Consider the following 115,343-nt stretch of genomic DNA (forward strand, 5'->3'; position numbering starts at 1 on the left):
AAATATGAGAATAAAAAAATGAATACCTATTAATCAAAATCTATTTAATGAAACATTTTTACTTTTTAATGCTTACTTTGTTTATCTTTAGTGGAGTAATGGCGCAGGAACAACTTTCTGAAAAAGAGAAAGAACGTAGAGAGAAAAACATTCAGGCAGGAAATCCTTTCGCAAAGTATGGCTATAAAGCGAAAATAGCAACGCTTAGTAAAGGGAAATATTTAGAGTTCCATGATCTGGATAGTATCGTCACTATTGGCACTGTTCGTTTCCATGTGGATAAGAAAAAAATTGTGGGTAATATTGTCAGAGATACACTTAATCCGGATGCGCAGCCTATAGGAGATATTGCAGGGAGATGGATGTCTCCTGATCCGTTAAGTGAAGAGTTTCCTAGTTGGACACCTTATCGTTTTGGGTTTAATAATCCAATATATTTTACTGATCCTACAGGATTATTAGAAAAAGAATACGATATTGATATAACAACAGGTAAAACAACCCTAATAAGTAATAAAGGAGGAGATAAAACAGATTATATTAATGTTAAGATAGACGGTAGGTTGATGTACACCGAAGAAAAAGAAGTACAACAAACAGCTGTTAATGTTCAAACAAATGGTGAAGTTGGAAGTTTGTTTACTTCTCGATTTCCTGGTGAAATTCGAACAACTAATGTTATCCCAAAAAGTGGTGCTTTAAATGATCCATCAGCTGAAATATTTGCAAATGTAGCAGGTGGAGTTGTAGCAGGTAGGGTATTAAGCGTTGTTAGTAAAGGTATTGGAGCACTTGCGAATGTAGCAAAAGGAGAAATGGGGTTAGCAGATGGGTTTTTGACGAGCGCGACTAAATCATGGGGAGATCAAGGCTTAACGGTTGTTGGAAGAGCATTGCAGAAACATATAGGAAGAGAAGGAGTTTTTAAGAGTTTAAAATTTTCTCATAAGACTGCAAATCAAGATGGACTTAAAGTTTTAAATCAAATAATGCAATCTGGAGATAAAATTATTGAACCTGCTAAAGGAGGGGGGAAATATATTTTCGATAAAGCAACAGGGCGTGGATTTGGAGTTTCAAGAGATGGTTTGTTTAATGGATTTAGAGAAATAGGAAAATAAATGGAAAATAATTTTAAAATAGTAATAGGAAGTCCAATTGATTACGAAGAATTGGTAGCCTATATATGGATTAACGGGGAGGAGATTGCTTTTATTCAAAAAGAGGAAGGGGTTGATAACGTTAGGATTGAATTTTTTGAAGAAAAAATAGTAACCAAATTGTATTTAGATGATTTTATAATGGCTTTACAAGAAGCAAAAAAAGAATTATTGAAATAAAAGAATAATTGATTTCATCCGAAACATTAAAGGAACTAGAAGATTTTTTTGCTATTTAAAATTTAAAACATTGTATCGTTAAATAAAACAAAATTTTAATAAAATAAGGTTATAATATTCATATTTATATGGTGTCTGATAAATTTTATAGATATAAAAGCCTTTTATAATTTCTAGAATATCAAAAAGAAACGTATTTTTACCCCCTCGTTTGTAATAAATGAAGTTTTTAAAAGTTTTAGAACATAATACGTTTTATATTGAGAACCAGTACGCTTAAATATTCTGTCCTTATCGGATTTCTCTTAGTTTTGATAGCCTGTTCTACCAAAAAAGATACTTTTGTAAGTCGTAATTATCATGCGGTTACGACAGAGTTTAATATTTTATATAATGGAAATATTGCTCTGGAAAAAGGAATTCAGAGTCTGAAAACGGAATATAAAGACAATTTTTGGGAGATTTTACCCGTAGAAAGGCTCCATGTAAAGGAAGAAATAACAATCTATGCAGACAGTACTAAGAGTGGCGATTTTATAAAAGCAGAAGAAAAAGCAGTAAAAGCAATCCAAAAACATTCAATGAATATTGCCGGAAATGAGAAAAACCCACAAATGGATGAGGCTCATTTACTGTTGGGAAAAGCAAGATATTATGAACAACGTTTTATACCGGCATTAGAAGCATTTAATTATATTCTGTATAAGTATTCTAACAGCGATAAGATTTATGAAGTGAAAGTCTGGAGGGAAAAAACAAATATCCGAATGGATTATAACGAACTGGCGATAAAAAACCTTAAAAAATTATTAAATGATATTCGGTTTAAAGACCAGACAGTTGCCGATGCAAATGCTATTCTGACTCAGGCATATTTAAATATAGAAAATAAAGATAGCGCTGTAGTTAGTATAAAAAAAGCTACAGAATTTACAAAATCAAATGAAGAAAAAGCAAGATACCGATTCATTCTAGGTCAGCTTTATGAAGAAGTTAATAAACAAGACAGTGCTTATATTGCCTATCAGTCGGTTATTGAAATGAAAAGAAGATCTCCGAGAAGATACGTTATACAGGCGCATGCAAAACAAGCTCAGTATTTTGATTTTGAGAATGGCGACAAAGAAGCCTTTATAAAAAAATATAATGATTTATTAAAAGACAGAGAAAACCGACCTTATTTAGATATACTGAACCATCAGGTAGGGTTATTTTATCAAAAACAGGATAAAGACTCCTTAGCAGCTGTTTATTACAATAGATCATTACGTTCCCCATCAGAAGATACTTATTTAAAAGCATCCAATTACAGAAATTTTGCAATAATAAATTTTGATAAGGCAAATTATCCTCTTGCAGGTCAGTATTATGACAGTACTCTGGTTAACATGAGTTCTAAAACAAGAGAGCACAGAGATATTAAAAAGAGAAGAGAAGATCTTGTTGATGTTATTAAATATGAAGATGTAGCAAAAGTAAATGACAGTATTTTAAATGTTGTTGCGCTGTCAGAAACAGAAAAAATCAAATATTTTCAAAAATATATAGATAAGATCAAAAAAGAAGATTTTCTTAAAAAGAATGCCAAAACTATTGTTTCCAGTTCTAATAATTCTGTTCAGAGTTTCATAGGAGGAGGTTCGTCGTCAAGTTCATTCTTCTTTTATAATCCAGCAACTGTGGCATATGGTAAGAGTGAGTTTAAGAAAAAATGGGGAAACAGAACGTTAAAGAATAACTGGAGAAGATCAAAAATACAAACTGTATTTGATTTGGAAGAAGATAATACTGCTCATGATATTCCTGTATCAGATGTCAAAGAAGAAGAAAACATTAAATATACTGTACAATACTATTTAGATCAGTTACTGACAGAACCGAGAAAAATAGACAGTATTAATCGAGAGCGAAATTTCGCTTACTATCAACTGGGGTTGATTTATAAAGATAAATTTAAAGAATATAATTTAGCCGCCGATAAGTTAGAGAAATTGCTGACCTATCATCCGGAAGAGCGATTAATACTTCCAACAACATATAATCTTTATAAGATATATGAGATCATAGATAAAAACAAAGCAGAGCAGGTTAAACAGAATATACTGAGTAAATATCCGGGAACAAGATATGCTCAGATCATAAGTAATCCGGGAGGAAATATTATAGCCTCGTTAAATGATCCCGAGGTAGTATATGTTAAGTTGTATAAGAAATACGAACAAGAAGACTATAAGACTGTTTTAAATGAGATAGATCCGTTGATAGAACAGTTTTCTGCGGATGATATTATTTCAAAATATGAATTGCTAAGAGCAAATACAATCGGTAAATTAAAAGGACTAGAAGAGTATAAAACGGCACTTAGTTCAATTGCTCTGAATTATCCGAATAGCGATGAAGGAAAACAAGCGATAGATTTACTTAAAAATGACATTCCTCAATTAGAGAAACTGGAATTTGATCAGTTTCCGGTGATTAGTTGGAAAGTAATTTATAAAATAGAAGCGAATGATGGAAATAAAATAAAACACATAGAGGAACAGTTAACCAAATTTATTGCAGATCAGAAATATTATAATCTAAAATTATCATTAGATAATTATATGACAGATGAAAAATTTATTGTAATACATGGATTTAATATAGAAGAAGAAGCAAACGGATTTGTTTCAACATTATTAAAAGAAAACAAAAAATATAAGATAACAGATACTGCATACGTTATCTCAAATGATAATTATAAAATTGTTCAAATTAAAAAGAATTTCACCCAATACCTAGAATTTAAAAATAAATAAAAATGTTTGATAAATCGAATAAAAAAAACACAACAGATCTTTCCGGAAAAATAAACAGAATTGTAGAAGGAACAATAATGGAGGGGAATATTACCTCACAGGCTGATTTCAGAATAGACGGAGATTTAATAGGAAATTTTAAATCTACAGGAAAAGTAGTTATAGGATCTACAGGAAAAGTAATAGGAGATATTATATGCGCAAATGCAGATATTGAAGGCAAGTTTGTCGGCAAAATCGATGTTTCAGAGATTTTGAATGTAAAATCAACAGCACAAATGCAAGGAGAAGTTCTTATTGGTAAACTATCTGTAGAGCCTGGAGCTCAGTTTGTTGTAACTTCATGTAAAATGAAAGATGGTTCAAAGCCACTTAATCAGAGAGAAATTGAAAAACCAGCAGGGAAAACCGCTTAATCAGTATATTCGATTTTCAGGAATAGCACTTCAGATGGGAGTGATTATTGGTGCAGGAACTTATTTGGGAGTCTGGCTTGATAAAAAGCTCCCAAATAATTTTTCTGGCTTTACTGTTTTTTGTTCATTATTAGCTGTTTTTCTTTCTTTATTTATAGTTATAAAACAGTTACAGGATATGAATAAAAAAAATTAAATTTAGAACCACAATAATTAATGAAATCAGAAGTATTAAAATTCTTAAAATACCATATTCTTTTTACTCTTTTCACAGGAAGTATCCAGTATTTCATAATGGAATATGCTCTGAGAGATCAGGCGTTTTATTATAATGCTGTTTTGATCTATGGCTTTCTGTTTCTAGTAACAACATTGTTATATTTCTCTGTTTTATACATTAATAAGCTTTTTTCTGAATATACAGGATATGCTTTTATGGCAGGTAGCGTCTTTAAGATGATATTCTCCATTTTATTTTTATTACCGATTATAATGAAAGGTGACAGATCCTATGTTGCTGATATAATTGCTTTCTTTATACCCTATTTTTTATATCTGTTTTTCGAAACCGTTTTCGTAGTTAAACTGTTGCAAAATCAAGAATAGTGAATCGGTTGATTTATAGTAAGATAATAGTCTGCATTTTTTTTTCTCATTAGCCGTTGATTATAAATTAAATATTTTACCTTTGCACCAAATTTTACAGACTATAATTTCCAATTTTTAAGTAAAAAATGATGACCGCAAAAAAATTCATGAAGTATTTATCTGCCTTATTGATGATCTTGATGCCTTTTATTACAATGGCAACTGATGAAAATCAAAATCACGACAAAGAATCTGCAGATTTTGATGCAACAGAGTTAATTCAGCACCATATTGCTGACTCTCATGATTTTCATATTTTAGATTGGGACGGTCAATCCTATTCTTTACCTCTTCCGATTATTCTTTGGACAGATAATAGATTAGTTACTTTTTTATCAAGCGAATTTCATCATGATGATACTGCTTCAGTAGTAGTAGAAAAAGAAGGACAACAGTTTGTTAGATATCATGGAAATATTTATTATGCAAGTGCTTTTACAGATAAGAATGAAGGAGGGCATATTGAAGCACCTTCAATTTTAGATTTTTCAAAAAGACCCATAAACTTCTCAATTACAAAAAATGTATTCTCGCTAGTATTATCTGTAATTTTAATATTAGTCTTGTTTACAGCCGTAGCACGATCTTATAAGAAAAACAGCGGAGCTCCGAAAGGATTATCAGGTTTCCTTGAACCATTGGTAATATTTGTAAGAGACGAGATCGCTGTTCCTAATATTGGAAAAGAAAAATATGAAAAATTCATGCCTTACCTGTTAACTGTGTTTTTTGTTATCTGGGTAAATAACTTATTTGGACTGATTCCTTTCTTTCCATTTAGTTCAAACCTGACAGGAAATATTGCGTTTACATTCGTTATGGCAATGCTTACGTTTTTAATTACGATATTTAGCGGTAATAAAAATTACTGGGGACATATATTCAATACACCAGGTGTACCATTTTGGTTAGCACCAATCATGATTCCTGTAGAAATTATGGGAATGTTTACAAAACCTGTAGCATTAATGATTCGTTTATTTGCTAACATTACCGCAGGTCACATTATCATTTTAAGTTTAGTTTCATTAATATTTATATTCCAGTCTGTATTCATTTCACCCGTGTCAGGAGCATTTGTGTTATTTATGAGTGCTTTAGAAATATTAGTGGCAGCTTTACAGGCATATGTGTTTACACTGTTATCAGCATTATTTATAGGGCAGGCAGTGGAAGACCATCATTAATTATTTGAGTTTTATTTATTAACTATATAAATTTTTTACTATGATTTTAGCTGGAATTGGTGCTGGAATTGCTGCTTTAGCAGCAGGAATTGGTATCGGAAAAATTGGTGGATCTGCAATGGATGCTATTGCTCGTCAACCTGAAGCAGCTTCAAAAATTCAGACTGCAATGATTATCTCTGCTGCACTTATCGAAGGTGTTGCTTTGTTTGCTGTGGTTGTTGCACTAATCGCAAAATAATTTTTGAAAAAATATATTATCCTGTAACGGTTGGTTACAGGATAATATCTTACATTAAAAAAAACAAATTAAAGCTAATATAATATGAATTTTGTAGCACCTGAGAGTTTAATTTTTTGGACAACAACTATTTTTATTGTTTTCTTTTTCTTACTAAAGAAATATGCATGGAAACCTATACTGGGAGCAGTAAAAAGTAGAGAAGAATCAATTAATACAGCATTAGCTTCTGCAGAAGCAGCTCGTAAAGAGATGCAGAATCTTAAAGCAGATAACGAACGTATTTTACAGGAAGCACGTGCAGAACGTGACGGTCTTTTAAAAGATGCCCGTGAAATGAAAGATAAAATGATTGCAGATGCAAAACAGGAAGCACAACTACAAAGTGACCGTATGATTGAGCAGGCAAAAGTGGCTATCCAAGGTGAAAAAAATGCAGCTATGGTTGAATTAAAAGCACAAGTATCAACCCTTTCTCTTGAGATCGCTGAAAAGTTATTGAAAGAAGAATTATCTAACAAAGAATCTCAGGTAAAGCTAGTAGAGAAAATGTTAGGTGTTGTTACGCTAAACTAATTCATTATGTCAAATACAAGAGCAGCTATTCGCTATGCAAAGGCAATTTTAGACAGAGCTAATTCAAAAGGAGTTACTCAGGAGATTAATAATGATATGGTATTAATTGCCTCAACAATAAAAGATAATAAAGAACTGAATGATTTCATTCAGAATCCTACTATAAGAGTCGAAGTAAAAGCAAATGCCTTACAGGAAGTTTTCTCAGGAATCAATGCAGAGACCAAGGGATTATTCCGCTTACTGTTAAGTAATAAAAGATTTGAAATTTTAGAACAAATAGCAAAACAATACAGTATTTTATTTGATCAGGAAAAAAACATAGAAATAGTTAAAGTAACAACAGCTTTTCCAATTACTTCTGATATAGAAACAAAAGTTTTAGCTAAAATAAAAGAGTTTTCAAATAAATCGATTATTATTCAGAATATTGTAGATCCCCTGATCATAGGAGGTTTTATTTTGAGAATAGGCGATAAACAATATAATGCTTCTATAGCAAACAGATTACAAATATTAAAAAGAGAATTTAGTAATTAGTTTTACCACACGAATGAGTGTATAAATTATAAATTAAGATGGCGGAAATTAAACCTGCTGAGATTTCAGCAATATTAAAAAAGCAATTATCAGATTTTGAATTTGGTGCTACGCTAGAAGAAGTAGGTACAGTACTTCAGGTGGGTGACGGTATTGCTCGTGTTTACGGGTTATCCAATGTTCAGTACGGAGAGTTGGTAGAGTTCGAAAATGGTATGGAAGGAATGGTACTTAATCTTGAAGAAGACAACGTTGGTGTCGTACTTTTAGGACCATCTGTAGGTATCAGTGAAGGATCAACTGCAAAAAGAACACAACGTATTGCATCCCTTAGAGTAGGGGAAGAAATGGTAGGTCGTGTAGTAAACACACTTGGTTTCCCGATTGATGGAAAAGGACCAATAGGAGGAGAACTATATGAAATGCCTTTAGAACGTAAAGCACCGGGAGTTATTTTCCGTCAGCCGGTTACTGAACCATTACAAACAGGAGTAAAAGCAGTAGACGCTATGATCCCTGTAGGTCGTGGACAAAGAGAATTGGTTATTGGTGACCGTCAGACAGGTAAAACAACTGTTTGTTTGGATACCATCTTAAATCAAAAAGAATTTTATGACGCAGGTAAACCCGTGTTTTGTATATATGTTGCTATTGGACAAAAAGCTTCTACAGTTGCTGCTATTGCAAAAACATTAGAAGAAAAAGGCGCTATGGCTTATACTGTGATTGTTGCAGCTAACGCTTCCGATCCTGCTCCAATGCAGGTGTATGCTCCTTTTGCAGGTGCTGCAATCGGTGAGTATTTCCGTGATACTGGTCGTCCTGCTTTGATTGTTTATGATGATTTATCTAAACAAGCAGTTGCATATCGTGAAGTATCATTATTATTACGTCGTCCACCGGGACGTGAAGCATATCCTGGAGACGTTTTCTATCTTCACTCAAGATTATTAGAACGTGCTGCTAAGGTAATTGCAGATGACGATATTGCTAAAAACATGAACGATTTACCAGATTCACTGAAACCGATCGTTAAAGGAGGAGGTTCTCTTACTGCTTTACCGATTATTGAAACACAGGCTGGTGACGTTTCTGCGTATATTCCAACTAACGTAATTTCGATTACTGATGGTCAGATCTTCTTAGAATCAGATTTATTTAACTCTGGTGTAAGACCGGCTATTAACGTAGGTATTTCTGTATCTCGTGTAGGTGGTAACGCTCAGATTAAATCAATGAAAAAAGTAGCAGGAACATTAAAACTGGATCAGGCACAATTCCGTGAATTGGAAGCATTTGCTAAATTCGGTTCTGATTTAGATGCAGTTACTTTAAATGTTATTGAAAAAGGAAGACGCAACGTTGAGATCCTGAAACAGGCAATCAATGATCCGTATACAGTTGAAGATCAAGTGGCGATTATTTATGCCGGTTCTAAAAATCTATTGAGAACAGTTCCTGTTCAAAAAGTAAAAGAATTTGAAAAAGATTATTTAGAATTCTTAAATAATAAACACAGAGAGACTCTTAATGCTCTAAAAGCAGGTAAATTCACAGATGAAATTACTGATGTTTTAGAAAAAGTAGCAAAAGAAGTATCAGCGAAATATAAATAATTTAAGATTTTAGTAATGAGAATTGAGTAGTGAGAGAAGATCTCAATTCTTAATTCTCATTACTCAATACTATATCAATCAAATGGCAAACTTAAAGGAAATCCGTAATAGAATTGCTTCCGTTTCATCGACAATGCAGATTACAAGTGCGATGAAAATGGTTTCTGCTGCAAAGCTAAAAAAGGCACAAGATGCCATTACAGCAATGCGTCCTTATGCTGAAAAACTAACAGAATTGTTACAAAATCTGAGTGCAACTTTAGAAGGAGACAATGGTAGTAAATATGCTGATCAGAGAGAAGTAAACAAAGTTCTTTTAGTTGTAATCACTTCTAACAGAGGGTTATGTGGAGCCTTTAATGCTAATATTATTAAAGAAGCTAAAAACATAAAACAATCTGTTTACCCAGATAAGCAGGTAGATTTTGTTACCATTGGTAAAAAAGGAAATGATATTATCAGCAAAACAGATAAAGTAATTATCAGTAATAATGATATTTACGATCATTTACATTTTGATGATGTTGCTTCAATTGCAGAGAAATTAATGCAGTTATTTGTTGACGGAAGCTATGATAAAATCGAATTGGTATACAATCAGTTCAAAAATGCAGCCACTCAGATCGTTATGAACGAACCGTTTTTGCCAATTGTTCCAATAGTAAGTGAAGTAGCTGAAACAACTGTTGATTATATTTTTGAACCGTCAAAAGAACAAATCGTAGAGGAATTAATCCCACGATCTTTAAAAACACAATTATATAAAGCGATTAGAGATTCTTTTGCTTCAGAACATGGTGCTCGTATGACAGCAATGCATAAAGCAACCGATAATGCAACTGAACTGAGAGATCAGCTGAAACTGACTTATAATAAAGCCCGTCAGGCTGCCATTACAAATGAAATTTTAGAGATTGTCGGTGGTGCAGAAGCATTAAACGGATAATCCTTAAATAATTTTACAATAAAAAAGCCGGTAAAACTAAGTTTTATCGGCTTTTTTATTGTAAAATTTATCAGTTTATTTTTTATAATATGTTACAATACTTGCTTTAGCAATAGTATTCATTGATAGATTATATCCTACAATTGCTGGATTTGTAGTAGCATCTAAACCCAGTTTGTCTATTTTTAAAGCGTGTACAGTAATTATATATTGATGAAAACCATGATTTTCAGGAGGACAAGGTCCACCATATCCTGCCACACCATAATCTGTAATACTCTGAATAGCTCCTTTAGGAGCAAGATTTAAGGCTATATTTCCTGCATTTATTACCAGTTCGTTGCTGTTAGCCGGAATATCAAATACAACCCAATGCCACCAGCCACTCCCCGTTGGTGCATCTGGATCATACATGGTTACTGCAAAACTTTTAGTGCCTTCCGGAGCATTAGTCCAGGATAATTGAGGTGACTGGTTTTTACCGATGCATCCAAAGCCATTAAATTCTTCTATTTCCGTAGCTTGTCCGCCTAAATTTTTACTACTTAAAGTAAATGTCTTTTGAGCAAATAAGGACGTTGTTGTAAATAGTAGGCAAACCAATGTTAAATTAATCTTCTTCATCTTTTAAATCTTTTAAGTTTATAATACAAAATTAATTCGTTATATCATTTTGTGCTATTTTGAAAAGTTCTAAAAGTGTTGACAAAAGGTCATTTTTTTTGAAATTTTTTCGGTGTACTATTGTATTTTTTTTTGAATGCTTGGATAAAACCAGATAAACTTTCAAACCCAACTTCCATATAAATATCAATGGGACGTTTCTTTTTTACATTTAATAAGTAAGCAGAATATTCTAATCTTTTTTCCTGAAACCATTTAATAGGACTTGTTTGATAGCGTTGTTCAAAATTTCTTTTAAATGTAGAAGTGCTCATATTACACAAAAAAGAAAGTTCTTTTATTGTCAGATTATTCAGCTTATTACTTTCTATTACATCTGTAAAATACCTGCTTTGACTATCTTGATAAGAGAGTATATTAATTAAAAAATCAGCTCCGTTTCGGTGTAACAAATAAGTCATTATTTCCTGAAATTTACTTTGTAATAAACTTTCCTGGAGTGATTTATCATATTGTTTTATCTGAATCAGACTGTTTACAAAATGATGAATGTAGCTATCATATTGATATATTTTATAAGGTTTTGACCTTGTATTATTGTTTTTTTCAATATTATTTTTTTGTAAAAAATCCAATAAAACATCATCAGTAAAAAAGAATAATATACTTCGATATATATTAGTTTCAGAAAGATTTTCGGTCATTAAACAATTACCGGATTTTAATAATAAAAATTGATTTTTATCTATTTGAATTGCTTTATCTTGTGCAATGAGCTCTTTTTCTCCTTCTAATAAAAAACTAAGAACATTCATATTTAACATTATCTTATTCTTTACAGAAGAATTAGTAGTATAATAATCAAAAATTTGAATATCATTTTCATTGCCAATATTTAAATCAGAAGGAAGTTGCTGAATGTCCATGATGTGGTATTCTTGAAGTTACGTACCTAAGATTAAAGCGGAAAAGCCTCGATGGTAACCTGCAATATAAATATTTTTTTAGAATTTGAAAACTGAAACTTTTATTTTTTTGTAATATAACTAGGTGGAAATCCAAAAGTTTCTTTAAAGATTTTGCTATAATGAGCACTGTCTGTAAACCCAAATTGATGTGCAGTCTTCGTTATATTTTGAGTTGCTAAGTAATTAAAAGAATTCCAGATTTTATTCCATAGTTGTATTCTTCTATACGATATTCCGGTCTTTTTTTTAAAAAGATGTAGAAACCTGCTAGGAGAAAGATGACATATTTCTGCTATTTTTTCCAGAGGTATTATTTCATTAGAATGTTGTTCCAGATAAGCAATAGCTGTCTTTATTCTGTCATCATTAAAATGATCATCATCTGGACATTCGCATAAGGTGGTTTTTAATAATTTTCTGATATTTTCCGTTAAGATTGTAAAATCAATTTCAGAATTACTATATTCCAGCGCGTATTTTTTTAATTTAGAAGTAAAGTCATTTGTAAAATTAGAAATGTCCTTTTCCTGTGATGAAACAGAGTTTAAATAATGTCCTATAGAAGAAGTTGGAGAAATTAATAACATTAATTGAGTATCCTGACAGCTCATATTATGTAATGCGTTGTTTTTAATAATACAGTTTTCGTATTCAGTAGGGTTATTATTTTCGTCAAACAGCGTTATTTTTCTATTTATAGTAATGCTTATTTGAGTAGCAAAATGTCGATGAGGAATATTATCAGAAAAAGTTCCGATAAAAAGCCCCCAATTTGTATCAATGAATATTTTTTGTTCCGGTAGATTGTTCATTATAAACTGTATAGTGTTTTAAACTATAACTTTAGTATTGTATTTTTAGTAAAAACATCTGTTATCAAAGCTACAAATAAAAAAAAGAACATATTTCCATTTCTCAACAATCTAAAAATAGTATTTACTAATTTCATCAAAAAAGAGAAAAGAGAAATATAAAATATATTTTCAATCGAAATAGTAAAATAATATGTGTTTATTGGTGGTTTCAGTCCTAAGAAACAAAAGAAATGGTTATTTTTGTCCAATCTCATATTTATAAATAAATAACGGTTAAATTTTGGGTCTATATAAACGTCTTTTTAAACAAACAGCTATTTACGGACTTGCTACGGTTTTGCCCAGAATGTTTAGTTTTATACTAGTTCCAATCTACACCCAATATTTACCTACAGAAGAATATGGAAAGGTTTCCGTTATTTTTGCGTGGATGATGTTTTTTAATGTTATTCTGGCTTATGGAATGGAAACTGCTTTTTTTAGATTTTACAATGACGATCATGATAAGAAGAGTGTAATTGGAACCTCTACTCTGAGTATCTTCTGGACTTCAACTATCTTTTTGTTTTTAGCTTTGATTAATCGAAATATTCTGGCAGATCTTTCACGTATTGATACAGAATACATTACATACACGATTTGGATTTTGTTTTTAGATGCTTTGGTAATTATTCCATTTTCAAAACTAAGAGCTTTGCAGAGACCTGTAATGTATGCAATTATAAAGATAGGAAATGTAGTTGTTAATCTGGTATTGACTATTTTCTTTATAATTTATTTACCTAAAATAGCACAATCCAATCCAGAAGGTTTTTTAAGCACCTTATATATTGAAGATTTTCAGGTAGGTTATATTTTTGTAGCGAATGTAATAGCCAGTTTATCTACTTTTATAGTGTTATCTCCTAATTACTTTCATATTCAGTGGCATTTTGATTTTAAACTGTTAAAGAATATGCTAAAATATGCAATACCGGTTATGATTGCCGGAATTGCTTTTGCTATTAATGAACATTTCGATAAGATCTTATTGGAATATATTTTACCAAAAGATATTGCGGCAGATCAGGTGGGTATTTATTCAGCCTGTTATAAACTGGCCGTTTTTATGGTTTTGTTTAGTACTGCTTTCAGATTAGGCATTGAGCCGTTTTTCTTTAGTTATTCTAAAAATGAAAACGCACCACAAACGTATGCAATGATAACTAAATATTTTGTAATTTTTGGATCGCTTATATTGTTGGGAGTCATTGTTTTTTCAGATATTTTAAAAATACTGCTGATAAGAAATCCGGCTTATTGGGAAGCAATGGATGTTGTTCCATTGATAATTGTGGCTAATTTCTTTTTAGGAATTTACCATAATCTGTCAGTTTGGTATAAACTGGTAGATAAAACAATAGTAGGAGCTTATATTTCCATTGTAGGAGCAGTTATTACTCTGATACTTAATTTCTCCCTGATTCCGGTTTGGGGTTATGTAGGTTCAGCAGTAGCAACGATTGCAGCTTATGGAAGTATGATGCTAATCTCTTATTTTATGGGAAATCGATTTTATCCGATTCCGTATGATATAAAAAAGATAAGTGCTTATTTAGGAGTGTCCATTTTATTTTCCGTTATTTCATTCTATGGATTTAGAGGTAATTATTATATAGGGATTACATTATTAGTTCTCTTTTTTTATTTTATTTATCATAATGAGAAAAGCACATTGAAGCGTATTTTTAATAAATAGGTATACACAGTAGAGATGCACAGCTGTAGAGATGCACAGCCGTGCATCTCTATAACAACAATAATATGGCAGGTTTACCACAGATATAATTTTTTAGTTTTGTAGAACATTTAATTTTAGATTATGATTATTAATATTATCAATACATCACAACATCCGTTACCAAATTATGAAACCATTGCTTCTGCAGGAATGGATTTAAGGGCAAATTTAGACAGTCCGGTCGAATTAAAGCCTTTAGAAAGAGCAATTATAAAAACAGGATTGTTTATAGAATTACCCATAGGTTATGAAGCACAGGTAAGACCAAGAAGCGGACTGGCTGCTAAAAAAGGGATTACGGTTTTAAATAGTCCCGGAACAGTTGATGCCGACTATCGCGGAGAAATTGGTGTAATTCTTGTTAACCTTTCCAATGAACCTTTTGTTGTAGAAAATGGTGAACGTATTGCGCAGCTGATTATTGCGAAACATGAGAGAGCAGAATGGTCAGAAGTTAGCGAATTAACAGAAACTTCCCGCGGTGAAGGAGGTTTTGGAAGTACAGGAGTAAAATAAACTAAAAACAGCGGTGTTTTTAATCTATATATAATTATAACAGAAAAGAAAGAATGAAGATAATCGTACCTATGGCAGGACGTGGTTCCCGTTTACGTCCCCATACCTTAACCGTCCCAAAACCATTAATTCCTATAGCAGGAAAACCAATAGTACACAGATTGGTAGAGGATATAGCGAGTGTTATTAATCAGAAAATAGAAGAGATAGCTTTTATCATTCATAAAGATTTTGGAAATCAGGTTCCAAAAGATTTGGTTCTGATTGCAGAAAAGTTAGGAGCAAAAGGGACCATTTATTATCAGGATGAACCATTAGGAACCGCACATGCTATTATGAGTGCTAAAGAATCGATGACAGGACCCATTGTTGTGGCATATGCTGATACGTTATTCCGTGCCGATTTCTCTTTGGATACATCGGCAGACAGTGTTATCTGGGTGAAACAGGTAGAAGATCCGAGCGCTTTTGGCGTAGTGCAGTTAAATGATAAAAATGAAATTATTGATTTTGTTGAGAAACCAAAAGAATTTGTTTCTGATTTGGCAATTATCGGGATTTATTATTTTAAGAGTGGAGAAACCTTAAGAAAAGAATTACAACATTTGCTGGATAATAAGGTTGTTAAAGGAGGAGAGTATCAGTTAACAGACGGATTGGAGAATATGAAAATAAAAGGTCTTAAATTCGTTCCCGGAACGGTGTCTGAATGGATGGATTGTGGTAATAAAAATGTTGCTGTAGAAACCAATTCCCGTATGCTAAATTTTTTACATCAGGATGGTAAAAATTTAGTTTCAGATACTGTAACTTTAGAGAATGCTACAATCATTCAGCCTTGTTATATTGGAGAAAATGTTGTGCTTAAAAATGCTACAATAGGACCAGACGTTTCTTTAGGAGATGGATGTGTTGTAGAGAACAGTACGATAAAAAATAGTCTGATTCAAACTTATGCTAAAATAAAGAATGCAAATTTAGATAATGCAATGATTGGAAATCACGCTTCTTTTGATGGTAAGTTTACAAATATAAGTATTGGAGATTATTCTGTTTTGGAATAGATTTAATGTAGAATAATATGAAGGTGTTTAAATATTTTTTTCCCGGTTTAATTTTTGTAGGATTGTTTTGTCATCCGATTACTGTTTTGTCACAGGAAGCACCGGAAGATGTTGCTATTGTTACAGATAATTTTCAAGATGCTTTCTATGAAGCCTTAAAGCAGAAAGCAATAGAGAATTATGATAAGGCAGTTTTATCTCTGGAAAAATGTTTACAATTACAACCTGATAATGCTATTATATACAATGAATTAGGGAAAAATTATTTTGCACAGAAAAAATATGAAAATGCAAGACAGTCTTTTCAGAAAGCAACAGATTTAGACCCTAAAAACAGATGGTATTGGGTAGGATTATACGATGTTTATTATCAGACAAAAGACTATGATCAGTCCATTATTGTTGTCAAAAAGCTGGTTGAATTTAATAAAGAATACAGAGAAGATCTGGTATCGCTTTATATGTATACCCAGCAGTTTGATAAAGCATTAGAACTGATTGGTGAACTGGATGAAACATCCGGAAAATCACAAGCGAGAGAGATCTATAAAAAGCAAATCTCAAGTAGTTCAAAATTTCAAGGATCTGAAAAAGAATACTATGAAGCACAGATTAAGAAATTCCCAAAAGAAGAATCAAATTATATTTCTTTGATATTTCTTTATTCTGAAAGTAATGAGGAAGAAAAAGCGTATGCCGTTGCAAAACAACTGGAAAAAGTACTTCCAAATTCAGATTGGGTTCAGGTTAGTTTATTTAAGTTTTATCTGAATAATAACGATGCTCAGAAAGCAATACAATCAATGAATCAGGCATTAGCAAGTGATAAAGTTGATAAAAAGATAAAACACAGGATACTGAATGAATTTCTGATCTTTGCCGGTAATAATCCTGAATATGACTATGCTTTAGAACAGGCGATAGGTTATTTAGAAAACGATACTGAAGTTCAGGTAACAAAGCAAATAGGAAAGTTTTATTTCAAGAAAAAGAACTGGACAAAAGCAATTCATTATTTTGAAGTGAGTTTAGAAAATCAGGCAGAAGATATGGAATCCATGTTGTTTTTATTTCAATCCTATGCTGAGAGCAAACAATTTGAGGTTTTATCCAAAAAAGCAGCAACCGCAATAGATTTTTTCCCATTACAACCGGAATTATATTATTATGCAGGTTTAGCGAATAATGCGCTTAAAAATTATAAAAAAGCAAAAAGTTTTCTTGAAACAGGATTGGATTACTTAGTGGATAATACAGGTCTGGAAATCAATTTTAATGTCCAGTTAGGAGAAGCTTACAACGGACTGGGAGATACAGTAAAAAAGGAACGTTATTTCCTGAAAGCAGACCAATTGCTAAAACAGAAAAAGAAATGAAAAAAGGAATAGCAGTATTAATTTTTTTGGTGATTGCTTCCTGTAAGCCCAAATCTTTTGTGGCAGAGGTTGGAGCAGATAAAGATTTGAATTCAGCAAAAATAATTAACAGTCATTATAAAAACAAAAAAGATTTTTCTACTCTTTATATTAAGGCTAATGTACGTTATAAAGACAATAAACAGTCCCAGAATGTAACTGCTGAGATGAGGCTGAAAAAAGATGAGGCAATTCTGGTAAGTGTCCGATTTCTTGGGATTACAATGGCAAAAGCATTGATAACTCCAAAAGAAGTGAAGTATTATGAAAAAATAGGCAAGAGTTTCTTTGAAGGAGATTATACTACTTTAAGCAAATGGCTGGGGTCAGAATTAGATTTTGATAAAGTACAGAATATGCTTTTAGGAGAAGCAATGGATAATTTAAAGAAAGAAAAATATATATCTTCAATAGAAAATGAGTTGTATAAGCTGGAGAATAAATCAAAAGGGAATACCAATAAAACTTTCTATTTTGAAGCAGGAAACTTTCTGATCAAAAAACAGGAAATAGAACAGATAAGTCCTCAGAGAGATCTGACTGTTTCATATTTAAACCATAAAGAATATTCTCAGGCAATTTTACCTATAAATATGGTTATTGAAGCCTCTCAGAAAGGAAAAGAGACTACAATTAAATTAGATTATAATACGATTACTTTTGATGAGCAGTTTTCTTTTCCATATAGTGTTCCGGAAGGTTATGAAAGAGTTTTTATTGATTAAATTTGTATAAATTATTAATTATGTCAAAGTATCTTTTTAGTTTATTTCTTTTTTGCATGACAGGTCTGTTGTGGAGTCAGTCGGATCAGCAAAAGAAGCTGGAAGAGCGTAAAGCGCAGATTCAGAAAGAAATACAGGTATATCAGAGCCTGTTAAAGACAGAAAAAAGCAAAGAGAAGTCCGTTCTGACGAAAATTGATGAGCAGAATGCAAAAATACGTCTGACAGAAAAATTAATAAATAATACACAACAACAAGCAGATCTTCTGGATAATGATATTCATAAAAATCAGAACCAAATACAAGAGCTGACAAAAGAGCTTCAGAAATTAAAGGAAGATTATGCTCAGATGATCGTAAAGTCCTACAAAAGCAGGTCAGAACAAAGCAGAGCAATGTTTCTGCTTTCGTCAAAAAGCTTCCTGCAGGCTTATAAAAGAGCTCAGTATATGAAGCAATATGCTAATTACAGAAAGATGCAGGGCGATGAGATAAAAGTAAAATCTGATAAGCTGGTAATATATAATAATAAACTGGCTACTCAGAAAAAAGTAAAAGAGAGACTGATCACGGATAATGAAAAGCAAAAAACAGCATTAGAGAAAGATAAAGGGAATCAACAGGTTTTAATAAAAACCATCAAAAAAGATCAGAAAAAATATCTTACAGATATAAAGAAAAAACAACAGGAATCTGCTACTATTGACAGACAGATTCAGAAACTAATAAGAGAAGCTATTGCCGCTGCAAATGCTGCCGCTGCAAAAAAAGCAGGTAAAAAAGAACCTGCAAAAACAGCTTCTTCTTCTGTAACTTTCAATCTGACTCCCGAAGCGAAAGCACTGGCTGCTGATTTCAGAGCTAACAGAGGAAAACTTCCGTGGCCGGTAGAGAAAGGATTACTGACATTAGGTTACGGAGATCAGCCGCATCCACTCCAGAAGACTTTAGTTGTTCATAACAGTGGTGTCGAAATTACTACTGAACCGGGAATGACCGCTCGGGCAGTATTTGGAGGAGAAGTATTAACCGTACAGATATTATCTGCTAATAACAGAGCTGTTTATATCCAGCATGGGAATTTTATCACGGTTTACCTGAATCTTGAAACGGTTTCAGTAAGTAAAGGAGATAAAGTATCTATAAAACAGAAAGTAGGTAAAATACATACCAATCAGGCAACTGGAAAAACAGTACTGAAGTTTTTGGTGCTTCAAAACACGAATATGCTGAACCCACAACAATGGTTAATTAATATGTAATAAAAAAGGAGTCTGATCAAGACTCTTTTTTTAATAAAATAAGCAGGTCTCTTTGGTTGACCGGATAAAATTATATTATTGTAAGTTTAGATATTTCTAAAAGTCTAAAAATACTGTTTTTATAAAAATAATGCTTTTAATTCTGTAGCATCATGAGGGTTCATTTTTCCGGCTAATACTAAACTTAGCTGTTTTCTTCTTAAAGCAGCGTCATAGCGTTCCTTTTCAAGTTCTGTCTGAGGTTCTATTAGAGGAACTTCAACAGGTTTTCCAAGATCATCTACAGCAACGAATGTGTAAATGGCTTCATTTGCTTTAGTGCGAATACCGGATTCTCTTTCCTCAATCCATACATCAATATAGACTTCCATAGAGGTTTTAAAACAACGGGAAACTTTTGCTTCAATAGTTACAACACTTCCTAAAGGAATAGCCCGGTTAAAAGCAACATGGTTAACAGAAGCCGTTACAACAATCTGTCTGGAATGTCTTCTTGCGGCAATACTTGCAGCTCTGTCCATTCTGGCTAGTAATTCTCCTCCAAACAGATTGTTTAAAGGGTTCGTTTCACTAGGGAGAACAAGATCGGTTAGTATTGCTATAGAATCAGAGGGGTATTTTGGAGTCATATTGTTGTATTTGTAATGGGATTATTATGGTTCAAAGATAAAAAAACCTGAAATAAATCAGGTTTTCTCTATTCTTTTATTGCTCATCAATCAGAAGCCAGGCTTCGGGATTATGTGTTTTCTGTGCTTTATTCAGTACTCTCTGAGCTTCTGTATAGGTTGCAAAACTACCATATAAAACAGGATATAATCCGTGTTTGTTTTTTTCAGTTCTTCTTGCTTTAAAACCTAATTTTGTCACGTTCGCATATTCCTTTTCAGCATTAGCTTCTTCTCTGAAAGCACCTGCAACAACATGATAAGGTAGTCTTTCTTCTTTTACTGTAAGTGTAACAGATGGCAGAGGATTACTGATAAAGAAAGTGGCTTCTTGTAGTTTGTTTTCTACTTCTTTCTGTACTGCTTTTTCAACCATTAATGTTTTACTTTCAATACGATTTTCACGCAATTTTAAGCCAACAGTAGTGATTCCTAAAGTAATAACAAGAATAGCTGCATATTTTAAATAGGAATGGGAACTTTTGGTTTCCGGAGTAAAAATGATGGGTATTCTCTCTTCCAGAACTTCTACCTGCTGTTTATAAACCTCTCTCTTTACAGAGGGAGAAACAAAAGAAGTTAAGCCGAATGAAGCGGTAAGATAATTCGGTTGCTGGGCTGCTTCAAAAACTAAATTGTTTTCAGTATTCAGAGAAAGTATACCAATATTTCTAATGATTAAGACCTCCCTGTTCTGAAGTGTTTTTTTCCAGGAAAGTACTTCTTTATGGATAGAAGTTATTGCTTCTTCATAAGAAATGTTTTCTGCCTGAGAAATGTGATTTGCCAGTAATCCATCATTATTTTTTAAATGAGTATTAAAAAACAATGCTTTTTTAGGCGGATAGAAAGCATTTGTACTTTCAGAAAGCTGAGCAGACTGTATCTCTGTCAAAAAAGCACCAAAGCCAGGAATCGTAACGCATTGATAGCGATATAGTAACTGTGATATGTAATGTTCTATCTTCATACTAACAAAGTTAAATATTAAGCGATGTAAACAAAACATTGTTTGTAAAATTTATTAACAATATGTAGGTTAAATTTTATATCTTGAACTTCAAATAGTTAATATGGAAGAAGAAGATTTATTTTATACATTGGCATTATTAAAGGTAGAAGGAGTAGGTGATATTGTTGCTAAAAAATTACTGGTACATTGTGGTAATGCTAAAGCTGTTTTTAATGCAAAAACAACTCAGTTGGGTGCGATTGAGGGGGTAGGCACTGTTTTAATGAAAAAACTGAAAGAGAAATCTGTTTTTGTAGCAGCAGCAACAGAACTGGACTATATTAAAAAAGAGAAGATCAAGGTTCTTTTTTTTCAGGATGAAGAGTATCCGGATCGGTTAAAACATTGCATAGACGGACCAGTCTTATTATTTACTTCAGGTACAATAGACCTGAAAGAAAAGAAGATCATCAGTATTGTAGGTACCCGGCAGATTACCTCTTACGGAACGGATTTTTGTAAAAAACTGATTCGGGATCTGGCACCTTTAAATCCGGTTATTGTTAGTGGGTTTGCTTATGGAGTCGATATTGTTGCTCATCAGGTAGCTATGGAGAATAATTTACAAACTATTGGAGTTCTGGCGCATGGTTTAAATCAGATTTATCCCAAAGCGCATAAAAAATATATTTCCGGAGTAGAAGAAAATGGAGGTCTTATGACGGATTTCTGGAGTTCTTCTAATCTGGATAAAGAGAATTTTGTAAGAAGAAACAGAATCATTGCAGGAATTTCCGAGGCAACGATTGTTATAGAATCGGCAGACAGAGGAGGTTCTTTAATAACAGCAAATATGGCATATGATTATAATCGGGATGTATTTGCCGTACCTGGTAGAATAAGTGACAAATATAGTCAGGGATGTAATACTTTAATTAAAACACAAAAGGCAGGTTTACTTACGGATGCCACAGATCTGATTTATATGCTTAACTGGGAATTGAAACAGGAAACTCAAAAGCCGATTCAGAAACAGTTGTTTGTGGAGCTAGAACAGAATGAACAAAAAGTATATGATTTTTTACAGAAAAAAGGAAAAGAAGTATTAGATGTTATAGCATTACAATGTGATCTGCCTGTTTATAGAGTATCTTCTATGTTGCTTACTATGGAATTAAAAGGAGTGATAAGACCTATGCCGGGGAAATTATTTGAAGCTATTTAGGGATGATATTTAGAAACAAGAGGAAAGAGCCAAGAAGAAAGATGTAAAGTATTCAGTTTGCAGTACTCAGTTGCAGTATTCAGGAAACCTTTGCGAACCTTGCGTAAGTCTTTGCGTTCATTGCGGTTAAAGACATTCAGAATATATTCAGTAAACTAATAACTATCCACTATCAATTAAAAACTATCAATTATATTTGTAGTATGAGTAAAAGCCCTCTTTTAACGGTTGAAAAGATGACCATTTCTTTTAAAAAAGAGAAGGGTTTTGAGCCTGTCGTTCAGAATATCAGTTATGTTTTGAACGAAAATGAGATTTTAGGGATTGTAGGAGAATCCGGTTCCGGAAAATCGGTTTCTTCCTTAGCAGTTATGAGATTATTGCCGGAGCGAATTTCAAAGATAACAGAAGGTAAAATAGTATATAACGGAACAGATCTGACTCGTTTATCCGAAAGAGAATTTAGAAAAATAAGAGGAAAAGAGATTGCTATGATTTTTCAGGAACCGATGAGTTCCCTTAATCCTTCATTGAAATGTGGTTTTCAGGTTCAGGAAATGCTTTTACAACATTCCAGACTATCTGATAAAGCAGCAGAAGCAGAAGTACTTTCTTTGTTTGAAAAAGTAAAATTACCCAATCCCGAAAAGATATTTGACAGTTATCCGCATCAGATAAGTGGTGGACAAAAGCAACGGGTTATGATTGCAATGGCAATTGCCTGTAAGCCAAAAATACTAATTGCAGATGAGCCTACAACGGCTCTGGATGTAACCGTTCAGAAAGAAATAATACAATTACTGAGAGAGTTACAGAGAGAGACCGGAATGAGTATTCTGTTTATTTCACATGATCTGGCGCTGATTAGTGAGATTGCACAACGTGTTTTGGTAATGTATAAGGGAGAGATAGTAGAACAGGGAGAAGCAGAACAAGTAATCCATCATCCGCAACATATTTATACGCAGGCTTTAATTAGTTCCAGACCTTCTCTGGAAGTAAGAGTAAAGAGATTGCCTACGATTCAGGACTTTCTAAATAACACTGCAAAAACAGAAATTATTACAGAGGTAGATAGAGCCGTTTTTCATAAAAAGTTATACCGTCAGAAACCGCTTTTAGAAGTTATTAATGTCGAAAAAGAATATTTTTCATCTGTTGGGGTTTTTGGTAAAAAGACGGGATTTAAAGCTGTTAACGGGGTGAGTTTTAAACTTTATGAAGGAGAAATATTAGGTTTAGTAGGAGAATCCGGTTGTGGAAAATCTACACTAGGAAATGCTATTTTGCAATTGGATAAAGCTACATCAGGACAAATTTTATATCATGGACATGATATAACTAAACTGAATAAAACAGAGATTAAAAAATTAAGAAAAGAAATCCAGATTATTTTTCAAGACCCTTTCTCTTCACTGAATCCCAGAATTCCGGTTGGTAATGCCATTATGGAACCTATGGAAGTACACGGTCTGTATAAGAACAGTAAAGAGCGAAAAGAAAAAACAATAGAGATTCTTGAAAGCGTTGGCTTAACAGCAGAACATTTTAACCGTTATCCACATGAGTTTTCAGGAGGGCAACGTCAGCGTATCGGTATCGCGAGAACGATTGCTTTAAAACCGAAGCTTATTGTATGTGATGAATCTGTTTCGGCACTGGATATTTCGGTACAGGCTCAGGTACTGAATTTACTGAATGATCTAAAAGAGAATTTCGGATTTACGTATATTTTTATTTCACATGATTTAGCAGTTGTAAAATATATGTCCGATCAGATTTTAGTAATGAATAAAGGTAAAATCGAAGAAATAGCAGACGCAGATGTTTTATACAGTCATCCACAAAAAGAATATACCAAAAAGCTGATCGCTGCAATCCCAAAAGGGAAATAGAAATTTAAAAGAAGTAAGAGACAAGAAGAAAGATCTGAAGTATTCAGTAAGACAGTATTCAGTCGCAGTTTTACGTTGAGAAACTATCAACTAATAACATCTTACTTTTTACAAATAACATTTTACAAATTATTAACTGATCCTCATTTCAGGAATATTTCCTTCAATAATCAGAGTCCCCTCAGTAGCTTTTTTAATTTCTTCCACAGTAATACCCGGTGCTCTTTCCAGAAGTTTAAATCCTTTTGGCGTAACTTCCAGTACAGCAAGTTCTGTAACAATCTTTTTTACGCAACCTACTCCTGTAAGTGGAAGAGAACATTTTTTCAGCAGTTTAGATTCACCTGCTTTATTTACATGCATCATGGCGACAATAATATTTTCTGCGGAAGCAACGAGATCCATTGCTCCTCCCATTCCTTTTACCATTTTCCCCGGTATTTTCCAGTTAGCAATATCCCCATTTTCAGAAACTTCCATTGCACCAAGAATAGTCAGATCAACATGTTTTCCACGTATCATTCCGAAACTGGTAGCTGAGTCAAAGAAAGAAGCACCCGGTAATGTTGTTATCGTTTGTTTTCCTGCATTTATAACATCAGGATCTTCTTCTCCTTCAAACGGAAAAGGACCCATTCCTAAAACGCCGTTTTCACTCTGAAATTCAACATTAATACCTTCAGGAATATAATTAGCTACTAGTGTAGGGATACCAATCCCGAGATTTACGAAATAGCCATTCTGTAACTCCTGTGCGATTCTTTGTGCAATTCCTTCTTTATCAAGCATAATTTTAGATATATCAGTTTCTGAATGTACTAATTTACTAATTTACTTTTTATAGTTGTTTATAATTTTGCAGAACAGTTTAATTTTCATCATTAATCCCTTCCCACATGTTTTCAAAACTGGCGTATTCAAATATACATATTCCTCTCATCGCAGGCATATTTTTTGCTTTTATATTTAAATAACGTATAGTATTAAGTAGATAATCCCATCCTTGTGAAGATAAAGTGGCGCCAGTGTTAGTACTGGTTTTTATAGTAATAAAAACACTTTTAGGGAATTTAAATCCGGCTGATTTAAGTACAGGAAATGCCTGATTCCAAATAGTGTTTTTTTCATCAGAATAGGCCATGACATTAATTTCACTACAGGATTTCAGAAATTTTTTTGTATCCCCATATTGAAGTAATCCTTCGTTTGTGTATTTCTGAAAATTATAATTAATAAATTCGTTTACAGGTAATCGAGGATTTTCTCGTTTAATTATGCTAAGAATGTCAAGGGTGCGTTTTAGTAATAAATCATTAGAACCTCCCGGTATATAATTATCACTATCCCAGTAAATGGTTAAATCTTTTGGAGTATCAGGATCATTTTCTTTTAACATATTAGGCTCGAGATCCGCACTTACACCATCGAACCGTTCGTAGATTGCAACAGAACTTTGATATTGACGAACCAAATCAGTAATTTCAGTAATTTTGGTGTCATCTACATACATTTTTGTATTATTATATATTCCGACATATGATTTTATATGATAACGATGTAGTTCTTTGTTGAAATTTTTTATCCATTGAATCTTAGCAGGATCAGTGACCGTAATGTCTAATGTTATTTTAGGTAATTCCAGATAAATCTGGGTAAATCCTAATAGTTTTAGTCTGTAAGCCAGGTTTGCTGGATTATCTTTATACTTTTCTATGGTGGATTCAGTTATATATACTCCGGCTTTTAAACCCTGAAGAACTCCTAAAGCATTTCTAAAATCCATTGCCTTTTTAAACATTAAAGAAGGGATTGCAGGATATTGAGATTTTTCTTCTTTAGAATTAGTATTATCCAAAAAAGAATCTCCACTGCTTGAACAGGAGCAGAATATAAAGATCAGTAAAAATTTTCCCAATAAAAATTTGTAATAAGCCATGATTTATTGTTTTATGTTTGATTAATTTTAATTTTTTTCTTAAAAAACAATTCTTATTCAAACTTATGGCTAATAATTATAATAACAAAACTATTTTAAAGTATCTGGTTTTTAAAGGTTTAAATTGTTTTTAGAATTACTTTCTTTTTCTAACTGTACGTTGTTCAATTCTTTTCTCATATTTTTCTCCCTGGAAAATACGCTGTACAAAAATTCCGGGGATATGAACCTGATTAGGGTCTAATGTGCCTGCGGGTACTAATTCTTCTACTTCTGCAATAGTGATTTTAGCGGCGCCACACATACAGGGATTAAAGTTTCGGGCAGTACCTTTAAAGATCAGATTTCCAGCTTCATCTCCTTTCCAGGCTTTGATAATAGCAAAATCAGCTTTAAAAGCCTCTTCCATTACATACATTTTGCCGTTAAATTCACGGGTTTCTTTTCCTTCTGCCACTTCCGTTCCATAACCGGCAGGAGTAAAAAAAGCAGGAAATCCTGATTGAGCGGCTCTGCATCTCTCTGCCAAAGTTCCCTGAGGAACCAGTTCAACATCTAATTCACCACTAAGCATCTGACGTTCGAATTCGGCATTTTCTCCCACATAAGAAGAGATCATTTTTTTGATTTGTTTTTTATGCAATAATAATCCTAATCCGAAATCATCTACACCAGCATTATTAGAAATACAGGTAAGCTCTTTTGTCCCTTTGCTGACCAGTTCGGCAATGCTGTTTTCGGGGATTCCGCACAGACCAAAGCCGCCAAGCATAAGGGTCATTCCATCGTTTACATCATGTAAAGCATCTTTAACAGTAGCAACCTTTTTATTAATCATACAGTAGGTGTTTATCTATTTGGATTTTAAAGGTATAAAAAAAACGCCTTCTTGCAAAGGCGTTTTTTTTTATTAAAAATCAAATTCGTCTGTTTCTACATCTGTACTGTCAAGTACCTTTTTCCAGCAGTCCACATTTATGGAAAGGTTAACGGGTCTTTCAAATTCGCTTTTTGAGACAGACAATTCCGGATCAGCATAACACTTTTTCATAAAAATACCCCAGATCGGCAATGCCATAGTAGCACCCTGTCCATAAGTAATACTCCTAAAGTGCGCTGCTCTGTCTTCGTTTCCGACCCATACTCCGGTTGCCAGATTCGGAACCATTCCCATGAACCAGCCATCAGACTGATTTTGCGTTGTTCCGGTTTTACCTGCAATCGGATTAGTAAATTTATAAGGATGACCTGTTACTCTTTTATAAGCCGGACCACCGGACCGTGTACTTCTTAAACGGGCACCTGAACCGATTTCAGTAACCCCTTCCAGTAGTTTGACAATAGCAAAGGCAACGTCTTTATTAAGAACATCTCTGCTTTCCAGTACTGATTTATAAAGAACAATACTGTTTTTATCTTCAATTCTATTAATAATTTGTGGTTTGATATATACTCCCTGATTTGCAAATGTGCTGTAAGCGGCAACCATGTCGCTTACAGTAATTTCTACTGCACCCAGTGCGATTGCCGGCTGAGCAGGAATATCGGAACTTACACCTAATTTATGAGTCAGATCGACAACTGCCTGAGGACCTACTTTATCAATTAATTTTGCTGTAATTGTATTTATAGAATAAGCTAAAGCAGATTTTAGAGTAACCATTCCTTTATACTTATTATTAGAGTTTCTCGGCGTCCAGTCTTTATTTACACCATGTCTTCCTCTTGGGATAGTATAAGAAGCATCCATAATGCTATCACAAGGGGAATAATGCAACTGATCTATTGCGGCGGCATATACAAAAGGTTTAAAAGTAGAACCTACCTGTCTTGCTCCCTGTGCTACGTGATCATATTTGAAATATTTATGATTAATACCACCTACCCAAGCTTTTACTTCTCCGGTTTGTGGCTCCATAGACATTAATCCGGTTTGTAAGAATTCTTTATAATATCGGATAGAATCTATTGGGGTCATAATTGTGTCTTTTTCGCCATTCCAGCTAAACACTCTCATTTCTGTTTTTACACGAAATGATTTTCTGATTTCATCATCGCTTTTGTCCTGATCTTTCATTATTCTCCAACGGTCAGATGATTTCATTGCCCGTTCAATAATAGCATTAGTTTCTTCGATCGACAGGTTAATAAAGGGGGCATTCTTATTAGATTTGCTTTGAGCAAAGAATTCTTCCTGTAGGTTTTTCAGGTGTTCTGTAACTGCTTCTTCAGCATATTTTTGCATATGGGAATCAATGGTGGTATAGATTTTTAAACCATCTCTGTAAATGTTATAATCGGAACCATCCGGTTTTTTATTATCCTTAACCCATTGTTTCATGTATTCACGAAGGTATTCTCTGAAGTAAGTAGCTAATCCGTCATTATTGCTTTCCGGAGAAAATTTCAGTTTTATAGGTAATGCCTGAAATTTTTCTTTTTCAGCAGTAGTCAGAAAACCATTTTTTTCCATTTGTTTTAGAACAACATTTCTTCTTTTCTTGACTGTTTCTTCTCTTCGAATCGGATTAAATAAAGAAGGATTTTTCAGCATACCAACAAGCATGGCGCCTTCTTCTACTGTTAGATTTTTTGGTTCTTTTCCAAAATAAACTTTTGCGGCAGAACGTATTCCGACGGCAGTGTTAATAAAGTCTGCTTTATTCAGATACATAGTCAGAATTTCTTCTTTTGTGTATTGTCTCTCTAAACGAATTGCAATAATCCATTCTTTGATTTTCTGAACCATTCTAGCAACAATGTTTTTAGATCCTTCTCCGTGGAATAATAATTTAGCCAGCTGTTGAGTAATAGTACTAGCTCCTCCACTGGTTCCTAAACTGGTCACTGCTCGGAGTGTACCGCGGGCATCAATTCCTGAATGATCCAGAAAACGTTCGTCTTCTGTAGCAACAAGTGCTTTTACAAGAGATTCCGGCAGATCAGAGAATTTTATCGGAGTTCTGTTTTCACTGTAAAACTTTCCAAGAGTAACACCATCAGAAGAAATAATCTCTGTAGCCAGATTAGAAGCAGGATTTTCTAATTCTTCAAAGGATGGCATTGCGCCGAATAATCCCCAGGAGGCAAGTAAAAAAAACAATATTATTGATAGGATTCCACCAATAAAAATCTTCCAAAACATTTTTACATATTCTGAAAAATCCTGTTTTTGAATATTCTTTTTTTGTGCCATAATATAATTTTATTCTATTGATTCTATTCTAAATCCGACTTCAGATATTCCTTCTAGTTCCTGAACTCCCGGAATTTTTCCTGTTTGTCTTACAGCCTGCTGAATAGATAATTTATAATTGCCTTTTTTTAAAAATCTCATATTCTCTTTATACCAGAGTTTACTTTCTTTATAGTCAGAAAAACCAGTTCCTAAAAGTGTGCCATCAGGATTTGCCATCTGATATTCTAAAGTATCTACTTTAGTTAATCCGTCCGGTTCTTCTAATGAAACAATAAGAAAAAGATTACTGAACGGGTAATCATCATTATTTCTCAGATTAACAAAAAGATTATAGGTTGAGGTAGTATCTGCTCTATTAAATTTAAAAGTAACAATACTGTCTTTATTCCAAGTCTTTCCAAGGGAATGATATTGATCAAATACTCCTTTTTTATCACATGATAATAAAAACAATGGGACGAGTACTAGTAAAAAACTACTTTTTAGGTTCATTTTTATCATTCGTTGGTTTACGTCTTTTATTCGGTTTTTTCTTTTTCTTTGGAGTATCAAATCGGGTAAGACTGTCTTGATCCATAGTGTTTTTGAAATCGTTTTCTATTTCTTCGATAACTTCTACAGCAAAATCTTCTAAGGAAGCAACTCTTTTCTTTTGCTTGTTTACGTTAATAATTTCTCTTACTTGTTCTACTTTAAGAACGTGCCAGTTAGCCATATTATTTTTATACGCAAACCACATTAAGCCTTTAAAAATATCCAGTTTCTGACAAAGAGCATCTCCTTTTTCTGTAAAAAGTTGTGTTTCCATGTCAGGAAAATCTTTTAATGCATCCATATAAGTGTCTAACTCATAGTTGAGACAACATTTTAATTTACCACATTGTCCTGCTAGTTTCTGTGGGTTCAGAGATAACTGCTGATAACGTGCAGCAGAAGTATTTACGCTTCTGAAATCCGTTAGCCAGGTTGAACAGCACAATTCTCTTCCGCAGGAACCAATTCCTCCCAGACGTGCAGCTTCTTGACGGAAACCAACTTGTTTCATTTCAATTCTGGTACTGAATTCTTTTGCGAAATCTTTGATTAACTGTCTAAAGTCAACACGATCATTTGCAGTATAATAGAAAGTTGCTTTTGATCCGTCACCCTGGAATTCAATATCGGAAATCTTCATTTCTAATTTTAAAGCAATAGCCATTTCACGTGCTTTTACTTTCATTGGTTCTTCTTTATCCCGTGAAGCAGACCAAATATCAATATCTTTCTGAGATGCTTTTCTGTATATTTTAGGAATTTCATTACTGGTGTGATCTGTTCCTTTTTTCTTCATCTGAATTTTTACCAGCTCACCTGTAAGTGTTACAATTCCGATATCATGTCCTGGAGAAGCTTCTGTAGCTACAATATCTCCAATACTTAAGGTTAATTTTTCAGTATTACGATAAAATTCTTTTCTTCCATTTTTGAAGCGTACTTCCACACAATCAAACAGAATTTCTCCGTTAGAAGGGTTCATGTTTGCAAGCCAGTCAAAAACAGTTAATTTGTTGCAGCTGTCAGTGCCACAGGTCCCATTATTTTTACAGCCTTTCGGCGATCCTCCATCTTTTGTTGAACAATTAGTACATGCCATACTTAGATATATATTGAATTGTGATAAACACAACTTTGATTCATAAAATGTTTTGCCAACAAAGATACTATTTGTTAGGTTATTATTGAAAGATTTTTTATCGGACCACAATTACGGAAGAGAATAGATAAGATCAGAGTGAGGCAGGGTCTTTGAGATAAGAATAAACGACCAAATTTAATTAAATTTGGTCGTTTATTAAAAACCGGAATTTATAATTCCGTTATTTTATATAATTTATCAGAAAGTCGGATTCTGAAAGGGATTTTAAAGGTACAATCATCTCCTTTTATAGCCATTTCTGTACTATGCTCATTAACGAACATTTCATTGATAATCATTTTCTGTTGTCCGGTACTGGGACCTGCGATCATAATAGTATCTCCTTTTCTGATTTCATGTGCTTCAATAGAAAACTGACCAACACCGGCTTTTGGAAAAAAGTGAGTCCCCTTTCCGATATAAATCTTTTTAGATATTGCCTCCTTTGGTTTTTTCTTTGTTTTAACGACTTTTTCAGTCGTTTTTAGATCGGAATGAGAATCTGTATTTGTTTTGAATTTTAATGCATCCGATTTTCCCTTTTTGAAAATCTTGTTTCCGTTCTTTACCCCTTTTCTTAAAGCGATTTGTTCCTCCAGAGGTAAATGAATAATGTCTACACATTCTGAAGAGCAACAATTTTCCATAGCTTCTTTACAGGAGTCACATTGTATAAATAATAAGTGACATCCTTCATTAGCACAATTCGTATGATTATCACAAGGCGTCCCGCATTGATGACATTTTGAGACAATATCTTCAGTTATCCTTTCTCCCAAACGATGGTCGAAAACGAAATTTTTACCAATGAATTTACTTTCCAGTCCTTGTTCTTTTACTTGTCGAGTATATTCAATAATACCGCCTTCCAGTTGGTATACATTCTGAAATCCTTTATGCTTAAAATAAGCACTTGCTTTCTCACAGCGAATACCTCCGGTACAGTACATTAATAGATTTTTATCCTCTTTATGTTCCTTTAGCTGATTTTCGATAATGGGTAGTGATTCGCGAAAAGTATCTACATCAGGAGTAACCGCATTTCTGAAATGCCCTATTTCACTTTCATAATGATTGCGCATATCGACTACAACTGTGTTTGGGTCTTCTAATAAATTATTAAAAGATTGAGCGTCAAGATGAATGCCTTTATTGGTTACGTCAAAAGTTTTGTCTTCAAGACCGTCTGCAACAATTTTGTCACGGACTTTAATGGTGAGTTTTAAAAAAGATTTATCATCCTGTTCAACCGCAATATTCAGACGGATATCTTTTAAGAAAGAAATACTGTCCAGATGGGCTTTAAATTCATGAAAACGATCTGCGGGTAATGATAATTGTGCGTTGATCCCTTCGTGAGCGACATAGATTCGTCCTAAAACTTCCAGTGGATTCCAGGCAAGAAAAAGAGCATTTCTAAATTCCTGAGGGTTTGATAAATGCGCATAGGCGTAGAAAGACAAAGTCAGCCTTTGTTTTCCGGCTTCGTCAATCATGACGGCTCTTTCCTCTGCGCTTAAAGTATTGTACAGTTGCATGCTATAACAATTTTTAAGTTAAGAAAATTTGGTTTACTGTTCTTTAACAGTAGTTTACGAAATGCAAAAGTAAGGAATTATTTTTTAGTTGTCGGTTATTGGTTGCTGGTTGCTGGTTGTTGTTGTTGGTTCTTTGTGTGTTGAAGTTGCCGAATTAAGGTTGACAGATTTATAAAGTCAATGAACTCTTTTTTGTTTATTCCCTTTTAACTCTTCAAGAAGCAATGCTATTTGATATTTTAATAAGACTACTGTTATATCTTTTCTTTCTACAATAAGTTCAAGAACAGCAATTTCTACTTTTCTGTTTTCTCTTTTTCCACATATAATATTCTGTATACTTTGTCTGGAATAGGGATTGCTTTTGGTATTAAATAGCTTTCTTGTTTTAAGATATTCTAACCCGTGGTGCATTAATAAATAATGAATAAGTAAAAAAGAAGTTGCTCATTATCAACTGAATTATTATATTTAATTGTCTACCAAACAATTAAATATATGAACAACTTCACTCGAAGTTACGAAAAAATATTGGAATCAGTAGAAACAAGAATGAATTTTCTGAATCAAAAACGTAAACCAAGCTTATCCGATATTGAGCTAATCGCCATTGACTTGACATTTGAGTTCATGGGTATTGATTCGGAGTGAGATTTGTTTAAAAAGCTTCCGTTTACTTTAATCTCAAAGATAGAGCGTAGTGTTTATAATCGCAGAAAAAGAGGTTTGTTTTATTATCGAGGATAACTTCGTAAACAAATAGCATCACAGATTATCTCTTCTAATTATTATATTGTGGACAGCATGCCTTTAGAGGTTTGTAAATTAAGTAGAAGCTCTCGCAGTACTATTTGTAAACAAGACTATGAAACAGCCTCCTGATAAAGGCTATTGTGCCTCGCAAAGAAATAACTATTACGGTTACAAATTACATGCTGTATGCACTGTTGATGGAGTTTTTACTGATTTTGATTTAAGTCACCATCCACGACATTCATTATTTGAAAGATATAAAGCACCTGTATAAAGATTGTATGATATTAGGTGACAAAGGGTATTTAAGTCTTGATTATCAAAGAGATTTGTTTTCATCCAATCAAGTTAGGCTTGAGGTTCCGATGCGTAGAAATCAACATGGATATAAACCTCAAGCCTATATTCTCAGAAAATCAAGAAAGCGAATTGAAACCTTATTTTCTCAACTGTGTGACCAATTTATGATTCGTAGAAATTACGCTAAATTCTTTGATGAATTCAAAAATAGAATATTATCTAAGATTATGGCTCTGACAGTTATACAACTGATAAATAAATTAAATGATCGAAATATAAACAACTTAAAAATCCGAATCGCTTAAATGCACCACGGGTTAATTTATATTTTCTATTTCATCTGCTTATTGTGCTGAATGAAGTCCTAACTTATTTCCTTCTGTATCCATAAACAGTGCAAAAAATCCCATTTCAGGACTGATTTGGGTTTTCTGTACAATGATTTGCCCTCCATTTTTGCTTACCTTTTCGAGCATTGGTTGTAGGTCATTTCCTGCATTCAAATAAAGAACCGCTCCATCACTTGTCGGTTTGTAATCGTTGCCTTTAACTAAAACTACATTTACGGTTTCTCCGTCACTGGGCAAAACACCCATTTGTGTTCCGTCCATATCAACTTCTTCGATTGTAATGCCTAAGATCGTTTGATAAAAATGAACTGCTCTTGAGAAGTCTGTTGTTGGAATTTCTACTATTGAAATTAAATTACTCATAATTTTTTTATCTTTTATTATTTGATTAGAAATTGCAAAAATAAAACACCGTTAATCTTCAAAATTGTAAAAATGCGACAGCCTTAATCTTTTTGGTAGAAAAGGGATGACAGCACATTTTGTCTGTCTTCTAAAAACTCTTTAGGATTGGTTCCCGTAAATTCTTTAAAGTCTTTGGTAAAGTGGGCCTGGTCGTAATATTCGTTTTCGTAAGCGATTTGAGTAAGTGTTTCTGTTTTATGGTTGAGTAACATTTTCAGGGCAGTTTGCAACCGGATTACTTTTCCTAATTGTTTGGGGCTGATTCCGATTTGCTTCATAAAATTTCTTTCCAATTGTCTGCGTTTGGATAAATTTTCTTTGAGGATTGTACTGATCGATGAATTTCCATTTGTTAAGAAAAGTGTATCAATAGTTGATTTTACAATATTGTCGATTGTGGTTTTTTCGTTGATTTTGTTCAATAAAAAAGTTTCGATAATCTTAATTCTTTGTTGCGTGCCGGTTGCATGAATGATGTTTTGTTCCAACTCGTTTGCTTTTGTTTCTTCAAAAAGCTCAGTGATCGGGGTTTCCTTATTTGCAAGATTTTTGATAGACGTTTTTACAAAATTTGCAAAACCATAAGGATAGAAACGAACAGCAAAAGTATTTACATAGCCTGTTGGTTGAATGTAAAAAGGGTCGATGGTCTGACCAAGAACCATTGCACGAGGTTGAAGGATAAATTCACATTCGGAAGTAAAACGTCTAATATCGTCTCCGAGAATAAAAGCCATTTCCAAACAGCCGTCGGGTACAATTCGTTGTTTGTCTGCGTTGTTTTCGGCAGGAACTTCCAACGTCCAGTAACATTTAACTAATGATTTAAGGACATTGCTTGGTTCAAATGTTTCGTACTGCATTTTTGCTAAGGGTTTTGGTTGAAATTATTCACAACGGGAAACGGCTATTTCTTCTTTGTTTCTGATCATAGCAAATGCCAGATGAATTTTTAGTTTTAATCAAAATTACAATATGAATTAACCCGTGGTGCATTAATAAATAATGAATAAGTAAAAAAGAAGCTACTCATTATCAACTGAATTATTATATTTAATTGTCTACCAAACGATTAAATATATGAACAACTTCACTCGAAATTACGAAAAAATATTGGAATCAGTAGAAACAAGAATGAATTTTCTGAATCAAAAACGTAAACCAAGCTTATCCGATATTGAGCTAATCGCCATTGACTTGACATTTGAGTTCATGGGTATTGATTCGGAGTGAGATTTGTTTAAAAAGCTTCCGTTTACTTTAATCTCAAAGATAGAGCGTAGTGTTTATAATCGCAGAAAAAGAGGTTTGTTTTATTATCGAGGATAACTTCGTAAACAAATAGCATCACAGATTATCTCTTCTAATTATTATATTGTGGACAGCATGCCTTTAGAGGTTTGTAAATTAAGTAGAAGCTCTCGCAGTACTATTTGTAAACAAGACTATGAAACAGCCTCCTGATAAAGGCTATTGTGCCTCGCAAAGAAATAACTATTACGGTTACAAATTACATGCTGTATGCACTGTTGATGGAGTTTTTACTGATTTTGATTTAAGTCACCATCCACGACATTCATTATTTGAAAGATATAAAGCACCTGTATAAAGATTGTATGATATTAGGTGACAAAGGGTATTTAAGTCTTGATTATCAAAGAGATTTGTTTTCATCCAATCAAATTACGCTTGAAGTTGCGATGCGTAGAAATCAACATGGATATAAGCCTCAAGCCTATATTCTCAGAAAATCAAGAAAGCGAATTGAAACCTTATTTTCTCAACTGTGTGACCAATTTGTGATTCGTAGAAATTACGCTAAATCCTTTGATGGATTCAAAAATAGAATATTATCTAAGATTATGGCTCTGATAGTTATACAATTGATAAATAAATTAAATGATCGAAATATAAACAACTTAAAAATCCGAATCGCTTAAATGCACCACGGGTTATTCTAGTATTGTAATAGTATAATGTTTGCCCAGTTCATCTGTTATTAAGCTTTTTTCTTCTGGTGTAATCATAACTATTTTAGTTTTATAGTGTTATTTTGAAATGGAATAGTAATTTTACTTTCTGTATAATGATTGTCACTTTTTGTATAATGAATACGCAAAAATATTCAAAAATGAGTAGAAATTAGTATCTTGCTAGCTATATTTTTTATGTGTAGCTATTATTTTAGTATTACTACATAATAAATACAAAAACTTGTTTCAATAAAACAAATACATTTTTTAATAGATTAATGCAAATGTCTGATTATAATGGATTTAAAAGTATAAATGATTTTGCTTTAAATGGTTTGAAATATGATTCATCCTCTAAACTTAACCGTTTAAAGGATGAAAATAAGAAGCCTTCTATTGATATATTAGAAGATATTACAAATAAGTTTCAAGATATTGATTTACTTTGGTTGCTTACTGGAAAAGGTAAAATGTTAAAAGACTCAGAGACTGTAACAACAGAAATACTTCGTCTGGAAGAATTAATTTATGATTTAAAAGAAAGATTAAAAGATAAAGAAGACGTTATTGAAGCTCAGAAAATAACGATAGAGAGTTTAAAATCGGAATTAGCGTTACTTCTTGAGGAAGTTTTAAAACAGAAATAATTATTTTCCTCCTAAAAATTCTCAATATTATAGAACCCAATTTTGGTCTGGCGACCGTAATTACCCTTACGAAGTTGGAAACTTCGCAGAGCGGGATATTTTTTGTTTATTTCAATTATTGTAAATTGGTTATATTAATTTTCTTTTTCTAAAAAACATCGTCTATTTAACATCTCATGATACCCTACAAGGTCAAAAAGACCTTGCAGGATAAATTATATATCATAAATCTCTTTCTTCTTGACTCTTTGCTCTTTGTTCTTTTTCTAAAAATCGAATAATCAAATAATCCAACTATCGTATATTCAATACATGTTGTTTCTTCAGAAAAAAGAGTTATTTTTACGGAAAATAAAGCCAACAAATAGTAGAAAAGATGAGTGCAGATAAAGAAGCAAAACTCAAGGCGTTACAATTAACGCTTGATAAATTAGATAAAGCATACGGTAAGGGAACAGTAATGAAGTTAGGAGATCGTGCTATTGTTGAGGTAGAATCGATTTCTTCAGGTTCTTTGGGACTGGATCTGGCTCTTGGAGTGAACGGATATCCGAGAGGGAGGATAATTGAGATATATGGTCCTGAATCTTCCGGTAAAACGACTCTGACATTACATGCTATTGCTGAGGCACAAAAAGCGGGAGGAATTGCAGCTTTTATTGATGCGGAACATGCTTTTGACCGTTCTTATGCAGAAAAATTGCATGTAGACATTAATAATCTTATTATTTCTCAGCCGGACAACGGAGAGCAGGCTCTTGAAATTACAGAAAACCTGATCCGTTCCGGAGCGGTTGATATTGTTGTAATTGACTCTGTTGCTGCTTTGACACCAAAAAGTGAGATTGAAGGAGAAATGGGAGACTCTAAAATGGGTCTTCATGCAAGATTAATGTCTCAAGCATTGCGTAAATTAACTGGTACAATCAGTAAAACAAATTGTACGGTTTTCTTTATTAACCAGTTAAGAGAGAAAATCGGAGTTATGTTTGGTAATCCTGAAACGACAACGGGTGGTAATGCATTGAAATTCTATGCTTCTGTTCGTTTAGATATCCGAAGATCTTCTCAGATTAAAGAAGGTGAAAATGTGATCGGAAACAGAACAAAAGTAAAAGTGATTAAAAATAAAGTGGCACCACCTTTTAAAACAGCCGAATTTGATATCATGTATGGTGAAGGAATTTCAAAAGTGGGTGAGGTATTAGATTTAGCGGTAGAGTTTGAAATTGTTAAAAAAAGTGGTTCTTGGTTTAGTTATGGAGAAACTAAATTAGGTCAGGGACGAGATGCTGTAAAATCACTGATAAAAGATAATCCTGAATTAATGGATGAATTAGAAGTTAAAATTAAGGAAGCTATTAAGGAAGCTAATTTATAAGATTTGAAAAACCCGACTTGTTCGGGTTTTTTTGTGGTCACACGCAACCATTTGTTCATTTTATAATCTACTGTGTAAAGACTAAAAATATTTATATGAAGAAAATCGTTTTATTTTTGACATTTTTATTTATGTTGAATGCGTGTAGTTTAGATGATGACAGTACAAGCTACTATTTCGAAAATCTGCCTGTTGAGAGTGTGGAGGTACCGGAAAGTTTTATTATGGGTAAAACCTATGAGATGAAAGTCTTTTATAAGCGTCCTACTTCTTGTCATGTGTTTCAGGGTTTTTATTATAACAGTGAATTGAATATTAGAACTGTTGCGGTACAAACAGCTGTATATGATCGAAATGATTGCAGACCATTAAATGGAGAGTCAATAATGACATCCTTTAATTTTACGGTATTAAGTAATGGATCGTATATTTTTAAATTTTTTCAGGGAAGGGATGAGGAAGGGAAAAACAAGTTTCTTGAAATTGAAATACCGGTTGTAGAAGGGAATCCTGCATAATTAAATATTTTATAAAGCCTTGAGTCTAAACCAGCTTATAAATGATTGTAAAAAAAATGATGCTAAAGCACAGGCACAGCTATACAGGCTATTCTCAGGAAAGTTGTTTAGTGTGTGTTTGAAGTATTCCCGTAATTATGCCGAAGCTGAAGATAATCTGCAGGATGGCTTTATACTGATATTTAAAAAAATAGAACAATATAGTTTTAAGGGCTCTTTTGAAGGCTGGGCAAAAAGAGTGATGATTAATAATGTATTACAGCAATACAGAACTGTTGGTGTTTTTGAACTGGTAAGCGAAGACATCATAGATGAAACAATCATTGAAATAGATGAAGAGGATATTTCTCTTGATTATTTATTAAAGATTATTCAGGAATTACCGGATCGTTACAGACTGGTATTCAATCTGTATATTATGGATGGTTATACCCATAAAGAAATAGCAGAAATGCTTGATATTACCACCGGAACGTCAAAATCAAATTTGGCAAGAGCCAGATATATATTAAAAGAGAAAATTGAGGTCGAAACAGCAAAAGACCTATTTCCTACAGCAAAATGAATGAAAAAAAACATATAGACAGATTATTTCAGGAGAAATTCAAAGATTTTGAATCGGAACCGACAGAAATGGTTTGGAATCGCATTCATGCAGAATTACACCCTGAAAGAAAGAAGAAGAGGATGATTCCGCTCTGGGCTAAACTTGGAGGGATTGCTGCAACATTGTTACTTGGTTTTATTATTACTGAATTTTCAAACAAAGGAGAAGGTTCGGTTGTAGAGAAGGATAAAGGAAAAGAGGATATTGAGAATACAGAGATATCGATTCCTGTGAATACACAATTTGATACAGATAAGGAGATTATTACTAAAAAGGAAAAAGAAGATGTCGGATCAGAGAAGCAAGATCAGTTAAAATCGGTTTCTCTACAGAGGGTAATAACGGAGACATTATCTTCTGTTCAGAAAAAAAATGAGGGAGAGAAAACATCTTTAAGAAGTTATGCGATAGGCAAAATTATTTTTGGAGAAAAAAATAAAACAAATCAGCAGGGTAATACGTCTTTGTGGTCAGATGAAAGAATTTCGTCAGAATTTCGGAAAACTCAAAATAGAATAGGTAATACTACTGTTACCGATAAGAATATCGAAGAAAAAGAAAGTACTATTGTTGTTGCAAAAGAACCAAATGTTCTTGAGGAACTACTGAAAAAGATCGAAGACAAGGAGGATGAAAAAGAACTGATTGCAGAAATTAAAAAAGAGAAATGGCAGATTACAACAAATGTTGCTCCGGTTTATTTTAATTCAACATCCGGTGGATCGTCCATAGATCCACAATTTGCAGATAATGCAAAAAGCACAGAAACAAATGTGAGTTATGGTGTGGGAGTAAATTATACTTTGAATAACAGATGGAGTATGCGAACCGGAGTGAATAAAGTAATTTTGGGGTATAATACTAAAGATGTTGTCTTTTATCCGGAACTCAGCAGTTATGGTAGATATTCCTCCGGAATGCAAAATGTTACTCCATCTAATGCTGCTGCTGTATCAAATATTGTTTTACAGAGTGGAGCAAATAAGGCTCCGAGTAATTTTATTGATGTTAATAATACGATACAGGGAACATATGAAGGTTCAGTGAATCAGAAAATGGGATATATTGAAGTTCCTTTAGAGGTGTCCTATAAAATTGTAGATAAAAAGTTCGGTATACAACTGATTGGAGGAGTAAGTACTTTTTTTCTGAATGAGAATAAAATATCTCTTATTTCCTCAGGAGTGAGATCTCATCTGGGGGAGGCAAATAACCTGAACGATCTGCATTTCAGTTCGAATATAGGTTTAGGTTTCAAGTATTCTTTTTTAAAGGCTTTTGAAGCTAATTTTGAACCGATGTTTAAATATCAGTTTAATACTTTTAGTAATAATGTGGGTGATTTTAAACCATATTTCATAGGCTTATACACAGGTGTAAGTTTCACGTTTTAATTTTTTTTGTTAGTTAATTTTAGATTTTTGTTAATTGATGTTATTATGATTGTAATAACTGGATAAGTATCCGCCAATGGCGGATGCTTTTTTATTCTTTAGAAACGGTTTTCAGGAGCTCATTATAAATAGTTATTCTGGTCTGATCTTTAAGTTCTTTTCTGTTTTTTTCTGTTTTTCCTTCTGTGGTAATAAAGGGGAGGATTTTAGCACGCATTCGTCCGGGATTTCCACTAAAAAAAGTATAGGAAAAACGTTTTTTATTATCAGGAAAAGCGATAGGTACGATTGGAATCTGATGGTCAATGGCCAGGCGGAAAGCGCCATCTTTAAATTCATCCAGTAGAATAGATTCATCATTAGGAACACCTCCTTCAGGGAAAATACAAATACTTAATCCTTGATTTAATCGTTGTTGTGCTCTGTTAAAAACATCTGTCCGGCTTTTAGAATTATTACGATCTACTAGTATACAGGTACGTTTATAAAAGAAACCAAACAACGGGATTTTTGCTAATTCTTTTTTCCCTACGAATACAAAAGGATTTTTCACTAAGATCAGCATTAACATAATATCGGTCATGGAAGTGTGATTGGCAACCAGCATATAGCTTTTTCCTTTTTCAAATTTTTGTTCTCTTTTTATTTTATAACGGAATCCCATTCCAAAAAGAATAAACCGCGCCCAGATACGAGCCATAACGAAAAACTGAGGATACCATTTTTCCGACAATATGGATATAAATAGAAAAGGAAACATTACAAGGATTGGTATAGCCATTAAGATATAGAACCAAATACGCCATAAAACCCAGAAAATAATTTTGAATAATCTCATTTGCAAATATAATTTTTTATGTCAAAAAAGTATATTTTATTCTTTTTTGAAAAGTCAAAAGTAAGGAATACGATAGAGAGTTTTTAATAAAAGGGTTAACTTTGCTTAAAATAGTATAATTTTAAAATGGCAAAAATACTTACAGGTGTACAAAGTACAGGAACTCCTCACTTAGGAAATCTTTTAGGGGCGATTATTCCCGCTATCGAAATGGCAAATAAACCGGAAAATGATTCTTTTCTTTTTATAGCAGATTTACATTCTGTTACACAGATTAAAGAGGGGAAAACATTAAGAGAGAATACATATAGTGTAGCAGCAACATGGCTTGCCTGTGGTTTGGATATAGACAAGGTTACTTTTTATCGTCAGTCTGACGTGACTCAAACAACAGAATTATCATGGTATTTAAGTTGTTTTTTTCCTTATCAGCGATTAACATTAGCACATTCTTTTAAAGATAAAGCGGATCGACTGGACGATGTAAACGCCGGTTTATTTTCATATCCGATGCTGATGGCAGCAGATATTTTATTGTATGATGCAGAATTTGTTCCTGTAGGAAAAGATCAGTTACAGCATATTGAAATTACACGTGATGTCGCGGCAAGATTCAATCATCAGATGGGTGAGACATTCGTTTTACCGGAATCATTTTTACAGGAAGAAACGAAGTATATTCCGGGAACAAATGGGGGGAAAATGAGTAAATCAGCTAATAATTATATTAATATTTTTCTGGATGATAAAGCACTGCGTAAGCAGGTAATGTCTATAGAAACTGATAGTACTCCGCTTGAAGAGCCTAAGAATACGGAAACCTGCAAAATATTTGCTATTTATAAATTACTGGCTAATGAAAGTCAGTTAGAAGAAATGAAAGTTAAATATGCAAATGTGAACAGAGATTTTGGGTATGGTCATGCAAAACAGGCTTTATTTGAATTAATAGTAGAGAAATTTGCTAAAGAAAGAGAACGATATACTTATTATATGAGCCATTTAGATGAAGTGGATGCTTTACTGAAAAAAGGTTCAGAAAAAGCAGCTGTAGTAGCAAATGGTGTTCTGAAAAGAGTAAGGGAGAAGTTAGGGTATAATTAATTTGAAAAACTAGTTGATTTAAAGATTTGAAAATATTCTATTCTGTAAAATTCGTCTGATTTTCCTGCTCTGCGAAGTCTCTGGCTTCGTAGGAGTGTCTAAAGGTCTCCTGACCTTTTAGTACCATAACACGGCTACAAAATCAGGAGACTTTGCAGAGCAGAGATCTTCATAAGCTCTCGAAAAATCCAATCATCGAAAAATCTAAAAAAGCGGCTCATTAACAGAACTGCTTTTTTAGATATGAATAATTTCTTCTTCGATTAACAAATCTTCTCTTCTCAGGCGCAGAAAAATCTGGGCGACTGCTATTGCATCTTTTTCGCAGTAGCGTATAATACGGTCAATATCTTTTTCTATATAATAAGTGTGGGCTACTTCACTTCCGTCAATATCATCTTTTGGGGATGGAATATTCAGGATATTGGTTAGTAATTTCAGAGAAGTAAAATGTTTATAATCTCCGAATTTCCATAACTCCAATGTATCTAGATGAGCTACTTCCCAAGGCTTTTTGCCAAACAGGTTTAGTTTATCGGGAATAGCAATTTGGTTGATAATCATTCTTCTGGCGATATAAGGAATATCAAATTCTTTAGCGTTATGTCCACAGAGTAAATGCTGAGGTTGATTAAAATGATTATTCAGCAGATTGCTAAAATCTTTTAATATTTTAGTTTCTTCGCCAAAAAAGGAAGTGACCCTGAAATGTCGGACATCTCCTTTGAACGTAAAGTAACCAACGGAAATACAGATAATCTTTCCAAATTCGGCCCATATTCCGGCCCGTTCATAAAATTCTTCAGCAGTAAACTGCTCTCCTCTTTGATATTTTGTTTTGACTTCATATAATTCTTTTTTCTCTTCTGTTAAAGCAGTATAATCTGCTTCTTCAGGAACGGTTTCAATATCCAGAAAGAGAATGTTATGGAGTCTGATTTTTTCGATCATTGTTTAGCATTTTGTAAGTTTCATCTATATATTCATAGAAGTCATCGCTATGAGGTCTTGAAGTAGATTGAAACCCTTTCAGATGTCCTAATCGTACAATAATTAGTTCGTCTTCCGGAATAACAATTACGAACTGACCGAGATGTCCTCTCATATAGAATATTTTTTTATTTAGATAATCACTTAACCACCATCCGTACCCATATTCGGGAGAAGAAGTAAATCTTGGGGCTATTGATTTTTCGATAAAGGTACTATCTAAAAGTTGTTGTCCATTCCAGTTTCCTTTTTGTTTGTACAGTTTTCCAAAACGGGCAAAGTCTCTTGCATTACTCGCAATACAACAAAATGCTTTTTCAATTCCTCCGGGATGGTCGATTTGCCATAAAGCATCATTTTCGGCTCCCATAGGCTGCCAGAAGTTTTTAGAAATATAATCAGTCAAATATTCTCCTGTTGCTTTTTCAATGACCATAGCTAATAACTGTGTATTTCCACTGAGGTATTTATATTGTTTTCCTGGTTCTTTAATTACTTTTAAACCTAATATTACCTTATTAAGGTTATCATCAAAATAAGCCCTGGTAGTGATCGAAAAAGGGCTGTAATAAGCTTCATCCCAATTTAAACCTGAAGACATGGATGACAGGTCTCCTACGGTCATTTTTGCAGCTAAATCGGTTGAGAATTCAGGGAAGAAATCACCTACAGGCTGATCCAGACTTTTAATTTTACCCTCCATAATTGCTTTTCCTAAAGCTGCTGAAACAACACTTTTTGCCATTGAAAAGGAATTGGATTTAGAATCTTTATTATAGTCTTCAAAATATTGTTCATGCCAGATACTGTCATTTTTAATGATTAGAAAGGCAACTGTTTTCAAATCTTTATGAATTTGCTCAAGGGTGGGAGTTTCTTTTACAGTATTATATTCTTTATGAATTGCCCAAGGCTGAGCGATTTTTGCTTTTTCAATAACTCTATTGTCAAATACTTTATAATCATCTAAATAAGCGGTTGAGTGCCCTTTAAGATAAATTGTTCTCACGGCTTTGAGAAGGTAATCAACATCAAAAATGTAAGCTAATACTATTATAAAAGCAAAAAAGATACAGAACCACAGTAGGAATTTTTTTAGAAATCTCATATTTTCAATTTTTAAAGTATTATTCTCTTTCGTTTTATTTCTTTGCTCTTTATTTTTCAGAATAAAGATTGTTGCGTTGATGGATTTTCATGTTCCAGTAACCATTTCTTTCTCCATAGACCTCCTGCATAACCGGTTAGTGAACCGTCTGTACCAATAACGCGATGACAGGGGATAATGATCCATAGTGGGTTTTTCCCGTTGGCACTTGCAACCGCCCGAATTGCTTTTATATCTCCGAGTTTTTTTGAAAGATCCAGATAAGACATAGTTTTCCCAAAAGGAATTTCCTGTAAGGCTTTCCATACTTTTTGCTGAAAATCAGTTCCTGAAGGATTTAATTTTAAATTGAAGTCGGCTCGGTTTCCTTCAAAATAATCTATTAGTTGTTGTACTGCATCTTGTAATATCTCAGGGATATTTTCTGAAATATCTATTTTAGGATCATTTAAAACAAGAATTTTAGAAATACCATATTGATCGCCCTCAATTTGAGTAATTCCTAATGGGCTTTTAATATATACAGTTTGCATAATCTAAAGATAGTAAAATAATAAAATCAGAGCTATTTTTTAATTAAATTATGATCCTGTAATAGATAAAAAATGACGATTTGTGGTTTTTTATCTATTTTTATTTTTAAAAAACATCCTGTTATATATGCCTATAATACATATTTATGATATTTGTTATGTTCTATAATCTTTTAATAAAAACAACATCAATAGCCTTGTTCTTTGGTTTTCCAGGAAACTTTATTGGTTAAAAGATGTGTTTATTTAAATTTTGATAGTGTTTTTCTCTAAAACAATAAGCTCAGATATTGTACACAAGCAGATAAAATGAATGTAATAATCTAACTAGATCTCTTCTATCAGTAGATAGGTTCCCAAAGAATTATTCGTAGATGCACCGGCTACTATTGTTCTTCTGTTATTTGAAGGTTTACCAGCGACTAAATGAAGTCTTAAAAATCTGTTTCCAGTAGAAAAAATAGCAGTTGGGTTAGTAACCCCTCCGTTTGAAGAAGTTTCAGTGGAAGATTCAGTATAACCATTTGTAGTCACAAAGTTAGAAGTTACAATATTTCCATTTTCATCTGTTAAGACAAAATAACTTGTGATATAAGTAGGGGTTTTTTGCTCGTCTGGAATCCCGATTATTCCTGTTACTTTAAAAATTCTTCCTGGAGGAAATTGCACATAATGGTTATTTTCAATGGTTATTAGTTCTGAGTTTAGTCCTCGTAATGTATTCCATATAATTTTATTGTTAGGACGTCCTCCACTATTATTATTAAGGATTTGAATAGATTGTTTATCTACTACAGCAAGGATTATTTCTTTTTCAGATTTAGGTTGCATTGGTTTCCACATTTCATCGTGACCGTCATAGAAATAATAACCCTGTCCATTAATTAGACTTGTTTGGCTATTTTTGTCTTTTGGTATTGATGTTACAAAAACGAAAGTTCCGTTATGTTTTGATTTTTCGTATAAAGAACTTCTTTCTTGTAATTCATTGCCTGTTAATCGCACACCTATTATACCTCCTGCTATTAAGGAGTCATTTTTCTTTATATCAAGTGTTGCATTAGGAATTGAGCCTTTTGTATTTATACCTACTTGATTTATATCTTCTTGATTTTGAGATTGGCAAAAGAAAGTTATCATTATCAATAATAATAGTACTATTTTTTTCATGTTTGTTTTAAATAAGATAAGGATTTTGTTTTTTTTTAATTTTTATAAAATGGTTTTATGTAAAAATATTGAGACAAATATATTTTATAGTGCTATCTTAATGTATTTGTAAAAACCATTTTACACGAATGAAAATCACACCATTTTATTTGTATTAAAGAGATTATTAAATTTTTTACACAAGTTTAATTAATTAGAATTTAGATTGTTATAACATCTTTAATCAGTATCGTTAAAGAATACAAAAAGATTAAAACTGCTCTATTAATAAATAGGTTCTCATTGTTGAGGGGGTATTTGTTTCAGGTGACCCAGACATAAATGTTGCTCTTCCATTTACAGGTTTTCGAGCTATTAATTTAAGTAGTACTGGTTTTCTGCCAGTAGAAAAAATAGCTACAGGGTTGGTAACACCACCATCTGAATAAGCTTCGTTGTAAGATTCAGTAAAACCATTAGTGTCTATGTCTAAATCAGAAGGGCTTCCATCTTCGTTTTCTAATATAAAATTAGTTAGTATGTAAGTAGGTACAGTAGCTCTACCGGAAGTATTAGTTGCGGAAATGCCAATTATTCCTGTTACTCTAAATGTTCTTCCTTCAGGAAATCTTATTCTGATGTTATCTGGTAAAAGTGTGATTAAGTCAGCGTTTTGTCCACGCAATGTATTCCATGTAATTTCAGTAGAGGAATTGCTATTTCCTTTTATTTCCTGAATACTTGTTTTATCTACAACAACAGAAATAAGTTCTGTTGTTGTGGCTATAGGAAACATAGGTCTCCATATTTTACTATTGGAATCATAGTAATAGTAACCACGTCTGGTAATTAACTTTGTTAGATAATTTGACTTATCAGGTAGTGCTGATACATAAACAAAAGTTCCATGCTGCTGTATTCCATATAAATCAGCGTCATGTTGTAACTCATTACCGGTTAGCTTAACACCTATAATACCTTCTGCCTTTAAAGGACTCGTTTCTTTTTCTAAATGGAGTGTTACGGCAGGATTTTTTATGTTTATACCTGTTTGGCTTTGACAAAAAAAAGGACTTATAGCGATAAATATAAAAAAGAAGGTGTTATTTCTCATACTTTGTTGTAATTGTTAAAATAAATGAAGTGCTTTATTAAAGCGGAATTAATAATTTATAGTTCTTGTATCAGCAAATATGATCCTAGAGAAAGAACAGTAGATGCACCGGCCATGTATGTTATTTTAGTAGGATCTCTGTTTAACATTAATTTGAGTAGTATCGGGGTTTCATTTGTGGTGAAAATAATAATAGGATTAGAAATGCCTCCATCAGAAACATTTCTATTAGAAGATGCACAGAAACCATAGGTATCAACAAAGGGTTTGATAATTTTTCCATCTTCACTTTGTAAAACAAAATAACTTGAAATATAAGTAGCACCTGACTGACCGTCAATACTAATCATTCCTGTAACTTTAAAGCTTTTTTCAGGTGGAAACTTTATAAAAGTACCACCTGTACCATTAATAAGCTCTATTGATTCTAGATTAAGTCCATCTAATGTATCCCATTTAGCAAAGGTATCTGATTGGATAATTTGTTTTTCTGCTTTATTTACAATTGCAATGATAGGTTTCCATTCTGTTTCAGGTTGCATTGGTCTCCATATATCATCTTCGGAGTCATAGTAATAATAGCCTGCTTTGGTAATTAAATGTAATTTTTTAGGAGGGGTTGGGGATGTTGGAGGCTCTGTTATATATAGAAAAACACCATCTTGTTTTTCTCCATAGAGATTACTTTTTTTTTGTAGTTGATCTCCTGTGTATCGGATTCCTATGATACCCTCTGCTTGTTTTTTCGTTAAATGTCTCTCTAAGTGAAAGGTTGCTTCAGGGGATCTGGTGTTTATGCCTACTTGTCCCTGAGCTTTATAAAGTAAAACATTAATAACAAAAAATAATAGTATTTTTTTTCTCATAGTTGTATACTGTGTATGTTTAAAAAAGAGTGGGTTTGCTGAAAACTTGAAATCAGCAGATTATTCAGATTTAATATAGAATTAAAAATAAAGTCTTACTATAACTTAAAAATAACCTAAAACAATTTAGCAAAAATACAGAAAAACAATTTATATAACAATAAAAGCAAACAATAAACACATTGTTTGCTATATTGATCTATAACAACAATAATTTTTAGATAAAAAAACAAAAATAAGTCTGTTTTTTTAGAAATTATTAATTCTCAATTGTTAAAATTTGAATTTTTTATTAGTATAAAATTTTCTGTAATATATTGGCTATAGTTCTGCTGATAATAATATAAGAGAGATAATCGATACAAATAAAAGTACTAAAAGAAACTGTTTTTATCTATTTAGATTAGACTGGATATGCTATAGTAAGGTAGAGGTGCATAAATGACAATTGTCTTATGGTTTATTGAGCTAAACGATAGAGAGTGTTTCTTGATTAGTTTTTTAGGTTTACAGTGGAGAGGTAATTGAAAATAAGAGTAGTTTCTTTATAGAAATTAAAGAAACTACTCTTATTTTTTTAGTGTAGGGTTATTTTTTATTAGAAAAAACCTAATCTTTTTTTATTATAAGAAATAAGCATATTTTTACTTTGGCTATAACTGTCTAACATCATTTTATGGTTTTCTCTTCCAATACCGGATTGTTTGTATCCTCCGAAAGGAGCTCCTGCCGGATAAGAATGGTATTGATTGATCCATACACGACCTGCTTTAATAGCTCTTGGGACTTGATAGATTTCATGAGCATCTCTTGTCCACAAACCGGAACCTAATCCGTATATTGTATCATTTGCTATTGCAATAGCTTCTTCAGTGGTTTTGAAAGTGGTAACGGCTAATACAGGGCCGAAGATTTCTTCCTGAAAAATACGCATTTTGTTATGTCCTTTAAAAATGGTTGGTTCTATATAAAATCCATTTTCAAGACCGTCTCCCAGTTCATTAGCATTTCCACCTGTAAGTAGTTCTGCGCCTTCTTCTTTCCCTATTTTGATATATTCCAGAATGGTTTTTTTCTGAGCTGCAGAAACCTGAGCGCCCATCATGGTTGTTTTGTCTAAAGGATTTCCTGTTTTTATTGCTTTTGTTCTTTCTACTACTCTTTTCATGAAAGCGTCACAAATATCTTCATGAACCAGTAATCTTGAAGGACAAGTACAGATCTCACCCTGATTTAAAGCGAAAAGAACGGCTCCTTCTATGGCTTTGTCCAAGAAATCATCATCTTTATCCATTACGGAAGGCATAAAAATATTAGGTGATTTTCCTCCTAATTCTAAAGTTACCGGAATAATATTTTTTGTGGCGTATTCCATTACCTGTCTTCCTACTTCGGTAGAACCAGTAAAAGCGGCTTTGGATATTCTTGGAGAAGTAACAAGAGGTTCTCCCAGTTTAGCGCCAGAACCGTTGATAACGTTGATAGTTCCTGCTGGTAATACATCTGAAATCACTTCCATTAAAACCATAATGGAAACAGGTGTATCAAACGCCGGTTTTAATATAATGGTATTACCCGCAGCCAGTGCCGGAGCAAGTTTCCATACTGCCATTAATATAGGGAAGTTCCATGGAATGATTTGAGCAACTACTCCGATAGGCTCTCTTACAATTAAGGATACAGTTTCAGAATCCAGTTCTGTCATAGATCCTTCTTCTGCTCTGATTACGCTTGCAAAATATCTGAAATGATCTATTGCTAACGGAATGTCCGCAGCCAGAGTTTCTCTTATTGCTTTTCCGTTATCTATTGTTTCAGCAGCGGCAATAAGTTCTAGTTTGGCTTCCATTGCGTCTGCGATCTTATTTAAAACTTTACTTCTTTCAGCCGGGGAGGTTTTGCCCCAGGTAACAAAAGCTTTTTCAGCTGCATCAATAGCTAATTCAATATCTTCTACTGTAGATTTAGCTACTTTAGTAAATACTTTTCCATCTATAGGAGATAGCACATCTCCATATTCTCCTTTTACAGGAGCTACAAATTTACCGCCAATAAAGTTATCGTAACAGTCTCTGAATTTAGGACGTGCTACTAAATTAGGATTGGCTGTTTCTTTTGGCTGAACAGTATCTGTAAATGAACTCATAATTTGTTTTGGTTAAAAATTAATATCTAAATATATCTTTATTTTTTTAGATTAAAAAAAATAAATAGAGATATAATTATTTTTTAACACACATAGATATGAAACATGAATTACTTTATTTTTTTTAATAATATAAAAGAGATTTTGTAAATGATATAACAGAATGGTTAAAAAAAGAAAACCTCATCTTGGAAAAGATGAGGTTTTACTCATAAAAAGGCATTAAGTAACTATTTTACCTGACTTAACATATAATTAGATAAAGCTTGTAATTCTTCATCTGTCATCATTTTAGTAATAGCAAAATTAGTTTTCATTATTTCATATTGTGATGAATCTACAATTGGATCACTCTCTCCTCTGAGAAATAATGTAATATCAGCGCCTTTCTTTTTATAGATTTCAGCAATTTCGATTGTACTTGGTCCAATTACTTTTCTATCTTTCAAATGACAGGAGATACAATTTCCTTTTCCTTCAAAAATTAGTTTTCCTTCATTAGCCAGAGGATATTCAGCAGATACCGGAACGGGTTCTGTTATTTCCTTTTTGCAACTAGCTAAAAGAAGAATTAGGAATACTGATTTGAGAAATAATTTCATAAAATGAATTATAACTTAAGAAATTAATTTAGCAGCATCTTTAGCAAAGTAAGTAGCAATTATATCTGATCCGGCACGTTTAAAAGCGATTAACTGTTCCATCATTACAGCATCATGATCCAGCCAGCCATTTTGTGCTGCTGCTTTTACCATTGCATATTCTCCACTTACCTGATAAACAGCTACAGGAACTGTTACTTCATTTTTGATTTCACGGATGATATCTAAGTAGCATAGTCCTGGTTTTACCATTACAATATCGGCTCCTTCATCAATGTCCATCTGAGTTTCTCTAATGGCTTCAATACGGTTACTGAAATCCATCTGGTATGTTTTTTTATCTCCAAAACCGGGTGCTGAATCCAGAGCATCACGAAAAGGGCCATAGAATGCAGAAGCGTATTTTGCACTGTAACTCATAATCCCGGTATTGATCAGACCGTCATCTTCCAGTGCTTCACGAATGGCAAGAATACGACCATCCATCATATCACTTGGGGCAAGAATATCGGCTCCGGCATGTGCATGTGAAAGACTCATTTCTGTTAAGGCAGCTACACTCTCATCATTTAAAATTAGTCCGTTTTCTACAATACCATCATGTCCGTAAGAAGAATAAGGGTCTAATGCTACATCAGTCATTACAATCATTTCAGGGACAGCATTTTTAACCGTTTTAATGGCACGTTGCATTAATCCGTTCGGATTAACCGCTTCTGTTCCTTTGTTGTCTTTTAAATTATCAGGGACTTTAACGAACAGTAAAACGGATTTAATTCCCAGTTTCCATAATTCTTTTACTTCTTTTTCCAGATTATCCAGACTTAGTCTGAAATATTCCGGCATAGACTGAATCTCTTCTTTTACTCCTTTACCTTCGGTTACAAATAGAGGAGCTACAAAATCATTTGGAGTAATAATGGTTTCACGTACTAATGAACGGATTGCTTCATTGGTTCTTAATCTTCTGTTTCTTCTTAGCGGATACATAATTTTTTAAATTTATTGCCAACATTTTACTGCTAACATGATTTATTATTCAGTGAATAAGAGTGTTATATTACTGCATCCAGTTTTTTGGATGCGTTAAAATAGTAATTAGTTTTTCTTCAGGGCTTCCTGGTTCAGGATGATGGTCATATACCCATTGTACATGTGGTGGCAGACTCATTAGTATGCTTTCAATACGTCCATTGGTTTTTAATCCGAATAAAGTTCCTTTGTCATGTACCAGATTGAATTCGACATAACGTCCACGGCGTATTTCTTGCCAAGTTCTATTTTCCGGAGTATAATTGTTTTTTTTTCTTTTTTCCACAATTGGAATATAAGCTTCAAGAAAACTGTTTCCTACTTCTGTAACAAAGTCATACCAATTTTCCATAGTCATATTATTAGAGGTCTTACAATGATCAAAAAACAAACCACCAATACCTCTTGCTTCGTTACGATGAGCATTCCAGAAATATTCATCACATTGTTTTTTGAATTTTGGATAGAATTCAGAATTATGTTTATCACAGGCCGTTTTACAAACCTGATGGAAATGAACTGCGTCTTCTTCAAATAAATAATATGGCGTAAGATCCTGTCCGCCACCAAACCATTGTTCTACAACGTTTCCTTGTTTATCATACATTTCAAAATAACGCCAGTTGGCATGTACTGTTGGTACCATTGGATTTTTCGGATGAATGACCAAGCTTAATCCACAGGCAAAGAAATCAACGTCTCCTACATTAAAATGCTGTTGCATTGCAACAGGTAGAGGTCCATGAACAGCAGATATATTGACACCACCTTTTTCAAAAACAGCTCCGTTTTCAATTACACGAGTTCTGCCTCCGCCACCTTCCGGACGTTTCCAGAGATCTTCACGGAAAACAGCTTTATCATCTGCCTTTTCTAAACCGGCTGTTATGGTATCCTGTAATTTCTCGATGTATTGATAGAATTTATTTTTCATTGTTTTTTCTTTTGTCTTCTTACAAGCTAAGACTCTATTTTAATCTTAAATTTTTTATTAAACAGATTATTGCTTTTATACCTAACAGGTTAAAAAAACCTGTTAGGAGAATAGGGCTCTTTTTTATTTTAAACATATATATCCTAACAGGTTTTTTTAACCTGTTAGGATATAATAATCTGTAAAGTTATACCTTAGCGTTATTTATTTTATTAAAAATATCAAAAGAAAAGGTTTTACTCTCCTGCTGAATATAACTGTATAATCCAACTGCTTTTTCTCTTAAAACGGTTCTGTGATCTTCGAGTTTATCTGATAAAGAGATAAGAAAATCTGCAAACAGTTCATAATTAGCCCAATCAAAAGATTTTTTATTAAGATAAGTAAGCAGTTGTCCTAAATCAAAATCTATTAAATTCTGAATATTCAGTTCCAGTATACTAAGTTGTTTTTCAACATTGTTTTTATCTGAATCATTCCATCCTTCCGGAACAAAACCTAATGCCATTAGTTGTGCTAATACATTATTAATTTTTTCATTCTGTTCGTCTCTTAATCCTTTGTTTAGCATGTTTGAGTTCTTTTTGATTAGAAATTTTATCCAGTATATTTGTTATTCTATCTATTCTTTTATTTTTTTGTTCGTTAGTTTCAGAGGAAGTCTTTATAATGAAAACTTCAATCGCAACTCCTGCTAAATAATAGGTCATTCCAAAAGCTAAAGCTACATGAGGAAAATCCAAAAATAATCCACCTGTGTTTTTTATAGAATTATATCCGGATAATTCTAAGAAATCTGGTGTTAAAGCAAACCGGGGTAGTATACCCTGTAAAAAAATAAAAATAAAAATCAATATTAAGTAAGTCATAGCTTTAAAAGCAGATATTCCGATATTTTCTCGTATCATTTTCGGAGAAACATTTGTAAAAGCAAATCGCATTCGGTTTAACACAGCAATAAAATACACATATAAAATGGTATTATCAGGCATCGTGGAACTAAACATAAAAGCAAAAAGAGCATAACCGGGAACAAAAATAAGCAGACTTACTTTTGTTGGGACAACAGACATAAATACTCCCGAATGTACCATAATGAATTCGAAAGCCATCAAATAAGCGATACTGAAAATATTTTCAGCATCGCTTACAGAAGGAGAAGTCCATAGTTCAAAGATCTGATAAGCAATAATAATATTGGTCAGAACAGAAACATATTCAAAGGGACGATTATATCTTTCAATTATGTTTTGCATTTTAGTTTATCTGCCGATAACTTACCCTTTATATTCTTTTACAGCATCAATAAATGCTTTTGCGTGATCTACAGGAATGTTAGGCAAAATACCATGTCCCAGATTCACTATATATTTATCTTTACCAAATTCATTAATCATTTCATGTACCATTTTTTTAATAGTTGCAGGAGGAGAAAGCAATCTTGACGGATCAAAATTTCCTTGTAAAGTAATATTCCCTCCGGTTAGATAACGTGCATTTCTTGGAGAGCAGGTCCAGTCGATCCCTAAAGCGGACGCTTTACTTTGTGCCATTTCACCTAAGGCAAACCAACACCCTTTTCCAAAAACAATAACTGGTATTTCCGGAGCTAATGCTTCTGTGATCTGGTTAATATATTTCCAGGAGAATTCCTGATAATCAACAGGGGAAAGCATACCTCCCCAACTGTCAAAGATCTGGACTGCATTAACACCTGCTTTTACTTTTTCTTTTAAATAAAGAATGGTGGTATCTGTTATTTTTTGTAACAAAACGTGTGCTGCTTCTGGTTGTGAAAAACAGAATCCTTTTGCGGTATCAAAACTTTTAGAACCTTTTCCTTCTACAGCATAGCAAAAAATAGTCCATGGAGAACCTGCAAAACCAATCAGCGGAACTTCATCATTCAGCTCTTGTTTAGTCATTTTTATAGCCTCCATTACATATCCTAAAGTTTCATGAATATCCGGAACAATTACTTTTTCTACATCCTGAATAGTACGAATAGGGTTAGGGAGCCATGGACCTACATTTTCTTTCATCTCAACATGGATTCCCATAGCTTGAGGGACTACTAATATATCGGAGAACAGTATTGCTGCATCGGGAGCAATTGCTTTGATCGGCTGAACGGTAATTTCTGTTGCGAGTTCTGGTGTTCTGCATCGGGTGAAAAAATCGTATTTATCACGTAAAACTCTGAATTCCGGTAAATATCTTCCTGCCTGACGCATCATCCATACTGGTGGTCTTTCTACTGTTTCTCCTTTTAATGCTCTTAAAAATAAATCGTTCTTTATCATTTTTCTCTTTTGTTTATTGCTTTAGCAAAAAAGCGATTAATTGTTTTCTTTAAAATAATTTATACTTTGTATAATTATATTTTCAACAGTAGGTTGTTTCGCAATAATTATATTTTCAGTATTATTTTTTAGTGTTTCTGCTGTGGTTGTACCAATACAAAAACAAATTTCATTTGTTATGATGTTCTCTTTTAAATAACTCTCTATTCCGGAAGGGCTGTAAAATAAAATCCCGTCTAATTCCGTAGAAATTTTATGAGGTGTTAGAATGGTATCATAAACACAGATCTCATTAAACTCAATATTAGCGGAATGCATAGCAGAGGGTAAAGTATCTCTTCTTAGGTTACCGGAAAAGAAAGTAAACTTTTTATCAGAGTATTTCTCTTTTATTATTGTACCCAATTCTAATGCATAATCAGTACATTCTATTACTTTAAAACCGTTTTGTTCTAATGCTTGTTTTGTTTTTATACCAACACAAATGCAGGGAACATTAAGAATAAGACTTTTGTTCTTATTATTTAAAATACTTTTCACTGCATTCTGACTTGTAAAAATCAAATAATTATGGATAATATCCAGATTAAAATCTTTAGATATTGTTTTTATAAAATCCGCTTCAAGAACAGAGTGACCAGCGTTTAATAAAAACTGTTTCTGATTGATCTCTAATTTTTTAGTGGAAAGTATTCTCATTTTATCTTACTTAATTTATTCTGTACAATAAACAGAAATATTTGTGTTTTCACCAAAAACAACTAATATATCATCATCCTGTATTACCGTTTTGGGAAAAGGAAGACCAATAGATTCTTTTTTAGTTGTTTTTTTACCCAACAGATTTGTTTTTTCTTTTTTACGAATAATGGTTATCACATTCAGGTGGTATTCATCTATAGCGTTTAATTCCTGAAGTGTTTTGCCTATAAATTCAGGCTTTGCTGTTAACTCGGTTATAGTATAATTATTATCCAGTTGATAGTTGGACAGAGATGATTTAAAGTTGATTTGTTTTGTTAGTCGGTCAGCAGATTCCTGTTCAGGATGTACAATATTAAAAACACCCATTGCTTCCAGTACGGTATCATGGATGGGAGATAAGGAACGACTAATGATCTTTGCTTCGGACAGTTTTTTGATAATGGCCGTTGTAATAATTGCAGCACCTTCATTCTCACCTATAGCGACTACGATAATATCAGAATCTTTCATCGGAAGTGCCTCATAAGCCAGCTCATTTGTTGAATCTAAACAAATGGCATGAGAGATTTTATCTTTTACAAGATTAACCTTGTCGATTTGTTTGTCTACTCCGATAACTTCATTATTTGTTTCTGTCAGACTTAAAGCGAGCGACATACCAAAATTTCCTAAACCAAAAATAATTACTTTCATTTCTATAATAGGATTAGTTAATTAATATATTTTCTTCTGGATATTGATAAAACTGATGATGCATCTGTCTCATTAACCCGATCATTAAATTAAGCATTCCGATACGACCTATGAGCATAACAAGAATAATTATATATTTACTCGGTTCTGTCATAGTTGGAGTAAAATTCATACTAAGTCCCACAGTACTGTAAGCAGAAAAACATTCAAAAGCAACAGTAAGCAAATCGGTTCCTTTTGGTTCAAATAGAAGGACTAGCATAATAGCAATCCCGATTACAATAAGAGATATGAAAACAATGGCAAAAGCTCTTTTTGTAGACTCTCCGGAGATTTCTCTGCCGCCAATTTCTATTTTATTTTTTCCTCGTGCAATTGCAATGATATTAAGTGCTGCCAGTGCGAAAGTACTGGTTTTTATTCCTCCTCCGGTTGATGCAGGAGAAGCTCCAACCCACATTAAAAATATGATGAACAATAAAGAAGGTGCAGTCATATGTGTATAATCTACATTACTGAAACCTGCTGTTCTGGGTGTTACAGCGTTGAATGCTGTAGCTGTTATTTTTCCAAACAGGGTTGGATGTTCTGTTAAGGTGTTATTATATTCTGCTATAAAAAGGAATATAAATCCTCCAATTAATAAAATTCCAGTAGTATAAATTATAATTTTTGTATTCAGTGTAATGATTCTTACTTTCAGATCGGGTTTTTTGATATGAAGTAATCGAATAACGGCTTTTTTTAGATATTCATAGAAATTGTAAGCAATATTATATCCTAATCCGCCAAAAACAATTAAACTCATAATGATCCATTGTAAAGTATAATCGTAACGAACACTCTCTGCATACAAATTCCCCGAAATGGTGGAAAAACCGGCATTACAGAAACCGGAAACAGCATGGAATACAGAAAAGAATATTCGGTCAGAGAGCGCAGTGGCATGACTTGCAGAATAAAAAATAAATATTGCTCCTATAAGTTCTACACTTAAAGTGAAGACTACAATATTCATTGCCGTTTTTAATACATCTTTCATACTATCCGAAGCAATAAAATCTTTCACATTTAATCCTTCTTTGAAAGAAGAATTTCCTTTAAAAAAGAAAGCAAAAAAAGAAGTAAAGGTTAATATTCCCAGTCCGCCCAGTTGTATCAGTATCAAAATGATGGTTTGTCCCACCATTGTAAAATGATCTGATGTTTCAAGTACATTTAATCCTGTTACACATACGGCGCTTGTAGCAGTAAACAGTGCATTTGTAAATGATATACCGTGATTAGTTGCATTGGGTAGCATTAAAAGAAACGAACCGGCTAAAGCAATAATAAAAAAACTGCCCACAAACATAATTGCAGGATTATAATACACACTGTAGATATAGCGTACTAAACTCATTAATCGTAAAATAAAGTAAAAGAGTAATCCTCCTTCAAGAACTGGTCTTACGGATTTTAAGATATAAAAGAGACTCAAATCTTTATTGATAAAAGCAACTATTCCAGAAATAACAACAAGAATAGATAATACAATTGTGTTTCTGAGAGCGATTTTCTTTTTTGCTTGGGTTTTGTAAAAAGAATATTTTATTATATTGAAAACTAAAAGGATCAATGTAAGGATTACCAGTCCGATTAATTTATGAAGTTTATAGGATTCAGCAGTGTTATATCCAAAATCAAATACCAGAAAGCTAAGAATGATTATATCAAAGAATCGGTATATAAGATTCAATAAGGATTCTTTTCTCATTTTGACGGTTTGTTATTTGTTCACTTTGAGTTTTTGCATAATTGCTTTACCTCCATTATTCAAAACTTCAAGAGCACAAATTTCTCCGAAGTTTTCAAAATCAATTAATGCAACATTTTTTTCTACATAGATTTTTTCTTTTCCGTCAATTGAAAATAAACCGCCCTGAAGAGAGATCTGATCTCCTTCAATAGTGGCAACCGCACCAATAGGAGCAGTACAACCACCTTCAAGTGTTTTTAAAAACTGACGTTCTACGTGTGTACAAATATCGGTTGGTTTATGATTCAGTTTTGCCAGCGCATCAAGACAAAAAGGATCATTTTCCATTGCAACTGCTACCATTGCTCCTTGTGCGGGAGCGGGTATCATCCAGTCTAAATTAATGTAATTCTCAGGTTTTATATTAATACGTTCTAATCCTGCTGCGGCAAAAATAGCACCATTCCAGTTTTCTCTTTCCAATTTTTCTAAACGGGTAATTACATTACCACGCAAATCTGTAATAGTATGATGAGGATATCTGTGCAACCATTGTGCTCTTCTTCTTAGACTACTTGTAGCAATGGTTCCTATGTCATCAAGAAAATCAAGATTTCCTTTGTGTACTAAAATATCAGTGATTGAAGCACGTTCCAGAACAGCAGCCTGAACAATTCCTTTAGGTAAAGCTGTCGGTACGTCTTTCATGGAATGAACAGCAATATCTACTGTGCCATTAATCATGGCAATATCAAGGGTTTTTGTGAAAATCCCGGTTATCCCCATTTCATATAAAGGCTTATTAAGCATTAAATCACCTTCTGACTTTACTGCTATAATTTCTGTTTTATATCCTAAATTATTTAATTTTTTTTCTACTGTGTGTGCCTGCCAAAGGGCTAATTGACTATCTCTTGTGCCAATTCGTATCGTTCTATTCATTTCTAACGGCTTCTATTTGAAATACTTTCTCAATCCATTCGATACTTTCATCAACCATAGTGTCGCTGTCTTTCAAATGATTAGCAAAATGAGTAGTGATTTTTTGGATAATGCGTTTACTGATGATTTCAGCTTGTTCTTCGTCAAAATTTGAGATTTTCTTACGTTGAAAATTTAACTCAGAATCTTTTATTGTATTTAGTTTTTCTTTCAGTGCGTGTATTGTAGGAGCAAATTTTCTTTCATTGGTCCAGGTGTTGAATTCTTCTTTGATCTCATTAATGATTGCTTCGGCTGCGGGAATATGTTTTTTTCTGTTTTCCAATGTTGCATCTGTCATTTCTGCAAGTTGATCCATATGAATTAAAGTAACTCCTTCTATCTCCTGTACATTTTCATTCACATTTTTTGGAATAGATAAATCTAGTATTAATAGAGGTTTGGTTACTTTTAAAATGTCCTTATCTATAGTTGGTTTTTGCGCACCTGTTGCCACTACCAAAACATCTGCTTTTTCGATTTCAAGGGGTAACAGATCAAAATCCTTAACAAGAAGATTAAATTTTCCAGCAACTTTTTCAGCCTTATCTCTTGTTCTGTTAATCAGAACAATATGATCATTTTTGGTGTGTTTTACAAGATTTTCACAGGTGTTTCTTCCTATTTTGCCTGTGCCAAAAAGAAGTATGTTTTTATTGCTGATATTTTCAACATGATCCATGATATACTGAACAGAGGCAAAAGAAACCGAAGTGGCTCCAGAACTAATCTCTGTTTCATTTTTCACTTTTTTACTTGCCTGAATAACTGCATTTACCAGTCTCTCCATATAAGCATTTAATAATCCGGCAGATTTTGATTCAACAGAGCTGTTTCTAATCTGACTTATAATTTCAAAATCACCTAATATCTGACTGTCTAATCCTGTTCCTACTTTAAACAGATGGGATATGGCATCCTGATTTTTGTAGATGTAAGCTACTTTTTGGAAATCATCAATAGTGCCCTGAGTAGTATCACATAATAATTTGATTAACTGAAAAGGATGTTGTGCAAAACCATATATTTCGGTTCTGTTACAGGTTGAGGTAACAATTAAGCTGTTAATCCCCTCCGTTTTTGCCTGTTTCAGTAATTGGGCTTTAGATGTGCTATCTAAACTGAATTTTCCTCTTATCTCTGCATCTGCCTTTTTATAGCTTAATCCTATTGCATAGAAATACTGATGTTTAGATATGTTTTGATTTTCCATAGAATATATACTTTTCCTAAAAGTTCAACAAAAATATCATTATCCTTTTTATAAAAGTAACGCTAGGGGGGCTATTTGTAACGCTGAGGGATATTTTAGTTAAAAATCAGTCTACAACTCTAAAAAAGGTTAAATTTGTACTGAAATCAACTCTTAACAAAGATACTGTTTAGAATTATTCTAAATAACAGAATGTGTTTTAATTCAAAGAACAGATAAAAAAATACCGCTATGGGGTCTCAGGAAGAAATAAAAATTGAAGATGATTTTATACTGATTCGTTTTCAAAATGATGCTAATGAAACGATACATTTTGAACGAGAAGTTGACAATGGATTAATACAATTCCATTTTGGAATTAAAGGAAAGGCAAAGTTTATTTTTAATGAAGGCAGATATGCACTGGAGTTAAAAGATGATATGTCATTATTGCTTTATAATCCACAAAAAGAGTTGCCGGTACATTTAGAAATTGCACCTCATTCCTGGATTATTTCAGTATTTATATCGATTAAAAAGTTCCATGCTTTGTTTTCCAGTGAGGCAGATTATATTCCCTTTTTAAGTGAAAACAATAAAGATAAAAAGTATTATAATGATGCGAAGATAACACCTTCTATGGCTATTGTATTAAACCAGCTTTTTAATTTTAATCTTCATCCGTCCATTAAAAACTTATACTATAGGGGTAAAGGATATGAATTATTAAGTCTGTATTTTAACAGAACAGAAGATTCGAATGCGGAACAATGTCCGTTTTTAGTAGATGAAGATAATGTGCTTAAAATCAGAAAAGCAAAGGATATTGTAATTGCAAATATGGCGGAGCCACCTACATTACAGGAGCTGGCAGATGAGGTGGGGATTAATCTAAAAAGATTAAAAATGGGGTTCAAGCAGATTTACGGAGATTCAGTTTATAGTTTTCTTTTTGACTATAAAATGGAATTTGCCAGACGTTTATTAGATTCAGGATCCTATAATGTAAATGAAGTAGGACTGAAAATAGGATATAGTACTTCCAGTCATTTTATTGCTGCTTTTAAAAAGAAATTCGGAACCACTCCTAAAAAGTATTTAATGGCTCTGAACCCTAATACATAATACATGATTTTTAAAATGAAAAAATATTCTATTCTGTTACTTTTAATTCTGGTTTCCGGAATAATTTACTATAAAACGATTTTTGTGTCTAAAGGAAATCAAAAGGAAAAAGAAGAAGTGACAGCTATTTCAGTAAAGACAAAAGTAGATGAAAAGGACAGTGAGTCGGGTTGGGAAAAACTACGATGTGGTTTATGGAAGGATAAAGATGGAAATATAGGGTATAAAACATTCGCTGCACTTGGGAGCGAAGGGAAAGACGGTCTAACCAGTTACTATATTACTAAATTTTATTCTTCTGAAGAAGAACTACCTTTAAATAAAATAATCGATACTTCTACGTTTCATCAACTAGGAAACTCTTCCTATTATAAAGACAAAAACCATATCTATTATCATTATACGATGTCTGGTGGCGGTTGGTTCCGTATAGAAAATAATATTGATCATACTACATTTCAGATGTTAAATGGCTATTATGGAAAGGACAAAAATTATGTTTATGTAGATAGACAGGGTGTCCTTGAAGGAGCTGATATTTTATCATTTAAAGTGATGAGAGACCATCCTTTAGCTAAAGATAAAAATCATTATTATGGTTGGGGAGATATAATTTCAATAGAAAAAATCAGAGAACTTGAACATGAATTAGGAGAAAAAATACTATTTGAATGAAATCCATTAGTATAAAAATACATCATATTTCTTATAAAAAAGCTAAAACTTATTTAGTATGTTTTTAAATTAACAAATAAAAAGAAAACATCATTATTAAACATTTCCTTTGCACGCTGTTGGTTGGAATTTCAATTTTAAAAACAGTAAAGTAATTAATTAGGAAATGATGAGTAGAATATTGTGTTTAGTTGTATTACATTAAATGCTCAGGAGATACAGGAAGAGAATACAGAAAAAGAAGAAGTATATCAGGAAGAAGATTTAAAATTTAATTATAAGCAGTTGATTATACCTGCTGTTTTGATTGGATATGGGGTTATAGGAATTGAAAGTGATGGTTTACAATTCTATAATTCCGAAATAAAGAATGAAATGCAGGAACATATTGATAATAAGATCACTGTTGATGATTTCTCTCAATATGCACCGGCGCTTTCTGTGTATGCTCTAAATCTTTTAGGGGTAGAAGGAAAAAATAATATAAAGGACAGAACAGTTATTTTAGGGACATCAATGGTTTTTGTCGCTGTAACAGTAAACGGATTAAAACGTCTTACCAGAGTAGAACGACCAGATGGAACGACTCGAAATTCTTTTCCGTCGGGACATACTACAATAGCTTTTGCCGGAGCAGAGTTTTTATATCAGGAATATAAGGATGTCTCTATCTGGTATGGCATTACGGGATATGCAGTAGCTACAGGAACCGGTTTTTTTAGAATGTATAATGATCGTCACTGGTTCACTGATGTTGTGGCTAGTGCTGGTTTTGGGATATTAAGTACAAAAGCAGCGTATTGGATTCATCCGTTTTTGAATGAAAAAATATTTAACAGTAAAGAATCCAAAACAACTTCAATGTTAATTCCATTTTATAACGGAAAAGAAACTAGAGTTAGTTTTGCAATGTCTTTTTAAAACATTTTATTATATTTAAGCTTTTCCTATTTGTAAAAAATAACAGAAATGAAAATTACTTTAAGAAAAGAACAACCTTCAGATTATGAAGCTGTTTTCCCTTCCCTTGCATTAGCTCCAGTTAGCGTAAAACCGGAATTTCAGAATAAAGGAGTTGGAGGAAAACTGATTCTGGAAAGTCACAGAGTGGCAAAGGAACTCGGTTTTCAGTCTGTTGTACTGCTGAGGCATGAGAAATATTATCCAAAATTCGGGTATGAGTTGACAAAAAAATATGGAATTAAATTGCCTTTTGAAGTTCCAGATGAAAACTGTATGGTAATTAGTCTGACTGAAAAAGGACTGGAAGGAGTAAACGGTATAGTAGAATATTCAAAAGAATTTTATGAGTAAAATAGAAATACAATCCTATTCGGATTCCCATAAACAAGAAGTTATACAACTGATACTGGACATTCAGCAGAAAGAATTTGGTGTTGCTCTGGACCTTCAGTCGCAGCCGGATTTAGAAAAGATCCCGGATTTTTATCAGAAAGATAAAGGAGATTTTTGGGTTGCTTTAAAAGAAGGAAAAGTGATTGGGACTATTGCGTTACTGGATATCGGAAGCAATCAGGGAGCCTTGCGAAAAATGTTTGTAAATGTGGATTATAGAGGGAAAGAATATCGTGTCGGACAACATTTGCTGGAGACTCTTTTTGATTTGGCAAAGCAAAAAGGATATACAAATCTGTATTTAGGAACTACAGATCAGTTTGTTGCTGCACAGCGGTTTTATGAAAAGAACGGTTTCCACAGAATAGAAAAAGAAACATTACCACTGCGTTTCCCGATTGTAAAAGTGGATACTAAGTTTTATTCCTGTTTTATAGAGAACTAATGTTTAGAGAAAGTAGCTGTAAATCATAGTCCTTATGTTTTTATGAAAGATCTTTATTTCTTTTTCTTTTCTCCAAAAGTAATTATAAATGACTGAAGAAATGTGATTTACGGCTGATTATATTAAAAATATTTTTGAAAAGAAACAGGTAATCTTATAATGGTAAAAGAATAAAATTATGATTTACGCAGAATATTCAATAGAGAATGAAAAAGAGAAAGTGCTGGAGCTGGCAGAAACAGTAATCACAAACTCTGCTGTTAAGCACCAATGGCTGTATTGTGAAAGCGCTCCGGTAAATGAGCAGGACGGTTTCTATGTATTGAAAAGTGAAGAACGCTATTGGCAGGGAGTTCGTTTAACCCGATATAACAGACCGGAAGACTTTCAGGATTTCCTTGAAATACTTAGCCGCAAATATGGAGAGCCGCACTACACATACCAGGAAGAAATAGCTCAAAGCAGTGATGATTATTTTTTTCCTTTACAGAAGGGTTGGTGTATTAATGAGGAAATAGTACTGTTTTTAGAGCAACGAGCATCCGGAATCTGTCTTGCTGTATGTAACATGAATTACGCCTATACTCCCAATCTCAATCAATTTGATACAAAAGAAAAGCTGCAAAAATTAACAGAACAAATACTGAACAGAGAAATTTCCGGTATTGTACAAGATCATTTTGAGGATGAAATATATGGGAACAGGTACTCTGCCGGTGCTTATATGGTACTTGCGTCTCGTTATTGTTATGAATGGGATAATAGGTATGAGATGTCGAATATAAAAAATGCGGAGCAAAAATATTTCACTTCTTTAAAAGAAAAGACAAAAGAATTTTTAGTTGAATTGTTTGGAAGCCCAAGTCGTGAAGAAAAAATATGGATAGGTTCTTGTCCTTCTTTTTGCCAATGGAGGGTTGGAGATAAAAAATTAACGCTCTATGAATATCCGCAGGATGGTGATGGTGATTGGGAATTATCGTTGCTTTTATACAATAGTGATTATGAGGAAGAACCCTTTTTGTTAGTTCAGGATAAGGATGAATAAAAGAGATTTTTATTTAGATTAGAAATGGAAAAGTATCAGAGATTAATTATTGTTGATTCAGAAGAAAAGGAGCGGGAAGTAGAGGCAAGATCTGTTCGGATAAAAATAGATAAAAACAAAGAGATTGATCTGGATCCACATCCTAATTTCAGAAAACAACTTAATTTGATTTGTGGAAAGAACACAAAAGAATATTATTTTGAAACCTTTTCAATTACACCCGGAACTTCAAATGTTCTGCATATTGATATCAATCAATTCAAAAAAGGAACTCCGGTAAAAACAATTCAGAATAAGAGATTTTATTCTTTTATAATTTCAAAATAAAATGATTTTTTTCTCTTTTTTTTAAAAGGGATGCATTTTACTGATATAGCCATAGATAAAAATAATATTTTCTATTTTTCTAAGGCTTAAATAATACTTACTTTTATAAAAAATAAATTTCCCCAAATGAAAGGTGTGTTACTAGTAAATCTGGGTTCTCCTGAAAGCCCGGAACCAAAGGATGTCAAGCCTTATTTAGATGAGTTTTTAATGGATGAAAGAGTGATTGATTATCCTTTTTTATTTCGTGCATTATTGGTAAAAGGGATAATTCTGAATACGAGACCAAAAAAATCAGCGGCAGCTTATAAAAAAATTTGGTGGGACGAGGGTTCTCCACTAATTGTATTATCAAAAAGATTACATCAGAAAGTAGTACAAAAAACAGAGATTCCCATTGCATTATCGATGCGATATGGTAATCCTTCCATAAAAACAGGTCTTCAGGAGTTAGCGGATAAGGGAGTAACAGAAGTATTATTGTTTCCGTTATATCCGCAGTTTGCAATGGCTACTACAGAAACAATCTTAGTTTTAGCAGAAGAGATCAGAAAGAAACATTTTCCCCAAATGAAATTTTCAAGTGTTCCTGCTTTTTATAATAAACCGGATTATATCAGAGATCTTGCCAACTCGATAAAAACAGGACTGGAGAATTTTGATTATGATCATTTATTGTTCTCTTATCATGGTGTTCCGGAACGACATATTAAAAAATCAGATGTTACAAAATCACATTGCAAAATAGATGGTTCCTGCTGCCAGACTCCATCACCCACACATGAGTTCTGTTATCGTCACCAATGTTATGAAACAACAAGACTGGTAGCAGAATTTTTAAATCTTCCAAAAGAAAAATATAGTCAGACCTTCCAGTCAAGACTTGGAAGAGATCAATGGCTAACGCCTTATACGGATATGACTATTAATGAAATGCCGGAAAAAGGAATTAAGAAATTAGCCGTTGTAACTCCGGCTTTTGTTTCTGATTGTTTAGAAACATTAGAAGAAATAGGAATGGAAGCAAACCATCAATTTAAAGAACATGGAGGGGAGGAATTCATAACTATTCCGTGTCTGAATGATAATGATGATTGGGTAGAGACCATTTGTAAATGGATTCGGGAATGGGAAACAGAGGTAACCACAGTATAAAGAATGGCTATTAGCTCAGGAGCTTTAGGGACAGAAGATATTAGAAAGCTATTAATTAAACAGGCAATTCCATCTTCTATTGGAGTTCTGTTTATGTCGGTAAATATTCTTATCGATACTATTTTTGTAGGAAGGTGGATCGGTTCTCTTGCAATAGCAGCAGTAACAGTTGTTCTTCCTATTACTTTTCTGATTTCGTCTTTAGGGATGGCAATTGGCATTGGAGGAAGTTCTGTTCTTTCAAGAGCCTTAGGCTCTACAGATAAAGAAAAAGCTCTTTTTACATTCAGTAATCAGGTAATGATGACATTGGGACTGGCTTTATTCTTTGTTATTGCCGGAATCTTTTTTAGTGAAGAGGTATTATTGCTTTTTGGAGCGAACGGAGTTATTATGCCTCCGGCAAAAACCTTTTTTATGCCTGTAATATATGGGGTTCCTTTTTTGGCACTTTGTATGATGGGAACTAATGTAATTCGTGCAGAAGGAAAAGCAACTTTTTCGATGGTAGCGATGATTATTCCTGCTTTTACGAATATTATTTTAGATATAGTTTTTATCAAGTGTATGGATATGGGAATTGCCGGTGCAGCATGGGCAACCACCACTTCTTATTTTATCAGTTTTTTATTTGTATTATGGTTCTTTCTTTATAAAAGCGAATTAAAGGTCAACTGGAGCCATTTTAAACTCAAATTTGATATTGTAAAAGAAATTACTTCTATGGGAATAGTAACATTTTCCAGACAAGGAGTAGTGGCTTTATTAGCAATTATTCTGAACCATGCTTTATATACTTACGGGGGAGAACATTCTGTTACAGTTTATGGTATTGTCAGTAGAATGCTGATGTTTGCATTGTTTCCGGTTTTGGGGATTACACAAGGATTCTTGCCTATTGCGGGATATAATTACGGAGCAAAAAATTATCACAGAGTAAAAGAAACGATACAGATTGCTATAAAATATGCTGCTTTACTCGCTACTCTTATTTTTATTGTAATTTTAATCTTTGCAAAACCAATAGTAGCGGTTTTCAGTACTGATCCGCTTGTTATTGCAGAAACGCCAAATGCTTTGCGATGGGTCTTTGCTGCTTCTCCGGTAATTGCGATTCAACTGATCGGAGCCGCTTATTTTCAGGCAGCAGGAAAAGCTTTTCCGGCATTAATGCTTACATTGAGCAAACAAGGATTTTTCCTTATTCCGTTAGTTACTATTTTGCCAAATTATTTTGGTATTTTTGGAGTATGGGTCGCTTTTCCAATTGCGGATGTATTGTCAACATTATTAACAGGAATCTTTCTTAAAAGAGAAATGAACACGCAACTTAAAGAAATAGATAATGGAATATTATAATTATATTAAATCATTGCATCTTATTTTCGTAATTACTTGGTTTTCAGGTCTTTTTTATATTGTTCGGTTATTTGTATATCATGCAGAGGCAACGCAAAAACCTTCACCGGATAAAGAGATTCTTATTAAGCAATATCAGTTGATGACTTATAGATTGTGGTATATTATTACATGGCCATCCGCTATTCTGGCTACTGTTTTTGCAGTCTGGTTATTGTGTCTTATACCTGTATATTTAACACAGTCCTGGATGCATGTAAAGTTACTGTTTGTTTTTCTATTGTTTTTCTATCATGGAAAATGCCATCAGATAGTATTACAGTTACAGAGAAATGAAGTGAAGCATACGTCTAATTTTTTTCGTATTTGGAATGAAGGAGCTACTATTATACTTTTTGCGGTGGTTTTTTTAGTAATTTTAAAAAATGCTATTAACTGGATTTATGGTGTTATCGGGATTGTTTTATTTTCCGTATTAATCATGATCGGTTTTAGAATGTATAAAAAAATAAGGGAAAGAAATCAGACCTGATCATGTTTAAAAAAATTAAAATAAAGCAATTATCGCTTCGGGTAAGGATATTTTTTTCAATGATCTTACTTACCCTGATTGCTTCTATTCTGATTGCTTCTATTTCTATTTATCAGTTTAAAAAAGAAGCAAAGGACTATCATCAGGAAAGATTAGAACGAAAAGAAAATTCAATTAAAGAACATATTAATTATATTCTGCTGACGACGACTTATCCGTTAACAACAGAAAATCTCCCTCTTATTTTTAAAGATAAGATCCATGAACTATCTAATATCCATAATCTGGAAATTAATATTTATGATCTGAATGGACAGCTTTTAAAATCGTCAAGGTCTTCTTTTTCTATTGATAGTGTCATACCTCCGATATCTAATTTTATCTTAAAACTGATACAGTCCACAATGGATAAGCGTTATGTGGATATTAAAAACATTGATGGTCAGAAGTTTCGTTCTTCCTACAGCTATATAAAAGATGTCAAATTCAAACCACTTGGAATTCTTAATCTTCCCCATATAGAGGATGATGGTTTTTATGAAAGAGAGTTAAGGAATTTTTTAATTCGACTGGGTCAGGTATATTTATTTATGCTTGTTTTCTCTTTTGTTGTTGCATATTTTCTTTCCAGTTATATTACACAATCTTTAAAGGTGATTTCTTATAAAATCATTGAAACCCGACTGAATCGAAAAAATGAAAAGATAGAGGTTGAGGCAACCAGCAGGGAAATTAATTTACTGATTCGTGCCTATAATAGTATGGTTGATGAATTAGAAGAAAGTGCGGGTAAACTGGCTCAGAGTCAGAGAGAGCAGGCGTGGCGTGAAATGGCAAAACAGGTGGCACATGAAATCAAGAATCCGCTTACTCCAATGCGTCTAACGGTTCAGAGTTTTCAGCGCAGATTTGATCCGACGGATCCCGATGTGAAAAATAAAATGGATGAATATTCAAAAACATTGATTCAGCAGATTGATACTATGAGTTCTGTTGCTTCTGCTTTTTCCAATTTTGCTTCTATGCCGGCACAGCAGAATGAGACTCTAAATGTGGTTAGTGTTGTTCGGTTAGGGTTAGAAATTTTTAATGAAGATTATATTCACTTTACTAGTGAAGAAGAAGAGATCATTACTAAAATGGACAGAACGCAACTGATTAGGGTTATTACGAATCTGGTAAAGAATGCTGTTCAGGCAATTCCTGAAAACCAAGGCTTTAAGAAAGTTGATGTTTCTGTCAAACGAAGTGGTAATAATGTTCTGATCATTGTTGAAGATAATGGAAAAGGTATTGAGGATAGTAATATAGGGATTATCTTTGAACCAAAATTTACCACGAAGAATAGTGGAATGGGACTAGGTCTCGGAATTATTAAAAATATAATAGAAAACTATAAAGGAACTATTACTTTTAAAACAGAACTTAATAAGGGAACTGTTTTTACAGTAAGATTACCAATAATCAACCAATAAATTATTAAAATATGAATTACGAAAACATCCTGGTGTCAAACGAGAGTGGGTTAGTAACAATTACTATCAATCGTCCAACAAAGCTGAATGCTTTAAATAAAGCAACGATTGAGGAGTTACATACTGCTTTTAAAGTAGCAGATAAGAATGCAGATATCAAAGCAATTATTATAACAGGAAGTGGTGAAAAAGCGTTTGTTGCGGGTGCTGATATTTCAGAGTTTGCTAATTTCTCTATAGAACAGGGGGGAACACTGGCAGCAAAAGGACAGGAGTTATTATTTGATTTTGTACAGAATTTGTCTACCCCGGTAATTGCGGCAGTAAACGGATTTGCACTTGGAGGAGGGTTAGAATTGTCTATGGCAGCCCATTTCAGAGTAGCTTCTGATAATGCAAAAATGGGATTACCTGAGGTTTCTTTAGGTGTTATTCCGGGTTATGGGGGAACACAGCGCTTGCCACAGTTAATAGGAAAGGGACGTGCTATGGAAATGATTATGACGGCAGGAATGATCGGTGCTCAGGAGGCAAAAGAATACGGTCTTGTAAATCATGTGGTGCCTCAGGCAGAGTTATTGGACTTTTGTAAAGGAATTGCTACTAAGATCATGAAGAATTCACCAATGGCGATTTCAAAAGCAATTGAAGCAATAAATGCCAATTATGAAGATGGTGTTAATGGTTATAAGGTTGAAATAAAAGCTTTTGGTAAATGTTTTGGAACGACCGATTTTAAAGAAGGAACAACAGCCTTTTTAGAAAAAAGAAAAGCTGTGTTTACAGGGAAATAGTATTCAGTTTTTCAGTATGCAGTACTCAGTATCCGATTATGAAAATACTGTGTACTGCAACTGAAAACTGTGTACTGAGAACTATTTTACTGAATACCATTCCATTCTGCGTAGAATTGATTTAAGAAATCTTCCATATACTGATGTCTCTTTGCTGCTATTTTTTTACCTGTTGCGGTATTCATTTTATCTTTTAATAATAACAGTTTTTCATAAAAATGATTTATAGTCGGGTTATTATTCTTTTTGTATTCCTCTTTGCTCATATTCAGTTGAGGTGGAATAGACGGATCATAAATAGTTCTGTTTTTAAACCCCCCGTAATTAAAAGTTCGGGTGATACCAATTGCTCCGATTGCGTCTAAACGGTCGGCATCCTGAACAATATCCAGTTCCTTAGAATAGAATTTTTTTTCAAAATTGCCTCCTTTATAAGAAATATTCTCAATGATATTCACAACATGTTGTATTGTTTCCGGATCTATATTTTGCAATTTTAAAAAAGCTCTTGCTGTTCTCGGACCGACTGTTTCATCGCCATTATGGAATTTGCTGTCTGCAATATCATGTAGTAAAGCACCCAGTTCTACGACAAGAAGGTCGCATTTTTCTTCCTTTGCGATTAGCAGTGCATTTTTATGTACACGTTCAATATGGAACCAGTCATGACCTCCTTCTGCATTTTGTAATTGTTCCTTAACAAAAGTAATTGTTGTAGTAATAGTATCAGGATTATTATTCATTTGTTCTGTTATTAAAAAAATCCTTTCGTTTTAAGGAAAGGATTCAGTGAAATTATTTTATTGCCGGTTGAACCCACTTAAAAATATGGGATTCCTGTGGAATCACTAATCTCTCAGAAATTTTAGCCATACGAGCCGGTAATTTCATTAGGAAGTCTCGTGCTTTTTCTGCTTCATCTGTTAATCCTGATATTTTGTCGATCTCCCATTTGTCGATCAATTTTTGCATGATATCAACATAGTCACTGGCGGTATAAACACCGATACGTTGTGCTGAATCGGAGAACTGCTCAAAAGCAGTACTTATTTTTTGTCCTGATTCTCTTAAAAAGTGTGCGGGCATAACGATCTTTTGTTTCATCATATACTGAAACGCCAGCATCATTTCGCTTGGATCTACCTGAAAGATACGATTAACAAATTCGCTGTAAGCGTGATGATGTCTCATTTCATCACCTGCAATCATCTTACACATTTTAGACAGTTTATTATCTCCAAATTTTTTTGCCAGCTGAGATACACGATTGTGAGAAATATAAGTTGCCAGTTCTTGAAAACTGGTATAAACAAAGTTCTTATAAGGATCTTTCCCTGTACCGATATCAAAACCATCATTGATCAGGTGTTGTGTTGTTTGTTCTACTTCTCTCATGTTTACTCTTCCGGATAAATACAAATATTTATTCAGTAGATCTCCATGGCGGTTTTCTTCTCCGGTCCAGTGTCGGATCCATTTTGACCAGCCGTTACGCTCTTCGTTATCAATCCCTTCGACTTCCATTAACCAGGATTCATAGGTAGGAAGTGCTTCCTCTGTAATGGTATCACCAACAAGAACAACCCAGAAATCATAAGGTAAATCTTTTGCTAATTCACGTAATTCTTTTACTTCTTCAATAAAATTATCTTTTTCAGAATCCGGTAAGAAATCGGATGGTTGCCAGATTTTTTCAACAGGAATTAAGAATTGGTCGACAAACTGGTCGACATTTTTTTCTAGGAAGTGCATTACTTCCAGACGGATGTTTTTAATTGACATAAATATTTTTATTATTGGAGGTTAATACCTTTTACTATTATGTTTTCAGTTCTTTCAAAAACTTCAGAAAAAGGAATGTTTTTTATTGCGAAAGGTTCATGAATCGTGAAAGAGAGGTGGTTCCCCAAACCTAAAGGAAACATCCCCCATCGCATCATTTTCCATGAGTTATTAATGCTTACAGGAACCATATATGCCGAAGGTGCATATTTACAGAGAATCTTGAGGCCATTTTCGGAGAACTTTTTAGGGACTCCTGTTCGACTTCTTGTTCCTTCCGGAAATATAACGGCAGATCGTTTATGGTCTTCTATATATTCTGCCATTTGTTTAATAGCAGGTAAAGCCTGTTTAGGGTCTTTTCGGTCGATCAGTACCGAACCGCCATGTCGTAAATTAAAGGATATACTGGGGATACCTTTACCTAGTTCTTTTTTGCTTATAAATTTTGGGTGTACTTTTCGCATGAACCATATAATAGCAGGAATATCATACAGACTCTGATGATTGGCTGCAATGATGATTGGAACATCTTTAGGAAGAGTGTTCAGATTTTCGATTTTATAAGTTGTTCCGATTATACGGGTATTCATTATTAATAAAAAGTTCAGGATATCAATACTTTTTTTATGTGCCTGATAACCAAATAAATGAAGGCAGATCCATTGTATTGGATGAAAAAGCACCAATAGAAGACCGAATATAAGATAGTATATTACAGATATAGGATAAGAAATAATTTTTTGCATACAATTATATATTATGACAAAAGTAATGAAAACGTTTTTAAAAAAGGGTATATAAAAATAGACTTATGGTACAAAAAAGAACTTTTTTCAGTTTAATATCAATGATGGATGTTAAAAAAATACAAAAGTTTGATTTTGTTTTGTAGTTCTGTTTTTTGATAAAAAAGCTTAAATAAAAAACCACGCTTTGAGAACGTGGTTTTTTATTTTGTTTAAAAGAAGTTTAGCAAAATTCGTTGTAAGCATCTTTTAAGTTATCTGCAATTACTTCTGCCGGACGTCCTTCAATATGATGACGCTCTAACATATGTACTAATTCACCGTCTTTGAATAAAGCGATGCTTGGTGATGACGGAGGGAATGGAAACATAAAACCTCTTGCTGCATCGACAGCCTCTTTATCAACACCTGCAAACACTGTAATTAAATGTTCCGGTTTTTTGCTGTTATCCAGACTCATTTTTGCTCCTGGACGTGCATTAGCAGCCGCGCAACCGCATACCGAATTTACTACAACAAGAGTTGTCCCTGATTTAGCAATTGCCTGATCTACTTCATTTTTAGTATGTAATTCTTCAAAACCTGCAGTTGTTAAGTCTGCACGCATTGGTTTTACCATTTCTTCTGGATACATATTCTTTTAATTTAAGGTTGAAAGTTTGTGACTTACAAAGTTACAAAGTTTTACTGTTTTAGAGAGTGACAATTTGATAAAGATATGTTATACTTTAATTTTTTTCTTTTTATCTGTTTTTTTCATTTTGTTCAGCCAGATAAAGATTCCGGTCACAGGAAGTGTTGTGGCTATTAAACAGGCAATAAAATAAATAATTTTTGAAGTTAGTCCATAAATATCCCCAAGGTGAATGGATTTCATCTGAGAAGCAATTTTGTCTCCAAGGAGTTTATCAGCAAATATTTCTTTTTTGAGGATTGTTCCGGTGTACTGATCAAAAACCAATTTATCATAACCAGCTTTATTAAATTTAGAAGCATCATATTTTGTCACTTCTATAGCATCCTCAGGAGATTTTGGAATAGTTATAGTTGTTTTACCTTTATAGGGTAATATACTGTCAGAAACTTTTAAGAAATCGGTTAAAGCCAATGTTTTACCATTCTCTATTACTACAGAATTCATTTTTCTCTCATTTCTCTGGTTAAATACTTTTTTGCCCAGAACAGCGCTTAACCCGTTTCTGTACCAGTCAAAAGACCAGTTTAATCCGCTTAAAGCCATAATCAGAACTAGAATAAAAGTATAAAATCCAAGTGTATTGTGAAGGTCATGGTTAAAACGTTTCCAGTTTCCGTTGAATTTTATTTTAAAACCCGGCTTAAAACTTTTCAGACTTTTTATTTTTTTAGGAAGCCATAAAAACAATCCTGTAATAGTAAGAACAATAAAAATAAGAGTAGATGTACCAACGATGGGACGTCCGATCTCTGAATCTAAGAGAAGCCATCTGTGCATTTTGAAAAAGAACATAAAGAAATCGGTTGCAGAGCTTTTTCCTGTTCCTAAAATGCTTTGATCATAGGGATTTACATATACGGTTTCTCCTCTTTTATCTTTTTTATCTTTTGATACCTGAAGTTCATAGGGTTTGTTTGGATCATCGTAAAAAGAAAGACGGGTTACTTTTCCTTTCCTCTCTTCCTGAACCGTAGAAATTAAAGTACTAAAAGAATGTTTTGTTTCTAAAACAGCTTCTACTTTGAATTTTTCAGGTTCGATCATATGTTCGATCTCTGTCCGAAACGTGTAAACTGTTCCGCTTAAACAGACTAAGAATAATACGATCGAACTTGCTACACCTAACCATAAGTGTATATCATTAATAAATTTTCTAAAAGTATAACCCTGCTTCTTGTTCATTCTTTATGATCAGTTTAAATTTCTTTTTTCTTGACTTTTTCTTCTTTTTTCCTATCTAGGTTGTATTAACCTGAAAAAACGGTTCTTTAGCAAAGACTAAAGAAACCGTTTTAATTAGTATTATATTTTGTATTAAAACCTGTAGGTTAGTACTCCTGCAAAGTTTAAAGGATCTGTCTGATTAACAAAAGCTGTTCTGTAAGCATTATATCCGATTTTGTCAAAAACATTGTTTACTAAGAAACGAACGTCCCAGTTGTTATTAATTATATAACCTGCCTGAAAATTAACAGTAGTATAGGCTTTTATATCAAAAGGTTTTTGTCCCGGAATAATACCTTCATGTGTTACAACATTAGAATAATCATTTACAGGTCTTTTCCCAATATAATATACTCCCATACCTACAGAAAGTCCTTCCAGAGCATTGTCCATAAAAGTATAGTTTGCCCAGGCATTGAATGTATGTTTTGGTGTATTTAAAGGAGCAGAGTTTCTTACATAAGACATGTGCTCTTTGTATTTTGCATCGATATAAGAATAACCTGTAATAATTTCTAAGTTTCGTAAAATCCTACCGGAAAGTTCTACTTCAATACCTTTTCTTTCATCATTACCTCCCTTTTGGTAATATCCTGTTGCTACCCAATTATCATCATAAACAATCATGTTCATGTCTTTATTGTTGATTTGGAAGAAAGTAAAATTGAAACGTAAACGATCGTTCATCCAAGCTGTTTTCCATCCTGCTTCAAATTGATCCCATCTTTCATTTCCTAATTCTTCTCCGTTAAAACCTTGTTTTGAAGCTCCTCTTGTATTAGAACTGTTGGTATAAGAAGCAAAGAAGTTAACGTTTTTAATTGGAGAGATCATAATCCCACCCAGTGGATTCCAGGCGTCATTTTTAGTTGCTCCAATTGTAGTATTACTTGTTGTTTCTACAGAACTGTAACGAATCCCTACAAAGGTTTTGAACCACTTGTTCCAAGTTGTTACTCCTTGTGCTAATAAACCAAAACCTCTTGAAGTAGAATTTGCATATGTAGTAGGCTTTGGTGTTATATTAACCTCATTACCTTGACTATCTTTCACTTTTGGAATAGTATTATTAACAGGCTGAAAGACATCAATAACATCAACAATACCATAAGTAGTGTTTGATGTGTTTAGACTATTTCTGTTATAATCCATACCCACCTGAAAAGTGTGTTTAATAGATCCTGTTTTTAAATCCTGTGCTACTAAATCCAGCTGTAACACTTCATTCAAATCTTTTCTTGTACTATTACTTAATGATCTGTATCTTTTGTTATACTCTTTTAATGCAGTAGCACCTTTTCCAGAAGAAAGAGAAGCACCTGTGTCATCCAGATCAAGATCAGATTTAAAATAAGCAGCTCTTACAGAAAACACATCGTCTATTTTTCGGTCTAAACGAATGGCATAGGTTGCATTTTTCGTTATAGAGCGGTCTGATTTAAATCCTAAGAACTGACTGTGTGGTAAATCATAAAGAGTGTTAACATCATTTTCAGATAGATTAATTGTACCTAAATCCGGTGTTCTGCTATCATCCAGATAATCCATTTCTACAGTAATAGTCGTTTTATCATTGGCTTTCCATGCAAAGGAAGGATTTACATATAATCGTTCCCCATTTACATGACTTCTATAACTGTCTTTTGTTTCATAAGCACCGTTAAGTCTGAAGGCGACTGTTTCGTGATCATCTATCGGACCGTAAACATCAAACTGTGGTCTGAACTGTCCCCAACTTCCGGCACGAACGGATACATTTCCTCCTGATTCGAATTTAGGGGCTTTCGTTACAATATTAATAACTCCTCCCGGACTTCCTATGTCTGTTGCGACACCCTGAGTAATAGCGGCAACTCCTTTTAATACCTGAATATTATCAATTCCTGCAGCATCGGTTAAGATACCTACTCCTCTGAAATCAGAATTGACACGTACACCGTTCTTTAAAATAGGAATTCCCCGGTATCCTCTGGATCCCATACTTTCTCTTTTATTGCCATAGCTGGCAAAAGCATATACTCCGGGTACGTTTCTGGTTACATCAGTAATGGTTAAGGCACCCTGTTGTTCAATCACTTTATCAGAAATAATAGAGATACTCTGAATTTGTTCATTTGGTTTTAATGGAAGTCTTGTTAAAGTTTGAAGTTTTTCCGGTTGTTTGTTTTTTGCTCCAAAAACCTCAACCGTTTCTAATTCCTGATTCTCAAATTTTAACTGGGAATTTACTATAGTAGTAGGTTTATCAATTTTTACATTTATAATTCTGTTTCTTAATCCAACAGAAGTTATTTTAATTTTATAGATTCCATAAGGAATATCATTGATAACATACTGGCCGTTTTCATCCGTTTGAACTGTTTTATTAGCTTCCTGAGCGGTAACATTTGCATTGGTAAGCGGATTATTTTTTTCGTCGGAAAGATTCCCTTTTAAGGTTCCGCTTTGAGAGTAACTTATGACACTTATAAGAAGGGTCATAACGGTTGATAATATTAATTTCATAAAATATATTTTTTAATAGCTGTATCTAATAGCTTATTTAGACTGAATAAAAACAATACAAAAATAACAACCTCTTTAGATATTACCTCATAAAAGATTAATTTTTTTTTGACTTTAGGATTATTCATTGCTAAATCTGTATGAAACACTAACTTTTCAATCCATTTTATGCATTATTCGCAGTTTTTAAATCTCTGTAAATTGCTCATTAACACAACATTATGATTTTTTCATAATGAAAATAGAAAAAGCGAAAAAAAATTATGAAAAAAAGAGAAACAGAAGTGTTTTTTTATCGAAAAAAAGTATTTTCTGAAAGATTTTTACTGTTAACATCTCTCTAAAGTCTATTTAAAAAATCAAAAAACAACAAGTTATGTAGAATTATTATAAATAGTTTCGATCCTTTAAATGTTTTTTATGATGGTAAAAAAGAAGATAGTATTATAAAATGAGTTTGGCACTTTATTTTTTAGATAAGATTTATTTTTGAAAATAGGGTAAATGTTAAATTTTAAGATTTTATTTGGTCAGTTCAAAATTAGTTCAGAAGTTTGCCAAATCTAAAAATAGAAGAAATGAAATTTAATACTTGTAGTACGTGTACAATGATGTGGAAAAATTCCGTGGAGGACACTATTGCCTGATTTTAATTTTTTTAAAATAAATAGTAAAAGCCTCTGCCAACGCAGAGGCTTTTTTGTTTTTAAATAATAACATAAAATAAGATGAATATTTCGAAATCAAATTTGGTAATTAATGCTATGGTAATGTGCTGTCTATGCCTTTTATTTTGCTGTTGCCAAAAGCGAACGATTTAACTCTTAGTTTATTCTAACTCTTAAAGTCCTTTTGGTAAATATTCCAAAAGGACTTTTTTATTTTTATTAACCTCAAAAATAATCCTATCCACAATGCAGAAAGAATACATAAAACAAAACAAATTAATGGGGAAAACGCTATTTGCAGTTTTTCTTCTGTTTGCCGGAACAACAATACAGGCACAACATATTATAAAAGGGGGGGTCTATGATAATCAGAATTTCCCTGTTCCATGGGTCAACGTGGTTGTTAAAACAATAGCTACGACTACTACGTCAACGGATATGGATGGTAAGTTCTCTCTTGAGATACCTCAGGGACTGCCGATTAAATTGGTTTTTAGTCAGCTGGGATTTAAAACTCAGGAAATAGAAGTTTCAGATCCGAATAAACCCATTAAAGTGACTTTAATCGAAAATATAAGTGTTCTTGACGAGGTAGTTGTTACCGCACTGGGTATTTCCAGAGAGAAAAAGTCTCTGGGTTATACCACACAAGATATTAAAGGAGATGCTTTGACTCGTAGTGGAGAGACTAACGTGGTTAATTCTATGGCAGGGCGTGTTGCCGGAGTGCGTATTACTAATTCTCAGGGAGATATGGGGTCTTCTCGTATTGTGATTCGAGGGGAAACTTCCATTGCAGGGAATAATCAGCCGTTATTTATTGTGGACGGAATTCCTCTGGATAACTCTCAGCTCAATTCCGGAGGGGCTACACGTGATTTCAGAAATGCGATCGCCGATCTTAATCCGGAAGATATAGAGTCCGTAAATATGCTGAAAGGACCCAATGCAGCTGCTTTATATGGTTCCAGAGCGGCACATGGTGTAATACTGATTACCACTAAATCAGGGAAAGGACAAAAAGGACTGGGTGTATCTTTAAATATTGGTACACACGTATCTACCGTGACTACATTACCAAAATTTCAGAATGTATTTGGACAAGGTATCAACGGAGAATTTAGTTATGTAGACGGTAAAGGTGGTGGGATTAATGATGGTGTCGATGAAAGTTGGGGACCTAGAATGGACGGACAACTGATCCCTCAATTCAATTCTGATGGGAAAGCAGTTCCTTTTGTGGCACATCCTGATAATGTAAAAGACTTTTTTCAAACCGGATTTACATTTGACAGAGCTCTTTCAATAGCAGGTTCTGATGAGAAATATAATTTCAGATTAGGGATTAATAATCAGAATCAGAAAGGGGTTGTACCCAATACTGAAATTGACAAGACCAATTTTACAATCAATACGAATTATCATGTTAATGATAACATTACCATTGGGACAACGGCAAATTATATTGTTACTGATGTGCCTAATTTACCGGGTGGTCCTCTGGGTCAGCGTGCTGCCGGTGTAATGTTACAGTTCCTGTGGTTTGGTCGTCAGGTAGATATGGATGCATTAAGAAATAATAGAGAGATTAACTGGAATAACAGTTATTACAGCAATCCATATTGGAGAGCCTATTATAATACTACCTCACAAAAACGAAATCGCCTGATCGGAGATGTACATCTGGAAGCTAAGATTATTGAAGATCTTATCTTTAATTTTAAGGTAGGAACAGATTATTATAATGATCGCAGAAAATATCAAATCAAATACGGAACAAACGGAACTCCTTTTGGTTCTTATGCTGAGGATGCTTATACGGTTTCCGAAACTAATACAGAAGGAATTCTGAGATATAAAAAACAACTGTCGACTGATTTCAATTTAGAAGCACTGGGAGGTTTTAATATTATGAACAGTTCCTCAGAGAACAATTATCAGAAGGCGCCAAGGCTGGCAATACCGGATTTGTATACTCTTTTAAATTCAAGAGATCCGTTAGTTTCCACTAATACACTAAAGAAAAAGAGAATATACAGTTTATACAGTTCAGCAGTTTTAGGATATAAAAACTATGCCTTTATAAATGTAACTGCCCGAAATGATTGGTCTTCTACTTTACACCGCAATAATCGTTCTTATTTTTATCCTTCAATCAGTGGAAGTTTAGTGTTAAGCGATGCTTTGGATATTAAGAATGATGTACTGGACTTTTTAAAATTACGCGGAGGCTGGTCTGAAGTAGGTAACGATACTGATCCGTATAATCTGGAAACGGTGTATGATCTGCAACCTCAGTTTGAGGGAAATCCGATTCAGACTTCTTCTACCATAAAACTAAGTCCGGATTTACGTCCTGAAACGACTCGTTCTACTGAGGTTGGTTTTGAACTGGGACTGTGGCGTAATAGAGTGCATCTTGATGTTGCGTATTATAATACTAATAGTTTCAATCAGATCATTGACATTAATACTTCTTCTACAAGTGGTTATTTAAAACAGATTGTCAATGCGGGAAAACTGAATAATAAAGGAATAGAGGTACAATTAAATCTTATTCCGTTAGAAGTTAATAATTTCAAATGGGATATTGGTCTGAATTATTCAAAGAACATCAGTAAACTGGAAAAACTGGATGATGCGGGTAATCTGCAAAATTATACTCTGGCGACTTCCGGAGGAGTAAGTGTACTGGCATCCGTAGGACAACGATATGGAGCATTATACGGAAGAGCCTATCTGAGAGACGGTAACGGAAGTATTGTTGTAGATGCAAATGGTTTGCCACTGGCGGATCCCGTAAATAAAGTGTTAGGTCATTTTACACCGGACTGGGTAGGGGGTATTACTAATTCTTTCAGTTATAAAAATGTGAATTTATCCTTTCTGATTGATGCCAGCATTGGCGGAAGCATTTATTCCGGAACCAACAGAACAGGTGATTATACCGGTGTATTAAAACAGACTCTGATTGGACGTGATGCAGCACACGGAGGACTGGCTTATTATAATGATCCGTCCGGTTCAAAAGTATTGTTAGCGGGTAATGCAGCTCCAAATAATGAGAATGTTTATAATGACGGAATAATCTTTAACGGAGTAAATGCGGATGGAACTTCAAACACAAAAGTGGTTAGTGCGCAACAGTATTATAAAGGACTTTATAATATTGATGAGGCTTATGTATATAGTGCTTCCTATATTAAGTTTCGTGAGATCACTTTAGGATATTCATTCAGTAAAAACTGGATTAGTAAAGTAGGTTTAAGTGATGCCAGTATATCCGTAGTAGGGCGCAATTTATTCTTTATTTATAAAAAAGTACCAAATATTGATCCGGAAACAGCTTTTAATACCGGAAACGGTCAGGGGATTGAGAGTCTTTCTCTACCAAGCGTAAGAACAATTGGCTTTAATCTGAACCTTAAATTTTAACCTTAAAAAGAAGACATCATGTTAAAAAAAATAACTCCTTTCATTCTTATAGTCGCTTTTATCTTCAGTTCATGTGATAATGAACTGGATAATGTAAATCGGAATCCTAATGCATCAACCATTCCTCTTCCGCAGTTTCTGCTTACCGGGATCTTAAAACAGGGAGCTGATTTGTACTGGGGATCTGAAAATAATTATAGTTCTACTATGCTTTTTGTACAATACTGGGCAGCTATACAGTATCCTGAACGAGACCGATATCAAGTGTCAAACACCTCTTTTACCACTTTGTGGGATAAAGGATATACAACGCTTATAACAGATTTGAATGCGATTCTGAATCTTCCGTCTACGCAGGCAAATGATAATTATAAAGGGGTAGCTCTTACTTTACGTTCCTGGACTTTCTTACTGTTAACAGATGCTTATGGCGATATACCTTATAGTCAGGCAGGGAAGAATATAACCCCGGTTTATGATCCACAAAGAGAAGTTTATTTAGGCTTACTGGCAGATTTAGAAGATGCCCAATCCTTACTGGATACTAAAGGAGATAAAATAGCAGGAGATGTTGTGTATAACGGAGATATTACCAAATGGAAAAAACTGGTAAATTCTTTTCGTTTACGTATTGCATTACGAATAGCAGATCGTGAACCAGCTTTGGCAAAACAGGCAGTAATAGCTGCAACAACTGATCCTGCAGGGCTGATAAACAGTAATAGTGATATATTTCAGTTTATCTATACCAGTTCACCACAACAGAATCCGATTGCAGCGACATTTGAAACACGTGACGATTATCGTGTTTCTAAAACACTGGTAGATAAACTCAGCGAATTATCCGATGCTCGTTTAGCGGTGTTTGCTCAGTTGCCCGGAGATAATTCAGTGCAGACTTATACCGGTTTGCCTAATGCGATAGAAAACCCAAGTGCAGTTGGTTTTGCAAGAACCTCTAAACCGGGAGTTTATTTTCTCAGATCTGTATCTCCTGCCGTGATTTATAGTTATTCAGAAATAGTATTCAATTTAGCTGAAGCAGCAGCTCGGGGATTTATCAGTGATGACGCAGAACAGTTGTATGAAAATGCAATAAGAGCTTCCTTTAATCAGTTTGGAGTTACCGATGTGACTGTTATTACCAATTATTTAAACAATCGGAAAGTAAAATATGATTCGTCCAATTTTAGAAAATCAATAGGTGAACAAAAATGGATTGCATTATATGGTCAGGGGTTAGATGCTTTTACTGAATGGAGACGTTTGGGTTTTCCTGAACTGACAGCCGGACCAGCAAGCGTGCTGAACGGAAAATTACCTGTTCGTTTTTTCTATCCGGGTACAGAACAATCTTTAAATGGTAATAATTATATGACTGCTGTACAAAATCAGGGATCAGATATAGTAACTACAAAACTCTGGTTTATGAGATAAGAAAATTATAAAACTCTATACTATATTAAGGAGAGTCTAAAAAGAAAAATTTATCCTTTTTGAGAATTGCTTAAAGAAAAAATTCTCCTAAGATATCTGAATAAAAAAGAGGCTGTCAGTACTTTTAGATGGCCTCTTTTTATTTCTATATTGCCGTGATGTTATTTAGGGTTTTATTAACATTTAAAAAGCTATTAAATCAGTAAATTCGCGCCCTTAATTTTTAACAATTCACATTAATCAGATGTTTATATTTACTATTTCGTAAATAAACTAATGTTTATATGTATTAAATGGATATAGTGTTATTTGTTATTTTATAATTTTTAACACTATTTTTTTTGTAAAATTAACCTTAATAATTTGTTAGTATAGTGAAGATATTTGACGTTAGAATGAAATTGCTTTTAGGGATAGTTTTTATTGGAAATCTTATGTATTCTCAAACAGGTATTGGGGTCAGAATACCAAATCAATCTGCTCAGTTAGAAATAGCAGCAAAAGACAGAGGTGTGTTAATTCCTCAGATACAGTTAAACAGTATAACAGATCGGATAACTATTGCTAATGGTAATGTCGAAAGTTTACTGGTTTATAATACTGCTACTAATGCAGAAGTAATACCGGGGTATTATTACTGGCATGATAATAAGTGGCTGAAGGTTGTTAATTCGGATGATTTAGGTTCTGTTTCCGGTAAAAATACAGTAAACGAATCGTTGAAGCAGAATGGTGTTAATTTAGAATTGAAAGATAGTGACGGAAATATAGTTTCCATTCCGCTTTCAGAAATTCAGAAATCGGAAACGATAACAACATTAGTGTTTGATGATACGCATCATAAGCTAGTTTATAATAATGAAACAAAAACTCTGGTTGATATTCCTCTTCCGGAACCCTGGCAGATACAGGGAACTACAAAAAAAGCAACAAATAATACTCAGAATATCTATCAGTTAGGATCAGTGGCGGTTGGAACCGATAAAGCAAGACCGGGAGTGTCATTAGAAATTAAAGGAGCCATCAGGGGAATGGGTTCCGATACTGATTCAGTTATAGGTTTGAATTCGAGAGCTTTTGGTCAAAATACAGAAGCTTTGGCAGAAAACAGTTCAGCCTGGGGAACTAATATAACAGCACCATCTCTTTTAGAAACGGCTTTTGGTCAAAATAATGCTATTATTTCTGCTAATGCTATTAAGTGGATTCCTACAGATGCTTTATTGCAGATTGGGAATGGTACTGATGTAGTGAACAAGAGTAATGCCCTGACTATACTGAAGAATGGAAATACAGGTATCGGGATGACAGGTACAGAAGAAGCTGCAAAACCAACGGAACGATTGCATATTGGTTCCGGTAATCTGAAAATAGATGATATCAACAAAAATATTGGTAAACCAACAGACAGAATTGTTGTGGCAGATAATTTGGGTGTTCTGAAAACAGTTGAAAGACAGGCTTCTTCTACAGGGTCCGGACCATGGCAGGTACAAGGAGGAGTTGTTCCGGCAGTTAGTAATCTTGAAAGTATTTATCAGACAGGAGCTGTAGCGATAGGGGCTAATACTGCTCAGCCAGGAGTTGGGTTCTCCGTGGAAGGAACCGTTAGAATGGGTCAGGGATACTCTCAGAGTATAGCTCCTCCGGGCATATTTTCAGTGGCTTTTGGTACCAGAAATGCAGCTTCGGGTGTATATTCAACAGCCTTTGGAACAGATAATGTTGTTGTAGGAAGTAATTCTTTTACCTGGGGAGCTAATAATAATGTTTCCGGAGCTGACGCAACTGCTTTTGGAAAAGTAAATACTGTTTCCGGATCCGCTGCGCTTGCTTTTGGTGAACAAAATCAAGCAACAGGAGAATATGCAACTGTTTGGGGGTGGGAAAATAAAGCAACAGCAGATAATGCAACATCCTGGGGAAGAAAAACAATAGCATCGTCTTATCTGGAAACGGTTTTTGGAGCAAATAATGCAATTACTACAGGAAACATTACAGATTGGGTGTTGAGCGATCCTTTATTACAGGTAGGAAATGGAGACCCTAATTCAGCCACAGATAAAAAAAATGCTCTGACTATTTTAAAAGATGGCTGGGTGGGAATCGGATATCATCAGAAATCCGATGCAGGTGATGAAAAACTACGTGTAGACGGAGCGATAAAAACAACTTCCCATTGCTATCCTGATTACGTTTTTCAGAACTATTTTGAAGGTACTTCCAATTTGAATGCAACATATAAATTTAAGAGTCTGTCGGAAATTAAAGAATTTGTTAAAATCCATAAACACCTTCCGGGTATACAAAAGGCAGACGAACTGGAAAAAGATAAAAACGGATATAGTTTTGATATTACAAAATTGTCAGTAAAAAATCTTGAAAAAATTGAAGAATTGTATTTATATTTAATTGAAGGACAGGAAGAGATGGAGAAACAAAAAGATCTGATCGAGAAACAACAGAATATAATAGAGAAAATAGAAGGCAGGTTAAAACATTTAGAGGAGAGTATTTAGGAATAATTTTATACTTGTTTTTAAAGAGTTACAAAAAAATCGGAGCAGAAATGTTCCGCTTTTTTTGTTTAAAATTATCACTGTAAGAAACAGTATTATAGAATATATTCTATTATTGTGGATTATTGTAAAAAAGTTTAAATCGATCTTTTTAAATTATAATTTGGTTTTTGACAATTGTATAAAAACACAAACATAGAATATGTTCTAATAAAACTTATAAATACAAAATAACCACTAAATTGTTTTTTAGTCTAGTCTAAATTTATATTTTTGCAAAACAAACTTAAAAAAGTGATATGAAAATAAAAATTACTATACTACTATTCCTTTTTTGTTGCGGATTCGTTTTTGCACAATCAGGAAGCATAAAAGGAAAGGTTACAATTCAGGGTGATGGTATTGAATATGCCTCTGTTCATCTTTCAGGACTTAATTTAAATACGCTTTCTGATGCAAAAGGGAATTATGAAATACAAAATATTCCTTTCGGTACCTATTCGTTAACGGTTAGTTATATGGGGTTTCAGACTTTTACAAAGAAAATAAATATAAAAGAATCCCTTCCGGTTATTTTAAATGTAAGGCTACAGGAAGATAATGGTGCATTAGATGAAGTAGTGATTACAGGAACCATGCGACCGGTAAGTCGGTCGGAAAGTGCTGTTCCGGTAGAAGTTTTTGCACCTGCCTATTTCCAGAAAAATCCGACACCCAGTCTTTTTGAGGCAGTCGGAATGATTAATGGTGTACAGCCACAGATCAACTGTAATGTCTGTAATACCGGAGATATTCATATTAACGGAATGGAAGGTCCTTATACAATGATCCTGATTGACGGTATGCCTATTGTAAGTTCTCTTTCTTCTGTATATGGTTTAAGCGGAATTCCCAATAGTCTGATCGAACGTGTTGAGGTGGTAAAAGGACCCGCTTCTTCTTTATACGGATCAGAAGCCATGGGAGGGATCATTAATGTTATTACAAAAAATCCACTAAGTGCTCCGCTGGTCAGCTTTGATGTTTTTGGGACGAACTGGCAGGAGTACAGCGTGGATGCTTCAGTGAAATTTAGAGTAAAAAAAGCAACCAGTCTGCTGGGTTTGAATTATTTTAATTATCAGCATCCGGTGGATAAGAATAACGATAATTTTACAGATGTTACTCTTCAGAATCGTATCTCTGTTTTTAATAAATGGAATTTTGACAGAGAAAATTCCCGAGTAGCCAGTATTGCTGCCCGATATGTTTATGAAGACCGCTGGGGAGGAGAAATGAATTTTAGACCAAAGCTCAGAGGAAGTGATGAAGTGTATGGAGAAAGTATTTATACTGCAAGGGCAGAGTTAATAGGAATGTATCAGTTGCCTGTGTCAGAAAAGATATACACACAATTCTCCTATAATTTCCATGATCAGAACTCCTGGTATGGCGATACCCCTTATATGGCAAAACAACAAGTTGCTTTTGGACAGATGTATTGGGATAAAGAGCTGACAGAGAAACATAATTTATTATTGGGAGCTACTTTCAGATATACTTATTATGATGACAATACGCCCGGAACAGCTTCTGCGGACGGAATGAAGAACCGACCGACTCATACTCCGTTACCGGGTCTTTTTATTCAGGACGAATGGAGGATTAATGATAAGAATACTGTACTGGCAGGTTATCGTTTTGACCATGATAAAAATCATGGAAGTATTCATTCTCCAAGAATTGCCTATAAACTGTCACCAAACTCTAATAACACAATCAGAGCCAGTTTCGGAACAGGATTCAGAGTGGTAAATCTATTTACAGAAGATCATGCTGCTTTAACCGGTTCCAGAACAATAGAAATTAAAAACGCCTTAGATCCTGAAAAATCATATAATGGAAATCTAAATTACACCTTAAAAGTACCTACGGATAATTTTATTATAGGACTGGATGTAACCGGATTCTATTCTTATTTCACGAATAAGATTGTAGGTGATTTTGATACCGATCCCACAAAGATTATTTATGACAACCTGGAAGGTCATGCTGTTTCACAGGGTATTTCTTTAAACACGGATTTTTCATTTAATTTTCCGTTAAAAATAATGCTGGGAGGAACCTATATGGATGTTTTTACAAAAGAGACGAATGATGAAGGTATAAAAATAAGAACACAACAGCTTCATGCACCAAAATGGTCCGGTAATTTTCTGGCAAGTTATACCTTTCCAAAACAGTTTGTACTGGATTTTACCGGAACCTGGACCGGTCCGATGCGTTTACCGATTCTTCCAAAGGATTATCGTCCGGAATATTCACCATGGTTTACCATTGCAAACATACAGCTTACTAAGAAGTTTGATAATGGATTTGAAATTTACGGAGGAGTGAAGAATATATTCGATTTTGTGCCAAAGTATGCTCTTATAAGAGCCTTTGATCCATTTGATAAAGAAGTAAATGATCCGGTTAATAATCCAAACGGATATGTATTTGATACGACCTATAATTATGCACAGATGCAGGGAGCAAGAGGGTTTTTAGGAGTGCGATATACTGTTTTTTGATATACGATATTTTAGAAGAAAGAATCAAGAGGTAAGAATCAAGAGACAAAGAAGCAGAGGTTCAAAGAGGTAGAAATGTAAAAAGTAAAATAGAAGAAGAATGAGAGTCTTTCGTAGTAAAAAGAAAAACAGATATATCAGCGTAAGATAAAAACCTCTGCGTCTTAGCAATAAAAACTATCAATTATCAACTATTAACTATCAACTATATTTGAACAGTCAACTAAAAATAATTATCATAATGTTGCTTACAACAACGATGTATTCACAGGAAAAAGAAGTGAAGTATGTTTCCTTTGAGCAGTTAGAGGACAGTATGCGTATTGCTCCTAAGCCGATACTGATAAAGTTAGCAACAGACTGGTGTGCGATTTGTAAACTTCAGGATCGGCAGATGCTAAAAGATCCGGAGTTACTGAAAGTATTAACAGAAAAATATTATTTAGTAGAACTGAACGCTGAAACAAAGGAAACAATAGTATTTAATAGAAAGAAATATAATTATATCCCAAACGGGATTTCCAGTGGAATCCATGAACTGGCATTTATGCTGGGGAATCAGAAAGGACAGATGTCATATCCTACCTGGGTAATTATAGATCAGAGTTACAATATCATATTCCGATACGGAGGATTAATAAAAAGTGATATTTTAAAAAAATTACAGTAAATTTAGTATTGGCTAAAAAATAATTTCATCAGACTTAAGATAAGGTCATATTTTTGATCTGAAAAAGAATAGAACATAATGACACATTCCGAAGAAAACTATTTAAAGGAGATATTTCATCTTTCTTTAAATTTAGATAAAGAAGTGAATACTAATGCAATCGCACACAGAATGGAGAGCAAAGCCTCTTCTGTTACGGATATGCTTCGAAAACTGGCAGAGAAAGAATTGGTTAATTATGTAAAATATCAGGGTGTATCTCTAACTGAAAAAGGAAGAGAAGCCGCAATGATGGTCGTTCGTAAACACAGGCTTTGGGAAGTTTTCTTAGTCGAGAAATTAGGATTCAATTGGGATGAGGTACATGATATAGCGGAACAGCTGGAGCATATAAAATCAGCTAATCTGATTGATAAACTGGATACTTTTCTGGGATATCCGAAAGAAGATCCGCATGGAGATCCTATTCCGGACAGACAGGGAAACTTCTATGTTCAGGACAAAATATTATTGTCTGAAGTATATATGGGTTCAACGGTTCTTTTAGTAGGAGTAAAAGACTCTTCAAAAGAATTTTTACAATATTTAGACAAACAATCCCTTTCATTGGGAACCCATATAAGAGTGCTACATAAAGAAATATTTGATAATTCAGTTCAGATCGAGATGAGTTCCGGCGAAAGAGTATTATCTGATAAAACAGCTTCCAATCTTTATGTAAAGAAGCTATAGCGAATAGAAGATAAATTATGAAAAAAGGTAATTCATTAGAAGAAGTACACGAATCTGTTTCAGTAGGGCAAAATATGTCTGTGTGGAAAAAGATAGCTGCTTTTTTTGGTCCAGCATATCTGATTAGTGTCGGATATATGGATCCCGGAAACTGGGCAACTGATATTGCAGGAGGAAGCCAGTTTGGGTATCAGCTGATTTGGGTATTATTGATGTCCAATATTATGGCATTATTACTTCAGAGTTTAAGTGCCCGACTAGGGATTGTTCGTAGGAGAGACTTGGCACAAGCTTCAAGGGAAACCTATTCCAAAGGAATAAATTATATTCTGTACGGATTAGCCGAAATAGCGATTGCTGCCTGTGATCTTGCTGAGGTACTGGGAATGGCGATTGGTTTACAACTGCTGTTTGATATTCCGTTATTTTGGGGAGTCTGCATTACTATGTTAGATACCTTTTTGTTGCTTTTTCTAATCAACAAAGGAATAAAAAAAATGGAAGCCTTTATCATTGCCTTAATTGCGATTATCGGATTATCTTTTTTGGTTGAAATGTTTCTTGCAAAACCGGATATGGGAGAAATGGTAAAAGGACTGATCCCGTCCGCTTTGAACGAGACCGCTTTGTATATTGCAATCGGTATTATAGGAGCAACCGTAATGCCACACAACTTATATTTACATTCCTCATTAGTACAAACCCGTAAATTTGACCGTACTGTTAAAGGAATAAAACAGGCTATCCGTTATAATTTTATGGATTCCTTTATTGCCCTGAATATGGCTTTCTTTGTCAATGCTGCTATTATGATTCTGGCAGCAGCAACATTTTATAAACACGGAATGTTTGAAATTGCAGAAATACAGGATGCCCATAAAATGTTAGAGCCTTTACTGGGAACCAGTTGGGCTTCCATATTGTTTGCTCTTGCTTTGATCGCAGCAGGACAGAGCTCGACCATTACAGGAACTCTGGCAGGTCAGATTGTTATGGAAGGATATCTGAATTTAAGAATACAGCCCTGGGTGCGTCGTATTATTACCCGATTAATAGCTATTGTTCCTGCTTTTCTTACCATTGCATATTTTGGAGAAGGAGCAACCGGAAAGCTATTGCTGCTAAGCCAGGTTATACTGAGTTTACAATTAGGGTTTGCTATCGTTCCGTTAATTCATTTTGTAAGTGATAAAGAAAAAATGGAAGGTTTCGCCATTGGAAGAATTACTAAAATAGCTTCATGGATTGTTGCACTTACCATTGTTGCCTTGAATGCAAAACTAGTTTATGATGAGATACATAACTGGCTTACCACATCAGAAGAACCGATTTATATCTGGGTTTTTGTAGTTCCGTTAGCTGTTGGAGCATCGGTTTTGCTATTATATATTATTTTCAAGCCATTTGTGGAGAAAAGAATGTCAGAAACTCGATTAGGACTACATATAGATAAGATTGTTATTGAAGAATCAGAAAGACCTATTATCTATTCCAATATTGCAATAGCTTTGGATTTCTCTACAACAGACAGTAAAAGTATCAGCAGTGCCTTACAGTTGGGAGGAAAAAAAGCACATTATACCTTAATACATATCGTTGAAACAGTAGGGGCAATGGTCTATGGTGATCAGATCCAGGATCATGAAACTTTCAGTGATAAAGAATATCTTGAAAAGTATAAAACTGGTTTAGAAGATAAAGGATATCAGGTAACCGTGTTTCTTGAATTTGGAAGCCCTAAAAAAGGAATTTCGGATATTGTCAACAGAGGGAATTATGATATACTGATTTTAGGAGCACACGGACATCACTGGTTTAAAGACCTTGTTCTGGGAACAACCGTAGATGCCGTAAGACACCGTGTAAATATTCCGTTGTTGATTGTTAAAGAAAAGTAGTATTGAGATATTAATATACGATTTACGATATTTTAGAAGAAAGAATCAAGAAGGAAGAGATTTACGATATTAGAAATAATATAACTGATTCAAAATCTAATAAACATTCTGTTATCAAAGGTTCGTATTTATAGTTTTTCTAAATAAGATTTTTAAATAATTTGCTACAATAGTTTCCGGAATATTATAAAAGAATATTGCTTTAAGTGAGGGCAAGTGAGGGTTATTATTTGTAAAATATTTATTATCAGTTAATTGTTTTTTGAAATCAGACTAAAGGTGAGGAGTTTTTTTTCGAATAAAAGTATGTTGAATTATTAACTTTGCAGAGAAATAAATTGGCAGTCAAAGATATAATCTGATGATAACCTAATTATTGTATTTAAGAATGTATCTTTGTGCTAGAATTGTTATTGAATATAAAAAATAAGATATGTCTTATAATAAAATAAAGTTAGAAACTATGATAAAATCGGATAAAAAAGCTAAAATAAGATATAATAGTTATGCTATTGATATAGAAGTAATCCAAACTTTTTTTATAGCAAAAAGTTTAGATCACTTCATTATTATGAAACATAAATTACTTTTTTTTATATACCTATTATTGGTTTCGCCTTATTTGTTTTCACAAGTTGGAATTAATACAAGAGATCCGAAAGCTTCTTTAGATGTTAATGGAGATTTACTTTTAAGAGGTGAATTAAAGTTAGGAGATGTTGATGCTATAGGAAATAATGGAGATTTTTTAATTTCCAGAGGAGTTGGAAAACAACCTGAATGGATTGGTGTAAATATTCCTGTAGTTGCTCCCGGAGTAGAACAATTAACTGCTTCACTTTCTTTCTCAGATAAATTAGGTGTTGTTCTATCTAAAGGAGCTAGTAAACGGACATATGAAGAAAATGAAGATATAAATTCCGTTCCCACAGGAGATCTAAATGCTGTCTGGACTGTTTTTAAAGGTCTAACTAACAATTTAGTTATAAAAAAGCCAAAAAATAAAGTTAATATAGTTTTGCAAACGATGAGTCATCTTAGTACCAATATGGCATCTGAGAGTACTAAAACTCCTAATTTCACTTTTGCTATTGGAGTTTTTATTAATGATAAACTTAAAGCTGTAAGGCCGTATTCAATAACAGGGGGTGGGAGTAAATTTGAAACTGTAACTTTAATTTTTACCTTGGTTAATTTAGATGTAGGATCGCATACAGTTAAAGTAGCGGCTATTCCAAGATTAAAAGAATCTGAGTATTTGGGGGTACTATCTATTGGAAGTCCCAATCCTGATTCCACCAATCTTTCCGAATTTATTGCTCAATCTTCTCTTAAATTAGATGTTCTAGAAGTTCTAAATGAATAAATTAAAGTATTCACAATAAAGAATTTAATTCCTTTTATACATACTTAATTAATAGAAGTGATTTAAACTTTTTTTCATAGAATTTTTTTAAAGCAATTATCATGAAAGCCAAATAATTAAAGCCCAGCCAGCTTGTTATAGAAGTATCAAACCTATTTAACTATGAACCGAAAACTATCTAGCCAGCATTCGTTGTTTTGCGTTTCTTTCTGACTTGATAACCAACCTTTTCTAACTGATAGTCAATTTGTCTACAATAAATTAAAAGGTAAGCATGCAATAAACAAAAAAGAAGTGGCGGTCGATGATTATGATGCTTTAAATGTAATAGATTATCCTTATGATAGTAATCAATGTAGTGTAATTATAGCATTTGGAGGTTTTTATATGTCTCATACTCTTTATCCTAGCTAATATACATTTGCCATAGGATTTAATTTATTTTTTAGATTAAAAACTGCCCGACTATTTCCCGACAAAGATACAAGTAAAAGACTTAATTAAATACACCTATACTTTTAGCACAAATGTTAATAAAATAATATAGATTTCTGTTTTATAGGTGTTTAACATTAAAAAAAGCGCTATAATTAAAATTATATTAGATTTACGATATTTCATCTACGATTTATCCTGCAAAGGTCTTTTTATAGTTTATATACGATTTACGATATTAGATATCATAAACTGATTTTGTAGTCAACCTATATCAGGGACGTACAATACGATAAAGTTGAGAACTATCAATTAATAACTAACTATCAACTCAAATCACCCACATCCACAATTATCACTACCGCATTTAGAGTCTTTCTTTTTCCATAAGAATTTACGGATTAAGAAAGCTATTGCGATCAGTAAAGCAGCACCTGCTAAAATTTCCTGTATCATAATAATTTATTATTTTAAGAGCTGATAAGCTATTAAAGCAACTATATAAGCCAGCCCACTCATAAATACGAGTTGTATAATGGGCCATTTCCATCCATTTGTTTCCTTCTTTGTAATTGCGACTGTACTGGCGCATTGCATGGCAAAAGCATAAAAGAGGAGTAAAGAGCATCCTGAAGCAAAGTTAAACACCTTTTCGCCGGTAGCAGGATTAATTTCTGCTGCCATCTGCTTTCGGATTGTATTTTCATTTTCAGTACTTCCCACACTATAAATAGTAGCCAGAGTACCTACAAAAACTTCTCTTGCGGCAAAAGAGCTGACGATTGCAATACCGATCTTCCAGTCATAACCTAAAGGTCGGATGATTGGTTCAATACCTTTCCCTACATAACCGATATAAGAATTTTCCAGTCTAAAAGAAGCGATATGATTTTCCAGTTCCTCTTCCGAGTAGTGGTTTTGTGTATTCTGAGCAGTTATGATTTCTTCCGCATTAGAAAAATTCTTACCCGGACCATACGATGCCATAAACCACAGAATAACAGAGATTGCTAATATGATCTTACCCGCACCATAAATGAATGCTTTCGTTCTTTCCACAACATTATAAAACACATTTTTAAACAAAGGCATTTTATAATTTGGCATTTCGATTACGAAGAAAGTCTTTGTTTTTATTTGTAAAATCTTATTCAGAATATATGCCGAAATAATTGCAGCAGCAAATCCCAGTAAGTATAAGAACATTAATGCCAGTCCCTGTAAATTAAAGATACCAAATACTCTTTCATCCGGAATTACCAGAGCAATAATAATAGTATATACCGGTAATCTTGCCGAACAAGTTGTAAAGGGAGTTACCAGAATAGTAATTAATCGTTCTTTCCAGTTTTCAATATTTCGTGTTGCCATAATTGCCGGAATAGCGCAAGCTGTTCCCGAGATCAGCGGAACAACACTTTTTCCACTCAGACCGAATTTTTTCATAACCTTGTCCATCAGAAAGACTACTCTGCTCATATAGCCGCTTTCCTCTAAAATGGAAATGAATAAGAACAGGAATGCAATTTGAGGTATAAAGATTACAATTCCTCCAATTCCGGGAATAATACCCTGAGCCAATAAATCTGTAAAAATACCCGGAGGTAAATGTTCGCTGGTATAAGCACTCAGAGAGGCAAATGACTCATCAATAAAATCCATTGGAATACTGGACCAGTCAAAAATAGCCTGAAAGATCAGTAACAAGATTCCGAAGAAGATCAGGTATCCGAAGATTTTATGTGTAAGGATTCTGTCCAGATGACCACGTAATCCTTTTGCTGCAGAAGAATCTACTTTCAGTCCGTCTTTCAGAACAGCATTAATGAACTGATAACGTTTAATAGTTTCTTTCTGTTGTAATTTTTTTAATTCCGCCTTTGATTTGGTAAAAGAAGGATCTGGTAATTCAATTCGGTTCAGGTGTGTGAAGTTCACATCCTGTGTAATGATCAGCCAGAGTTTGTATAATAACTGATTTGGGAAAGCTTTACGTAAATGGTTAAAATATTCTGTATCAATAGTTGAAGCGTTCAGACAAGGTTCAGTAGAGATCGTTTTGTGATTAACGATCAGTTCCTTTATATCCTCAATTCCATGTCCTTTTCTGGAACTGACCAATGCAATTTTGGTTTTTAATTGTTCTTCTAAATATGGAATGTCGAGACTGATCCCTTTATAGACCATTCTGTCAGACATATTAATAACCAATATTGTCGGAATCTCTAAATCCTTTATTTGGGTGAATAACAGTAAGTTCCGTTTTAGATTTTCTACATCTGTTACTACAATAGCAACATCCGGATAATCGGTATCATTCTTATTTAATAATAGTTCGATTACTACATTTTCATCTACAGAACTGGCATTTAGGCTATAGGTTCCGGGTAAATCTATGATTGTGGCTTTGGAATGATCCGGTAATTTACAAATACCCTGTTTTTTTTCGACCGTGATCCCAGGATAGTTCCCGACTTTCTGATTCATGCCGGTCAGCTGATTAAAAACAGATGTTTTTCCTGTATTTGGATTACCTATTAAGGCGATTTTAATATTGTTATTCATTATACTGTACTACATTTTATACCATTTCAATTTCAATTTCACTTGCCGTTTCCATTCTTATGGCTAAATGACTGTCATTTATGTTTAAGTATAACGGATCACCAAATGGTGCGATTTGTACGAGTTCAACAGAGTTACCCGGAAGACATCCCATTTCAAGTAACTTTAGTGGAATATTATTAAGGTCAAATTCTTTTATAGTGGCTTTATCGCCCTTTTGGAGATGTGCTATAGTTGTTTTCAAAGCTTATTTAGATTAAATAAATTGATTTTCAAAAATACGAAGTTATTCTGGTTTGGACTAATAAATCAATTTATTTGTTGTCCGATAACCAGTTAATATCTTCTAATAATCGTTTCATATCTTCTTTTTTAGTTCCGTCATAAAAACCTCTGATACGTCTTTTTGTGTCTACTAAAATGAAGTTTTCGGTATGAACCATGTCATATAATTCGCTGATATTAGAGGTTTTAACCGCTAAATAGGATTTTCGGGCAATACCATAAATATCTTTTTTATTTCCTGTGACCAGATTCCATTTTCCGTCAATGACTCCTTTTTCTTTTGCGTATGCTTTTAATACAGGCACGCTATCAATATCCGGTGTTACGGAGTGAGAAAGTAACATTACTTTTGGGTTATCTTTTATTTTTCCCTGTAATTCTACCATATTATCCGTCATGATCGGACAGATGGTCTGACAGGTCGTAAAGAAAAAATCAGCAACATAAATTTTGTTTTCATAGTCTTTTTGAGTGATTGTATCTCCATTCTGATTGATAAAAGCAAAATCAGCAATACGAAAAGTTTGTTTATTTGCCTGATGTTGTATCAGTGAATCTACCAGTTCCGCATTTACCATTGAAGGAGTATAAACAGGCAGCGTTTTTTTAGGAGATAAGGCATTATAAAAAAAGCCAAGAATAACAGCTGATAATACAAACATAAAAATAAAAAAGAAACGGTATTTCCTGAAAAAGAGTAACATAATAACTGAATTTTGGTGCAAAAATACAAAACAAGAGAACCATCTCCTCCTTAATTATGAGAAGCTTTTGCTTTTTTTAACACAGTCATATCAAATAGGAATTAATTTACTTGGTATTTTTGTAACAACTAACACAAAAATCTAACAATGAAAAAAATCTATTTAAACAGGAATTTCCTTTTGCTGACTGCTTTTTCGATAGGACTTTCCGGATGTAAAACTGGTCAGTCTGTAGTTGCGACTCCTGCTATCGAACAAAAACAGCAGGTAAAACCTGAAGTAGCGGTACAAGAAGAATCCAAACCGGGAATTAATGTGTCTTTTATGGATAAGAGTGTTAAACCGGGAAATGATTTTTTCAGATATGTAAACGGTAAATGGGTAGATAATACAGAAATTCCAGAAGACAGAACCAGTTGGGGAAGTTTTAATGAACTACGCAAGAATACAGATCATGACGCACTTGAGATCCTTCAGGAAGCAGCGGTAAACGCTGCTTATAATTCGAATACAGATCAGGGAAAAGCAGTAAATTTGTATAAAACGATCATGGATACCATAGGAAGAAACGAGCAGGGGATTTCTCCTTTAAAATCGTATCTTACTAAGATTGATGCAGTAAAGAACAGTAAAGATCTAAATGCATTATTAACGGAAATGGCACCTCAAGGAGGTATTGGTTTTTTTGGAGTATATGTAAGTTCTGATGAAAAAGACAGTAATAAGAATACCGTATATCTGGTGCCCGGAAGCTTAGGTCTGCCGGATAGAGATTATTATGTTTCACAGGATGCTGATTCAAAAGAGAAAAGAGCAGAATATGTACTTCATGTAACCAGAATGTTGCAGTATCTGGGTGAAACTCCTGTACAGGCAAAAACACATGCTGAAAAAATTCTGGCTTTTGAAACCGCCATGTCTCAGCCAAGGTTGGACAGAGTAGAAAAAAGAGACAGCAGAAAGACCTATAATCCAATGACCGTTGCTCAGTTACAGAAACTGACTCCGGTTATTAAATGGGATGCTTATTTTAAAGGTATCGGAATTCAGAAATTAGATGAAATCATCGTTTCAGAACCTAAATATATGACTGCACTTCAGACTCTTTTGGCTAAAAACAAAATTGAAGACTGGAAAACGTATATGCGATGGACTTTATTAAACGATGCAACATCTGCTCTGTCGACTGAAATTGAAACGGCAAACTGGGATTTTTACAGTAAAACATTAAAAGGAGCTTTAAAGCAAGTGCCTAAAGAAGAAGATGCTTTACAGACGATCAACAGAACAGTAGGAGAAGCTTTGGGTAAACTATATGTAGAGAAGAAATTCCCACCGGAAGCAAAAGAGAAAGCAGAAAAAATGATTAAAAATGTTTTCATTGCTTTTGAAGCTCGTATCAACAAACTGCCGTGGATGACGAAAGGAACGAAAGAAAAAGCAATCGAAAAACTACACAAAGCAAGAATCAAGATCGGTTACCCTGATAAATGGAAAGACTACTCTGCTTTAACGATCAAGAGTCCGGAAGAACACGGAACCTATTTCCAGAATATGGTAAACATATCCAAGTGGAACTTTAAAGAGAATATTGATAAATTAGGAAAACCGGTAGATAAAGATGAGTGGTTCATGGCGCCTCAGGTAGTGAATGCTTATTTTAATCCGTCGTATAACGAAATTGTATTTCCGGCAGCGATTTTACAACCTCCATTCTATGATTATAAAGCAGATGAAGCAGTAAATTATGGAGGTATCGGAGCTGTAATAGGACATGAGATTTCTCATGGATTTGACGATTCAGGTGCCCGATATGATTCAGACGGGAACTTAGTAGACTGGTGGTCAGACAATGACTTGAAGCAGTTCACAGCGCTCGGAGGGGCACTTGCAGATCAGTATAGTAAATTACAGCCTCTTCCGGGAATTTTCGTAGATGGTAAATTTACATTAGGAGAAAACATTGGTGATCTTGGTGGTGTAAATGCTGCTTTTGACGGATTGCAATTATACTTAAAACAAGCTGGTGATCCGGGATTAATTGATGGATATACACCGGATCAGCGTTTCTTTATTTCATGGGCAACCATCTGGAGAACAAAAACACGCGATGAAGCCATAAAGAATCAGGTAAAAACGGACCCGCATTCACCGGGAATGTACAGAGCGTATGTGCCTTTACAAAATGTTGATGCTTTCTATGATGCATTTAATATTAAAGAAGGAGATAAAATCTATGTGAAACCGGAAGACAGAGTACGAATCTGGTAATTATCAATTAGAAAAAAGAATCAAGAGTCAAGAAGAAAGATTTTTAAAGAGCAAACAAATGAAGTAATAAACCTTTTCTTCTTGAGGATATAAAAACAAAATCCCGGACTCAAAAGTCCGGGATTTTTCATTTTTAGAATGTTTTGATAAGAAATTGTTTTTTAGAATAAAAAGACACTTTTAACAAGATATACTAGAGGAGTACTAATTAACTTGGTATTTTTGTATTAACTAATTTAAAAAACGAATTAATGAAAAAAAGCTATTCAAATAAGAATTTCTTCTTGTTAGCTGTGATTTCGATAGGGTTTTCCGGCTGTATAACAGCTCAGTCTGTACCTTCGAAGTCCAAAACTAAAAAAAAGACCCCTGTTCAGGTAATAAAACAGGAAGATTCTAAACCAGGTATCAATCTGTCTTATATGGATAAGAGCGTAAAACCGGGAGATGATTTTTTTAGATATGTAAACGGTACATGGTATGATAAAACAGAGATTCCGGGAGACCGAATCCGTTGGGGAAGCTTTGATGAATTACGCCAAAATACAGATATAGATGCATTAACCATTCTGAAAGAAGCCGTAAACAATAAAAATCTCGATCCGAACTCTGATCAGGCAAAAGCAGTAAATGTATATGTAACCTATATGGACACGGTTGCAAGAAATAAAAAAGGAATTCAGCCCATAGAATCTACTTTAGCAAAGATCAATGCTGTAAAAAACAGTAAAGATTTGAATGCACTGTTAACAGAAATAGAATCAGAAGGAGGTTTAGGTTTTTATGGAATACGTGTATCTGCTGATGCAAAGGACAGTAATAAAAATGTTGTCTATCTAAATCCGGGAAGTTTAGGGTTACCGGATCGTGATTATTATGTTTCACAAGATGCAGATTCAAAAGAAAAAAGAGAAAAATATGTGCAGCATGTTGCCAGAATGTTACAGTTTCTGGGAGAAGATCCTATAAAAGCAAAAACAGATGCAGCAAGAGTACTGGCATTAGAAACAGTAATGGCAACACCAAGACTGGACAGGGTAGAGCGTCGTGACAGAAGAAAAACGTATAATCCGATGAAAGTTACCGATTTGCAAAAGTTAACTCCTTCTGTAAACTGGGATACTTATTTTAAAGGTGTAGGTTTTCAGAATTTAGATTCTATTGTGGTTACTCAGCCTAAATATATGACGGCTCTTCAAACCATTATCACGAATAATAATGTAGAAGACTGGAAAGCCTATTTACGTTGGACACTGATCAATAAATCAACAGGAGTTCTGACTACAGATATTGAAACCGCAAACTGGGATTTTTATAGTAAAACATTACAGGGAGCAGTGAAACAACGTCCAATAGAAGAAAGAGCTTTATTAGTAGTAAATGGAACAGTAGGAGAAGCTTTGGGGAAACTGTATGTTGAGAAAAAATTTCCACCAGAAGCAAAAGCGAAAGCGAAAGCGATGATTGAAAATGTGTTTATTGCTTTTGAAAACCGTATTAACAAATTATCATGGATGGCACCTGCAACAAAAGCAGGAGCAATCGAAAAATTAAAAAAATCTACTGTTAAGATTGGTTATCCTGATAAATGGAAAGATTACTCCAAGTTAGAAATTAAAAGTAAAGAAAATGGAGGTTCCTTTTACGATAATATGAAGAATGTTACGAAATGGAATTTTGAAGAAAATATAGCTGATTTACAAAAACCGGTAGATAAAACCCGTTGGGGAATGTCTCCTCAAACGGTAAACGCTTATTTTAATCCGGCCTATAATGAGATCGTTTTCCCGGCAGCAATTTTACAACCTCCGTTCTATGATTATAAAGCAGACGAAGCTGTAAATTATGGCGGAATCGGAGCCGTGATCGGTCATGAGATCTCTCATGGGTTTGATGATTCAGGATCACGTTATAATGCAGACGGTAATTTAGTAAACTGGTGGACAGATGAAGATCTGAAACAGTTTACAGGTTTAGGCGGAGCATTAGCAGCACAATACAGTGCGTTAGAACCTCTTCCGGGAATTTTTGTAGATGGTAAATTTACATTAGGAGAAAACATTGGTGATCTTGGTGGTGTAAATGCTGCTTTTGACGGATTGCAATTATACTTAAAAGAAAATGGTAATCCGGGATTAATTGACGGATATACGCCTAATCAGCGTTTCTTTATTTCTTGGGGAACGATCTGGAGAACAAAAATGCGTGATGAAGCCATAAAGAATCAGGTAAAAACAGATCCGCATTCACCGGGAATGTACAGAGCCTATGTGCCTTTACAAAATGTTGATGCATTTTACAGTGCTTTTGATATTAAAGAAGGAGATAAAATCTATGTAAAACCGGAAGACAGAGTACGAATCTGGTAATATACGATTTACAATATTAGATATACGATATTGGTATAGATATATTTTAGAAAAAGAAGAAAGATTTTTAAACGAGATTCTGAAATAGTGAACAGATGAAGTAATAAACCTTTTCTTCTTGAGGATATAAAAACGAAATCCCGAACTTTTTAGCTCGGGATTTTTTTATAGAGTAGGAATTTATTATGTTTCCTGACAGATCATAATAAGTACAAGTCCTTAATTTGTTGAATTGTAAACATATTCTGGTGATTTTAGGATTAAGATAAATGTTTGTTTCTAATCTTTTTGAAGTATTTAAGACTTTCTGACCAGACTATATTTCCAGTTAGAGAAAGTTTATACAGCTGCTAAATAGAGATTTACAAAACATATATTTCCGATTTTAAATAAAAAAACCCAAAATTATTGATGTAATTATTAAAGGTATTATTATTAACAAAAAGAATCTGACCCACCATTTGTATTCTAAATCTTTATTTTCTTTTGAAAATGTTTCAATGCCTGTACTTAATGAAGCCCATCCTAAAAAAACCCAAAATCGCCATATAATATCACCAAATATAGTTGTGTTTTCAATAAAACTTAAAGGGTTTATCATGATAACTATTAAAAAAAGTATGTTGGATATTCTTAAGTAATTAAGTATAACTTCAACTTCATTTTTTGTTGTGATGTATGTTAGATTTATATTTATTATATTTTTAGAAGGAATAATCATTATGTGTCCTGGAACTGGTTTATACTTATAATCTCCGTTATTTTCTTTTTTATGTCTACTTACCTCAGTTAAATAAATAGCTTTTAATTCTCCTGTGTTTTTACAGATTGTATGTTGTTTGATAAATCCTTTATATAATTTTGTTCCTTCCTGACCTACATCAACAAGAATGTCAGCTTGAGTTAAAACAATCTTTTTTTTAACGGATAATTCTCTGAAAGCTTTAAACTTTAATGATTCTCCGCTAAAATAATAATGCCAATGATTATTAAATCTTATAAATGAATATGATTTATCCAGATTAAATCCTCTAACAACTAAAAAGCATAGTTGTGCAATAAGAAAAGATAAAATTATAGTTATGGCTAGATAAAAAGCTATCCACAAAATTAGGTCAAAATCAAAAAGTTCTTTAGGAATTTGATTAAGCTTTAACGTTTCATAAAAACCATTTATAGATTCATAGTTGTTATTTAGTGGTTGTTTATAAAGGAACCCTGTAAAAATATTATATGATAGTATTTGAATAATAATACCTGGAATTAAGCTGGTATATAAAGTGCTTATCCAATTAGTAGAATTGAATTGTTTAGAAAACTCTCCAACAAAATAAAATCTTCTGAATGCAATTCCGGGAAAGATAAAAATAAGAAATAAAAATAAAGAGTTAAAAGCAAATTCCATTGTTAAAAATTTGCTTTTATTGAGCGTTTATAACTTCAAGATTACCATTTTCTATTTTTATTTCAATAGAAGAATGTATGTTTTTTTCTAATGTTTTAAAAAGCTTTTCTTTGTTTTCTGGATTATTCATGATAAGCTCTAAAGTTTCTTTATCTATCTCTGAAGTTTCTCTGTCAAAAGTATTAACGATCTGATTGACCAAAAGTTTTATTGATTTTTTAAAAGCCGATACAATTATTTTAGTTTCCATGATGATAGTGTAAATGTTATATTTTAGAACTGTATAATGTTCCGTTTTAAATTTTCAACAAAATGAATATTGTTGTATCTATTTACAAATATAAAAAAATAACAACACAAAGAGGTTAAAACAATCCTATAGTTGACATATTTATAAAGATACTAAAACGTTTATAGTCGTATAAGATTGTTTTCGTGTTTTGTAATTAAATTTGTAGAATATAAGTTTGGTTGAAGAAAAAGGTCAAATAAAAGAATAATAATGCGATTGTATAAAATTAAAGTGATGGATTTGATGTCCAATAATATTAAATCCCATCGCTAAGATAGAAATTTTATACTTCCAGTTGATGCCGGTTTTTAATAAATCTTCATTGTCAAAACTTTTATAAAGTGAAATGGTTGCCTGTCGGACGGTTAGCAGTTCCCGGATCAGATCTTCGATTTCTTTGTTATTTGCTTTTGAATTTCGGGCAATTTCATTTTCATCAAAGCCAATAACATAAGTGCTTTCGCCTCTTGCAAATCGCAGTACTCCCGCAGTCAGCAAACGTTCAATATCGGTGATATGCTGAATAATCTCATTAATGGTCCATTTCCCCAGCTGATAAGTTTGTTTTCCTATTTTGCGAATAAGAGCAATATCCAGTGTAGTAATTTCTTCCAGACTGTTTTTAAAAGCAATATCCAGGTCAATATCTTCTATCAGATTAATATAGCGGTCAAAATATTCCGGCATTGGATCAATATCCGATCTTTTCATGTATATACTATTTAGTATTGGCATGGCTAACTCCGATAATTACTCCAAAATCGCCGTCGGTTTGCATCCATTTTTTTTCAGGAAGATAAGTACGAGAGACAAAACCATCCAGATACAATGCATTTTTACAACCTGATTTTTTAAAATAATCGGCAAAATCATAAAAACTGATTTCTTCCTTAGACATAGCAAAAAGAATGGTTCCGTCAGGGAGAATACCAACACCGTTACGGATATTTAAATTCTCTGAACCTTTTTTGAAATCAGGATGGATCGTCCCATCAATGACCAACATTGGTCCGGATTGTGTTGCAAATCGGATCTCTTTAGTCTTAATGAAATTAGTTGTTTCACAAATAACGGCTTGTTTTTTTGCTGTAATATAAAACACACCATTGGGTTTTAAATAAAAATTACCACTTCCGGAAGTAGTATCTAAAGAGGTTATTGTATGCAGATTCTGAATAAAAAGCCCCTGAGGAGAATGATCCGGTTTAAACATCCCTCCGTTTACAGCAAAAACAAGCGTTTGGTTCTTTAGTTCAAGTCCATTCTTTAGATTTAAAATACTGCCCATTCTTTTTGAATTTTCATCCTTCCAGTAAAATTGTATATCCTTTGATTTAGGATCAACATTATAACTTAAAATAGTTTCATCGTTAAAAGGGAAAAGGGTATTAAGCGATAATAAAGAAATTAGAATTCCTGCAAGCAGGAATAATTTATATTTTTTAAGATAGATTATAAACATACTGATTGTTTTATTTCTTCCGTTTCTTCGATTAATTCTCTGAAAATAGCAGCAGCCGGTTTTTCTTTTGCTCTCGAAGCGGATTGTCCTGCCCAGAGACTCATAAAACCAGGATTATCTTGTTGTCTGGCAATAGATCTTAATGAAGTGGTTAGACTATTTTGTATTGGATAAGGAGGAATTGGATTGGTGTATTTCTCCATTTCTGTCATAAATTTATTTCTAATCCCTCTTGCCCAACGTCCTGAGAAAGTTTTTGTAAGCACGCTGTCTGTTTCTTTCGAATACAGAACAGCTGTTTTATAAGATGGAGTAGCTGCACTTTCATCACAGGCAATAAAAGCAGATCCAATCTGTACTCCTTTTGCACCTAATGCAAAAGCAGAACGTATCGTTTTTCCGTTATAAATACCTCCTGCAGCAAGTACAGGTTTATCAATATGATCTGTGATTAGAGAAATCAGAGTATTTAAGCCAATTAGTGGTAGAGGTTTTTCATTTAGGAATGTTCCTCTGTGACCACCTGCTTCAGCTCCCTGTGCCGTTATAATGTCAATTCCGTTTTTATCTAACAGTATTGCTTCTTCTACAGAAGTTGCTGTTCCAATAAGAATAATACCATTTTTTTTTAGTTTTTTTATACTGTCCGAATCAGGGATACCAAATGTAAAACTAACAACCGAAATTTTTTCTTTTATAAGAATATCAATCTGTTCTTTGTAAGAATAAAAACGAAAGGTTTCAACATCCTGTTTTTCGATTCGAATAGTATTCTGAGCCGCCAGTTTCTGTAAAAACCCCTGCATCTCATCTGTTTCTTTTTTATTCGGAACAGGGATATCATGTGCAAAAAGGTTTACAGCAAAAGATTTTTGGGTTAATTTTTTTGTTTTCCGGATAAGAGAAAGTGTTTCTTCTGGAGATAATCCACCTACAGGCAGAGAACCCAAACCTCCAAAATTTGATATTTCCGCCACCATTTCAGGAGTGGTTACACCTAACATTGGAGCCTGTATAACAGAATATTGTATGTTTACTATTTCGGTTAATTCATTTTTCCATTCCATGATGTTATTTCCTTTAGGTTAGTATAAAGAATAAGAAGATATTCAAACTTACATAATATATGTGATCTTTTAAAGGTTTTATAGTAGAAGGAATGCAGAAAATACTTTTTTTTAACCTGTTAGGTATTGTTTTTCAAACAGATTGTCTTAGGAGTGGAATTTTAATCCGCCAAGGGCTTTATTTACTTTTTTGTTTTCACCATAGATAACAATTCCGACTAAGACATGGTTGTCATCATTGCATTTCGACATTTCGACATGGTTTTCTTCTTCGCATTTAGTAGAAAATAGAGGCTCAGTATAAATCCCGATAGATAATTCCCGGTCTTTTGCCCGGCTAAAAGCTCGATTAATTTCATCACCCGAATTTGCTGTATATATCATAATAGGCTGTTTGATCAAAGGCAGGTAGGTAGAACCCGATGCATTTATAAACTCTTTCCCATGAGTTTCAGGATATTGTATAGCAACAGAGCTTGCTAAAAAAGATGCTACATTTAGTTTCTGCCAGTTTTGCAAATCATTTTTAATTACAATTGCAATTTTATTTTCGTATATCATATTTCTTCGTTATTTAGTATTAATTCCATTTGTATGTTACAGCGTTTATAAGGAGTTGAATGTCCCGCTATTTTCTGAAAGCCCAGTTTTTGATAAAGATTGATTGCAGGTTTCAGAATAGTATTACTTTCTAAATAGATTTTAGAAGCTCCTAACTCTGTCGCTTTTTTTAAAGCTGTTTGCCCTAAAAGAAACCCGATATTTTTTCCTTGTGCTTTAGGACTGACAGCCATTTTTGCTAATTCGTAATTGTAATGTCCATCTGTCATTTTGAGCAAAGCACAAACACCAATCGGTTCTTCTTTATATAGAGCAACAAAAATATGTCCGCCATTTTGTATTATATATTCTTGTGGATTATCCAATGCTTTGTGATCTGCCTCTTCCATTTCAAAATAAGTATTGATCCACTCTTCATTTAAAGTTTTAAATACAGATTGGTAGTTTGATTCATAAGGGACTATTTTCACATCTTTACTCTCTCTTGCTTTTTTTTCTTCCACAACTCGTTTTAAAAGAGATTTTTCTGATAGAAGAAATTCCCATTCCTCGATAGCTTTCCATAAATCATATTTCGTTTGTTTGGAGATATTATCAATGGCAGCAGTTACATCGGCATACTGGTCAACTAATTTTTCAGCAATTTCTTTACCTTTCGATGAAAGAATAATTATGTTTCTTCTTCCGTCAGTTTGATCCTTGCACTCTTTTATAAAACCTTTCGCTGACATTTCTTTTATAATATTACTAACCGAAGGATGAGAATGTCCTATTTCTTTAGCAATAGATGTAATCGTTTTCAATTCTCCATTTGACAAAACAAAAAAAACAGGAAACCATTTTGCCTTTAAATCAACCCCATAGAGCTTGTAAATCCGAGATGCGTCCTCGGTTATTTTATCCGTTAACATTCTAAGCCTGCTTCCGATAGCCATTTTGCCAGTTTGATTAAAAAAATCCATAGCTCTATTATTAATGTATTTGAATACGTAATCAGTTACGCAAATATGAATAAATTTTTTAAATAGAACAAATATTTTATAAGTTTTTTGGAATAATGGAGAAACGAAGCAAAATAATATATTCCGCTTGTTTCTAAATTGTTATCCATTGCTAGCTTTTCGTTTTTTTATACTATTTGAATCAAGGATTCCAAAAAAAACGTTCTTTTTTCCTGGATTTGGCTCCTAATTTTTTATAAAATAAAATAGTTTTTTCATTAAAATCAGGAGTTTGCCATTGTATTAGTTTACAACCTTGATTTTCAGCATATTTTCGTATTTCTCTCATTATATTCCCCTTTCCGATTTTTCTAAAGTACATTTAATAATTCATTCGTATCCATTAGAAACTGTTTTTGTATATCAGAATTTTTTGCAAAAGAATAAGACAGAACCTTTGAAAATTTCGGCAATTCCTCTAACAGAAGTTTCTTTGGAAATGGTAAATGCAGGAATGGGGATAATGTGTCTTCCTGAAAAAACATTGAAACCTTTTCTGTTACCAAAAAATCTGATTTTAAAAAGGATTGGGGAATCAGGTTTAAAAAGAAGACAATATCTCGTTTTTAGAAAAACAGATCAAAATCAGAAATATTATAGAGATTTTATTCAGAATTTCCAGGAAGATTTCTCAGATTGGAAAGGATAGTTTATAAATGTAAAACCTCAAATTTATATTTCAGAATAGTCTTTATTTTTTCGCTTGAGATTATTTTTCCAGAAGAAGGTTTTTCATGGTTGAAAACAGGGGAGGGTAATCCTAAATCAAGAGCTTTTTGGGTATAATACTTTTTACGTGTGGGATGCGTTGGAGCAGCAGCGTTAAAAGTTTCATTCCAGATGTTTTTTTCGATTATCTTTAAAATGATTCCGATACAGTCTTTTTGATGAATTAGGTTGATCGCTCCGTCAGGATTTTCAATGTTTTCACGTCCTGAAAGATAGTGTATCGGGTTTCGGTCTTCACCAATCAAACCACTAAAGCGGAGAATAGTAGTTTTAAAGTAAGGGTTATTTTGTAATAGCTGTTCTGCCATTAATAACTGTTTTCCGGAGTCTGTTTCTGGATGAGGGGCTGTTTTTTCTGTTATGACCGAATTATTATCCGCATAGATAGAGGTCGAACTGATAAACAGTACTTTTTTAATACCAGATTGTTCGATAAAAGGGATTAGTTTTTCTATTTTGGTTGTAAAATCCTCTGTATCGATTCCTCTCAATTTAGGAGGTATATCAATAATTATAATTTCAGACTGTGCTAAAAAAGTTGTTATTTCTCCCAGAATAATATCAGAATGAACAGTAATAAGAAAAGGACTAACAGAAGCAGATTTCAACTGTTTTATTTTAATATCTGAAGTCGTAGAACCGTTTATGTAGAAACCTTTATGAATTAAGCTTTTTGCCAGAGGAAGTCCTAGCCAGCCACACCCTAGAATACTGATCTGTACCATTGTGTATTAATCTTTTTTCACTAACATATAATAATCATTTTCTAACGGAAGATAACCCTGATCATACAAAAAATAATAGACAGCACCTGCTTTTGTAATGTAATTACTGGTAATGAATTCAAAATCAAAACCCTTTCCGAGTAATTTTGACCGGGTTGTTTTGGTCTTTCCGGTTGTATTTAATTCCGTTAGGATGCGATAGTTTTTTCTCAGTTTATTATTGATATTTCGCATCAGGTTATTACTGTCCTTATTTATTTTGTTATTGTAAGCATTTCTGCAGGCATCGCTACAAAATTTTTTGTCTTCACGACCTATGATTTTTTCTCCACATTCTAAACATTTTTTCATAAATGAATTCTTTTTTATAAGAGCAAAAAAGGCAATTATTCGGTCAATTTGTAGTTTAATTTCTGATTTCTTTTTCCGAAAGAAAACTACTTTTTTTTAATTGTTCTAAAGACAATATGTAAAATGCGATTTTAATTTAAGTTCTTCTTTCTTGACTCTTTCTTTTTAATTCTTTTCTCTAACTTAGGATTTCATTTTTTTGATTTGATATAGGTCGTGTCTTCTGTCTTTTAAAATTCGGACACTTCCGTGTTCATGTAATTCTTTCAGCAAATCTAAATCTACATCCACAATAATAGTCATTTCAGTATTAGGAGTAGCTTCCGCCTTAATTCCGTTAGAAGGAAAGGCAAAATCAGAGGGAGTAAATACAGCTGCCTGAGCATACTGAATATCCATATTGTTTACCTTTGGTAAATTCCCCACACATCCTGCAATCGCCACATAACATTCATTTTCTATAGCACGTGCCTGAGCACAGTGTTTTACACGGGTATAACCGTTTTGAGTATCTGTTAAGAAAGGAACAAAAAGAATGTCCATACCTTCATCTGACATTAGTCTTGATAATTCCGGAAACTCTACATCATAACAGATCATAATACCTATTTTACCGCAGTCTGTATCAAAGGTTTTAATTTCAGAACCTCCCTGCATTCCCCAGTGTAGCGTTTCGTTAGGTGTAATATGAATCTTGGTATACATTTCAGAAGTACCATCACGTTTGCATAAAAAGCCTACATTATACAATATATTATCTTCCATATAAGGCATACTTCCGGTTATAATATTGATATTATAAGATATGGCAAATTCCTGGAATCGTTTTCGGATTGTATCCGTATATTTTGCGATTTCGCGGATTGCATCTGCTTCCGATAAATGGTTATAATCTGCCATTAATGGAGCAACAAATAATTCCGGAAACAGTGCAAAATCACTTCCATAATCAGAAACAGCGTCAATAAAAAATTCAGACTGTTCAAATAAAGCTTCCAGATTATTTAACGGACGCATCTGCCATTGAATCAATCCGATTCGGATAACACTTTTTGTAGTGTTGATCAGTTTCGGGCTTTTATCATAATAGATATTATTCCATTCCAGTAATACGGCATAATCCTGTGAGCCGGCATCCCCTTCCAGATAATTTTTCATTACTTTCATTACGTGGAATTCATTGCTCAACTGAAAAGAAAGTACCGGATCATATAATTCTTTTGTCTTTACTTTTTCAATATATTGTTTAGGAGTAAGTTCATCAGCATATTCTGAATATTTTGGAATTCGCCCTCCGAATATGATCGATCTCAGGTTTAGTTGTTCACATAATTCTTTTCGTGCTTCATATAAACGTCTTCCCAGACGAAGACCTCTGTATTTTGGATGAATAAAAACATCAATACCGTATAATACATCTCCCTGATCATCATGTGTTGAGAAGGTATAACTACCAGTTATTTTCTCATAAGTATGAACAACACTTGCTTTTCTGTAATCAACAATTAAAGACAATGCAGATCCCACGACTTTATCATCCACTAAAATCACCAGTTGTCCTTCTGGAAAAATAGAAAGTAGTTTTTTGATCTCTTTCTCTTCCCAATATGATTCTTTAAGCCCGTTATAGGCTTCCATCATTGAGTTCTTTAACTCTTTATAATCTTTTATTTTTAAGTTTCTTAACTCAACTTTTTTGATTTCCGTTTGCATAAAAACAACTTTTTGCTAAAGGTACGAAAAAAACATTATCCATTTACAAACGGTTACAAACAACTATAAACGAAAGGAATTGATTAACAACCGAATAAAGTAGTGGGATTTTCGAATCTTTGCAGTGTTGATTTGAAAGAGAATCAGCAGATAACATTAACCATTAAATTTTATACGCCATGAATGCATTAAGAAACAGAGTTCAGTTAATAGGGAATGTAGGAAATGACCCGGAGGTCAGAACATTCGAAGATGGGAAAAAATTAGTAACTTTCAGCATAGCAACAAACGAAAGCTATAAAAATGAAAAAGGAGAAAAAGTAGAAGATACCCAGTGGCATTATGTAAAAGCATGGGGGAAAATCGCAGAAATCATAGAGAAATATGTTGCAAAAGGAAAAGAAGTTGCAATAGAAGGACGATTAGTACACAGAGAATATGAAAGTAAAACAGGAGAGAAGCGTTATGTAACCGAAATTCTGATGACCGAAGTATTGTTGTTAGGGAAATAAAATTTCATATACCCGTAGAAACACAAATTATTACGTTTCTTATTATGTTTTTTACTGTGTTTCTGTCATGACTGATAGAAATGCAGTAAATTACATTTTTACGGATTGCTTTTTAAAGTAGCTATTTTTTCTTCAAGATTAGCAAGTTGTTGTTCTGTTGGATTCCCTTGAGGAGTTATAGTGTAAAGAAATAATAAATACTCTTACAGCAGGAGAACAATAACGATGGAGAAAAACTACTTTTGTGAAAAACAATAAGCTAAAGAGTTTTAGAAATAAAAATGAAATGGCACAGGTTCTTTCCCTGATTATGGAATTTATAAACCACGTAGAAGATATCAAAGAAGTTTTAAAAGTAGAATTAAAATAATAAATAATGAAATATAGTATAATAATATTGAGTTTTTTTTTGTTTTCCTGTACTGCTAAAACAGAGAAAACAAAAGAGATTATATCAGATTCTGTGCAACAAATAAAAGAGGATCAGAATGCAGAAAAAACAGTTTATATCAACAGTTTATATAGTGGAGATTCGATAATTCGGAACAAAAGTTTTGTGAAAGAGATACATGAAACCTGTGTTTATACAGAAGGAACTCTTTATGACAGAACAGAAGAGCAAATAGCTCAGGATAATAAAAGATGTGTGTTGTCAGAACTTACATTTAAGTATGAAAAACTTTTTGATTTAGGAAATCAGAAAGTAGTTATCGGAAATAGTGGAGATATCCGGCTTTTTATAAAAGTAAAACCAGCAGATCCTAATGTAGTTTATTATGAGGAAGAAGTAAATCTGTTAGTTGAAAAAGAAGGTCAGATAACCGATCATATCATAATTCATAAAAATAAATATTCAGAAGCATCTGCTTTAACAGGTTATTATTATATAGATTCAAATTTAGAATTGTTTTTGTTAAAAGTAGTGAATGATGAGGAAGGAACAGATTTTGTCTTCTGGAGGAAATATAAAATTGATATAGAGACAGGAAAGATTGTTTTAATGGAAGAAGAGAAAAATAGTCAATACAAGATGTTTGAATAGTAATATCTTGTTTTTATCTTAAAAATAAATGGTATCTTTATGTGATGCAATTAAAACTGAATTATTATGAAAACGAATTTCGCTTTTCTTGTTGTCAGTTTATATTTTTTAATTTCCTGTAACTTAAAAAACGGGAAAAAAGACTTTGCAGAAACAGAATTTAAATCGAAAATGGATAAAGTTCGATTAGTTCCTCCTGAAGATATTGTAATAGAAAAAGACCTTCTTTACGACCAGCACACACTAGCAGACAACTATCCTTATAAAGATACGATTCGTGTATTTCAGTGGGATAAAATACGAAAAGGATTGTTTCTGGTAGATTCAATTGATAGTGCTCCAGCTATTTGGGCTATCCTTCAGAATAATAAGAACAGAAACGGAGTGGCTGCACCTGTAAAGAACTCTCATATAAACGAATATAATCATATAGCAGACAATTATGATGTTGAACAATACCAGTCTGTACCTTTATTTCTGCCGAGAAACAGTATTGCAGAACGTTATGGAAGAGATGGCTCTCTGGTAAGGTATATAAAAGATAGTATGGATTTTGCTAAGGTAGCAACTGTAAATTTTGAAGGAGAGTGGATGGTTCCTAAAAAGTATATTAAGGTAATTCATGATACTATATCATTTAATAAAGTCATTTTTATTGATAGAACGAATCAGAATATAGCTACACTGGAAAGATTAGAGACAAAATGGCTTATCAGAAGCATGAATCCTGCTACTACAGGTTTACATAAACCACCTTATAAGCGTCCGACACCATTAGGACTTTTTGTTATTCAGGGAAAAATTCCCAGAATGGTTTATCTGGCAGATGGATCTCATGAAATAGGTGGGTTTGCGCCTTATGCAAGCCGTTTTTCTAATGGGGCTTATCTTCATGGAGTTCCGATAGATGAACCGAAAAAGAAACCTGTTGAATTCAGTTGGTCTTTAGGTACGACACCCCGATCCCATATGTGTGTTCGAAACGCGACCTCACATGCTAAATTTATCTACGAGTGGGCACCTGTAGAGCAAACTCTAGTCTTCGTTATTGATTAATTAAGTTTATATATTTTCATTTATAAAGGAACTGCAGAAGATGTATACCCCTTAAGAAAAAAATCTAATCCATGAACTTTCTTAAAACATATTTTTGATCGTTAATATCATAATACCCTATGATAAAATGGTCTTTATATTTAAAAACGGTTTGAGCAAATATCTGATGTTGATAGGTGTCATAAAATCGATCTATTTTATCAAAAGCAATAGGTTCTACTTCAAAAGGTTTATGATTCATGTTTTCATCAAATAAACCATCAAAATAAACACTTTTTCCATTAATATAATTATTGTAATTGCTAGAAGTACTGTGGAAATTAGGACCGATAAATATTCCAACACCTGATCCGGAATTGGATATCCCAAAACCAAAACCAATACTGACAGCTCGTCCTCCGGAAAAAGAACCAGTGTTTTGCTGTATTCCGCCAATAGTTACGATTATGTCCTGTGGTGTTTCATAAACTGACAGAGCGACATTCATAGCAGTAATCTTTTTTAAAAAATGATCTGTAGTCTGTAAGCTCAGATTAGAAGAAGAAACGCCGCCTTCCTCTATTATATTCGAATTTCGGAAGTTGATTGTATCCTCTTTATTTATATGGTATTCTTTTATAACTTCTTTGTTATCGAAGTCTTTAACAGAGAAAGCCATATTCTCTTTGTTGGATTTTAACTGGTAAAGTTTTTGTTTATAAAAAAAAGAATTACTCTTAGCAGAAGAATTATCAGATTCAGATTTTAGTTTAGGCTGTGAAAATAGTTTTTCAGTAACAGTATAATCGTTAAGATCGATTACAAATGTCTGAGTGAAATTCAGTAAATGATCAAAAGTAAGAATCAGCTGACGGTCTGCAGAATACATTTTTCTTGTTTTAGCAGCATTAGAAAGTGCGCTGGGAGACTGCGAATCTATTTTTTCAATAGACAGATCCGGATCAATTCCGGTAGTAAATATTTTATCCAGAGTTATTGTTTTGCTTTTTGAAGAAACAAAAGAAAAAGAAGAAAAGTCTAAGATATGTTCTACATACTGATCAGTCTCATTAAAAGTATAGAGTTTCATCTGATTTTTCTTTTTCAGAAGACTCAATACATAGAACTGATTGTTTTGAGTAAAACTTTGTAAGACGGTTTCCCTTTTTAAAGGAAGTTTTAATGTTACAGAAGAAGTCTGTTTTGTTTTGAAATTAAAGGTTTCAGAATGAATTTCAGAATAATCTGGGGTAGATGAATAGATTCTGTAATTGTTATTGTTTACCGTGGCACCAATAACACTGAATTTATCAGTGGTTTTTTTAAATTGTATAGAATCAGTAATTATAAAATCGGGATTGTACAGATAAGTA

Annotated in this window: 109 protein-coding genes and 2 pseudogenes (2 of these 111 cut by a window edge); 56 read left to right on the plus strand and 55 right to left on the minus strand. The window is 33.3% G+C overall.

Features of this window, described 5'->3' with window-relative positions:
- The 13 genes from AC4FQX_RS06100 to atpG all read left to right on the plus strand — a co-directional run.
- Window positions 1-33, plus strand: the final stretch of a protein-coding gene (locus AC4FQX_RS06100) for a hypothetical protein (protein WP_491166793.1). 1,005 nt of this gene lie to the left of the window's left edge; only the last 33 of its 1,038 coding nucleotides appear in the window; the start codon falls outside the window, past its left edge; it ends in the stop codon at window positions 31-33.
- A gap of 14 nt (window positions 34-47) precedes the next feature.
- Complete coding sequence (locus tag AC4FQX_RS06105) at window positions 48-1,121, plus strand: tRNase toxin domain-containing protein (protein WP_491166794.1); 1,074 nt, start codon at window positions 48-50, stop codon at window positions 1,119-1,121.
- Window positions 1,122-1,340, plus strand: coding sequence for a hypothetical protein (locus AC4FQX_RS06110; RefSeq protein WP_491166795.1), 219 nt, complete (start codon window positions 1,122-1,124; stop codon window positions 1,338-1,340).
- Between the two features lie 260 nt (window positions 1,341-1,600).
- Window positions 1,601-4,138 carry a type IX secretion system periplasmic lipoprotein PorW/SprE gene (gene porW, locus AC4FQX_RS06115; RefSeq protein WP_491166796.1) on the plus strand — a complete coding sequence of 846 codons (2,538 nt, stop codon included), beginning with the start codon at window positions 1,601-1,603 and terminating at the stop codon, window positions 4,136-4,138.
- A gap of 2 nt (window positions 4,139-4,140) precedes the next feature.
- Window positions 4,141-4,554 (plus strand): bactofilin family protein, encoded by a 414-nt coding sequence (locus tag AC4FQX_RS06120; protein ID WP_491166797.1) that lies wholly within the window; start codon window positions 4,141-4,143, stop codon window positions 4,552-4,554.
- Window positions 4,526-4,750, plus strand: a complete 225-nt coding sequence (locus AC4FQX_RS06125) for an AtpZ/AtpI family protein (RefSeq protein WP_491166798.1) — start codon at window positions 4,526-4,528, stop codon at window positions 4,748-4,750. The genes AC4FQX_RS06120 and AC4FQX_RS06125 overlap by 29 nt, the downstream gene beginning before the upstream one ends.
- Before the next feature lie 20 nt (window positions 4,751-4,770).
- Entirely contained in the window at window positions 4,771-5,160 is a 390-nt protein-coding gene (locus tag AC4FQX_RS06130; protein ID WP_491166799.1) for a hypothetical protein, read from the plus strand.
- 131 nt (window positions 5,161-5,291) lie between these two features.
- On the plus strand, window positions 5,292-6,389 hold the full coding sequence (atpB, locus tag AC4FQX_RS06135; protein WP_491167149.1) for a F0F1 ATP synthase subunit A: 1,098 nt from the start codon (window positions 5,292-5,294) through the stop codon (window positions 6,387-6,389).
- A gap of 40 nt (window positions 6,390-6,429) precedes the next feature.
- Window positions 6,430-6,630, plus strand: a complete 201-nt coding sequence (gene atpE, locus AC4FQX_RS06140; RefSeq protein ID WP_133712667.1) for an ATP synthase F0 subunit C — start codon at window positions 6,430-6,432, stop codon at window positions 6,628-6,630.
- 84 nt (window positions 6,631-6,714) lie between these two features.
- Window positions 6,715-7,206, plus strand: a complete 492-nt coding sequence (locus tag AC4FQX_RS06145; RefSeq protein WP_491166800.1) for a F0F1 ATP synthase subunit B — start codon at window positions 6,715-6,717, stop codon at window positions 7,204-7,206.
- A gap of 6 nt (window positions 7,207-7,212) precedes the next feature.
- The gene (gene atpH, locus AC4FQX_RS06150; protein WP_491166801.1) at window positions 7,213-7,746 is read left to right on the plus strand and encodes an ATP synthase F1 subunit delta; all 534 of its coding nucleotides are present in this window, start codon (window positions 7,213-7,215) and stop codon (window positions 7,744-7,746) included.
- A gap of 38 nt (window positions 7,747-7,784) precedes the next feature.
- The gene (gene atpA, locus AC4FQX_RS06155; RefSeq protein ID WP_491166802.1) at window positions 7,785-9,362 is read left to right on the plus strand and encodes a F0F1 ATP synthase subunit alpha; all 1,578 of its coding nucleotides are present in this window, start codon (window positions 7,785-7,787) and stop codon (window positions 9,360-9,362) included.
- 82 nt (window positions 9,363-9,444) lie between these two features.
- Complete coding sequence (gene atpG, locus AC4FQX_RS06160; protein ID WP_491166803.1) at window positions 9,445-10,308, plus strand: ATP synthase F1 subunit gamma; 864 nt, start codon at window positions 9,445-9,447, stop codon at window positions 10,306-10,308.
- Window positions 10,309-10,383: 75 nt separating this feature from the next.
- Here the strand turns inward: atpG and AC4FQX_RS06165 are convergent, their stop codons facing one another.
- From AC4FQX_RS06165 to AC4FQX_RS06175, 3 genes are all read right to left on the minus strand, one after another.
- Window positions 10,384-10,932: a YbhB/YbcL family Raf kinase inhibitor-like protein gene (locus AC4FQX_RS06165; protein ID WP_491166804.1), complete on the minus strand. Its 549-nt coding sequence runs from the start codon at window positions 10,930-10,932 to the stop codon at window positions 10,384-10,386.
- 89 nt (window positions 10,933-11,021) lie between these two features.
- Complete coding sequence (locus AC4FQX_RS06170) at window positions 11,022-11,858, minus strand: helix-turn-helix domain-containing protein (protein WP_491166805.1); 837 nt, start codon at window positions 11,856-11,858, stop codon at window positions 11,022-11,024.
- 101 nt (window positions 11,859-11,959) lie between these two features.
- Window positions 11,960-12,712, minus strand: a complete 753-nt coding sequence (locus AC4FQX_RS06175; protein WP_491166806.1) for a helix-turn-helix domain-containing protein — start codon at window positions 12,710-12,712, stop codon at window positions 11,960-11,962.
- A gap of 283 nt (window positions 12,713-12,995) precedes the next feature.
- Here AC4FQX_RS06175 and AC4FQX_RS06180 point away from each other — a divergent pair, with 283 nt between their 5' ends.
- From AC4FQX_RS06180 to AC4FQX_RS06205, 6 genes are all read left to right on the plus strand, one after another.
- The gene (locus tag AC4FQX_RS06180) at window positions 12,996-14,453 is read left to right on the plus strand and encodes a lipopolysaccharide biosynthesis protein (RefSeq protein ID WP_491166807.1); all 1,458 of its coding nucleotides are present in this window, start codon (window positions 12,996-12,998) and stop codon (window positions 14,451-14,453) included.
- A 123-nt stretch (window positions 14,454-14,576) separates the two neighbouring features.
- Window positions 14,577-15,011, plus strand: a complete 435-nt coding sequence (gene dut / locus AC4FQX_RS06185; protein WP_491166808.1) for a dUTP diphosphatase — start codon at window positions 14,577-14,579, stop codon at window positions 15,009-15,011.
- Between the two features lie 53 nt (window positions 15,012-15,064).
- Window positions 15,065-16,075 carry a sugar phosphate nucleotidyltransferase gene (locus tag AC4FQX_RS06190; RefSeq protein WP_491166809.1) on the plus strand — a complete coding sequence of 337 codons (1,011 nt, stop codon included), beginning with the start codon at window positions 15,065-15,067 and terminating at the stop codon, window positions 16,073-16,075.
- Between the two features lie 17 nt (window positions 16,076-16,092).
- Window positions 16,093-17,451 carry a tetratricopeptide repeat protein gene (locus tag AC4FQX_RS06195; RefSeq protein WP_491166810.1) on the plus strand — a complete coding sequence of 453 codons (1,359 nt, stop codon included), beginning with the start codon at window positions 16,093-16,095 and terminating at the stop codon, window positions 17,449-17,451.
- The gene (gene lolB1 / locus AC4FQX_RS06200; protein WP_491166811.1) at window positions 17,448-18,215 is read left to right on the plus strand and encodes a lipoprotein insertase outer membrane protein LolB1; all 768 of its coding nucleotides are present in this window, start codon (window positions 17,448-17,450) and stop codon (window positions 18,213-18,215) included. The genes AC4FQX_RS06195 and lolB1 overlap by 4 nt, the downstream gene beginning before the upstream one ends.
- Window positions 18,216-18,235: 20 nt before the next feature.
- Entirely contained in the window at window positions 18,236-19,477 is a 1,242-nt protein-coding gene (locus AC4FQX_RS06205) for a murein hydrolase activator EnvC family protein (RefSeq protein ID WP_491166812.1), read from the plus strand.
- 119 nt (window positions 19,478-19,596) lie between these two features.
- On the opposite strand, the gene AC4FQX_RS06210 is transcribed toward AC4FQX_RS06205, so the two are convergent.
- Together AC4FQX_RS06210 and AC4FQX_RS06215 are read right to left on the minus strand one after the other, a co-directional pair.
- Window positions 19,597-20,106, minus strand: coding sequence for an acyl-CoA thioesterase (locus tag AC4FQX_RS06210; RefSeq protein WP_491166813.1), 510 nt, complete (start codon window positions 20,104-20,106; stop codon window positions 19,597-19,599).
- A gap of 76 nt (window positions 20,107-20,182) precedes the next feature.
- On the minus strand, window positions 20,183-21,115 hold the full coding sequence (locus tag AC4FQX_RS06215) for an HU domain-containing protein (RefSeq protein ID WP_491166814.1): 933 nt from the start codon (window positions 21,113-21,115) through the stop codon (window positions 20,183-20,185).
- A gap of 103 nt (window positions 21,116-21,218) precedes the next feature.
- Between AC4FQX_RS06215 and dprA the strand changes: the two genes are divergently transcribed.
- Window positions 21,219-22,322: a DNA-processing protein DprA gene (dprA, locus tag AC4FQX_RS06220; RefSeq protein ID WP_491166815.1), complete on the plus strand. Its 1,104-nt coding sequence runs from the start codon at window positions 21,219-21,221 to the stop codon at window positions 22,320-22,322.
- A gap of 203 nt (window positions 22,323-22,525) precedes the next feature.
- Window positions 22,526-24,217 (plus strand): ABC transporter ATP-binding protein, encoded by a 1,692-nt coding sequence (locus AC4FQX_RS06225; protein ID WP_491166816.1) that lies wholly within the window; start codon window positions 22,526-22,528, stop codon window positions 24,215-24,217.
- 132 nt (window positions 24,218-24,349) lie between these two features.
- Here AC4FQX_RS06225 and AC4FQX_RS06230 read toward each other — a convergent pair whose 3' ends face one another.
- The 8 genes from AC4FQX_RS06230 to AC4FQX_RS06265 all read right to left on the minus strand — a co-directional run bounded on the left by AC4FQX_RS06230 (window position 24,350) and on the right by AC4FQX_RS06265 (window position 32,979).
- Complete coding sequence (locus tag AC4FQX_RS06230) at window positions 24,350-25,006, minus strand: CoA transferase subunit B (protein ID WP_491166817.1); 657 nt, start codon at window positions 25,004-25,006, stop codon at window positions 24,350-24,352.
- 79 nt (window positions 25,007-25,085) lie between these two features.
- On the minus strand, window positions 25,086-26,153 hold the full coding sequence (locus tag AC4FQX_RS06235; protein ID WP_491166818.1) for a hypothetical protein: 1,068 nt from the start codon (window positions 26,151-26,153) through the stop codon (window positions 25,086-25,088).
- Between the two features lie 136 nt (window positions 26,154-26,289).
- Complete coding sequence (locus AC4FQX_RS06240) at window positions 26,290-26,991, minus strand: CoA transferase subunit A (protein WP_491166819.1); 702 nt, start codon at window positions 26,989-26,991, stop codon at window positions 26,290-26,292.
- 72 nt (window positions 26,992-27,063) lie between these two features.
- On the minus strand, window positions 27,064-29,349 hold the full coding sequence (locus AC4FQX_RS06245; RefSeq protein WP_491166820.1) for a penicillin-binding protein 1A: 2,286 nt from the start codon (window positions 29,347-29,349) through the stop codon (window positions 27,064-27,066).
- A 9-nt stretch (window positions 29,350-29,358) separates the two neighbouring features.
- Window positions 29,359-29,844: a gliding motility lipoprotein GldH gene (locus AC4FQX_RS06250; RefSeq protein WP_491166821.1), complete on the minus strand. Its 486-nt coding sequence runs from the start codon at window positions 29,842-29,844 to the stop codon at window positions 29,359-29,361.
- Entirely contained in the window at window positions 29,828-30,985 is a 1,158-nt protein-coding gene (locus AC4FQX_RS06255) for a PSP1 domain-containing protein (protein ID WP_491166822.1), read from the minus strand. Before AC4FQX_RS06255 ends, AC4FQX_RS06250 begins: the two co-directional genes overlap by 17 nt.
- A 212-nt stretch (window positions 30,986-31,197) precedes the next feature.
- Complete coding sequence (trhO, locus tag AC4FQX_RS06260; protein ID WP_491166823.1) at window positions 31,198-32,565, minus strand: oxygen-dependent tRNA uridine(34) hydroxylase TrhO; 1,368 nt, start codon at window positions 32,563-32,565, stop codon at window positions 31,198-31,200.
- A gap of 177 nt (window positions 32,566-32,742) precedes the next feature.
- On the minus strand, window positions 32,743-32,979 hold the full coding sequence (locus AC4FQX_RS06265) for a hypothetical protein (RefSeq protein WP_491166824.1): 237 nt from the start codon (window positions 32,977-32,979) through the stop codon (window positions 32,743-32,745).
- Window positions 32,980-33,063: 84 nt separating this feature from the next.
- Here AC4FQX_RS06265 and AC4FQX_RS06270 point away from each other — a divergent pair.
- Window positions 33,064-33,923, plus strand: a pseudogene (locus AC4FQX_RS06270) (IS982 family transposase).
- Window positions 33,924-33,962: 39 nt separating this feature from the next.
- On the opposite strand, the gene AC4FQX_RS06275 reads toward AC4FQX_RS06270, so the two are convergent.
- Together AC4FQX_RS06275 and AC4FQX_RS06280 are read right to left on the minus strand one after the other, a co-directional pair.
- Window positions 33,963-34,331 (minus strand): VOC family protein, encoded by a 369-nt coding sequence (locus AC4FQX_RS06275; RefSeq protein ID WP_491166825.1) that lies wholly within the window; start codon window positions 34,329-34,331, stop codon window positions 33,963-33,965.
- An 83-nt stretch (window positions 34,332-34,414) separates the two neighbouring features.
- Window positions 34,415-35,236: an AraC family transcriptional regulator gene (locus AC4FQX_RS06280; protein ID WP_491166826.1), complete on the minus strand. Its 822-nt coding sequence runs from the start codon at window positions 35,234-35,236 to the stop codon at window positions 34,415-34,417.
- 217 nt (window positions 35,237-35,453) lie between these two features.
- Here AC4FQX_RS06280 and AC4FQX_RS06285 point away from each other — a divergent pair.
- The 6 genes and pseudogenes from AC4FQX_RS06285 (at window position 35,454) to AC4FQX_RS06310 (ending at window position 40,893) form a co-directional block, all read left to right on the plus strand.
- Window positions 35,454-36,313 (plus strand): annotated as a pseudogene (locus AC4FQX_RS06285) (IS982 family transposase).
- A gap of 317 nt (window positions 36,314-36,630) precedes the next feature.
- Window positions 36,631-36,993: a hypothetical protein gene (locus tag AC4FQX_RS06290; RefSeq protein WP_491166827.1), complete on the plus strand. Its 363-nt coding sequence runs from the start codon at window positions 36,631-36,633 to the stop codon at window positions 36,991-36,993.
- Window positions 36,994-37,369: 376 nt separating this feature from the next.
- Window positions 37,370-38,374 (plus strand): recombinase RecA, encoded by a 1,005-nt coding sequence (recA, locus tag AC4FQX_RS06295; protein WP_491166828.1) that lies wholly within the window; start codon window positions 37,370-37,372, stop codon window positions 38,372-38,374.
- Between the two features lie 95 nt (window positions 38,375-38,469).
- Complete coding sequence (locus AC4FQX_RS06300; protein ID WP_491166829.1) at window positions 38,470-38,892, plus strand: hypothetical protein; 423 nt, start codon at window positions 38,470-38,472, stop codon at window positions 38,890-38,892.
- Window positions 38,893-38,911: 19 nt separating this feature from the next.
- Entirely contained in the window at window positions 38,912-39,457 is a 546-nt protein-coding gene (locus tag AC4FQX_RS06305) for an RNA polymerase sigma factor (protein ID WP_491166830.1), read from the plus strand.
- Window positions 39,454-40,893, plus strand: coding sequence for an outer membrane beta-barrel protein (locus AC4FQX_RS06310; RefSeq protein WP_491166831.1), 1,440 nt, complete (start codon window positions 39,454-39,456; stop codon window positions 40,891-40,893). The genes AC4FQX_RS06305 and AC4FQX_RS06310 overlap by 4 nt, the downstream gene beginning before the upstream one ends.
- A 91-nt stretch (window positions 40,894-40,984) precedes the next feature.
- Here the strand turns inward: AC4FQX_RS06310 and AC4FQX_RS06315 are convergent, their stop codons facing one another.
- Window positions 40,985-41,731: a lysophospholipid acyltransferase family protein gene (locus AC4FQX_RS06315; protein ID WP_491166832.1), complete on the minus strand. Its 747-nt coding sequence runs from the start codon at window positions 41,729-41,731 to the stop codon at window positions 40,985-40,987.
- Between the two features lie 126 nt (window positions 41,732-41,857).
- On the opposite strand from AC4FQX_RS06315, the gene trpS reads away from it, so the two are divergent.
- Window positions 41,858-42,835: a tryptophan--tRNA ligase gene (gene trpS / locus AC4FQX_RS06320; RefSeq protein WP_491166833.1), complete on the plus strand. Its 978-nt coding sequence runs from the start codon at window positions 41,858-41,860 to the stop codon at window positions 42,833-42,835.
- Window positions 42,836-43,072: 237 nt separating this feature from the next.
- Here trpS and AC4FQX_RS06325 read toward each other — a convergent pair whose 3' ends face one another.
- From AC4FQX_RS06325 to hemA, 18 genes are all read right to left on the minus strand, one after another.
- The gene (locus AC4FQX_RS06325) at window positions 43,073-43,786 is read right to left on the minus strand and encodes a 3'-5' exonuclease (protein ID WP_491166834.1); all 714 of its coding nucleotides are present in this window, start codon (window positions 43,784-43,786) and stop codon (window positions 43,073-43,075) included.
- Window positions 43,761-44,933 carry a serine hydrolase domain-containing protein gene (locus tag AC4FQX_RS06330; RefSeq protein ID WP_491166835.1) on the minus strand — a complete coding sequence of 391 codons (1,173 nt, stop codon included), beginning with the start codon at window positions 44,931-44,933 and terminating at the stop codon, window positions 43,761-43,763. Before AC4FQX_RS06330 ends, AC4FQX_RS06325 begins: the two co-directional genes overlap by 26 nt.
- 56 nt (window positions 44,934-44,989) lie before the next feature.
- Window positions 44,990-45,466 (minus strand): methylated-DNA--[protein]-cysteine S-methyltransferase, encoded by a 477-nt coding sequence (locus AC4FQX_RS06335; RefSeq protein WP_491166836.1) that lies wholly within the window; start codon window positions 45,464-45,466, stop codon window positions 44,990-44,992.
- Between the two features lie 327 nt (window positions 45,467-45,793).
- On the minus strand, window positions 45,794-46,606 hold the full coding sequence (locus AC4FQX_RS06340; protein ID WP_491166837.1) for a hypothetical protein: 813 nt from the start codon (window positions 46,604-46,606) through the stop codon (window positions 45,794-45,796).
- Between the two features lie 280 nt (window positions 46,607-46,886).
- Window positions 46,887-47,729 carry a hypothetical protein gene (locus tag AC4FQX_RS06345; RefSeq protein ID WP_491166838.1) on the minus strand — a complete coding sequence of 281 codons (843 nt, stop codon included), beginning with the start codon at window positions 47,727-47,729 and terminating at the stop codon, window positions 46,887-46,889.
- A 56-nt stretch (window positions 47,730-47,785) separates the two neighbouring features.
- The gene (locus AC4FQX_RS06350; RefSeq protein WP_491166839.1) at window positions 47,786-48,595 is read right to left on the minus strand and encodes a hypothetical protein; all 810 of its coding nucleotides are present in this window, start codon (window positions 48,593-48,595) and stop codon (window positions 47,786-47,788) included.
- Window positions 48,596-49,193: 598 nt separating this feature from the next.
- Window positions 49,194-50,741, minus strand: a complete 1,548-nt coding sequence (locus AC4FQX_RS06355) for an aldehyde dehydrogenase family protein (protein ID WP_491166840.1) — start codon at window positions 50,739-50,741, stop codon at window positions 49,194-49,196.
- A 230-nt stretch (window positions 50,742-50,971) separates the two neighbouring features.
- On the minus strand, window positions 50,972-51,343 hold the full coding sequence (locus tag AC4FQX_RS06360) for a c-type cytochrome (RefSeq protein WP_491166841.1): 372 nt from the start codon (window positions 51,341-51,343) through the stop codon (window positions 50,972-50,974).
- 15 nt (window positions 51,344-51,358) lie between these two features.
- A complete protein-coding gene (hemB, locus tag AC4FQX_RS06365) occupies window positions 51,359-52,333 on the minus strand; it encodes a porphobilinogen synthase (protein WP_491166842.1) in 975 nt (324 codons plus the stop codon).
- A gap of 70 nt (window positions 52,334-52,403) precedes the next feature.
- Entirely contained in the window at window positions 52,404-53,309 is a 906-nt protein-coding gene (hemF, locus tag AC4FQX_RS06370) for an oxygen-dependent coproporphyrinogen oxidase (RefSeq protein WP_491166843.1), read from the minus strand.
- 187 nt (window positions 53,310-53,496) lie between these two features.
- Window positions 53,497-53,880, minus strand: a complete 384-nt coding sequence (locus AC4FQX_RS06375) for a hypothetical protein (protein ID WP_491166844.1) — start codon at window positions 53,878-53,880, stop codon at window positions 53,497-53,499.
- Complete coding sequence (locus tag AC4FQX_RS06380) at window positions 53,846-54,565, minus strand: hypothetical protein (RefSeq protein WP_491166845.1); 720 nt, start codon at window positions 54,563-54,565, stop codon at window positions 53,846-53,848. Before AC4FQX_RS06380 ends, AC4FQX_RS06375 begins: the two co-directional genes overlap by 35 nt.
- A gap of 21 nt (window positions 54,566-54,586) precedes the next feature.
- On the minus strand, window positions 54,587-55,612 hold the full coding sequence (hemE, locus tag AC4FQX_RS06385) for a uroporphyrinogen decarboxylase (RefSeq protein ID WP_491166846.1): 1,026 nt from the start codon (window positions 55,610-55,612) through the stop codon (window positions 54,587-54,589).
- Window positions 55,613-55,648: 36 nt separating this feature from the next.
- The gene (locus AC4FQX_RS06390; RefSeq protein ID WP_491166847.1) at window positions 55,649-56,311 is read right to left on the minus strand and encodes a uroporphyrinogen-III synthase; all 663 of its coding nucleotides are present in this window, start codon (window positions 56,309-56,311) and stop codon (window positions 55,649-55,651) included.
- Between the two features lie 15 nt (window positions 56,312-56,326).
- Complete coding sequence (locus AC4FQX_RS06395) at window positions 56,327-57,010, minus strand: potassium channel family protein (RefSeq protein ID WP_491166848.1); 684 nt, start codon at window positions 57,008-57,010, stop codon at window positions 56,327-56,329.
- Window positions 57,011-57,023: 13 nt separating this feature from the next.
- Entirely contained in the window at window positions 57,024-58,766 is a 1,743-nt protein-coding gene (locus tag AC4FQX_RS06400) for a TrkH family potassium uptake protein (protein ID WP_491166849.1), read from the minus strand.
- A 12-nt stretch (window positions 58,767-58,778) separates the two neighbouring features.
- Window positions 58,779-59,690: a hydroxymethylbilane synthase gene (hemC, locus tag AC4FQX_RS06405; protein WP_491166850.1), complete on the minus strand. Its 912-nt coding sequence runs from the start codon at window positions 59,688-59,690 to the stop codon at window positions 58,779-58,781.
- Window positions 59,683-60,942 carry a glutamyl-tRNA reductase gene (gene hemA, locus AC4FQX_RS06410; protein WP_491166851.1) on the minus strand — a complete coding sequence of 420 codons (1,260 nt, stop codon included), beginning with the start codon at window positions 60,940-60,942 and terminating at the stop codon, window positions 59,683-59,685. Before hemA ends, hemC begins: the two co-directional genes overlap by 8 nt.
- Window positions 60,943-61,173: 231 nt before the next feature.
- On the opposite strand from hemA, the gene AC4FQX_RS06415 reads away from it, so the two are divergent.
- The 12 genes from AC4FQX_RS06415 to AC4FQX_RS06470 all read left to right on the plus strand — a co-directional run bounded on the left by AC4FQX_RS06415 (window position 61,174) and on the right by AC4FQX_RS06470 (window position 71,212).
- Window positions 61,174-62,046, plus strand: coding sequence for an AraC family transcriptional regulator (locus AC4FQX_RS06415; protein ID WP_491166852.1), 873 nt, complete (start codon window positions 61,174-61,176; stop codon window positions 62,044-62,046).
- Window positions 62,047-62,061: 15 nt separating this feature from the next.
- Window positions 62,062-62,721 (plus strand): DKNYY domain-containing protein, encoded by a 660-nt coding sequence (locus tag AC4FQX_RS06420; RefSeq protein ID WP_491166853.1) that lies wholly within the window; start codon window positions 62,062-62,064, stop codon window positions 62,719-62,721.
- Between the two features lie 183 nt (window positions 62,722-62,904).
- Entirely contained in the window at window positions 62,905-63,642 is a 738-nt protein-coding gene (locus AC4FQX_RS06425; protein ID WP_491166854.1) for a phosphatase PAP2 family protein, read from the plus strand.
- Window positions 63,643-63,690: 48 nt separating this feature from the next.
- Window positions 63,691-64,035 carry a GNAT family N-acetyltransferase gene (locus tag AC4FQX_RS06430; protein WP_491166855.1) on the plus strand — a complete coding sequence of 115 codons (345 nt, stop codon included), beginning with the start codon at window positions 63,691-63,693 and terminating at the stop codon, window positions 64,033-64,035.
- Window positions 64,028-64,522: a GNAT family N-acetyltransferase gene (locus AC4FQX_RS06435; RefSeq protein WP_491166856.1), complete on the plus strand. Its 495-nt coding sequence runs from the start codon at window positions 64,028-64,030 to the stop codon at window positions 64,520-64,522. Before AC4FQX_RS06430 ends, AC4FQX_RS06435 begins: the two co-directional genes overlap by 8 nt.
- A gap of 178 nt (window positions 64,523-64,700) precedes the next feature.
- Window positions 64,701-65,570: a hypothetical protein gene (locus AC4FQX_RS06440; protein WP_491166857.1), complete on the plus strand. Its 870-nt coding sequence runs from the start codon at window positions 64,701-64,703 to the stop codon at window positions 65,568-65,570.
- A 24-nt stretch (window positions 65,571-65,594) separates the two neighbouring features.
- Window positions 65,595-65,897: a hypothetical protein gene (locus tag AC4FQX_RS06445; protein WP_491166858.1), complete on the plus strand. Its 303-nt coding sequence runs from the start codon at window positions 65,595-65,597 to the stop codon at window positions 65,895-65,897.
- Window positions 65,898-66,023: 126 nt separating this feature from the next.
- The gene (hemH, locus tag AC4FQX_RS06450) at window positions 66,024-67,052 is read left to right on the plus strand and encodes a ferrochelatase (RefSeq protein ID WP_491166859.1); all 1,029 of its coding nucleotides are present in this window, start codon (window positions 66,024-66,026) and stop codon (window positions 67,050-67,052) included.
- A 3-nt stretch (window positions 67,053-67,055) separates the two neighbouring features.
- Window positions 67,056-68,411, plus strand: coding sequence for an MATE family efflux transporter (locus AC4FQX_RS06455; protein WP_491166860.1), 1,356 nt, complete (start codon window positions 67,056-67,058; stop codon window positions 68,409-68,411).
- On the plus strand, window positions 68,398-68,943 hold the full coding sequence (locus AC4FQX_RS06460) for a CopD family protein (protein WP_491166861.1): 546 nt from the start codon (window positions 68,398-68,400) through the stop codon (window positions 68,941-68,943). The genes AC4FQX_RS06455 and AC4FQX_RS06460 overlap by 14 nt, the downstream gene beginning before the upstream one ends.
- A gap of 59 nt (window positions 68,944-69,002) precedes the next feature.
- Entirely contained in the window at window positions 69,003-70,418 is a 1,416-nt protein-coding gene (locus AC4FQX_RS06465) for an ATP-binding protein (RefSeq protein ID WP_491167150.1), read from the plus strand.
- 11 nt (window positions 70,419-70,429) lie between these two features.
- Window positions 70,430-71,212 carry an enoyl-CoA hydratase/isomerase family protein gene (locus AC4FQX_RS06470; protein WP_491166862.1) on the plus strand — a complete coding sequence of 261 codons (783 nt, stop codon included), beginning with the start codon at window positions 70,430-70,432 and terminating at the stop codon, window positions 71,210-71,212.
- 86 nt (window positions 71,213-71,298) lie between these two features.
- On the opposite strand, the gene AC4FQX_RS06475 is transcribed toward AC4FQX_RS06470, so the two are convergent.
- From AC4FQX_RS06475 to AC4FQX_RS06500, 6 genes are all read right to left on the minus strand, one after another.
- Complete coding sequence (locus AC4FQX_RS06475) at window positions 71,299-71,955, minus strand: HD domain-containing protein (protein WP_491166863.1); 657 nt, start codon at window positions 71,953-71,955, stop codon at window positions 71,299-71,301.
- A 52-nt stretch (window positions 71,956-72,007) separates the two neighbouring features.
- Window positions 72,008-72,994, minus strand: a complete 987-nt coding sequence (locus AC4FQX_RS06480; protein WP_491166864.1) for an acyl-ACP desaturase — start codon at window positions 72,992-72,994, stop codon at window positions 72,008-72,010.
- 11 nt (window positions 72,995-73,005) lie between these two features.
- Window positions 73,006-73,743 carry a lysophospholipid acyltransferase family protein gene (locus AC4FQX_RS06485; protein WP_491166865.1) on the minus strand — a complete coding sequence of 246 codons (738 nt, stop codon included), beginning with the start codon at window positions 73,741-73,743 and terminating at the stop codon, window positions 73,006-73,008.
- Between the two features lie 223 nt (window positions 73,744-73,966).
- Window positions 73,967-74,377 (minus strand): BrxA/BrxB family bacilliredoxin, encoded by a 411-nt coding sequence (locus AC4FQX_RS06490; protein ID WP_491166866.1) that lies wholly within the window; start codon window positions 74,375-74,377, stop codon window positions 73,967-73,969.
- An 87-nt stretch (window positions 74,378-74,464) separates the two neighbouring features.
- Entirely contained in the window at window positions 74,465-75,622 is a 1,158-nt protein-coding gene (locus AC4FQX_RS06495; RefSeq protein ID WP_491166867.1) for a PepSY-associated TM helix domain-containing protein, read from the minus strand.
- Window positions 75,623-75,754: 132 nt separating this feature from the next.
- Window positions 75,755-78,169, minus strand: coding sequence for a TonB-dependent siderophore receptor (locus tag AC4FQX_RS06500; protein WP_491166868.1), 2,415 nt, complete (start codon window positions 78,167-78,169; stop codon window positions 75,755-75,757).
- Window positions 78,170-79,083: 914 nt separating this feature from the next.
- Between AC4FQX_RS06500 and AC4FQX_RS06505 the strand changes: the two genes are divergently transcribed.
- The 8 genes from AC4FQX_RS06505 to AC4FQX_RS06540 all read left to right on the plus strand — a co-directional run bounded on the left by AC4FQX_RS06505 (window position 79,084) and on the right by AC4FQX_RS06540 (window position 93,446).
- A complete protein-coding gene (locus tag AC4FQX_RS06505; RefSeq protein ID WP_491166869.1) occupies window positions 79,084-82,272 on the plus strand; it encodes a SusC/RagA family TonB-linked outer membrane protein in 3,189 nt (1,062 codons plus the stop codon).
- 18 nt (window positions 82,273-82,290) lie between these two features.
- Complete coding sequence (locus AC4FQX_RS06510; RefSeq protein ID WP_491166870.1) at window positions 82,291-83,709, plus strand: SusD/RagB family nutrient-binding outer membrane lipoprotein; 1,419 nt, start codon at window positions 82,291-82,293, stop codon at window positions 83,707-83,709.
- Between the two features lie 434 nt (window positions 83,710-84,143).
- Window positions 84,144-86,228, plus strand: a complete 2,085-nt coding sequence (locus AC4FQX_RS06515; RefSeq protein ID WP_491166871.1) for a phage tail-like protein — start codon at window positions 84,144-84,146, stop codon at window positions 86,226-86,228.
- A gap of 299 nt (window positions 86,229-86,527) precedes the next feature.
- Entirely contained in the window at window positions 86,528-88,780 is a 2,253-nt protein-coding gene (locus tag AC4FQX_RS06520) for a TonB-dependent receptor (protein WP_491166872.1), read from the plus strand.
- A gap of 241 nt (window positions 88,781-89,021) precedes the next feature.
- Window positions 89,022-89,450, plus strand: coding sequence for a thioredoxin family protein (locus AC4FQX_RS06525; RefSeq protein WP_491166873.1), 429 nt, complete (start codon window positions 89,022-89,024; stop codon window positions 89,448-89,450).
- Between the two features lie 78 nt (window positions 89,451-89,528).
- A complete protein-coding gene (locus tag AC4FQX_RS06530; RefSeq protein ID WP_491166874.1) occupies window positions 89,529-90,182 on the plus strand; it encodes a metal-dependent transcriptional regulator in 654 nt (217 codons plus the stop codon).
- A 17-nt stretch (window positions 90,183-90,199) separates the two neighbouring features.
- Window positions 90,200-92,080 carry an Nramp family divalent metal transporter gene (locus AC4FQX_RS06535; RefSeq protein ID WP_491166875.1) on the plus strand — a complete coding sequence of 627 codons (1,881 nt, stop codon included), beginning with the start codon at window positions 90,200-90,202 and terminating at the stop codon, window positions 92,078-92,080.
- A 433-nt stretch (window positions 92,081-92,513) separates the two neighbouring features.
- Complete coding sequence (locus AC4FQX_RS06540) at window positions 92,514-93,446, plus strand: hypothetical protein (protein WP_491166876.1); 933 nt, start codon at window positions 92,514-92,516, stop codon at window positions 93,444-93,446.
- A 771-nt stretch (window positions 93,447-94,217) separates the two neighbouring features.
- Here AC4FQX_RS06540 and AC4FQX_RS06545 read toward each other — a convergent pair.
- From AC4FQX_RS06545 to AC4FQX_RS06560, 4 genes are all read right to left on the minus strand, one after another.
- Entirely contained in the window at window positions 94,218-94,337 is a 120-nt protein-coding gene (locus tag AC4FQX_RS06545) for a FeoB-associated Cys-rich membrane protein (protein WP_491166877.1), read from the minus strand.
- Between the two features lie 9 nt (window positions 94,338-94,346).
- On the minus strand, window positions 94,347-96,446 hold the full coding sequence (gene feoB / locus AC4FQX_RS06550; protein ID WP_491166878.1) for a ferrous iron transport protein B: 2,100 nt from the start codon (window positions 96,444-96,446) through the stop codon (window positions 94,347-94,349).
- Between the two features lie 16 nt (window positions 96,447-96,462).
- Window positions 96,463-96,690, minus strand: a complete 228-nt coding sequence (locus AC4FQX_RS06555) for a FeoA family protein (RefSeq protein ID WP_491166879.1) — start codon at window positions 96,688-96,690, stop codon at window positions 96,463-96,465.
- Between the two features lie 70 nt (window positions 96,691-96,760).
- The gene (locus tag AC4FQX_RS06560; RefSeq protein ID WP_491166880.1) at window positions 96,761-97,435 is read right to left on the minus strand and encodes an SCO family protein; all 675 of its coding nucleotides are present in this window, start codon (window positions 97,433-97,435) and stop codon (window positions 96,761-96,763) included.
- A 147-nt stretch (window positions 97,436-97,582) separates the two neighbouring features.
- Between AC4FQX_RS06560 and AC4FQX_RS06565 the strand changes: the two genes are divergently transcribed.
- Both AC4FQX_RS06565 and AC4FQX_RS06570 read left to right on the plus strand, forming a co-directional pair.
- Window positions 97,583-99,706, plus strand: coding sequence for a M13 family metallopeptidase (locus tag AC4FQX_RS06565; protein ID WP_491166881.1), 2,124 nt, complete (start codon window positions 97,583-97,585; stop codon window positions 99,704-99,706).
- Window positions 99,707-99,957: 251 nt separating this feature from the next.
- Window positions 99,958-102,075, plus strand: coding sequence for a M13 family metallopeptidase (locus AC4FQX_RS06570; RefSeq protein WP_491166882.1), 2,118 nt, complete (start codon window positions 99,958-99,960; stop codon window positions 102,073-102,075).
- Between the two features lie 385 nt (window positions 102,076-102,460).
- Here the strand turns inward: AC4FQX_RS06570 and AC4FQX_RS06575 are convergent, their stop codons facing one another.
- The 7 genes from AC4FQX_RS06575 to AC4FQX_RS06605 all read right to left on the minus strand — a co-directional run bounded on the left by AC4FQX_RS06575 (window position 102,461) and on the right by AC4FQX_RS06605 (window position 107,797).
- Window positions 102,461-103,480, minus strand: coding sequence for a hypothetical protein (locus AC4FQX_RS06575; RefSeq protein ID WP_491166883.1), 1,020 nt, complete (start codon window positions 103,478-103,480; stop codon window positions 102,461-102,463).
- A gap of 16 nt (window positions 103,481-103,496) precedes the next feature.
- On the minus strand, window positions 103,497-103,730 hold the full coding sequence (locus AC4FQX_RS06580) for a hypothetical protein (RefSeq protein WP_491166884.1): 234 nt from the start codon (window positions 103,728-103,730) through the stop codon (window positions 103,497-103,499).
- A gap of 234 nt (window positions 103,731-103,964) precedes the next feature.
- Entirely contained in the window at window positions 103,965-104,483 is a 519-nt protein-coding gene (locus AC4FQX_RS06585; protein ID WP_491166885.1) for a DinB family protein, read from the minus strand.
- Between the two features lie 7 nt (window positions 104,484-104,490).
- Window positions 104,491-105,234: a phosphodiester glycosidase family protein gene (locus AC4FQX_RS06590; RefSeq protein WP_491166886.1), complete on the minus strand. Its 744-nt coding sequence runs from the start codon at window positions 105,232-105,234 to the stop codon at window positions 104,491-104,493.
- Window positions 105,225-106,301, minus strand: coding sequence for an NAD(P)H-dependent flavin oxidoreductase (locus AC4FQX_RS06595; RefSeq protein ID WP_491166887.1), 1,077 nt, complete (start codon window positions 106,299-106,301; stop codon window positions 105,225-105,227). The genes AC4FQX_RS06590 and AC4FQX_RS06595 overlap by 10 nt, the downstream gene beginning before the upstream one ends.
- 147 nt (window positions 106,302-106,448) lie before the next feature.
- The gene (locus AC4FQX_RS06600; RefSeq protein WP_491166888.1) at window positions 106,449-106,862 is read right to left on the minus strand and encodes a DUF2000 family protein; all 414 of its coding nucleotides are present in this window, start codon (window positions 106,860-106,862) and stop codon (window positions 106,449-106,451) included.
- Window positions 106,859-107,797, minus strand: a complete 939-nt coding sequence (locus AC4FQX_RS06605; RefSeq protein WP_491166889.1) for a bifunctional helix-turn-helix transcriptional regulator/GNAT family N-acetyltransferase — start codon at window positions 107,795-107,797, stop codon at window positions 106,859-106,861. Before AC4FQX_RS06605 ends, AC4FQX_RS06600 begins: the two co-directional genes overlap by 4 nt.
- 439 nt (window positions 107,798-108,236) lie before the next feature.
- Here AC4FQX_RS06605 and AC4FQX_RS06610 point away from each other — a divergent pair, with 439 nt between their 5' ends.
- Entirely contained in the window at window positions 108,237-108,512 is a 276-nt protein-coding gene (locus AC4FQX_RS06610; protein ID WP_491166890.1) for a LysR substrate-binding domain-containing protein, read from the plus strand.
- A gap of 1 nt (window position 108,513) precedes the next feature.
- Here the strand turns inward: AC4FQX_RS06610 and AC4FQX_RS06615 are convergent, their stop codons facing one another.
- The 3 genes from AC4FQX_RS06615 to AC4FQX_RS06625 form a co-directional block, all read right to left on the minus strand.
- Window positions 108,514-109,317: an NAD-dependent epimerase/dehydratase family protein gene (locus AC4FQX_RS06615; protein WP_491166891.1), complete on the minus strand. Its 804-nt coding sequence runs from the start codon at window positions 109,315-109,317 to the stop codon at window positions 108,514-108,516.
- A 6-nt stretch (window positions 109,318-109,323) separates the two neighbouring features.
- The gene (locus AC4FQX_RS06620) at window positions 109,324-109,668 is read right to left on the minus strand and encodes a hypothetical protein (RefSeq protein ID WP_491166892.1); all 345 of its coding nucleotides are present in this window, start codon (window positions 109,666-109,668) and stop codon (window positions 109,324-109,326) included.
- A 183-nt stretch (window positions 109,669-109,851) separates the two neighbouring features.
- A complete protein-coding gene (locus tag AC4FQX_RS06625) occupies window positions 109,852-111,381 on the minus strand; it encodes a GNAT family N-acetyltransferase (protein ID WP_491166893.1) in 1,530 nt (509 codons plus the stop codon).
- A gap of 179 nt (window positions 111,382-111,560) precedes the next feature.
- Here AC4FQX_RS06625 and AC4FQX_RS06630 point away from each other — a divergent pair, with 179 nt between their 5' ends.
- The 4 genes from AC4FQX_RS06630 (at window position 111,561) to AC4FQX_RS06645 (ending at window position 113,991) form a co-directional block, all read left to right on the plus strand.
- Window positions 111,561-111,893 (plus strand): single-stranded DNA-binding protein, encoded by a 333-nt coding sequence (locus tag AC4FQX_RS06630; RefSeq protein ID WP_491166894.1) that lies wholly within the window; start codon window positions 111,561-111,563, stop codon window positions 111,891-111,893.
- 244 nt (window positions 111,894-112,137) lie between these two features.
- Window positions 112,138-112,263, plus strand: coding sequence for a hypothetical protein (locus AC4FQX_RS06635; RefSeq protein WP_491166895.1), 126 nt, complete (start codon window positions 112,138-112,140; stop codon window positions 112,261-112,263).
- Between the two features lie 6 nt (window positions 112,264-112,269).
- A complete protein-coding gene (locus tag AC4FQX_RS06640; protein ID WP_491166896.1) occupies window positions 112,270-112,935 on the plus strand; it encodes a hypothetical protein in 666 nt (221 codons plus the stop codon).
- A gap of 66 nt (window positions 112,936-113,001) precedes the next feature.
- On the plus strand, window positions 113,002-113,991 hold the full coding sequence (locus AC4FQX_RS06645; RefSeq protein ID WP_491166897.1) for a L,D-transpeptidase: 990 nt from the start codon (window positions 113,002-113,004) through the stop codon (window positions 113,989-113,991).
- A gap of 64 nt (window positions 113,992-114,055) precedes the next feature.
- Here AC4FQX_RS06645 and AC4FQX_RS06650 read toward each other — a convergent pair whose 3' ends face one another.
- On the minus strand, window positions 114,056-115,343 hold the 3' portion of the coding sequence (locus tag AC4FQX_RS06650) for a hypothetical protein (RefSeq protein WP_491166898.1). Its footprint extends 185 nt past the window's final position; only the last 1,288 of its 1,473 coding nucleotides appear in the window; its start codon lies off the right edge, out of view; the stop codon is at window positions 114,056-114,058.

It is taken from the genome of Flavobacterium sp. AK-301 (genome assembly GCF_058310215.1).

Excerpts from the sequence above, each read along its gene's own strand:
- AC4FQX_RS06105 (WP_491166794.1), top strand. The coding sequence starts at position 48 with ATGAAACATTTTTACTTTTTAATGCTTACTTTGTTTATCTTTAGTGGA.
- AC4FQX_RS06110 (WP_491166795.1), top strand. The coding sequence starts at position 1,122 with ATGGAAAATAATTTTAAAATAGTAATAGGAAGTCCAATTGATTACGAA.
- AC4FQX_RS06120 (WP_491166797.1), top strand. The coding sequence starts at position 4,141 with ATGTTTGATAAATCGAATAAAAAAAACACAACAGATCTTTCCGGAAAA.
- AC4FQX_RS06130 (WP_491166799.1), top strand. The coding sequence starts at position 4,771 with ATGAAATCAGAAGTATTAAAATTCTTAAAATACCATATTCTTTTTACT.
- atpB (WP_491167149.1), top strand. The coding sequence starts at position 5,292 with ATGACCGCAAAAAAATTCATGAAGTATTTATCTGCCTTATTGATGATC.
- atpE (WP_133712667.1), top strand. The coding sequence starts at position 6,430 with ATGATTTTAGCTGGAATTGGTGCTGGAATTGCTGCTTTAGCAGCAGGA.
- AC4FQX_RS06145 (WP_491166800.1), top strand. The coding sequence starts at position 6,715 with ATGAATTTTGTAGCACCTGAGAGTTTAATTTTTTGGACAACAACTATT.
- atpH (WP_491166801.1), top strand. The coding sequence starts at position 7,213 with ATGTCAAATACAAGAGCAGCTATTCGCTATGCAAAGGCAATTTTAGAC.
- atpA (WP_491166802.1), top strand. The coding sequence starts at position 7,785 with ATGGCGGAAATTAAACCTGCTGAGATTTCAGCAATATTAAAAAAGCAA.
- atpG (WP_491166803.1), top strand. The coding sequence starts at position 9,445 with ATGGCAAACTTAAAGGAAATCCGTAATAGAATTGCTTCCGTTTCATCG.
- AC4FQX_RS06165 (WP_491166804.1), bottom strand. The coding sequence starts at position 10,932 with ATGAAGAAGATTAATTTAACATTGGTTTGCCTACTATTTACAACAACG.
- AC4FQX_RS06170 (WP_491166805.1), bottom strand. The coding sequence starts at position 11,858 with ATGGACATTCAGCAACTTCCTTCTGATTTAAATATTGGCAATGAAAAT.
- AC4FQX_RS06175 (WP_491166806.1), bottom strand. The coding sequence starts at position 12,712 with ATGAACAATCTACCGGAACAAAAAATATTCATTGATACAAATTGGGGG.
- dut (WP_491166808.1), top strand. The coding sequence starts at position 14,577 with ATGATTATTAATATTATCAATACATCACAACATCCGTTACCAAATTAT.
- AC4FQX_RS06190 (WP_491166809.1), top strand. The coding sequence starts at position 15,065 with ATGAAGATAATCGTACCTATGGCAGGACGTGGTTCCCGTTTACGTCCC.
- AC4FQX_RS06195 (WP_491166810.1), top strand. The coding sequence starts at position 16,093 with ATGAAGGTGTTTAAATATTTTTTTCCCGGTTTAATTTTTGTAGGATTG.
- lolB1 (WP_491166811.1), top strand. The coding sequence starts at position 17,448 with ATGAAAAAAGGAATAGCAGTATTAATTTTTTTGGTGATTGCTTCCTGT.
- AC4FQX_RS06205 (WP_491166812.1), top strand. The coding sequence starts at position 18,236 with ATGTCAAAGTATCTTTTTAGTTTATTTCTTTTTTGCATGACAGGTCTG.
- AC4FQX_RS06210 (WP_491166813.1), bottom strand. The coding sequence starts at position 20,106 with ATGACTCCAAAATACCCCTCTGATTCTATAGCAATACTAACCGATCTT.
- AC4FQX_RS06215 (WP_491166814.1), bottom strand. The coding sequence starts at position 21,115 with ATGAAGATAGAACATTACATATCACAGTTACTATATCGCTATCAATGC.
- dprA (WP_491166815.1), top strand. The coding sequence starts at position 21,219 with ATGGAAGAAGAAGATTTATTTTATACATTGGCATTATTAAAGGTAGAA.
- AC4FQX_RS06225 (WP_491166816.1), top strand. The coding sequence starts at position 22,526 with ATGAGTAAAAGCCCTCTTTTAACGGTTGAAAAGATGACCATTTCTTTT.
- AC4FQX_RS06230 (WP_491166817.1), bottom strand. The coding sequence starts at position 25,006 with ATGCTTGATAAAGAAGGAATTGCACAAAGAATCGCACAGGAGTTACAG.
- AC4FQX_RS06235 (WP_491166818.1), bottom strand. The coding sequence starts at position 26,153 with ATGGCTTATTACAAATTTTTATTGGGAAAATTTTTACTGATCTTTATA.
- AC4FQX_RS06240 (WP_491166819.1), bottom strand. The coding sequence starts at position 26,991 with ATGATTAATAAAAAGGTTGCTACTGTTAAAGATGCTTTACATGATGTA.
- AC4FQX_RS06245 (WP_491166820.1), bottom strand. The coding sequence starts at position 29,349 with ATGGCACAAAAAAAGAATATTCAAAAACAGGATTTTTCAGAATATGTA.
- AC4FQX_RS06250 (WP_491166821.1), bottom strand. The coding sequence starts at position 29,844 with ATGAACCTAAAAAGTAGTTTTTTACTAGTACTCGTCCCATTGTTTTTA.
- AC4FQX_RS06255 (WP_491166822.1), bottom strand. The coding sequence starts at position 30,985 with ATGGCATGTACTAATTGTTCAACAAAAGATGGAGGATCGCCGAAAGGC.
- trhO (WP_491166823.1), bottom strand. The coding sequence starts at position 32,565 with ATGCAACTGTACAATACTTTAAGCGCAGAGGAAAGAGCCGTCATGATT.
- AC4FQX_RS06265 (WP_491166824.1), bottom strand. The coding sequence starts at position 32,979 with ATGCACCACGGGTTAGAATATCTTAAAACAAGAAAGCTATTTAATACC.
- AC4FQX_RS06275 (WP_491166825.1), bottom strand. The coding sequence starts at position 34,331 with ATGAGTAATTTAATTTCAATAGTAGAAATTCCAACAACAGACTTCTCA.
- AC4FQX_RS06280 (WP_491166826.1), bottom strand. The coding sequence starts at position 35,236 with ATGCAGTACGAAACATTTGAACCAAGCAATGTCCTTAAATCATTAGTT.
- AC4FQX_RS06290 (WP_491166827.1), top strand. The coding sequence starts at position 36,631 with ATGTCTGATTATAATGGATTTAAAAGTATAAATGATTTTGCTTTAAAT.
- recA (WP_491166828.1), top strand. The coding sequence starts at position 37,370 with ATGAGTGCAGATAAAGAAGCAAAACTCAAGGCGTTACAATTAACGCTT.
- AC4FQX_RS06300 (WP_491166829.1), top strand. The coding sequence starts at position 38,470 with ATGAAGAAAATCGTTTTATTTTTGACATTTTTATTTATGTTGAATGCG.
- AC4FQX_RS06310 (WP_491166831.1), top strand. The coding sequence starts at position 39,454 with ATGAATGAAAAAAAACATATAGACAGATTATTTCAGGAGAAATTCAAA.
- AC4FQX_RS06315 (WP_491166832.1), bottom strand. The coding sequence starts at position 41,731 with ATGAGATTATTCAAAATTATTTTCTGGGTTTTATGGCGTATTTGGTTC.
- trpS (WP_491166833.1), top strand. The coding sequence starts at position 41,858 with ATGGCAAAAATACTTACAGGTGTACAAAGTACAGGAACTCCTCACTTA.
- AC4FQX_RS06325 (WP_491166834.1), bottom strand. The coding sequence starts at position 43,786 with ATGATCGAAAAAATCAGACTCCATAACATTCTCTTTCTGGATATTGAA.
- AC4FQX_RS06330 (WP_491166835.1), bottom strand. The coding sequence starts at position 44,933 with ATGAGATTTCTAAAAAAATTCCTACTGTGGTTCTGTATCTTTTTTGCT.
- AC4FQX_RS06335 (WP_491166836.1), bottom strand. The coding sequence starts at position 45,466 with ATGCAAACTGTATATATTAAAAGCCCATTAGGAATTACTCAAATTGAG.
- AC4FQX_RS06340 (WP_491166837.1), bottom strand. The coding sequence starts at position 46,606 with ATGATAACTTTCTTTTGCCAATCTCAAAATCAAGAAGATATAAATCAA.
- AC4FQX_RS06345 (WP_491166838.1), bottom strand. The coding sequence starts at position 47,729 with ATGAGAAATAACACCTTCTTTTTTATATTTATCGCTATAAGTCCTTTT.
- AC4FQX_RS06350 (WP_491166839.1), bottom strand. The coding sequence starts at position 48,595 with ATGAGAAAAAAAATACTATTATTTTTTGTTATTAATGTTTTACTTTAT.
- AC4FQX_RS06355 (WP_491166840.1), bottom strand. The coding sequence starts at position 50,741 with ATGAGTTCATTTACAGATACTGTTCAGCCAAAAGAAACAGCCAATCCT.
- AC4FQX_RS06360 (WP_491166841.1), bottom strand. The coding sequence starts at position 51,343 with ATGAAATTATTTCTCAAATCAGTATTCCTAATTCTTCTTTTAGCTAGT.
- hemB (WP_491166842.1), bottom strand. The coding sequence starts at position 52,333 with ATGTATCCGCTAAGAAGAAACAGAAGATTAAGAACCAATGAAGCAATC.
- hemF (WP_491166843.1), bottom strand. The coding sequence starts at position 53,309 with ATGAAAAATAAATTCTATCAATACATCGAGAAATTACAGGATACCATA.
- AC4FQX_RS06375 (WP_491166844.1), bottom strand. The coding sequence starts at position 53,880 with ATGCTAAACAAAGGATTAAGAGACGAACAGAATGAAAAAATTAATAAT.
- AC4FQX_RS06380 (WP_491166845.1), bottom strand. The coding sequence starts at position 54,565 with ATGCAAAACATAATTGAAAGATATAATCGTCCCTTTGAATATGTTTCT.
- hemE (WP_491166846.1), bottom strand. The coding sequence starts at position 55,612 with ATGATAAAGAACGATTTATTTTTAAGAGCATTAAAAGGAGAAACAGTA.
- AC4FQX_RS06390 (WP_491166847.1), bottom strand. The coding sequence starts at position 56,311 with ATGAGAATACTTTCCACTAAAAAATTAGAGATCAATCAGAAACAGTTT.
- AC4FQX_RS06395 (WP_491166848.1), bottom strand. The coding sequence starts at position 57,010 with ATGAAAGTAATTATTTTTGGTTTAGGAAATTTTGGTATGTCGCTCGCT.
- AC4FQX_RS06400 (WP_491166849.1), bottom strand. The coding sequence starts at position 58,766 with ATGAGAAAAGAATCCTTATTGAATCTTATATACCGATTCTTTGATATA.
- hemC (WP_491166850.1), bottom strand. The coding sequence starts at position 59,690 with ATGAATAGAACGATACGAATTGGCACAAGAGATAGTCAATTAGCCCTT.
- hemA (WP_491166851.1), bottom strand. The coding sequence starts at position 60,942 with ATGGAAAATCAAAACATATCTAAACATCAGTATTTCTATGCAATAGGA.
- AC4FQX_RS06415 (WP_491166852.1), top strand. The coding sequence starts at position 61,174 with ATGGGGTCTCAGGAAGAAATAAAAATTGAAGATGATTTTATACTGATT.
- AC4FQX_RS06420 (WP_491166853.1), top strand. The coding sequence starts at position 62,062 with ATGAAAAAATATTCTATTCTGTTACTTTTAATTCTGGTTTCCGGAATA.
- AC4FQX_RS06430 (WP_491166855.1), top strand. The coding sequence starts at position 63,691 with ATGAAAATTACTTTAAGAAAAGAACAACCTTCAGATTATGAAGCTGTT.
- AC4FQX_RS06435 (WP_491166856.1), top strand. The coding sequence starts at position 64,028 with ATGAGTAAAATAGAAATACAATCCTATTCGGATTCCCATAAACAAGAA.
- AC4FQX_RS06440 (WP_491166857.1), top strand. The coding sequence starts at position 64,701 with ATGATTTACGCAGAATATTCAATAGAGAATGAAAAAGAGAAAGTGCTG.
- AC4FQX_RS06445 (WP_491166858.1), top strand. The coding sequence starts at position 65,595 with ATGGAAAAGTATCAGAGATTAATTATTGTTGATTCAGAAGAAAAGGAG.
- hemH (WP_491166859.1), top strand. The coding sequence starts at position 66,024 with ATGAAAGGTGTGTTACTAGTAAATCTGGGTTCTCCTGAAAGCCCGGAA.
- AC4FQX_RS06455 (WP_491166860.1), top strand. The coding sequence starts at position 67,056 with ATGGCTATTAGCTCAGGAGCTTTAGGGACAGAAGATATTAGAAAGCTA.
- AC4FQX_RS06460 (WP_491166861.1), top strand. The coding sequence starts at position 68,398 with ATGGAATATTATAATTATATTAAATCATTGCATCTTATTTTCGTAATT.
- AC4FQX_RS06465 (WP_491167150.1), top strand. The coding sequence starts at position 69,003 with ATGATCTTACTTACCCTGATTGCTTCTATTCTGATTGCTTCTATTTCT.
- AC4FQX_RS06470 (WP_491166862.1), top strand. The coding sequence starts at position 70,430 with ATGAATTACGAAAACATCCTGGTGTCAAACGAGAGTGGGTTAGTAACA.
- AC4FQX_RS06475 (WP_491166863.1), bottom strand. The coding sequence starts at position 71,955 with ATGAATAATAATCCTGATACTATTACTACAACAATTACTTTTGTTAAG.
- AC4FQX_RS06480 (WP_491166864.1), bottom strand. The coding sequence starts at position 72,994 with ATGTCAATTAAAAACATCCGTCTGGAAGTAATGCACTTCCTAGAAAAA.
- AC4FQX_RS06485 (WP_491166865.1), bottom strand. The coding sequence starts at position 73,743 with ATGCAAAAAATTATTTCTTATCCTATATCTGTAATATACTATCTTATA.
- AC4FQX_RS06490 (WP_491166866.1), bottom strand. The coding sequence starts at position 74,377 with ATGTATCCAGAAGAAATGGTAAAACCAATGCGTGCAGACTTAACAACT.
- AC4FQX_RS06495 (WP_491166867.1), bottom strand. The coding sequence starts at position 75,622 with ATGAACAAGAAGCAGGGTTATACTTTTAGAAAATTTATTAATGATATA.
- AC4FQX_RS06500 (WP_491166868.1), bottom strand. The coding sequence starts at position 78,169 with ATGAAATTAATATTATCAACCGTTATGACCCTTCTTATAAGTGTCATA.
- AC4FQX_RS06505 (WP_491166869.1), top strand. The coding sequence starts at position 79,084 with ATGCAGAAAGAATACATAAAACAAAACAAATTAATGGGGAAAACGCTA.
- AC4FQX_RS06510 (WP_491166870.1), top strand. The coding sequence starts at position 82,291 with ATGTTAAAAAAAATAACTCCTTTCATTCTTATAGTCGCTTTTATCTTC.
- AC4FQX_RS06515 (WP_491166871.1), top strand. The coding sequence starts at position 84,144 with ATGTATTCTCAAACAGGTATTGGGGTCAGAATACCAAATCAATCTGCT.
- AC4FQX_RS06520 (WP_491166872.1), top strand. The coding sequence starts at position 86,528 with ATGAAAATAAAAATTACTATACTACTATTCCTTTTTTGTTGCGGATTC.
- AC4FQX_RS06525 (WP_491166873.1), top strand. The coding sequence starts at position 89,022 with ATGTTGCTTACAACAACGATGTATTCACAGGAAAAAGAAGTGAAGTAT.
- AC4FQX_RS06530 (WP_491166874.1), top strand. The coding sequence starts at position 89,529 with ATGACACATTCCGAAGAAAACTATTTAAAGGAGATATTTCATCTTTCT.
- AC4FQX_RS06535 (WP_491166875.1), top strand. The coding sequence starts at position 90,200 with ATGAAAAAAGGTAATTCATTAGAAGAAGTACACGAATCTGTTTCAGTA.
- AC4FQX_RS06540 (WP_491166876.1), top strand. The coding sequence starts at position 92,514 with ATGTCTTATAATAAAATAAAGTTAGAAACTATGATAAAATCGGATAAA.
- AC4FQX_RS06545 (WP_491166877.1), bottom strand. The coding sequence starts at position 94,337 with ATGATACAGGAAATTTTAGCAGGTGCTGCTTTACTGATCGCAATAGCT.
- feoB (WP_491166878.1), bottom strand. The coding sequence starts at position 96,446 with ATGAATAACAATATTAAAATCGCCTTAATAGGTAATCCAAATACAGGA.
- AC4FQX_RS06560 (WP_491166880.1), bottom strand. The coding sequence starts at position 97,435 with ATGTTACTCTTTTTCAGGAAATACCGTTTCTTTTTTATTTTTATGTTT.
- AC4FQX_RS06565 (WP_491166881.1), top strand. The coding sequence starts at position 97,583 with ATGAAAAAAATCTATTTAAACAGGAATTTCCTTTTGCTGACTGCTTTT.
- AC4FQX_RS06570 (WP_491166882.1), top strand. The coding sequence starts at position 99,958 with ATGAAAAAAAGCTATTCAAATAAGAATTTCTTCTTGTTAGCTGTGATT.
- AC4FQX_RS06575 (WP_491166883.1), bottom strand. The coding sequence starts at position 103,480 with ATGGAATTTGCTTTTAACTCTTTATTTTTATTTCTTATTTTTATCTTT.
- AC4FQX_RS06580 (WP_491166884.1), bottom strand. The coding sequence starts at position 103,730 with ATGGAAACTAAAATAATTGTATCGGCTTTTAAAAAATCAATAAAACTT.
- AC4FQX_RS06585 (WP_491166885.1), bottom strand. The coding sequence starts at position 104,483 with ATGAAAAGATCGGATATTGATCCAATGCCGGAATATTTTGACCGCTAT.
- AC4FQX_RS06590 (WP_491166886.1), bottom strand. The coding sequence starts at position 105,234 with ATGTTTATAATCTATCTTAAAAAATATAAATTATTCCTGCTTGCAGGA.
- AC4FQX_RS06595 (WP_491166887.1), bottom strand. The coding sequence starts at position 106,301 with ATGGAATGGAAAAATGAATTAACCGAAATAGTAAACATACAATATTCT.
- AC4FQX_RS06600 (WP_491166888.1), bottom strand. The coding sequence starts at position 106,862 with ATGATATACGAAAATAAAATTGCAATTGTAATTAAAAATGATTTGCAA.
- AC4FQX_RS06605 (WP_491166889.1), bottom strand. The coding sequence starts at position 107,797 with ATGGCTATCGGAAGCAGGCTTAGAATGTTAACGGATAAAATAACCGAG.
- AC4FQX_RS06615 (WP_491166891.1), bottom strand. The coding sequence starts at position 109,317 with ATGGTACAGATCAGTATTCTAGGGTGTGGCTGGCTAGGACTTCCTCTG.
- AC4FQX_RS06620 (WP_491166892.1), bottom strand. The coding sequence starts at position 109,668 with ATGAAAAAATGTTTAGAATGTGGAGAAAAAATCATAGGTCGTGAAGAC.
- AC4FQX_RS06625 (WP_491166893.1), bottom strand. The coding sequence starts at position 111,381 with ATGCAAACGGAAATCAAAAAAGTTGAGTTAAGAAACTTAAAAATAAAA.
- AC4FQX_RS06630 (WP_491166894.1), top strand. The coding sequence starts at position 111,561 with ATGAATGCATTAAGAAACAGAGTTCAGTTAATAGGGAATGTAGGAAAT.
- AC4FQX_RS06640 (WP_491166896.1), top strand. The coding sequence starts at position 112,270 with ATGAAATATAGTATAATAATATTGAGTTTTTTTTTGTTTTCCTGTACT.
- AC4FQX_RS06645 (WP_491166897.1), top strand. The coding sequence starts at position 113,002 with ATGAAAACGAATTTCGCTTTTCTTGTTGTCAGTTTATATTTTTTAATT.